The 115,343-nt window shown below is 48.8% G+C and carries 73 protein-coding genes, 1 tRNA gene and 3 pseudogenes; 45 read left to right on the top strand and 32 right to left on the bottom strand.

Translation table 11 applies throughout. The features are described 5' to 3' along the window. The first annotated feature begins 18 nt into the window (after positions 1–18). The 5 genes from AB7038_RS13805 to AB7038_RS13785 are packed head-to-tail and all read left to right on the top strand — an operon-like array spanning position 19 to position 6,076. Complete coding sequence (locus AB7038_RS13805; RefSeq protein WP_369453503.1) at positions 19–1,368, top strand: radical SAM protein; 1,350 nt, start codon at positions 19–21, stop codon at positions 1,366–1,368. Then, positions 1,358–2,044: a molecular chaperone gene (locus AB7038_RS13800; protein ID WP_368890002.1), complete on the top strand. Its 687-nt coding sequence runs from the start codon at positions 1,358–1,360 to the stop codon at positions 2,042–2,044. The genes AB7038_RS13805 and AB7038_RS13800 overlap by 11 nt, the downstream gene beginning before the upstream one ends. Positions 2,045–2,076: 32 nt before the next feature. After that, positions 2,077–4,656: a molybdopterin-dependent oxidoreductase gene (locus AB7038_RS13795; RefSeq protein WP_072871931.1), complete on the top strand. Its 2,580-nt coding sequence runs from the start codon at positions 2,077–2,079 to the stop codon at positions 4,654–4,656. Between the two features lie 11 nt (positions 4,657–4,667). Continuing rightward, entirely contained in the window at positions 4,668–5,210 is a 543-nt protein-coding gene (locus tag AB7038_RS13790) for a DMSO/selenate family reductase complex B subunit (RefSeq protein WP_004235968.1), read from the top strand. Positions 5,211–5,221: 11 nt separating this feature from the next. Continuing rightward, positions 5,222–6,076, top strand: a complete 855-nt coding sequence (locus AB7038_RS13785; RefSeq protein WP_368890000.1) for a dimethyl sulfoxide reductase anchor subunit family protein — start codon at positions 5,222–5,224, stop codon at positions 6,074–6,076. Between the two features lie 52 nt (positions 6,077–6,128). Here the strand turns inward: AB7038_RS13785 and AB7038_RS13780 are convergent, their stop codons facing one another. The 3 genes from AB7038_RS13780 to mtnN form a co-directional block, all read right to left on the bottom strand. Beyond that, entirely contained in the window at positions 6,129–7,097 is a 969-nt protein-coding gene (locus tag AB7038_RS13780) for a macro domain-containing protein (RefSeq protein WP_368889999.1), read from the bottom strand. A 238-nt stretch (positions 7,098–7,335) separates the two neighbouring features. Then, positions 7,336–8,142 (bottom strand): vitamin B12 ABC transporter substrate-binding protein BtuF, encoded by an 807-nt coding sequence (gene btuF / locus AB7038_RS13775; protein ID WP_368889998.1) that lies wholly within the window; start codon positions 8,140–8,142, stop codon positions 7,336–7,338. Continuing rightward, positions 8,139–8,840: a 5'-methylthioadenosine/S-adenosylhomocysteine nucleosidase gene (gene mtnN / locus AB7038_RS13770; protein WP_369453502.1), complete on the bottom strand. Its 702-nt coding sequence runs from the start codon at positions 8,838–8,840 to the stop codon at positions 8,139–8,141. Before mtnN ends, btuF begins: the two co-directional genes overlap by 4 nt. Before the next feature lie 115 nt (positions 8,841–8,955). Here mtnN and dgt point away from each other — a divergent pair, with 115 nt between their 5' ends. The 8 genes from dgt to AB7038_RS13730 all read left to right on the top strand — a co-directional run bounded on the left by dgt (position 8,956) and on the right by AB7038_RS13730 (position 21,690). Next, positions 8,956–10,467: a dGTPase gene (gene dgt, locus AB7038_RS13765; RefSeq protein ID WP_368889996.1), complete on the top strand. Its 1,512-nt coding sequence runs from the start codon at positions 8,956–8,958 to the stop codon at positions 10,465–10,467. 299 nt (positions 10,468–10,766) lie between these two features. Then, entirely contained in the window at positions 10,767–11,888 is a 1,122-nt protein-coding gene (locus AB7038_RS13760; RefSeq protein ID WP_368889995.1) for a glutamate-cysteine ligase family protein, read from the top strand. A 347-nt stretch (positions 11,889–12,235) separates the two neighbouring features. Beyond that, positions 12,236–13,618 carry a 23S rRNA (uracil(1939)-C(5))-methyltransferase RlmD gene (gene rlmD, locus AB7038_RS13755; RefSeq protein ID WP_369453501.1) on the top strand — a complete coding sequence of 461 codons (1,383 nt, stop codon included), beginning with the start codon at positions 12,236–12,238 and terminating at the stop codon, positions 13,616–13,618. A gap of 9 nt (positions 13,619–13,627) precedes the next feature. Next, a complete protein-coding gene (relA, locus tag AB7038_RS13750; RefSeq protein WP_004235959.1) occupies positions 13,628–15,862 on the top strand; it encodes a GTP diphosphokinase in 2,235 nt (744 codons plus the stop codon). An 86-nt stretch (positions 15,863–15,948) separates the two neighbouring features. After that, positions 15,949–16,737: a nucleoside triphosphate pyrophosphohydrolase gene (gene mazG, locus AB7038_RS13745; protein ID WP_369453500.1), complete on the top strand. Its 789-nt coding sequence runs from the start codon at positions 15,949–15,951 to the stop codon at positions 16,735–16,737. Positions 16,738–16,960: 223 nt separating this feature from the next. Further along, positions 16,961–18,598 (top strand): glutamine hydrolyzing CTP synthase, encoded by a 1,638-nt coding sequence (gene pyrG, locus AB7038_RS13740; protein ID WP_072871922.1) that lies wholly within the window; start codon positions 16,961–16,963, stop codon positions 18,596–18,598. A 73-nt stretch (positions 18,599–18,671) separates the two neighbouring features. Further along, positions 18,672–19,970, top strand: a complete 1,299-nt coding sequence (eno, locus tag AB7038_RS13735; protein ID WP_004235956.1) for a phosphopyruvate hydratase — start codon at positions 18,672–18,674, stop codon at positions 19,968–19,970. Between the two features lie 334 nt (positions 19,971–20,304). Beyond that, a complete protein-coding gene (locus AB7038_RS13730) occupies positions 20,305–21,690 on the top strand; it encodes an SLC13 family permease (RefSeq protein ID WP_369453499.1) in 1,386 nt (461 codons plus the stop codon). Between the two features lie 215 nt (positions 21,691–21,905). On the opposite strand, the gene mltD is transcribed toward AB7038_RS13730, so the two are convergent. Next, the gene (mltD, locus tag AB7038_RS13725) at positions 21,906–23,303 is read right to left on the bottom strand and encodes a murein transglycosylase D (RefSeq protein WP_369453498.1); all 1,398 of its coding nucleotides are present in this window, start codon (positions 23,301–23,303) and stop codon (positions 21,906–21,908) included. A gap of 83 nt (positions 23,304–23,386) precedes the next feature. Continuing rightward, the gene (gloB, locus tag AB7038_RS13720; protein WP_369453497.1) at positions 23,387–24,142 is read right to left on the bottom strand and encodes a hydroxyacylglutathione hydrolase; all 756 of its coding nucleotides are present in this window, start codon (positions 24,140–24,142) and stop codon (positions 23,387–23,389) included. 40 nt (positions 24,143–24,182) lie between these two features. Here gloB and AB7038_RS13715 point away from each other — a divergent pair, with 40 nt between their 5' ends. After that, a complete protein-coding gene (locus tag AB7038_RS13715) occupies positions 24,183–24,914 on the top strand; it encodes a methyltransferase domain-containing protein (protein WP_368889989.1) in 732 nt (243 codons plus the stop codon). 3 nt (positions 24,915–24,917) lie between these two features. On the opposite strand, the gene rnhA is transcribed toward AB7038_RS13715, so the two are convergent. Then, positions 24,918–25,388 (bottom strand): ribonuclease HI, encoded by a 471-nt coding sequence (gene rnhA / locus AB7038_RS13710; protein WP_004235951.1) that lies wholly within the window; start codon positions 25,386–25,388, stop codon positions 24,918–24,920. A gap of 61 nt (positions 25,389–25,449) precedes the next feature. Here rnhA and dnaQ point away from each other — a divergent pair, with 61 nt between their 5' ends. The 8 genes from dnaQ (at position 25,450) to fbaA (ending at position 34,296) form a co-directional block, all read left to right on the top strand. Further along, positions 25,450–26,184 (top strand): DNA polymerase III subunit epsilon, encoded by a 735-nt coding sequence (gene dnaQ, locus AB7038_RS13705; RefSeq protein WP_369453496.1) that lies wholly within the window; start codon positions 25,450–25,452, stop codon positions 26,182–26,184. Beyond that, complete coding sequence (locus AB7038_RS13700; RefSeq protein ID WP_368889988.1) at positions 26,166–26,438, top strand: YkgJ family cysteine cluster protein; 273 nt, start codon at positions 26,166–26,168, stop codon at positions 26,436–26,438. The genes dnaQ and AB7038_RS13700 overlap by 19 nt, the downstream gene beginning before the upstream one ends. Positions 26,439–26,603: 165 nt before the next feature. Further along, positions 26,604–26,680: transfer RNA gene (locus AB7038_RS13695), tRNA-Asp, on the top strand. A 257-nt stretch (positions 26,681–26,937) separates the two neighbouring features. Beyond that, positions 26,938–28,275, top strand: coding sequence for a uracil-xanthine permease family protein (locus tag AB7038_RS13690; protein ID WP_369453495.1), 1,338 nt, complete (start codon positions 26,938–26,940; stop codon positions 28,273–28,275). Between the two features lie 349 nt (positions 28,276–28,624). Then, positions 28,625–30,619: a transketolase gene (tkt, locus tag AB7038_RS13685; RefSeq protein ID WP_186724967.1), complete on the top strand. Its 1,995-nt coding sequence runs from the start codon at positions 28,625–28,627 to the stop codon at positions 30,617–30,619. 265 nt (positions 30,620–30,884) lie between these two features. Beyond that, entirely contained in the window at positions 30,885–31,907 is a 1,023-nt protein-coding gene (epd, locus tag AB7038_RS13680; RefSeq protein WP_004238866.1) for an erythrose-4-phosphate dehydrogenase, read from the top strand. Between the two features lie 69 nt (positions 31,908–31,976). After that, positions 31,977–33,140, top strand: a complete 1,164-nt coding sequence (pgk, locus tag AB7038_RS13675; RefSeq protein ID WP_004238864.1) for a phosphoglycerate kinase — start codon at positions 31,977–31,979, stop codon at positions 33,138–33,140. Between the two features lie 79 nt (positions 33,141–33,219). Next, positions 33,220–34,296, top strand: coding sequence for a class II fructose-bisphosphate aldolase (gene fbaA, locus AB7038_RS13670; RefSeq protein WP_024472706.1), 1,077 nt, complete (start codon positions 33,220–33,222; stop codon positions 34,294–34,296). A 54-nt stretch (positions 34,297–34,350) separates the two neighbouring features. Here the strand turns inward: fbaA and AB7038_RS13665 are convergent, their stop codons facing one another. The 6 genes from AB7038_RS13665 to AB7038_RS13640 form a co-directional block, all read right to left on the bottom strand. Continuing rightward, positions 34,351–34,833 (bottom strand): hypothetical protein, encoded by a 483-nt coding sequence (locus AB7038_RS13665; RefSeq protein ID WP_004235942.1) that lies wholly within the window; start codon positions 34,831–34,833, stop codon positions 34,351–34,353. Positions 34,834–34,996: 163 nt separating this feature from the next. Continuing rightward, the gene (locus AB7038_RS13660; protein WP_368889986.1) at positions 34,997–35,944 is read right to left on the bottom strand and encodes an HpcH/HpaI aldolase/citrate lyase family protein; all 948 of its coding nucleotides are present in this window, start codon (positions 35,942–35,944) and stop codon (positions 34,997–34,999) included. Further along, positions 35,941–37,020, bottom strand: coding sequence for a cysteine protease StiP family protein (locus AB7038_RS13655; RefSeq protein ID WP_368889985.1), 1,080 nt, complete (start codon positions 37,018–37,020; stop codon positions 35,941–35,943). Before AB7038_RS13655 ends, AB7038_RS13660 begins: the two co-directional genes overlap by 4 nt. Continuing rightward, positions 37,013–37,798, bottom strand: coding sequence for a hypothetical protein (locus tag AB7038_RS13650; protein ID WP_368889984.1), 786 nt, complete (start codon positions 37,796–37,798; stop codon positions 37,013–37,015). Before AB7038_RS13650 ends, AB7038_RS13655 begins: the two co-directional genes overlap by 8 nt. Beyond that, the gene (locus AB7038_RS13645; protein ID WP_368889983.1) at positions 37,788–38,930 is read right to left on the bottom strand and encodes a phosphoribosyltransferase domain-containing protein; all 1,143 of its coding nucleotides are present in this window, start codon (positions 38,928–38,930) and stop codon (positions 37,788–37,790) included. Before AB7038_RS13645 ends, AB7038_RS13650 begins: the two co-directional genes overlap by 11 nt. 7 nt (positions 38,931–38,937) lie before the next feature. Next, entirely contained in the window at positions 38,938–39,996 is a 1,059-nt protein-coding gene (locus AB7038_RS13640) for an ATP-grasp domain-containing protein (protein WP_368889982.1), read from the bottom strand. A 294-nt stretch (positions 39,997–40,290) separates the two neighbouring features. On the opposite strand from AB7038_RS13640, the gene AB7038_RS13635 reads away from it, so the two are divergent. Genes AB7038_RS13635 through AB7038_RS13610 form a run of 6 tightly spaced genes read left to right on the top strand, consistent with a single transcriptional unit; the run spans position 40,291 to position 44,818 of the window. Continuing rightward, positions 40,291–40,878: a TerD family protein gene (locus tag AB7038_RS13635; protein ID WP_072871908.1), complete on the top strand. Its 588-nt coding sequence runs from the start codon at positions 40,291–40,293 to the stop codon at positions 40,876–40,878. Next, on the top strand, positions 40,878–42,029 hold the full coding sequence (locus AB7038_RS13630) for a TerD family protein (protein ID WP_368889981.1): 1,152 nt from the start codon (positions 40,878–40,880) through the stop codon (positions 42,027–42,029). Before AB7038_RS13635 ends, AB7038_RS13630 begins: the two co-directional genes overlap by 1 nt. Positions 42,030–42,048: 19 nt before the next feature. Beyond that, positions 42,049–42,504 (top strand): tellurite resistance TerB family protein, encoded by a 456-nt coding sequence (locus tag AB7038_RS13625; RefSeq protein ID WP_004235933.1) that lies wholly within the window; start codon positions 42,049–42,051, stop codon positions 42,502–42,504. 22 nt (positions 42,505–42,526) lie between these two features. After that, positions 42,527–43,561 carry a TerC/Alx family metal homeostasis membrane protein gene (locus AB7038_RS13620; RefSeq protein ID WP_024472697.1) on the top strand — a complete coding sequence of 345 codons (1,035 nt, stop codon included), beginning with the start codon at positions 42,527–42,529 and terminating at the stop codon, positions 43,559–43,561. A gap of 42 nt (positions 43,562–43,603) precedes the next feature. Then, on the top strand, positions 43,604–44,182 hold the full coding sequence (locus AB7038_RS13615; RefSeq protein ID WP_046895149.1) for a TerD family protein: 579 nt from the start codon (positions 43,604–43,606) through the stop codon (positions 44,180–44,182). A gap of 60 nt (positions 44,183–44,242) precedes the next feature. Further along, on the top strand, positions 44,243–44,818 hold the full coding sequence (locus tag AB7038_RS13610; protein ID WP_004235930.1) for a TerD family protein: 576 nt from the start codon (positions 44,243–44,245) through the stop codon (positions 44,816–44,818). 83 nt (positions 44,819–44,901) lie between these two features. On the opposite strand, the gene ggt is transcribed toward AB7038_RS13610, so the two are convergent. From ggt to AB7038_RS13590, 4 genes are all read right to left on the bottom strand, one after another. After that, a complete protein-coding gene (gene ggt, locus AB7038_RS13605) occupies positions 44,902–46,665 on the bottom strand; it encodes a gamma-glutamyltransferase (protein ID WP_368889980.1) in 1,764 nt (587 codons plus the stop codon). Positions 46,666–46,914: 249 nt separating this feature from the next. After that, positions 46,915–48,384, bottom strand: coding sequence for a dipeptide/tripeptide permease DtpB (gene dtpB / locus AB7038_RS13600; RefSeq protein WP_369453494.1), 1,470 nt, complete (start codon positions 48,382–48,384; stop codon positions 46,915–46,917). 408 nt (positions 48,385–48,792) lie between these two features. Continuing rightward, on the bottom strand, positions 48,793–49,314 hold the full coding sequence (hpaC, locus tag AB7038_RS13595) for a 4-hydroxyphenylacetate 3-monooxygenase, reductase component (RefSeq protein WP_368889978.1): 522 nt from the start codon (positions 49,312–49,314) through the stop codon (positions 48,793–48,795). A 148-nt stretch (positions 49,315–49,462) separates the two neighbouring features. Next, a complete protein-coding gene (locus tag AB7038_RS13590; protein WP_369453493.1) occupies positions 49,463–50,935 on the bottom strand; it encodes an NAD-dependent succinate-semialdehyde dehydrogenase in 1,473 nt (490 codons plus the stop codon). Positions 50,936–51,173: 238 nt separating this feature from the next. Here AB7038_RS13590 and hpaR point away from each other — a divergent pair, with 238 nt between their 5' ends. Beyond that, a complete protein-coding gene (hpaR, locus tag AB7038_RS13585) occupies positions 51,174–51,605 on the top strand; it encodes a homoprotocatechuate degradation operon regulator HpaR (RefSeq protein WP_064483667.1) in 432 nt (143 codons plus the stop codon). 42 nt (positions 51,606–51,647) lie between these two features. Here the strand turns inward: hpaR and AB7038_RS13580 are convergent, their stop codons facing one another. Both AB7038_RS13580 and AB7038_RS13575 read right to left on the bottom strand, forming a co-directional pair. Beyond that, entirely contained in the window at positions 51,648–53,648 is a 2,001-nt protein-coding gene (locus tag AB7038_RS13580; RefSeq protein WP_072871901.1) for a BCCT family transporter, read from the bottom strand. A gap of 433 nt (positions 53,649–54,081) precedes the next feature. Beyond that, positions 54,082–54,591 carry a hypothetical protein gene (locus AB7038_RS13575; protein WP_108655287.1) on the bottom strand — a complete coding sequence of 170 codons (510 nt, stop codon included), beginning with the start codon at positions 54,589–54,591 and terminating at the stop codon, positions 54,082–54,084. A 310-nt stretch (positions 54,592–54,901) separates the two neighbouring features. Here AB7038_RS13575 and AB7038_RS13570 point away from each other — a divergent pair, with 310 nt between their 5' ends. Next, a complete protein-coding gene (locus AB7038_RS13570) occupies positions 54,902–55,579 on the top strand; it encodes a DUF421 domain-containing protein (RefSeq protein ID WP_368889975.1) in 678 nt (225 codons plus the stop codon). A gap of 10 nt (positions 55,580–55,589) precedes the next feature. Here AB7038_RS13570 and AB7038_RS13565 read toward each other — a convergent pair whose 3' ends face one another. The 11 genes from AB7038_RS13565 to AB7038_RS13515 form a co-directional block, all read right to left on the bottom strand. Then, on the bottom strand, positions 55,590–56,345 hold the full coding sequence (locus AB7038_RS13565; RefSeq protein WP_368889974.1) for a DeoR/GlpR family DNA-binding transcription regulator: 756 nt from the start codon (positions 56,343–56,345) through the stop codon (positions 55,590–55,592). A 43-nt stretch (positions 56,346–56,388) separates the two neighbouring features. Next, complete coding sequence (locus AB7038_RS13560; RefSeq protein ID WP_368889973.1) at positions 56,389–57,198, bottom strand: Cof-type HAD-IIB family hydrolase; 810 nt, start codon at positions 57,196–57,198, stop codon at positions 56,389–56,391. A gap of 43 nt (positions 57,199–57,241) precedes the next feature. Beyond that, complete coding sequence (locus AB7038_RS13555) at positions 57,242–58,084, bottom strand: histidine biosynthesis protein (protein ID WP_368889972.1); 843 nt, start codon at positions 58,082–58,084, stop codon at positions 57,242–57,244. 123 nt (positions 58,085–58,207) lie between these two features. Beyond that, positions 58,208–59,782: a PTS sugar transporter gene (locus tag AB7038_RS13550; protein ID WP_369453492.1), complete on the bottom strand. Its 1,575-nt coding sequence runs from the start codon at positions 59,780–59,782 to the stop codon at positions 58,208–58,210. A gap of 355 nt (positions 59,783–60,137) precedes the next feature. Further along, positions 60,138–61,280 (bottom strand): FMN-dependent L-lactate dehydrogenase LldD, encoded by a 1,143-nt coding sequence (lldD, locus tag AB7038_RS13545; protein WP_004238839.1) that lies wholly within the window; start codon positions 61,278–61,280, stop codon positions 60,138–60,140. Positions 61,281–61,326: 46 nt separating this feature from the next. Beyond that, entirely contained in the window at positions 61,327–62,907 is a 1,581-nt protein-coding gene (locus tag AB7038_RS13540; RefSeq protein WP_368889970.1) for an L-lactate permease, read from the bottom strand. A gap of 325 nt (positions 62,908–63,232) precedes the next feature. After that, positions 63,233–64,156: a LysR family transcriptional regulator gene (locus AB7038_RS13535; protein WP_368889969.1), complete on the bottom strand. Its 924-nt coding sequence runs from the start codon at positions 64,154–64,156 to the stop codon at positions 63,233–63,235. A 91-nt stretch (positions 64,157–64,247) separates the two neighbouring features. Continuing rightward, entirely contained in the window at positions 64,248–65,165 is a 918-nt protein-coding gene (gene rnz / locus AB7038_RS13530; RefSeq protein WP_369453491.1) for a ribonuclease Z, read from the bottom strand. Between the two features lie 42 nt (positions 65,166–65,207). Further along, positions 65,208–65,771 carry a YiiX/YebB-like N1pC/P60 family cysteine hydrolase gene (locus tag AB7038_RS13525; RefSeq protein ID WP_369453490.1) on the bottom strand — a complete coding sequence of 188 codons (564 nt, stop codon included), beginning with the start codon at positions 65,769–65,771 and terminating at the stop codon, positions 65,208–65,210. Further along, positions 65,771–66,172: a DUF4878 domain-containing protein gene (locus AB7038_RS13520; protein WP_369453489.1), complete on the bottom strand. Its 402-nt coding sequence runs from the start codon at positions 66,170–66,172 to the stop codon at positions 65,771–65,773. Before AB7038_RS13520 ends, AB7038_RS13525 begins: the two co-directional genes overlap by 1 nt. Before the next feature lie 239 nt (positions 66,173–66,411). Next, positions 66,412–67,287 (bottom strand): LysR family transcriptional regulator, encoded by an 876-nt coding sequence (locus tag AB7038_RS13515; protein ID WP_369453488.1) that lies wholly within the window; start codon positions 67,285–67,287, stop codon positions 66,412–66,414. 456 nt (positions 67,288–67,743) lie between these two features. On the opposite strand from AB7038_RS13515, the gene AB7038_RS13510 reads away from it, so the two are divergent. The 9 genes from AB7038_RS13510 to AB7038_RS13470 all read left to right on the top strand — a co-directional run bounded on the left by AB7038_RS13510 (position 67,744) and on the right by AB7038_RS13470 (position 105,312). Beyond that, on the top strand, positions 67,744–74,682 hold the full coding sequence (locus tag AB7038_RS13510) for a neuraminidase-like domain-containing protein (protein ID WP_369453523.1): 6,939 nt from the start codon (positions 67,744–67,746) through the stop codon (positions 74,680–74,682). A gap of 54 nt (positions 74,683–74,736) precedes the next feature. Continuing rightward, positions 74,737–79,209, top strand: coding sequence for a SpvB/TcaC N-terminal domain-containing protein (locus AB7038_RS13505; RefSeq protein WP_369453487.1), 4,473 nt, complete (start codon positions 74,737–74,739; stop codon positions 79,207–79,209). A gap of 216 nt (positions 79,210–79,425) precedes the next feature. Continuing rightward, positions 79,426–82,989 carry a Tc toxin subunit A gene (locus tag AB7038_RS13500; protein ID WP_369453486.1) on the top strand — a complete coding sequence of 1,188 codons (3,564 nt, stop codon included), beginning with the start codon at positions 79,426–79,428 and terminating at the stop codon, positions 82,987–82,989. A gap of 57 nt (positions 82,990–83,046) precedes the next feature. Next, positions 83,047–87,588 carry a neuraminidase-like domain-containing protein gene (locus tag AB7038_RS13495; protein WP_369453485.1) on the top strand — a complete coding sequence of 1,514 codons (4,542 nt, stop codon included), beginning with the start codon at positions 83,047–83,049 and terminating at the stop codon, positions 87,586–87,588. Next, a complete protein-coding gene (locus AB7038_RS13490) occupies positions 87,581–90,412 on the top strand; it encodes a hypothetical protein (protein WP_369453484.1) in 2,832 nt (943 codons plus the stop codon). Before AB7038_RS13495 ends, AB7038_RS13490 begins: the two co-directional genes overlap by 8 nt. A 72-nt stretch (positions 90,413–90,484) precedes the next feature. Next, positions 90,485–93,598, top strand: coding sequence for a hypothetical protein (locus AB7038_RS13485; RefSeq protein ID WP_369453483.1), 3,114 nt, complete (start codon positions 90,485–90,487; stop codon positions 93,596–93,598). Between the two features lie 72 nt (positions 93,599–93,670). Further along, a complete protein-coding gene (locus AB7038_RS13480; RefSeq protein WP_369453482.1) occupies positions 93,671–98,164 on the top strand; it encodes a SpvB/TcaC N-terminal domain-containing protein in 4,494 nt (1,497 codons plus the stop codon). Positions 98,165–98,214: 50 nt separating this feature from the next. Continuing rightward, positions 98,215–102,471, top strand: a complete 4,257-nt coding sequence (locus tag AB7038_RS13475) for a hypothetical protein (protein WP_369453481.1) — start codon at positions 98,215–98,217, stop codon at positions 102,469–102,471. A gap of 12 nt (positions 102,472–102,483) precedes the next feature. Further along, positions 102,484–105,312 carry an RHS repeat-associated core domain-containing protein gene (locus AB7038_RS13470; protein ID WP_369453480.1) on the top strand — a complete coding sequence of 943 codons (2,829 nt, stop codon included), beginning with the start codon at positions 102,484–102,486 and terminating at the stop codon, positions 105,310–105,312. Positions 105,313–105,386: 74 nt separating this feature from the next. Here the strand turns inward: AB7038_RS13470 and AB7038_RS13465 are convergent, their stop codons facing one another. Further along, positions 105,387–108,152, bottom strand: a complete 2,766-nt coding sequence (locus tag AB7038_RS13465) for an autotransporter outer membrane beta-barrel domain-containing protein (protein ID WP_369453479.1) — start codon at positions 108,150–108,152, stop codon at positions 105,387–105,389. A 787-nt stretch (positions 108,153–108,939) separates the two neighbouring features. Here AB7038_RS13465 and AB7038_RS13460 point away from each other — a divergent pair. From AB7038_RS13460 to AB7038_RS13435, 6 genes and pseudogenes are all read left to right on the top strand, one after another. After that, positions 108,940–109,109, top strand: a pseudogene (locus AB7038_RS13460) (IS3 family transposase); the annotation flags it as partial. A 159-nt stretch (positions 109,110–109,268) separates the two neighbouring features. After that, positions 109,269–110,303 (top strand): Fe(3+) ABC transporter substrate-binding protein, encoded by a 1,035-nt coding sequence (locus AB7038_RS13455; protein ID WP_439958106.1) that lies wholly within the window; start codon positions 109,269–109,271, stop codon positions 110,301–110,303. Next, positions 110,287–111,987, top strand: coding sequence for an ABC transporter permease (locus AB7038_RS13450; RefSeq protein WP_368889953.1), 1,701 nt, complete (start codon positions 110,287–110,289; stop codon positions 111,985–111,987). Before AB7038_RS13455 ends, AB7038_RS13450 begins: the two co-directional genes overlap by 17 nt. A gap of 21 nt (positions 111,988–112,008) precedes the next feature. Beyond that, entirely contained in the window at positions 112,009–112,701 is a 693-nt protein-coding gene (locus AB7038_RS13445; protein WP_368889952.1) for an ABC transporter ATP-binding protein, read from the top strand. A 257-nt stretch (positions 112,702–112,958) separates the two neighbouring features. Next, complete coding sequence (locus AB7038_RS13440) at positions 112,959–113,537, top strand: hypothetical protein (RefSeq protein ID WP_369453477.1); 579 nt, start codon at positions 112,959–112,961, stop codon at positions 113,535–113,537. Between the two features lie 338 nt (positions 113,538–113,875). Then, positions 113,876–114,553 carry a class I SAM-dependent methyltransferase gene (locus tag AB7038_RS13435; protein ID WP_369453476.1) on the top strand — a complete coding sequence of 226 codons (678 nt, stop codon included), beginning with the start codon at positions 113,876–113,878 and terminating at the stop codon, positions 114,551–114,553. A 217-nt stretch (positions 114,554–114,770) separates the two neighbouring features. Here the strand turns inward: AB7038_RS13435 and AB7038_RS13430 are convergent. Beyond that, positions 114,771–114,902 (bottom strand): annotated as a pseudogene (locus tag AB7038_RS13430) (N-acetylneuraminate lyase); the annotation flags it as partial. Between the two features lie 18 nt (positions 114,903–114,920). Then, positions 114,921–115,343 (bottom strand): annotated as a pseudogene (locus AB7038_RS13425) (integrase core domain-containing protein); the annotation flags it as partial.

The following is a 115,343-nucleotide window of genomic DNA, read 5'->3' as shown; positions in this document are numbered from 1 at the left end:
TACGTTAAGGAATCTTCCATGATTTACCCGCTGACAGAACAGACCCCGGCCGTACAAAACAACGCTGTATTGCAGCGGTATGTGCTGCGTTATCTGGATATTGAAAAACAGACACAGCAGGCCATCGCACAGTACGGATTGTCTTTTGAATCGCCGTACCGGCGTCAGGCCGAAACGGACGCGCTGCGCCGTGAGGTGAAAGCGCTGGGAGCCGTGTTTGCCAATAACGGCAAAAGTATTCACAGCCGCTGGCTGTCATCCGCCTGTGTGCAGTGCCGCACCGGCGAGGGCAGTTACACCACGTTTTTATCCCTGAAATGTCACCGTGACTGTTATTTCTGCTTCAATCCGAATCAGGAAAATTACGACGGTTTTCAGCATGAGATGCGGGATGCCATTGGTGAAGTGAATGCGATCGCCACAGAAGGGTACCCGCTCACCCATATTGCCCTGACCGGCGGTGAGCCGCTGCTGTTTCGTCAGGAGAGCATCCGTTTTTTTGAGACGGTACAGGCGAAACTGCCCGGCGTTCATACCCGGCTGTATACCGCCGGTGATCCGCTGGATCGCAATACTGCGCTGGCACTGGCGAAAGCCGGTCTGAAGGAGGTGCGTTTCAGTATCAAGATTGATGATCCGCCGGAGAAAATTGAAAAGGTTCTCAGCCGGATAGCGCTGGCGCGGGAGATTTTCCCGGATGTGATGGTGGAAATGCCGGTGATCCCGGGCAGTGAAGATCAGATGTATGACCTGCTGCTGAAGCTGGATGCTATCGGCGTGGACGGCATCAATCTGCTGGAATTCTGTTTCCCGCTGACCAACAGCCCGGCCTATCAGGAACGGGGCTTTGCCCTGAAAAATCCCCCTTATGAAGTCTATTACAACTACTGGTACGCCGGTGGTCTGGCGGTGGCAGACAGTGAGCTGGCTTGTCTGCGGGTGCTGAAATATGCCCTTGAAAATCAGCTTTCCGTTGGTGTGCATTACTGCTCGCTGGAGAACAAACACACCGGCCAGGTGTATCAGAGTAATGCATTTATCAGCGCGGAGCCGTATTACCTGTTTTCTTCCCGCGATTACTTTTTCAAAAGCGCCAAGGTGTTCGGTGAGGACTGTGCTGCCGTCGCGGCAGCGTTGCGTAAGGCGGATATTCCGTTCCGTGAAGATCTCCTGCACGGTTTTTTACAATTTAGTCCTGAATCGATTATGCGCCTGACAGACACCCCTGAACTGCCTGTTCTGCTGACATCCCATATTGCGGAAGCCGATGAGCAGGGCAATCCCCTGATTAAAGAAGTGCGGGTGGAATTCACCACGCCCGCTGAATTTTCGCCCGACGATATCCACGGAGGTATGTGTGAACAGTGATAACCGGGATCCGGATTATCTGTATGCGCGTCAGTTTGCTTATGACGTTCTGCGCCGTCTGCTGACGGACGAACCGACAGCGGAACTGCTGGTTTATCTGCGTGATGAGGGGTTGTCACTGTTTCCGGCAGATGATGAGCTCCCCGCCATGCAGAGTGCGCTCGATGCCATGCAGGATGATCTGAACACCCGCATGCTCAAACGCGGCGCCTCCGGTTTTGAGGCACTGCACTGGGATTTCACGCGCCTGTTTATCGGGCCGGAATCGCCGCCTGCACCGCCGTGGGAGTCAGTTTATGTCTCCCGCGACAAACTGCTGTTTCAGGAAAGTACCCTGAATGTGAAAACCTTTTATCAGCAAAACGGTTTTCATCTGCCGGAAACGGAGTATGAGGCGGCGGATCATATCGGCTATGAGCTTGATTTCCTTTGGAAACTGAGCGAACAGGCGTCACAGGAGCTCGACCGGGAACAGGCGATGTGTGAGCGCATTACTGCGCCGCTGGCTGTTTCCTCTGACTTTATGCAGGCACATCTGCTGGCGTTTATCACGCCGTTTTGCCGTGAACTGAATAATCACGCGGAGACCGCGTTTTATCGTCAGCTCAGCACACTTCTGGAAGTCTTTGTCCGGAGTGATTATAAGAAAATCAATGAATTAATAAACTTACAATAATAATTTAAAAACCTGATGATGAGGTAAGAGCAATGTCAGACAGACAGAAAACCGGCGTAACCCGCCGTTCATTTCTGAAATGGACGTCGGCGGCATCCGCCATGGCGGCACTGCCGCTGAGCAGACAACTTCATGCCGCCACTCCGGCACCGGCACAAACCACCCCGGCGGCAGCGCCAGCCGCCAAAGGGCAGTGGAAACCTGTCGCCTGCTGGCATAACTGCGGCGGGCGCTGTGTTAACAAAGCACTGGTGGCCGATGGTGTGGTGGTCAGACAAAAAACCGATGATGTGGTGGCGGATTCCCCGGACTTCCCGCAGCAGCGCGGGTGTCTGCGCGGGCGTTCCCAGCGCAAACAGGTGTTCGGGGCCGATCGCCTGAAATACCCGATGAAACGCAAAAACTGGGCACCGGGCGGCGGGGACAAAACCCTGCGCGGACGTGACCAGTGGGTGCGTATCAGCTGGGACGAGGCACTGGATATTGTGGCCTCCGAAACCAAACGCATCACCGGACAATACGGCAATGAATCCCTCTGGGTCACCGGCGGTAACGGCACGGATTTCCAGAGTGTGTTCTCCGCCGCCGGGGGCTTTACCGGTGACTGGGGTACCACCTCCTGGGGCGCATGGTTTGAAACCCCGGCCCATCTGGGGCTGCTGGAGGGATTCTATACCTTCGGCACCAATGACCGTTTTGATATGCGTAACTCACAGCTGATTGTGATGTGGGGCGCGAACCCGGCGTGGTCCAGCCCGGGCAGCCCGACTTATAACTATTATCAGGCGAAAAAAGCCGGGGCGCGTTTTATCAGTATCGACCCGAGCTATACCGCCACCGCAGAGCTGATGGATGCGGACTGGTATCCGATCAACCCGGGGACAGACCACGCGCTGGCGCTGGGGATTATGCATGCACTGCTGGAGATGGACAGCCCGGAAAATCCGCTGATCGACTGGGAATTCCTGCGCCGCTGCACCGTCGGTTTTGATGAGAGCAATATGCCGTCAGGGGCAGATCCGAAGAAAAACTTTAAGGATTATCTGCTCGGCACCTACACCGGCAAGCCAACCACGCCGGAATGGGCGGCGGATATCTGCGGTATTTCCGCATCGGACATCCGCTCGCTGGCTCGCCAGATCGGCGGTACACAGCGTGTGGCACTGTTAACCGGCTGGGCACCAGCGCGTATTCATAACGGTGAGGGGTGGGTTCAGGCATTCTCAACACTCGGATTTATGACCGGACACATGGGCCGCCCGGGCCGTATGACCGGCGCGTGCTGTCACTATGCCGCCGGGAACAACGGTACCCGTCTGGTGATGGCCGGAGCGAACGGCTTACCGGCGGTGAAAAACCCGGTCACTCTGAAAATCAACCACAACGAACTGAACCGCGCTCTGCTGGAGAAAAAATTCCGTCAGCGCGGCGTGGGGGATGTGGATGCCAATATCCAGATGATTTTCCACCCGTTTAACGCCACTTTACAGACCCGCGCCAACATTATGCAGGGAATCGAGGCTTACCGCAGCGGTGTGGAATTTATCGCGACCGCAGCGTATGTCCCGCATACCTGCGCGAAATATTCCGATGTGATCCTGCCGGTGACAACTGAGTGGGAACGCGAGGGAACCATTCTTAACCCGAGTAACCGCGAAGTCATCATTGCTGCGGTGAATGTGACTCAGCCGCTGTATGAAGCGAAAAGCGACCAGTGGATCGCCAAAGAGCTGGGTAAACGCCTTGGTGTCAATGTGGATGAGATCTTCCCGATCTCCGAAAAACAGCAGTTCTTCAATAAACTCAACGGTGCAACCATTATTACCGAGGATGGTGTCACCAAAGCGCCGCTGTTTACCATCACACAGGCAGATATTGATGAGTGGCAGGTGACCGGCACACCACAGGAAGGGCGCATCACCCTGAATGAATTCCTGACCAAAGGGAAGTATCAGGTGGAACGCACCCCGGATGATAATTACGGCTATATCGCGTATGAGGACTTTATCCGTGATCCGGCGGCGAATCCGCGTCCGACCCCGAGCGGTAAGTTTGAAATCTACTGCGAAACCCTGGTGGAGAAAGCGAAAGAGTGCGGCTGGTCAGAATTACCGCCGATCGCCGAATACATCCCGTCCGCCAGCGGCTATGAAGCCAGCTTTAAAGATTTCAGCAAAAAAGAGAAAGGGGATTATCCGTTCCAGGTTTATAACCCGCACTATCTTCGCCGTTCACACAGTACCCTGGATAACGTGCCGTGGCTGCGCGAGCAGTGGCCGAGCCCGATCTACATTAATGCCTCCGATGCCAAACGTCTGGATATTAAACAAGGCGAAACCGTCCTTGTGACCAGCCCGCAGGGCAAAATTCTGCGTCCGGCACTGGTAACCCAGACCATGAAACCGGGCGTGGTTGCACTGCCGCACGGCAGCTGGACCAATGTGGATGAAACCACCGGGATTGATATGGCCGGGGCGGATAACACCCTGACCATTCAGGTACCGACCGGACTGGGCACCTCCGGGTGGAACACGATGCTGTGTAATATCGAAAAATGGCACGGTGAGCAATTAACTGACGATGCGCGTCTGCCGCAGCGGATTATCGGATAAGGGGCACAGACATGGATAACCAAGTTGGATTTTATATAAATGTCGCCGCCTGCATCGGGTGCAAAACCTGTGTTGTGGCGTGCAAGGATAAGAACGATCTCGAGGTCGGGCGTAATTTCCGCCGGGTGTATGATATCGAGGCCGGGGAATATCCGCGCCCGCGCCGCTGGCATCTCTCCATTGCCTGTAACCATTGTGACGATCCGCAGTGCGTCAGCCATTGTCCGACAACCGCAATGCATAAGCGGGAAGAGGACGGGGTGGTGCTGGTGGATCATGATAAGTGTGTGGGCTGCCGTTACTGTACCTGGGCCTGTCCGTATGAAGCACCGCAGTTTGATCCGGCGATCGGTATGATGACCAAGTGTGATACCTGTCTGGATCTGCGGGAGCAGGGCGGTAATCCGATGTGTGTGGATTCCTGTCCGATGCGCGCCATTGAGTTCGGTCTGATCAGCGAACTGCGCAAAAAATACGGCACCAATGCCGATATCGGCGGTCTGCCGAGCTCATCCATTACCCGGCCGAACCTGGTTGTCGGCACCAAAGGATAAGGAGAATGATCATGCATGAACTGCCTCTTGTTATATTCACCTTATTTATGCAGGCTTCGGTCGGCTGTCTGGTGATCACGCTGCTTTGTTATTTCCGTCTGTTCGGCTGCACGGATGCCCGCACCGGGATGAAATGGGTGCGTGTTCCGCTGGTTGCTTCTTTCCTGCTGGGCTGTGTCGGATTACTCGGCTCCCTGTTCCATATGGGGAATCCGTTCCATATGTTTTACACCATGCTGCACGTCTCGACTTCATGGATGAGCCGTGAAGTCTGGGCGACTGCCATTTATATGGCGCTGCTGTTCTTCAGTGTCGCGCTGCTGCTGTTAAAACAGAAGGTGAACGGTTTCCTGCTGCTGTTAAGTGCGGCAGCGGGGCTGGTATATATGTATGCGATGTCCGCACTGTATGCGAATACCCTGTTTAACCTGTGGGGCGGGCTGTTTACCTATGCCGGATTCTTCGGCACGGTGCTGCTGACCGGCGGGATGATTGCAGGTCTGCTGCTGGTGACGGCACTGGGCTTTGCCCGTGAGGATGTGCTGATTCAGCGTGTGGTGAAGATTTCCCTCGCCGCCGGCGTGGCCGGACTGCTGCTGATGCTGCTGGGCGCATTATCACTGCTCGGCAATATCGGTGAGCCAATCTACGCCGGGATGACTCCGCGTGTTATGCCGGAAGGGCTGCTGAACCTGAATATCATCCGTGTGGTGCTGATCGGGCTGGGGATGTTCTTTGCCGGTCGTCTGCTGTGTCAGAAAAATGCACAGGTCACTAACGGCACACTGATGATGGCTCTGGCGGCCATCAGTGTATTTGCCGGTGAAGCGGTCGGGCGTGTGGTGTTCTTCTCACTCGGCGCGTAATACGCTGCATGAAACAAAAAATCCGGGCGTGAGAGCGTCCGGATTTTTTTTATCAGCGGGTCAGAATCACATCCCCTAAGATATTGTCTTTCAGCAGGCCGCCGTTTTTCGCCCGGAACAGCACAAAATCAATATCCCGTGCCTGATAGCGCTCACGCAGAATGGTGGTGATCTCTTTGATCCCCTTACCCTGCAGTAATCCGTCAATCATCATCGCCAGCAGCAGCGACTGGTCACTGTAGGTCAGCGGATTGAGCGATCCCATTACCCGGTTGAGATAGTGATCAAAAACCGGCAGCGGGTTTTCCGGATGTTCGCGGTTCAGTTTAATCTGCACGTCGATCACGGTATTAAAATCAAGACCGTAATGCGCAATCCGGTCGCGCAGATCATTAACATAGCGATCGATATCATCGGAATAGAGGGTACTGATGGTACCGCTGAAATTAAACAGATTCATGCCGTTCAGGCGCTGCAGAATATAAATGGCAATATAAAGATTGTAGCGTGACGGGATCAGCAGACAGTTATCAATCCACCAGACCAGCACATGATGCGGGCTGATGCTGTCATCAATATATTTGACCGGCGGATAGATCATTATTTCTGTATCACTTAACTCACCGAGGTGCGTCTGGATCAGATTATCCACCTGACGCCACTCCAGCCCGCCGCTGCCGCAACCGAGTGCCGGAATTGCCACGGATTTCAGCCCCTGTTTTTTAATCAGGGCTTTCAGTTCACGCAGACCACTTTCGATAAATTCATAACCGGAAGGAGAATCCCATTTATTCCGGGTCGGGAAATTAATAATTTTACGGCCGTGTTCATCAGTCACTGATAACTGGCCGGCACCTATTTTATTTTCTTTGCATAAAGCTTCATAGGCGCGTGCATTTACCGGATAATCCAGTCTGAACTGATAGGCAATTCCTTTTCCCATAACGCCCTGACAATTAACGGCATTTACCAGCGCCTGAGCATCAGATCTCAGTAAATCACCTTTGAGGTATTTAATCATCGTTACAGTCCGTTTCTTTATTCAGTCTGTAACATTGTCGCCTGCTCCGGCGCTGACGGGTATCGGAATTTTCTTGGGTTTGCTGAATAAGAATAGTCACGGATAACTAAGTAATAATAACGGAAAAGATAAAAATAAATTAAATATAAAGAAATAAAACAGTAAGACTGAAATAAAATAATAAAAAATATAATATGCCGCATAATAAACGGCATATTGTTAACACGATATATTCATATCAGGTGTTATTTATTTTCTCACATAATTCTTCCGCCGCCTTTAACAGCCGGGGGGTGCCGCGCTGGAACCAGTCGGCATTAATCGTAATCACCGGCACATCAAGCTGCGGAGACCAGAAGCGCTTTACATTCTCCACTTCGCGGTTATCCCCGGAGATAAGGATCATGTCCGGTCTGCGGGTCAGTACCTGCTCGCGGTTAACCTGCGGCCAGGGCACCGGGCTGTCGGCAAACACGTTTTTACCGCGGCACAGTGTCACCACTTCACTTTGCAGTGTGGTACCTGACGCGGTGAAAATCGGGTTCTGACCAAACTGGAGGAAAATCAGTTTCTCCGGTTTATCGCCGTAGCGGGTTTTCAGGGCGCTAATCCCGCTGCGCATATCGGCAGCCGCTTTTTTCGCCAGTGCCGGTTGCGGACTGTAAGGCGCGAGGCGATCCAGATCATCCGCAATTTCATCAATATTGCGCGGATCAAAATACTCGACTTTGATCCCGAGATGTTCCAGCTGACTCAGCGGGCGCTGCGGGTTGCCGCCGCGCCAGGCCATGATCAGATCCGGTTTCAGGGCAATAATGCGCTCAAGGTTCAGTCCCTGCCAGCTGGACACCTGTTCGATGTTTTTCGCTTCCGGCGGGTAATCCGCGTTAGCACTGACACCGACCAGGTTCTCCCCCAGACCGGCGGCATACGCCATCTCCGCCAGTGACGGGGAAAGCGCGATCACCCGCTGTGCCGCTGCCTGAGTCCCGCAGGCTGCCAGCAGAAGCAGCAGTCCGGCGAGGCGCAATGTTGGTTTTATCATTTCAGTGAATCAATATTGGCGAGGATTTCCGCCACCATCAGAGACGACTGCTTTGCTGCCAGCGGCAGAAACTCATCAAAACTGAGATGCGAGGCTTTATCTGCCACATCAGAGATAGCGCGGACCACCACAAACGGTACCTGATACTGATGGCAGACGTGGCCGATGGCCGCACATTCCATTTCCACTGCCACTACTGACGGGAAGGTGGCACGGATACGCGCCAGCGGCTCTGCGCCGTTGATAAAGGCATCACCGCTGCAAATCAGGCCGCGTACCGCGTTCAGGCCGAGGGTCTGAATGCATTTTTCAGTCAGTGCGATAAGACCGGCATCAGCAATAAAGGCCGGCGGGCATTGTGCCATCTGGCCCGGTTCATAACCGAAGGCAGTGACATCCGCATCGTGATAACGGACTTCCGAGGAGACAACAATGTCGCCGACATTCAGATGCGGCGCGAGGCCACCGGCAGAACCGGTATTAATCACCACATCCGGCTTGCACAGTTCCAGCAGCAGGGTGGTACCGATCGCTGCGGCAACTTTGCCGATACCGGATTTGAGCAGTGCAACATCAACACCGTTAATCTGACCGGTATAGATTTCGCAGCCGCCGTGGCGGAGGGTTTGCATGTTGGTAATCTGATCACGCAGCAGGGTTACTTCCTGCTCCATCGCACCTATGATACCGACTTTCATTATGTCATACTCCCTGAATAGAAATTGAACTGCATAATAACGGATTAGCAACAGTTTATCACCGAATCCCGGCGGGCGGTGTCTTTTCCCGTGCGGATAAGAAGACGGAGGCGACGTGCCGGTTATTGATTTTAAAAAGAAGCTGAATTTTCACCGCCAGTTTGGTGCTTCTGCGGAGGAATCCGCACAAGAGTCTCTGGTGAATCAGGCATTTGAAAGTGATCGCGGACGTATTATCAATTCTGCCGCTGTCCGTCGTCTGCAACAGAAAACCCAGGTCTTTCCGCTGGAGCAGAATTCCGCCGTCCGCAGTCGTCTCACACACTCCCTGGAAGTGCAGCAGGTCGGGCGTTATATCGCCAAAACGATCCTCAGTCAGCTGAAACAAGCACAAAAACTGGAAGAATACGGCCTGGATGAGCGTACGGATGCGTTTGAAAGTGTGGTTGAAATGGCGTGTCTGATGCATGACATCGGCAACCCGCCGTTCGGGCATTTCGGGGAGGCGGCGATTCAGAAATGGTTCAGTAATCTGCTGGGCGAGCCGCAGACCGGAGATGAGGATAACTGTCAGATTGCCGCACTGCGCCTGACCGGCTCACCGCAGGCGGATCATCTGCGCCGTCAGCTGCGTCGTGATTTGTGCCTGTTTGAGGGCAATGCCCAGGGAATGCGGATGGCACACCATCTGCTGAAACTGAATCTGACATTTGCCCAGATAGGCAGTGTGCTGAAATATACCCGTCCCGCCTGGCAGCTGGAGCCGGTGCCGGAGGAATTCGATTATCTCACCAAAAAACCGGGCTATTACTGGTCTGAAAATACCCTGATTCAGCGGCTGCGTGATGAATTACAGCTCGGTGAGTTCTGCCGTTTTCCGCTCAGTTATATTATGGAAGCGGCGGATGATATTTCGTATTGCATTGCTGACCTGGATGATGCGGTGGAGAAAGGTATTCTGACCCCGGATACCCTGGTGACCTATCTGCGCCAGGAGTGGCAGGCGCTGGAAGGCTCTGCGGATTCCGCGCTGTTCCGGGATACCGTTGAGCAGGCGTATCAGTCACTTACCCGCAGTCAGCACCGCAGCCCGCAGGATCAGTTTTTTATGTATCTGCGGGTTTATATCACCAATAAACTGGTGCCGTACACCGCGCAGCGTTTTATAGATAATCTGCCTGCCGTGTTTGCGGGTACTTACAATCAGGCGCTGCTGGAAGATAAAAGTGAAGAGCACCGTCTGCTGAAAACCCTGAAGCGGGTCGCGTTTAAATATGTGTTTACCCATCACGAAGTGGAAGAGCTGGAATTACAGGGATTCCGGATCATCAACGGCCTGCTGGATTTTTACCGGCCGCTGTTAATGATGCCGCAGGCGGATTTCGCCGATCTGGTTCGTGAAAACTTCCACAAACACTATTTTATCGAAACGCGGCTGTTACATAAGCTGTCACGCAAGCAGCGGGCGGCCTACGGGGAAGCCGTTGCCGCACTGGCAGATAAACCGCAGGAAGAGCAGACCATCCTGGAATTTTATTACCGCGCCCGGCTGATTCAGGATTATATCAGCGGTATGACCGACCATTACGCTTACGAAGAATTCCGGCGTTTCTCCGTTTGTCAGTAAGCTGCTGATTAATGGCGGCACTTTAGCACAAATGACCTGACAATTCCGGTTCAATATTACCGGAATTGTTGCTACGATTAATCCGCAGGTGTTGCTGAAATAGATTCACTGTATTCGGTGGCGGATATCTGTTATTTAAGGAAGGAATATAAAAACGATTTGCTGTGTAAATGTTAATAAATATAAAGCAAATAGTTATTATTTTTTATTTATTATATGTACATCATATTGTCGCAGCCTGAATGCGTTTCAGGGACTATACCGTTGCACTAAAAGTATTAACCGGGATTACATCACGTATGCAAAAAGAGTATCGGGTCGGGATTGAATTTGAATATTGGCTGACACAGTACCGGAATAAAAGTGCCGCCGGTATTAAATCCTTTGACAATATTACCCTGTCAGAGCTGGCACCTGCACTGAATAACCGCCCGGGGATGGATGATGCCTCGCTGCATAAGGGTGATGCGGGTATTAAAGCCGGTTACTGGTATGTTGAGGGCGATGAGCGGTTTTCACCGGAAGGCAAACTCATTGCCCAGGTTATCAAAGGGATAGAAATCCGCACGCCACCGGCAGAGTCGGTGACAGCGGCGCTGGATTCCCTGCAGATTATTGAAGCACAGCTGAGTGAACGCCTGAAAGCGTGCGGGCTGGGACTGGCAATCAGTGCTTATCATCCGGTTTCGGCGCGCTATCAGTTTAACCCGCCTCTTAATGCATGGGAAAAAGCGTTCCGTGAGGAGCACGCAGCCTTCCGCCACGCGGATCTGGTGATGCAGACCTGCGGGCCGGATATCAATATTTCCGTGCCGGAAATGAGCGATGCCCGTGTTGTACATGCGGTTGAAAAACTGACATTCTTCGCACCGTATCTGGTGGCACTTTCGCTGAACGGTCCGCTGGAAAACGGGCAGTTATGGGGCGGTTTATCCCGCCGTACCGCACTGCGCAGTTGTCACCGTCCCGCCTGTAAAGGGTTCCTGACCAACTCGGCGGTGTATCCGCATGACTTTATTTATCCGGCTCGTAATGAGGGTGAGCACGGGCGGATTGAGTTCAAAGCGTTCGATGCGGTTCCGGACCCGGCATTGATGGGCGCATTCTGTGCATGGATCCTCGGGCTGGTGCTGGATGACACCATTTCCTTTAATTACGGTGTGCAGCCGGATGCCCGCTTTAATGCGATTGCCCGCGAGCCGTTTGCCGACCTGACCGTTTCCACGGTGGTTGAGACACTGCTTATCGCCGCCCGGCGCGCGCTGGAGCAGCACGGCCTGCTGAATGAGGCGGCACGGCTGCAGTTACTCAGTGAACGTCTGGCAAACAGAATGACTCCGGCGGATGAAATGATCACCCGTTTCCTGGTCAGCGGGGAGTTAATGCATTTCGGCGGATTGTGGCCGGAGCAGGATGTATAACACTGTCATATCAGGATACATTTTTATTGTTACCGGTCTGAAACCGTTATTTTTTAAATAACGGTTTTTTTTGTGCCAAAAAAATCAGCACCGGTAAGTTCATGTAAATTTATTATTTATCAGCGGCTGATATTGCGTATTATTCAGCGGGTGGTGCGGTATCAGGCATTATAAATAATGAAACCGGCAGCACAGATGTATAACGATAAATATCATTTATCCTTTTAACAAATAGTGCTGAGGCACTATCCGGCAGTATGGTATAATCAGCGCCATACATTTTTTACCGGTCCATGACGTGTTATTTGCAGTGTATCCGAAGAATCCGTTGGTCAATACGCTGCTTTATGGGAAAATCACCGGCCTCACAGACAACGTTTTTTATCATTATGGCGCAATTTTATTCTCAGCCCCGTCAGACCCCGCGGCAGTCCCGGACTGTCACAGTCACCGCTGACTCTCTCGATGCCCTCGGGCAGGGCATTGCCCGCCTTCAGGGAAAAACTGTTTTTATCCCGGATCTGATGCCGGGTGAGTCCGCACAGGTCAGGCTGACGGAAGAAAAGCGCCACTATGCCAAAGGCAGTGTGGTGAAACGCCTGTCTGATAACCCGGCGCGCCGCAAACCGGCCTGCCGTCATTACGGACAGTGCGGCGGCTGCCAGCAGCAGCATATTCCGGTTGCCATGCAGCGGGAAACCAAAGCGGCGTATCTCGCGTATCTGCTGACCCGCGAAACGGGTGAGGCGTGCGGGGAGGTTCCTGTCCTGAGCGGGGAAGAGTTCGGTTACCGCCGCCGGGCGCGGCTGGCGCTGGTGTATTCCCCGAAAACAAAACAGCTGACCATGGGATTCCGTCAGGCGCAGAGCAAATCAACGGTCTCTGTCACACAGTGTCCGGTGCTGGTTCCGCGTCTGGAGGCATTACTGGTACCTTTACAGCGCTGTCTGTCATCTCTGGCCGCCGCACCGGAACTCGGCCACGCGGAACTGGCGGATACCGAAAGCGGTCCGCTGCTGGTGCTGCGCCATCTGGCACCGCTCAGTGACGCGGATGTGTCCGCACTGACGGCGTTTTGTGCTGAACACAATACCGCGCTTTATCTGCAGGGCAGTGCCGGTACATCGCCTGTGGCAGTTTGTGCGCCGTATCCTCCGCATTACGCGGTAGCCGGGTTAAAATTACAGTTCAGCCCGCAGGATTTTATCCAGGTGAACGGTGCCCTGAATGAGCTGATGGTGGCACAGGCGCTGAACTGGTTGGAGCTGACAAAACACGATCGCGTGTTAGATCTCTTCTGCGGGATGGGTAATTTTACGCTGCCGGTAGCGGAACGCGCCGGTGAGGTTGTCGGGGTGGAAGGCGTGGACGCGCTGGTCCGCACGGCGCGGGAAAATGCCCGTCTCAATCATCTGGCGAATGCCGCATTTTATCACGCGGATTTGTCGCAGGATATTACCGGGGAGCCGTGGGCGGCTTCCGGGTTTAACAAAGTATTACTGGATCCGGCACGTGCCGGAGCGGCTGAGATTATGCCGCATATTGTTGCGCTTTCCCCTGAGCGCATCGTTTATGTTTCCTGTAATCCCACAACACTCGCAAGGGATAGTCAGGTTCTGCATGGTGCCGGGTATCACCGGAATGCTGTCCGTATGCTGGATATGTTTCCGCAAACCGGCCATTTGGAGTCGATGGTGCTTTTCACAAAGACACCACCGGTCAGTCAGTAGGGAGAATGTATGGTCGCGGTAAGAAGTGCGCATTTAACACCGGCCGGTGAGTTTGACCCGGCACACTGGATTAACAGCCTCGGGCTGCATAACCCGGTGACGGGTGAAAAACTGGAAGAGGTCTGGCATTACTGTCATCAGAAGGTTGATGGACATCAGGATGCGGCGCTGTTGCTCGGGCGCGGTATTGAGATGGTGGAAATTTTATCCACCCTCAGTATGGATCTCGACAGTCTGCGCGCAGCGTTGCTTTTTCCGCTGGCCGAAGCGGAGATCCTCGGTGAGGAAGAGATAAGCGAAGCCTTTGGTCCCGCTATCTGGCTGCTGGTCAAAGGTGTGATGGATATGGATGCTATCCGTCAGCTGAAAGCCACCCATAACGACGAAACCAGTTCGGTGCAGGTGGATAACATCCGCCGTATGCTGCTCTCCATGGTGGAAGATTTCCGCTGCGTGGTTATCAAGCTGGCGGAGCGGATAGCCCATCTGCGCGAAGTGAAAGATGCCGGTGAGGACGAGCGCGTTCTGGCCGCCAAAGAGTGTTTCAATATTTATGCCCCGCTGGCGAACCGCCTCGGGATCGGGCAGCTGAAATGGGAGCTGGAGGATTACTGCTTCCGTTATCTGCACCCGGATGATTACAAACGCATTGCCAGCCTGCTGCATGAGCGCCGTCTTGACCGCGAAGAGTATATTGATAACTTTGTCACGACCCTGCGCAACGACATGAAAGAAGAGGGCATTCAGGCCGAGATCTACGGGCGGCCGAAGCATATCTACAGTATCTGGCGCAAAATGCAGAAAAAATCGCTCTCCTTTGATGAGCTGTTTGATGTCCGCGCCGTGCGGATTGTGGTGGAGCGCCTTCAGGACTGCTACGCCGCGCTGGGGATTGTTCACACCCATTTCCGTCATCTGCCGGATGAGTTTGATGACTATGTGGCGAACCCGAAACCGAACGGTTATCAGTCGATTCATACCGTGGTGCTGGGGCCGGCGGGTAAAACCCTGGAAATCCAGATCCGCACCCGGCAGATGCATGAGGATGCGGAACTCGGCGTTGCCGCGCACTGGAAATACAAAGAAGGCACCGCAGGCGGCGGGAAAACAGGCAGTTACGAGAACCGTATCGCCTGGCTGCGTAAACTGATCGCGTGGCAGGAAGAGATGGCCGATTCCGGCGAAATGCTGGATGAAGTGCGCAGTCAGGTATTTGATGACCGCGTTTACGTCTTTACCCCGAAAGGGGATGTGGTGGATTTACCGGCCGGCTCCACACCGCTCGATTTCGCCTACCATATCCACAGCGATGTGGGTCACCGCTGCATTGGTGCGAAAATCGGCGGTCGTATTGTGCCGTTCAGTTACCAGTTGCAGATGGGCGATCAGATTGAGGTGATCACTCAGAAACAGCCGAACCCGAGCCGTGACTGGCTGAACCCGAACCTGGGGTATGTCACCACCAGCCGCGGACGCGCCAAGATCCATAACTGGTTCCGTAAACAGGATCGCGATAAAAATATTATCGCCGGGCGGCAGATGCTGGATAACGAACTGGCTGCGCAGGATATCAGCCTGAAAGAGGCGGAAAAACTGCTGATCGCCCGTTATAACGTTCACTCGCTGGATGAAGTACTGGCCGGTATTGGTGTGGGTGATATCCGCATTAACCAGCTGTCGAATTATCTGCAAAGCAAACTGAACAAGCCGACAGCGGAAGAAGCTGACCGCGAGGCCCTGAAAACCCTGGAAAAAGCCCCGCCGGCCAAACCGGCACCGGCTCACCAGAGCAGCGGCCGTATTGTGGTTGAGGGGGTCGGTAATCTGATGCATCACATTGCCCGCTGCTGTCAGCCGATTCCGGGGGATGATATCGTCGGTTTTATCACCAAAGGCCGGGGAATTTCTATCCACCGCGCGGATTGCGAACAGCTGGCGGAATTGCAGGAGCAGGCACCGGAACGTCTGGTGGAAGCGGTCTGGAGTGCGAGTTACTCCAGCGGCTATTCCCTGGTGGTGCGGGTGGTGGCAAATGACCGCAGCGGTCTGCTGCGCGATATCACCACCATTCTGGCTAATGAGAAAGTGAATGTTCTCGGGGTGCGCAGCCACAGTGATGTGAAGCAGCAGATTGCCACTATCGATATGGATATGGAAATCTACAATATCCAGACCCTCAGCCGTGTGCTGGCAAAACTGAACCAGCTGCCGGATGTGATTGAGGCCAAACGTCACACTCAGTAAAACGGCCGGAAATCGGTTACACTGAAAAGCAGACCCCGGTCTGCTTTTTTTATCACCCCCGGAAATCATATTCAGGAATTAATCATATGTCTGTATCAGTTGAACGCCTGCTGGCGATCATGTCGCAGTTGCGCGACCCGGAAAACGGCTGTCCGTGGGACAAAGCACAAACCTATGGCACTATTGCTCCTTACACCCTGGAAGAGACCTATGAGGTTCTGGACGCGATTGAGCGGGCGGATTTTGATGATCTGAAAGGTGAGTTAGGTGACTTATTATTTCAGGTGGTGTTTTACGCGCAGATGGCGAAAGAAGAAGGGCGTTTTGATTTTGAGGATATCGCCGCCGCCGTCAGTGACAAACTGACCCGCCGCCATCCGCATATTTTTGCCCGTGAGCAGGGGATCGGCGCGGAAGCGGCCATTTCCGGCTGGGAGCAGCGGAAAAGTGCGGAACGCGCTGAAAAATCACAGTATTCCCTGCTGGATGATATCCCGGCAACACTGCCCGCCCTGATGCGTGCCTATAAAATCCAGAAACGCTGTGCGTCTGCCGGATTTGACTGGGACACACTCCCGCCGGTGCTCGGTAAGGTGTATGAGGAACTGGACGAGGTGATGGAGGAAGTGAATCAGCCGCAGGTGAATGATGGGCGCGTGGCCGAAGAGCTGGGCGATTTGCTGTTCGCAGTGGTCAATTTCTCCCGTCATCTGGGACATAAACCGGAAATGGTGTTACAAAAAGCCTGCCGCAAGTTTGAGAACCGTTTTCGTCAGGTGGAGAGCGATATTGCCGCCCGCGGACTGACTATGGAATCAGCAACACTTGATGAAATGGAGAAAAGTTGGCAGGATGTTAAATCCCGTGAGGGATAAGCTTAATGCTTTCAGCTAATGATTTTACCGGAGAATGAAAAGTTTTTTATAAAATGTAAGACGTTGATTAGTTAGTGTAAAAAGGCGGTTTTTACCGCCCCGGGAGCGACGGATAACCGAAAAGAGGTGACGAGATTATTTGTCGCCAAAATAAGGTTAGGGTATACTATTTTCCCGTCCTGTTATATCCATCATCTATTACACCTAAACTTTCAGGTTCAGCATGAAAACTAATTATATTTTTGTGACCGGCGGGGTCGTATCCTCTCTGGGTAAAGGCATTGCCGCAGCCTCTTTAGCGGCTATACTCGAAGCCCGTGGACTCAATGTCACCATGATGAAACTGGATCCGTATATCAACGTCGATCCGGGAACCATGAGCCCGACCCAACACGGGGAAGTTTTCGTCACCAACGACGGCGCTGAAACTGATCTCGACTTAGGTCACTACGAGCGCTTCATCCGCACCAAAATGACCCGCCGCAATAACTTCACCACCGGACGTGTTTACTCTGAAGTTCTGCGCAAAGAGCGCCGCGGCGACTATCTCGGTGCCACCATTCAGGTTATCCCGCACATCACCAACGAAATCAAAGACCGTATCATCCGTGGCGGTGAAGGTCATGACGTGGTGCTGGTGGAAGTCGGCGGGACTGTCGGTGATATCGAATCACTGCCGTTCCTGGAAGCTATCCGTCAGATGGCGGCGGAAGTCGGCCGTGAACACACCTTATATCTGCATTTGACTTTGGTTCCGTATCTGGCGGCTGCCGGTGAAGTAAAAACCAAGCCGACTCAGCACTCAGTGAAAGAATTATTATCCATCGGTATTCAGCCGGATGTGCTGATTTGCCGTTCGGACAGAGTGATTCCTGCTAACGAACGCGCCAAAATCGCGCTTTTCTGTAACGTTCCGGAAAAAGCAGTGATCAGTCTGAAAGATGTCGATTCCATTTATAAAATCCCCGGCCTCTTGAAATCCCAGGGATTAGATGATTATATCTGTAAACGATTCAGCATTAATGCTCCTGAGGCAGATCTCTCCGAATGGGAGCAGGTGATTTATGAGGAAGCCAATCCGTCAGGTGAAGTCACCATCGGGATGGTCGGCAAATATGTTGAACTGCCGGATGCCTATAAATCTGTTATCGAAGCACTGAAACACGGCGGCCTGAAAAACCGCGTCACTGTGAACATCAAACTGATTGATTCTCAGGATGTGGAAACCCGTGGTACAGAACTGTTACAGGGTCTGGATGCGATTCTGGTACCGGGCGGCTTCGGCTCCCGTGGTGTGGAAGGCAAGATTATGACTGCCCGCTATGCCCGCGAGAACAACATTCCGTATCTGGGTATTTGCCTGGGGATGCAGGTGGCACTGATTGACTTTGCCCGTAACCTGGCCGGTATGGCAGATGCGAACTCCACGGAATTTGATGCTGATTGTAAGTACCCGGTCGTTGCGCTTATCACTGAATGGCGCGATGAAGACGGCAATATTGAAGTCCGCAGCGAAGAGAGCGATCTCGGCGGTACAATGCGTGTCGGCGGTCAGTTATGCCACCTGACGAACAATTCTCTGGTTCGCCGGTTGTACGGCAAAGATGCGATTACTGAACGTCACCGTCATCGTTATGAAGTGAACAACATGTTACTGAAGCGTCTTGAAGATGCGGGTCTGCTGGTTGCGGGCCGTTCAGTGGACAACAAACTGGTGGAAATCATTGAGAACCCTAACCATCCGTGGTTTGTGGCCTGTCAGTTCCATCCGGAGTTCACCTCTACCCCGCGTGATGGTCATCCGCTGTTTGCAGGTTTTGTCAAAGCGGCCTCTGATAACCAGAAAGGTCTGCTAAAATAAGATGTGAGGTGAGTGACCGGCCGTAAGTGCCGGTTACTTATCTGAAAATTTAACTTGTACTGAGGAAAACCTAATGTCCAAAATCGTTAAAGTGATCGGCCGTGAAATCATCGACTCCCGCGGTAACCCTACTGTAGAAGCTGAAGTACACCTGGAAGGCGGTTTTGTGGGTATGGCGGCTGCTCCGTCAGGCGCATCTACCGGTTCCCGTGAAGCGCTGGAACTGCGTGACGGTGATAAATCACGTTTCCTGGGTAAAGGTGTTCTGAAGGCAGTCGGCGCGGTAAATGGTCCGATCGCACAGGCGCTGCTGGGTCAGGATGCCAAAGATCAGGCGAAAGTTGACCAGATCATGATCGACCTGGATGGCACTGAAAACAAATCCAACTTCGGTGCAAACGCGATTCTGGCTGTGTCTCTGGCAAACGCCAAAGCCGCTGCGGCATCAAAAGGTTTACCTCTGTACGCACACATCGCAGAACTGAACGGCACTCCGGGCAAATACTCTATGCCGCTGCCGATGATGAACATCCTGAACGGTGGTGAGCACGCTGATAACAACGTGGACATCCAGGAATTCATGATCCAGCCTGTCGGCGCACCTTCTCTGAAAGAAGCTGTCCGTATGGGTTCTGAAATCTTCCATCACCTGGCAAAAGTGCTGAAAGCGAAAGGCATGAACACTGCTGTGGGTGACGAAGGTGGTTATGCACCAAACCTGGGTTCTAACGCGGAAGCGCTGGCTGACATCAAAGAAGCCGTTAAAGCAGCAGGCTACGAGTTAGGCAAAGATGTTACCCTGGCGATGGACTGTGCAGCATCTGAGTTCTACAACAAAGAAACCGGTATGTATGAACTGAAAGGCGAAGGCCGTACCTTTACCTCTCAGGAATTCACTCACTACCTGGAAGAGCTGACCAAAGAGTATCCGATCGTCTCTATCGAAGATGGTCTGGATGAATCTGACTGGGACGGTTTCGCGTATCAGACTAAAGTCATGGGCGATAAAATCCAGCTGGTCGGTGATGACCTGTTCGTGACCAATACTAAGATCCTGAAAGAAGGTATCGAAAAAGGTATCGTTAACTCCATTCTGATTAAATTCAACCAGATCGGTTCACTGACCGAAACACTGGCTGCTATCAAAATGGCGAAAGATGCCGGTTACACTGCCGTTATCTCTCACCGTTCCGGTGAAACCGAAGATGCCACGATTGCCGACCTGGCTGTCGGTACCGCAGCAGGCCAGATCAAAACCGGTTCTATGAGCCGTTCTGACCGTGTTGCCAAGTACAACCAGCTGATCCGTATCGAAGAAGCGCTGGGCGAACGTGCTCCGTTCCACGGCCGCAAAGAGATCAAAGGTCAGTAATTGTTACTGTGAATGTTAAAAAAGGTGTGTCCGGCGGACACACCTTTTTTTATGACCGCATCATCTTATCTTACGAATATTTCCCCGCTTTCTATCCGTTCCCTCAATGACTAAAACTGGTCATTTACCATGCTATGACAAGTTTTTTTACTTATTCTGTTGCCTCAGATCGCAAAACGGACGATTTGTGATGTATTTTGTTATTAATACTTTTTATATTTCACATGAAGATAAATTGTTTAACATTTTTAGCATTCACGCAAAAATGCCGGTTATTAAACTATGACAGCAATCGGTTTCGTGAATACTTTTTCATCCTACTGAGGGAATTATCATGGACGCTTCAGAAACGCTCACCCAATCCACCGGGCTGAGTTCTTTTAATACAAAGGGACTCATCATACTGGCTCTGGACATTGTGCTGCTGATACTGCTGCTGAAATATCTGCCCTACAGCGACAAAGAGAATGCCGGGCTGGCGCTGATGGTGTTCGTCGCTGTTTTATGGCTGACTGAGGCGATTCATGTCACGCTGACCGCGTTACTGATCCCGATTCTGGCTGTATTTCTCGGGTTGCTGGGCGCAGGTAAGGCATTGCAGTCTTTTGCCAGCCCGACCATCTTCCTGTTCTTCGGCGGTTTTGCACTGGCGACGGCGCTGCATATTCAGGGGCTGGATCGCCTGATTGCCAACCGCCTGCTGCTGATTGCCCGTGGCCGTTTATGGGCAGCAGTGATTCTTCTGTTCAGTGTGACCGGTGCGCTGTCCATGTGGATCAGTAACACCGCTACCGCCGCGATGATGTTACCGCTGGTGCTGGGTATTCTGGGGAACCTCGATATCCGTCACGACCGTAACACGTTTGTGTTTATGCTGCTGGGCGTGGCGTACAGCGCCAGTATCGGCGGCCTGGGAACGATGGTCGGCAGCCCGCCGAACATTATTGCCGCAAACCAGCTGGGAATGGACTTCTTTACCTGGATGAAATACGGCATTCCGATGGTACTGATCCTGATGCCGATTATGTTCGGTATTATGTACCTGATGCTGCGCCCGAAACTGGGGGCCCGCTTTGAAATTGAAGTCGAGCAGGTTCAGTGGACACCAAAACGCCTGCTGACACTGGCCATTTTCGGTCTGACGGTTATCTGCTGGATCGGCAGTGCGCCGCTGAGTGATCTGCTGGGTAAAATTAAAGATTTCGATACCATCATCGCGCTGAGTGCCGCTGCCCTGATTGGTATTACCGGGGTGGCAAGCTGGTCACAGATCCAGAATAACACCGAGTGGGGCGTTCTGTTCCTGTTTGGTGGTGGTCTGACACTGAGTATGATCCTGAAAGATTCCGGTGCCAGTGAAGTGATGGCTAACTGGATGAAAACCTCCTTTGGTAACAGCAGCTGGCTGGTGATTATTATCGCCGTTACCACCTTTATCATTGTATTGACCGAGTTCACCAGTAACACTGCGAGTGCCGCACTGCTGGTACCTATCTTTGCCGGTGTGGCAGATGGTCTGGGAATGCCGGTGATGGCGCTGACCATGATTATCGGTATCGGTGCATCCTGTGCCTTTATGCTGCCGGTAGCGACACCGCCGAATGCGATAGTCTTTGGTACCGGGTTTATCAAACAGTCCGAGATGGTGCGTGTCGGTGGTGTGCTGAATATCGCCTGTATTATCGTTATCTCGGCGTTTGCATGGTTGTTCTGGGTATAACAGCACCGCTGATAATAAACACGAAAGCAAAGTGACCCGCTGATTTATCAGCGGGTTTTTTTATACCGGCAGCAAGGAATATCGGTGCGGATGCACTGATATCGCAGAAGTGCGGAAGAGAAGAAGAACTGCGGGAGAAAGATACAGGTGTTATCAGATATAAAAAACCCTGCGTTATGCAGGGCTTCAGATAACATAATGTGATTCAGCGGATATCAGCCGCGCTTATTCGCAACATATACCGTTAACTCGATACCCGGATGTAAATCCTTCATTTTGACTTTACTGTTCCAGGACATCAGTTCTTTCAGTGTCACACCATGACGCTGTGCGATGCTGTAGTAGGAGTCACCCTGACGTACTTTATACTTCGCCAGACGAATTGCATTTTTGGTTGCAGCTTTAGATGGTTTCACCACCGGGCTGCCTTTCACCTGCAATGTCTGTCCGGGCTGCAGAACAGCGGCGCTTTTCAGTCCGTTCAGCTTTTTCAGTTCGGCGACGGTCATCTTATGGCGGTTAGCAATGGCGTAAAACGAATCACCGCTTTTCACTTTGTACTTCGCGGCCTGTGCGCGACCAGCCGGTGAACTCAGCTGTTCAGTACGCTGATTGTTTTTAGCGACCGCCGTGCGGATATCATTAAGTACCGCGTCATCAGATAACGCGCTCATCAGCTGATCGACTTTGGTTTTCGGCAGCATCAGATAGTGGGGACCGGCCGGTGAGGTTACACCGCGTTTCAGGCTCGGGTTATAATCTTTCAGTCTGGAAACCGGCATATCCAGCAGCTGTGCCGCGACATCCAGGGAAATCTGCTGACCGATATTCACCCGTGCCAGGGCGCGCTCTGCATCCGGTACCGGTAAATTCACACCGTTGCGGTCACTGTTGCGGATAACATTGCTCAGGGCAAAAATACGCGGCACATAATCCATGGTCTCTTTCGGCAGGGATAATGACCAGTAATCCGTTGGTTTTCCGGCGGCGGCGTTCGCTTCCATCGCGCGCAGCACACGGCCTTCGCCGCTGTTATAGGCAGCCAGGGTCAGTGCCCAGTCTCCGCCGAACATATTATTCAGACGTTCCAGCAAATCCAGCGCGGCAGTAGTGGAGGCGGCCACATCACGGCGGTCATCAACCCACTGGTTCTGATTAAGCCCGTTTGCTTTGCCGGTACTCGGGATAATCTGCCATAACCCGGCAGCCTGAGCCGGTGAGGTGGCATGCGGATTAAAAGCACTCTCCACTATGGGCAGCAGAACCAGTTCCATCGGCATGTTACGTTCATCGATTTTACCGATGATCCAGTACATGTAAGGTTCTGCGCGCAGTGTCACATCGTGGAGATAGCTCTTTTTGGCGAGGTAAGAAAGTTCTTCGCTGCGGATACGGTCATTGTCCGGAATGTTCATTTTCATTTCATCGCGGATATAACCCCAGATATCATCTTCGGGACTGATGGAGGATGCCTTTGCTGCGTTCATCTGCTGGGTAGTCAGTAAAAAACCGTTACCGGAAGGATAATGAGGTTTCTGAGCAGTTTTCTGCGGCGCAGTCTGACACCCCGCCAGCAAAATTGCGGCGGCAAGGAGTGTAGCTTTGATTTTCATGTTGGCGGAATCAGCATTATTATTCTTCAGTCTGTAGGTTTTGCAATCATACTGGTGTTATTCCGCCCTGACAACGATTACGGCTAAAATTGATCTTTTTTTGCGCGTAAAGACGTAAAAGTTTCCTCAGCTGTCGCCGTATGTTTACTTACTGATAAATTATGTTGCAGATCAATATTATCACAGTTAAGAAAAACATTAATTTTCCTTTCTGTTTTCAGTGTGACGGGGAGTGTAGCTTCATGATTCTGACGTAATTCTGCAATATATTGCTGATATGCCTGAATATCACGGTTTTCCGGCCAGACAGCGCGCGCAAAGGCGAGGTTAGACTGTGTGTATTCATGCGCACAGCAGACCAGCGTCTCATCCGGCAGCGCCGCAAGACGGCTGACCGAGCGGAACATCTGCGCCGGTGTACCCTCAAAAATACGGCCGCAGCCACCGGAGAAGAGCGTATCGCCGCAAAACAGATAAGGTTCGCAATAATAAGCCACATGGCCGAGTGTGTGTCCCGGCACTGCCATGACCTGAAATGTCAGCCCGCCGCTGGTGATAGTGTCATTATCCTGCACGCAGTGATTTGCGCCTTTCGTCAGGGTTTCGGCGGGACCGTAAACCGGCAGACCGGGGTAATGTGAAACAATCTCCGCCGTGCCGCCGGTGTGATCCGTATGGTGGTGTGTCAGCAGGATGGCTGAAGGGGTCAGTCCCCGCTCCCGCAGTGTATTCAGTACCGGCTCACTGACGCCGGGGTCAACGATAACACAGGTGTGCGCATTATCCCGTAATAGCCAAATGTAGTTATCTGATAACGCGGAAATTCTGATAAGCTCCATAGATACCTCACCTTTCTGAGTGTGAACCAAGGATAAAGCCATGTTTTCTGCACGAGCGACAAAAACTCTGACGATGCCGGACTCGTGGTGCGATATTCCCTGCGGACGCCGCTTCCGGCAATCGCTGGAAGCACAGCTGGCGCCCTGGTGGCCGAAAATGTTTGGTTTTCATCTGATTAAGATCGGCGCGCTGAGCTGTGAAATTGACAGCAGCAGCTGCATGATCCCGCATCAGGTGAATGTGGCACCGCAGGGTAACACCTTACAGGTATTCGGGGAGGCGGCGCAATTGCCGTTTCTGGACAAATCTGCGGATGTCTGTGTGCTGGCACATAATCTGGGCTACAGCAGTGATCCGCACCGGTTGCTGCGCGAGGCTGACCGTGTCCTGATTGAGGACGGCTGGCTGATTATCAGCGGGTTTAACCCGTTAAGCCTGCTGGGGGCGCGTAAACTGATCCCGTGGCGTCTGAACCGGGAGCCGCAGTGCAGCCGGATGTTTTCACAGTTCCGTATGCTCGACTGGCTCAGTCTGCTCAATTACGAAATTATGTATCACCGGCTTACCACGCCGATCCCCTGGTGTAACCCGGACAGTGCCGGCAACCGCTATGCACGAATTTTCGGCTGTCTGGGCGTTATTGTGGCCCGCAAACGCACGGTGCCGCTGACGTTCACACCGCAGAAGCTGCGCCTGCTGCGGCCGAAACTGAACAATGTGGTGGGCGCGACACGCCAGCAGACACCGCCGCGCTGTCTGAAACGGCGCTGAGGATTATTCCGTTGCCGGCTGATAACCGGTATCGTCCTGTGACGGGGATTCTGCCGCGGCCCGGGCGAGTTCATCACAGCGTTCGTTTTCCGGGTGCCCTGCGTGACCTTTTACCCACTGCCAGTCAATCTGATGGCGGGTGATGGCGGCATCCAGGCGCTGCCACAAATCAACATTTACCACCGGGGATTTATCCGCTTTGCGCCAGCCGCGTCGCTTCCAGTTATGGATCCACTGCGTGATGCCCTGGCGGACATACTGACTGTCGGTGGTCAGCACGATATCACACGGGCGTTTCAGGGTTTCCAGCGCCACAATAGCGGCCAGCAGCTCCATCCGGTTATTGGTGGTAAGAAAAAAGCCCTCACTGAGTGCTTTCTCATGGCCTTTATAACGCAGCAGCGCACCGTAGCCGCCGGGGCCCGGATTTCCGAGGCAGGAGCCGTCGGTGAAAATTTCTACCTTGTCACTCATCTCTGGTAGACTCTTCCTCTGATTGATTGGCAATTACCTGAGTCTGACACAAAACGTCATTATGAGCACTGATATTACACGACAAATTGTTCTTGATACCGAAACCACCGGTATGAACAAACTGGGTGCCCACTACGAGGGGCACAATATTATTGAGATCGGTGCGGTTGAAGTGATCAACCGGCGCCTGACCGGCCGTAACTTCCATCTCTATATCCGGCCTGACCGGCTGGTGGACCCGGAAGCCTTTGGCGTGCACGGGATCAGTGATGAATTCCTGATGGACAAACCGGTTTTTGCCGACATTGCGGATGAATTTATTGAATTTATCCGTGGCGCAGAGCTGGTTATTCATAACGCGCCCTTCGATATCGGCTTTATGGATTATGAATTCCGCAAACTGAACCGGGGGATCCCGCCAACGGCGGAATTCTGTACCATCACCGACAGCTTAACGCTCGCCAGACAGCTTTTCCCCGGTAAGCGTAATAACCTCGATGCCTTATGTGACCGCTATCAGATAGATAACTCAAAACGTCTGCTGCACGGCGCGTTACTCGATGCCGAGATTCTGTCGGATGTTTATCTGGCAATGACCGGCGGCCAGACATCACTGGCTTTTTCAGCGGATAATGAGAGCAGCGGCGAAGAGAGCGTTCAGACTATTCAGCGCGTTACCCGCCCGCAGAGTGGTCTGCGCGTGGTGTATGCCACGGATGAGGAAATTGCCGCGCACGAGGCGCGTCTGGATCTGGCGGAGAAAAAAGGGGCGAACCCGTGCATCTGGCGGAGCTGACCGCCTGCCGCAGCGGCTGTGGTGCCTGCTGCACCGCGCCGTCCATTTCATCACCGATTCCGGGGATGCCGGACGGTAAACCCGCCAATACCCGCTGTGTTCAGTTATCTGAGCAGAATTTGTGCCTGATTTTCGGCTCACCGCTGCGTCCGGCAGTCTGTGCCGGGTTACAGCCCTCGCGGGAAATGTGCGGGGAGAGCCGGGATGAGGCCATGATTTATCTGCTTGATCTGGAAAAACAAACCGCGCCCTGAAACGGATGAGCGCGTTGCGGGAGACCGTGTGTCGTGTGCGGTGATCCGTATAAAACAGTATGCTCCGGTGAAAAACTGTGCAATTGCATGGATTTACACAAATCAGGTATTGACGAACGGGAACCGGCATCGTATTATCCGCACCGTTCCCGAAAAGGAACACACGGAGCGGTAGTTCAGTTGGTTAGAATACCTGCCTGTCACGCAGGGGGTCGCGGGTTCGAGTCCCGTCCGTTCCGCCAGATTACAGAAGCCCTGACAGCAATGTCAGGGCTTTTCTGTTTTTACGCTGTACAATCGCCCTGTATCATTATCATCCCCCGGTATTACCTCTCTTATCATTTTGATAATGCTTTGTGACCACACTCATGCTTTATGTGAATAAATAATGTTCAGGTGCTGGCACATATCTTGCTGTTTGTTTTCCGTAACCGGTTGCGCGGCTGTCGCCGCCGCTGTGCCGGTAAAAACAATAAAACCAATCACAGAGGTTGTATTTATGAAAACAAACACCGGGAGTGATGAAGTCAATGAAATGATGCCGATGCGGAAACTGTTTCCGTATGCTGTTCAGCATATTTTTGCCATGTTTACCGGCACCATTGCCGTGCCGATAGTGATTTCCCAGGTTCTGAAACTGTCGCAGGAAGATACCACCCTGCTGATTGCCGCCGCGATTTTTGTCTCCGGCGTGGGGACACTTATCCAGTCACTGAGCATCACCAAATACGTCGGTGTCAGTCTGCCGCTGATCCTCGGCACCTCGTTTGTGGCGATGCCGCCGGTTTTTATTATCGCCTCGCGGTTCGGCGGGGGACTTGAATCACTGCCTTATGTCTTCGGCGGGACACTGGTCTCCGGGGTACTGCTGTTCTTCCTCGCGCCGCTGTACGGAAAAATCGCCTTCTTATTCAAACCGATAGTCATCGGCTGTTACCTTATAATGCTCGGCGTTTCCCTGCTGCCGGTTTCATTTTCCGGCATTGTCGGCTATCCGGGGGACGCCTCCTACGGCGACCCGGCCGGTATTTTTCTCGGTGTGCTGACTATCACGGTGATTGTGCTGTTAAACCGCTTCGGTAAAGGTGCGTTGCGGGAAATGTCGATTCTTATCGGTCTGATCGTGGCCACCCTGGTAGCTGTGGTGATGGATATGGTCAATTTCGCCCCGGTGAGCAGCGCCGGGTGGTTTTCGTTTGTCCGTCCCGCCCATTACGGCATTCAGTTTGATCTGACCGCCATTATTCTGATGTTTCTCGGTACCTTTATGGCCACTCTGGATTCTGTCGGTACTTTCTCCACGGTCGGCCGCCTGTGTAACCGCTCCATGGAAGGTAATGCCCTGAACTCCCCGATGCGCGGGGAAGGGGTGGCAGTGACCATTTCCGGGCTGTTTAACTGTACGCCGCTGACCTCTTTTATTAACAACGCGGGGGTGATTATTATTTCCGGTGTGCGCAGCCGTTATGTAACCGCGTGCAGCGGCGTGATCCTGATTATCCTCAGTATTATTCCCAAATTCTCCGCAATTGCGACCATGATCCCCGCTTCGGTTTTCGGCGGTGCGACCCTGGTGATTTTTGCCTTTATTACGGTGGCGGGGATAGACACACTGACAAAATCTGTCGATATGACCAAAATGGGCAATATGATGGTGGTCGGGATTTCAGTCAGTGTCGGGCTGATGTTTAACGGACAGGGAGAAGCGCTTTCTCAGCTGCCGGAAATGCTGCGGATTATTCTTTCCCAGGGCGTGATAGTGACTTTTGTTCTGGCTATCGTGCTGAATCTTTTATTCAATTTTGACAGTGTCGCCGGTAAAAAAGAGAAACCGTAATATCTTCGTCTGCCGGTAAGCGGAATTTTTCCGCTGCCGGCAGGAAACTCCCGCCATCCGCCGGATAAGCGCACAGAATGCGGTATTTCCGCTTGCTATTCATTGTGGTAATCGGGTTTAATAGGTCACTTCCGCTGTTGCGCAATACCTGGTGCTAAAACGATTTAGTCAGCGAAAATGCCGCCTGTGCGAAGTATTGTTTCTGTCCGCAGACAAGCCTCGCCTGACGTCTCATTGTTGCCTTTTCAGCCCCGACCCTTTGCCTCTGACCGGTGATAAGGATTGCCATCCGTGCGCGGCACTGCGAAAATAGCCTGTATCTGCTTTTTATCCGAACCTGGAGTAGACAATGACCTCTCGTAAAACTCTTGCTAATGCGATTCGTTTCCTGAGCATGGACGCGGTGCAAAAGGCAAATTCCGGACACCCCGGCGCACCAATGGGCATGGCTGATATCGCGGAAGTACTGTGGCGCGACTATCTGAAGCACAACCCGACCAATCCGCACTGGAGTGATCGTGACCGCTTTGTGCTGTCAAACGGCCACGGCTCAATGCTGATTTACAGCCTGCTGCACCTCACCGGGTATGATGTATCGATGGATGACTTAAAAGCCTTCCGTCAGCTGCATTCCAAAACCCCTGGTCACCCTGAATACGGCTACACACCGGGCGTGGAAACCACCACCGGTCCGTTAGGCCAGGGTATCGCAAACGCAGTCGGTTTTGCTGTTGCGGAACAGACACTGGCGGCGCAGTTCAACCGTCCGGGTCATGATATTGTTGATCATCACACCTACGTCTTTATGGGCGACGGCTGTATGATGGAAGGGATCTCCCACGAGGCCTGTTCACTGGCCGGTACCCTGAAGCTGGGTAAACTGGTTGCCTTCTATGATGACAACGGCATTTCCATCGACGGTAATGTTCAGGGCTGGTTCACTGACGATACCGCCAAACGCTTTGAAGCTTACGGCTGGCATGTTGTACGCGGCATTGACGGTCACAATCCTGACCAGATCAAAGCAGCCGTTGAAGAAGCCAAAGCGGTTACTGACAAACCATCCCTGCTGATGTGCAAAACGGTTATCGGTTTCGGTTCACCGAAGAAAGCCGGTACTGCGGACGCACACGGTTCTCCGTTAGGTGATGCGGAAATCGCCGCTACCCGCGAAGCACTGAACTGGCCGTATGCGCCGTTCGAAATTCCGCAGGAAATCTACACTGAGTGGGATGCGAAGAAAGCCGGTGCTGCCGCTGAATCTGAGTGGGATGTGAAATTCGCTCACTACGAAAAAGCCTTCCCTGAACTGGCCCGCGAATACCGCCGCCGTGTCAACGGTGAGCTGCCTGCACAGTGGGAAGCTGACGCAAACGCCTTCATTCAGAACCTCCAGGATAACCCGGCCAGCATCGCCAGCCGCAAAGCATCACAAAATGCACTGGAAGCGTTCGGTAAAGTACTGCCTGAGTTTATGGGCGGTTCCGCTGACCTGGCGCCGAGTAACCTGACCATGTGGTCCGGCTCTGCGCCAATCAACGAAGACAAAGCGGGTAACTACATTCACTACGGCGTGCGCGAGTTCGGCATGTCTGCCATTATGAACGGTATCGCCCTGCACGGCGGTTTCATTCCTTACGGCGCAACCTTCCTGATGTTCGTTGAATATGCCCGTAACGCGGTGCGTATGGCGGCTCTGATGAAGATCCGCAGCATCTTCGTTTACACTCACGACTCTATCGGTCTGGGTGAAGACGGCCCGACTCACCAGCCGGTTGAACAAATCGCCAGCCTGCGCGTGACACCAAACATGAGCACATGGCGTCCGTGTGACCAGGTGGAATCTGCGGTAGCCTGGAAATACGCGATTGAGCGTAAAAACGGCCCGACATCCCTGATCTTCTCCCGTCAGAATCTGGCACAGCAGCCGCGTACCGCGCAGCAGCTGGCTGATATCGAAAAAGGGGCGTATATCCTGAAGGATTGCGCAGGTCAGCCGGAAGTGATTCTGATTGCCACCGGTTCTGAAGTGGAACTGGCCGTGAAAGCATACGAGCAGCTGACAGCCGAAGGCCGTAAAGCGCGTGTGGTTTCCATGCCGTCCACCGATGCATTCGACAAACAGGATGCCGCTTACCGTGAATCTGTTCTGCCGTCAGCCGTGACCGCACGTGTTGCTGTCGAAGCGGGCATCGCGGATTACTGGTTCAAATACACCGGTATGCAGGGTGCCATCGTTGGCATGCATTCATTCGGTGAATCTGCACCAGCAGGCCAATTGTTCAGTGAATTTGGTTTCACTGTTGAAAACGTGGTTTCTCAGGCGAAAGCTCTGCTGAAATAATCTGCTGATACAGATGACGAAAGCGCATTCCGGTTTTTTTGACCGAATGCGCTTTTTTTGTTTCTGCTCCTCTGACTATCTTGCGATCTTTTTTCATTTAGCATAACCTGTCGGTATCAAGCTGAACCGTTTCAGTTTTAAGGGTGTACTGAATGTGCCGCAGAGGATAAAAAAGATTGCGGTTTCTATGATAAATACCCCGTACAAAAACCCGTGAGTCCGTTATTCTTAGTCCGCTGATAATTTGGCTATTTCTGAGGATACTATGACAATAAAAATTGCAATCAACGGGTTTGGGCGAATCGGGCGGAGTGTGCTGCGGGCGTTGTATGAAACCGGGCGTAACACGCAGATTACCGTTGTTGCTATTAATGAGCTGGCGGATTCCGAAGGTATTGCACACTTACTTCAATATGACACAAGCCACGGACGCTTTTTTAAACCGGTACAGCTGAAAGAAAAAAATGTGCTGAAAGTCGGTGATGACACCATCCGCATCCTGCATGAAGCGGATATTCACCAACTGCCCTGGGCGGAACTCGGTGTGGATGTGGTGCTGGACTGCAGCGGCGTGTACGGCTCCCGTGATGACGGGCTGGCACATATCGCCGGCGGCGCGAAAAAAGTCCTGTTTTCCCATCCCGGCGGTAACGACCTGGATGCCACCATTGTCTACGGCGTTAACCATGACACACTGACGGCGCAGGATAAAATTGTATCGAATGCGTCCTGTACCACCAACTGCATCATTCCGGTGATAAAATTACTGGATGAGGGATTCGGCATCGAGTCCGGTACAGTGACCACCATTCACGCGGCGATGAATGACCAGCCGGTGATTGATGCGTATCACAGTGATTTGCGGCGCACGCGGGCGGCCGGGCACTCCATCATTCCGGTGGATACCAAACTGGCTGCGGGGATCCGGCGGATTTTCCCGAAATTTGAAGATCATTTTGAGGCGATTTCAGTCCGGGTGCCTACAATTAATGTGACGGCGATTGATTTGAGCGTCACCGTAAAAAGTAATGTCACCACGCAGGATGTAAACCGCCTTCTGCAAAACGCAGCGACGGGGGCATTTCGTGGTATAGTGGACTACACAGAGTTACCGTTAGTCTCGGCGGATTTTAACCATGATCCGCACAGTGCTATCGTTGACGGCACCCAGACCCGCGTCAGCGGACAGCATCTGATAAAAATGCTGGTCTGGTGCGATAACGAATGGGGCTTTGCGAACCGTATGCTGGATACCACTCTGGCAATGGCTGAGGCTGGTTTTCACTGAGGGACGGCGTGCCCCGGCAGAAAATTGAACACAATTTAACTGATAAGAGAATCAACAAGAGGATTCACCATGTCCGTAATTAAGATGACCGATCTGGATCTGGCGGGTAAACGTATTTTTATCCGTGCTGACCTGAACGTTCCTGTCAAAGATGGCAAAGTTACCTCTGATGCACGTATCCGTGCCTCGCTCCCGACAATCGAAGCCGCACTGAAACAGGGTGCCAAAGTCATGGTGACCTCTCACCTCGGCCGTCCGGTTGAAGGGGAATACAACGAAGAGTTTTCACTGAAACCGGTTGTTGATTATCTGGCAGATAAACTGAGCTGCCCGGTGCGCCTGGAAAAAGATTACCTCAACGGCCTGGAACTGAATGCCGGTGAGCTGGTGGTGCTGGAAAACGTCCGCTTTAACAAAGGCGAGAAAAAAGACGACGAAACCCTGTCAAAACAGTATGCATCACTGTGTGATATTTTCGTGATGGATGCATTCGGGACTGCACACCGCGCCCAGGCATCGACTCACGGCGTGGCAAAATTTGCCCCTGTTGCCTGCGCGGGCCCGCTGTTATGGGCTGAGCTGGATGCACTCGGCAAAGCACTGGATAATCCGGCACGTCCGATGGTGGCCATTGTCGGCGGTTCTAAAGTGTCCACCAAACTGACCGTACTGGACTCTCTGTCCAAAATTGCGGATCAGATCATTGTCGGCGGTGGTATCGCCAACACCTTTATCGCAGCAGAAGGGCACAATGTCGGCCGTTCACTGTATGAAGATGACCTGATTCCGGAAGCGAAAAAATTACTCAGCAGCTGTGATATCCCGGTACCGGTTGATGTCCGTGTGGCGACTGAGTTCTCAGAAACCGCAGAAGCGGTGCTGAAATCAGCCAATGACATCAAAGATGATGAGCAGGTACTGGATATCGGTGATGAATCCGCACTGCATCTGGCTGAAATCCTGAAAAATGCCAAAACTATTCTGTGGAATGGTCCGGTCGGCGTATTTGAGTTCCCGAACTTCCGTAAAGGGACTGAAATCGTGGCTAACGCCATTGCTGACAGTGATGCATTCTCTATCGCAGGCGGCGGTGATACCCTGGCTGCTATCGATTTATTCGGTATTGCTGACAAAATCTCTTACATCTCTACCGGCGGCGGCGCATTCCTGGAATTCGTCGAAGGCAAAAAACTGCCTGCCGTTGTTATGCTCGAAGAACGTGCAAAACAGTAACAGTCATAATCAGATGACAATAACGGGCAGTGTGAGCTGCCCGTGACAACTTCCGAAAGACCAATACAGGAAATTTGACATGTCTAAAGTTTTTGATTTTGTAAAACCCGGTGTCGTCACTGGCGATGATGTTCAGAAAATCTTTGCGGTAGCCAAAGAGAATAATTTTGCACTGCCAGCGGTAAACTGCGTCGGGACAGACTCGATCAACGCCGTATTGGAAGCGGCGGCCAAAGTCCGTGCGCCTGTTATTGTTCAGTTCTCAAACGGCGGTGCCGCATTTATCGCCGGTAAAGGTTTCAAAGGCGAAGGCCAGCAGTCCGCTGTTCTGGGGGCTATCTCCGGTGCGCATCATGTGCATCAGATGGCAGAACATTACGGCGTACCGGTCATTCTGCACACTGACCACTGCGCGAAGAAATTACTGCCGTGGTTAGACGGCCTGCTGGATGCCGGTGAAAAACACTTTGCCGCAACCGGTAAACCACTGTTCTCTTCTCACATGATCGACCTGTCAGAAGAGTCACTGGAAGAAAACATTGAGATTTGCAGCAAGTACCTGACCCGTATGGCGAAAATCGGTATGACCCTGGAAATCGAACTGGGCTGCACCGGTGGTGAGGAAGACGGTGTGGATAACTCCCACCTCGATAACTCCGCTCTGTACACCCAGCCGGAAGACGTGGCGTATGCCTATGAAAAACTGAATGCCATCAGCCCGCGTTTCACTATCGCGGCGTCATTCGGTAACGTGCACGGCGTGTACAAGCCGGGTAACGTGCAGTTAACACCAAAAATTCTGCGTAACTCCCAGGACTATGTCTCTGAGAAATATAACCTGCCGCACAACAGCCTGAATTTCGTTTTCCACGGCGGTTCCGGCTCCACTGCGGAAGAAATCAAAGAAGCAGTGGGTTACGGTGTGGTGAAAATGAATATCGACACCGATACTCAGTGGGCGACCTGGGAAGGTATCCTGCATTACTACCAGAAAAATGAAGGTTATCTGCAGGGTCAGCTGGGCAACCCGGAAGGCGAAGACAAGCCGAACAAAAAATACTATGACCCGCGTGCATGGTTACGTGCAGGTCAGCAGACAATGATCGAACGTCTGGAAAAAGCATTCAAAGAACTGAACTGCGTTAACGTTCTGTAATTTGTTGCGTGAATAATAAAATCGCCCGGTATTTTACCGGGCTTTTTTTACGGATTATTTTTTCTGCTGGCTTTCATTACGCCGGATTATCGATTCAATTAACTCATCGATATGAAGATTGACCAGCATCTCTACCGCGTCACTGCGGGTTTTACCGGAGAGCATCGATAAATGCGCTATTTTCCGGACGGTTGTGCCGGTCAGTGACAGTGAGACAGCTTTTTTCTTCTCTTTATCCAGTGACACTTTCCCGCTGTAATACACCGATTTCTGACCGTTATGGTTTTCCAGCTCTTCGCTCATCTTTTTCAGTGTTTTGCGATCCAGCGTGCCGGAGTCAGTCATTTCATAGGTATGTGAGGCTTTGCGGTAGCGGATTTCCGCCGACCAGGTATCACGCAACTCTTTGAAAGTACGGGTCAGAGTTGCCTCTGAGCAGCGCAGTGTCGCCAGGATTTCATCTGACGGAACCGGTTTTCCGGTACCGAGCAGGGTTGCCAGGGTGAATAAACGAACCTGTCGTGTGCTTAATTGCATAGTCTGGGGACACCTGTATAAAAACAAAGAGACAAAGCAGCTGTTATGCCGGAAACGGCTGTTCCGCATAACAGTTCTATTTAATCAGCTGATCAGGATATATCAAGGCATTCAGATATAATAGTGCAGGATATTCAGTCTGATGATATTTATGTCCTCAGTCTCACCCATTTTGTGTTTTAAACGACTGCTCGTCTGTTTTTCGCTGTGCGATCCCGTACACCCGGGCACGGGCCAGAATAGCGGATGCCCAGCGGCGGTGTGTCGCCGGTTCACACATAGCTCCCTGTGACTTGAATACGGCCTGTGTGGAGTTGAGGATCCGCAGTGCGTCCGCATGTTCATCAGCGGAGACCCGCAGTGCCTGCTCAATCACCGCCACCTGATTCGGGTGGATCGCCGTTTTACCCACCAGTCCGTGAGCGATATCCAGTGCCAGCTCCCGCGTCATGACATCGTGATCATCAATATGCTCGCAGACCGGTGCAGTCATGGCAAAATCATGCGGAGCAAACACAGAGACCAGCATTTTAATCACATAACCCATCGGACCATCATACAGGGTGAGATGGCGCGGGCGGCGCAGGGAGATCACATTCATCAGGTCATTGCCGCCGATACGCAGCGCAATGATTTTGTCATGGCAGGGATGGGATTTTAGCACCTGTGCCAGCTCCCGCATCTGCACCACATCACAGACTTCTTCTGTTTCCAGGGTCGGCATCATACACAGCGGGGTATCCTGCACCACCTGCCACCAGACCGGCAGCGTTTTCTGTGTGAATTTCGGCAGTACCAGCCCGTCAACGGCACTGAGGTCGCAGTGCCCGCGCAGCCATAATCCCATTTCCGGATGGCGCGGGCGGATAAACACCAGCGGCCAGTTCTGGTTACCGGTACGCTGTTTTTCCGCTGTCAGCGCAGCCAGAATATCCTGTAAGTTCTCCAGTGCCTGCGGGATATCCGCCTCACTGACCGCATCTTCCAGACAGATAATCAGTGAACGCAGCCCGCTGATTTTATTACTGATAATCGCATCCGTGATATCGGTGCGGGTGGCGGGCATATAGAGTGAAGCCCCTAAATTCCATGGGGAAAGACGTCGTGTCATGGTGATACCTTCCTGATAATAGTGACGGCGCGGTACTGCCCGAGGGCGTCGCCGGCTTCCGTGATAGTGATCCCTTTCTGACGGGCGAGATAAAGCAGCAATTCCACATCCGGCTCTGTGCAGTCGCGGACAAAGACGTGATCCGGCACCCGGCGCAGAACGGCACGGGTGGCTTCGGCAATGCCGGGTTTGATTCTGTTCAGATCGGTGACACCGCAGCGTTCAGCCAGGGCGGTGATCACCGCTCGGCTTTTTTCCCGCAGTACGGTTTTGGTGTCCGGCTCCGGGAAGGCCGCAGCCGGAGACGTGGTTGCCTGACGGCGCAGCGCCGCAACGGTATCGGTGAGTGTCCGGCTGCATTCATAAGGTTGTAAGTGCTCACAATGCACGCAGCCGTGCGGACCGGTCTCTGACCAGACAGATCGGGAGATAAGCCCGGAAACCGGCGCCCCCATAATGCCGGAGGGGATCAGCCAGTCATCATCCGCAGCAGAAAGCCAGGCACATCCGGCAGGATCGGCCAGCACCACCAGACGCGGATCGGCCGGGTAGCCGGGTCTGTCTTTCAGGGAGCGGATCAGTTCACCGGTGATAGCACCTTTACCTGTCCAGCCGTCAACAAAGACGATACCGGCGGTGCCGTGATGGTGTTCGATCCACTCCAGCGCCGCCGTATCAATACCGCGATCACGGATGATGCTGATGCCGTAATGGTGTGAGATTTTGCCCGCATCACGCAGTGCCTGATGCAGCATCACCCCTAACGGCACACCGGCGCGGACCAGGCTGACCAGCACAACCGGCTGATCCGCAAAATAGTCACCCAGTGTACGGGCGAGGGCGCTCACATCCCGCGCCAGACGCGGAGCGCCTTTTTTCAGTGCGCGGTTAAACAGATCAAGATGCCAGTCCGTGGGAGCGGGCTCCTGGCTGAGCATATCAGAATAGTGCTTCTGTCCGGACTGGATAAGCTGCTCTTTCAGTTCCACCGGGGTCATATCAATGGTGACCGGCCGGAGCAGAAACTGCACATCATCCGGCAGATAGCTGCCTGAGAACGGCGGGAAATTATACATCGGATACCTCACTGAAAATCCGGGCGGCGACCGCCTCCGCAAACTGACTGCGGGACGGCATCCCGAACCAGGTGCAGTGTTTCATAAAGCGGTAATCACTCAGACTGTCGCCGAGGCCGATAACCGGAAAGGTGCCTCGCTCTGCCCGTAATAACGCCAGCAGGTGCGTAACAGCATGACCTTTTTCCACCGGATCCGGCAGCCAGGCGATATTGTTGCCGTTGCGGTGGATGTAAAACCCGTCCGCCGGAAACTGTTGTTCAATCTCTGCGGCAACGGCATACAGTTCCGCTGTGCGGGTGCTGTCAGTGTGTTTCATCACCAGATAGACCGGCACGTCATCGTACTCATAATTAATACGCGCCCATGCCTCAATACCGCGCTCCGCCATCAGGTCAGTACAAAACTGCTGAAGTGACAGCAGGCGCTCACGGTAAGGGGCGAGGGCGGCCAGCATCTGAGACTGCCAGACCGGCTCCGGTGAGCCGTCCGGTTGCAGGATCACCGCGCCGTGTGTGGTGATCGCATAAGAGCTGAACGGGATAGTGACGCGGCGGAGTTCTTCTGTACCACGTGCCGTAACCGGAATGAGATCGGCATACGCCAGCAGCCAATCTGTCAGCATCGCCTGTTCTTCTGTCATAAAACTGCGTGGCTGCAATGTGCGATCAACCGCACCGGCGCGGAACGGAGTAAGTGCCTGCTCCTGCGTCATTTTGCGTTTGGTCTGGAACAGGGTGTCATCCAGATCGCTCAGGATCACCGGTTTAGTCGTCATAAATTACCTCCGTCAGCGGCGCACAGCAGGACAGCGCCTGTAATAACTGCGGATCAAACGCTGCCGGATCCGTTTCCGTGCACAGCAGAATGCGATCAAATGACTGATGTGCCACATTGTAGAGATAATTGGGGATCCCCAGTCCGTAGTTATCCGTGAAGGAAATAACGGATTCAATGGCACCGCCCTGAGCTATCGGGGAGCGGGTCAGAGCGCTGAATTTTACATCCGCTCCGGCCTCTGCCAGACGTTCTGCCAGCAGGAACGGCTCCCGGACAAATTCCCCGGAACCGAGCACCAGGATCCGCTCACCGGGTGCTGCCGTCACCGCGCAGCCAAAATCGGTGTGCGGATCATGCAGACCGAGCCGTACCCGCGTCTGCGGACGGCGGATTGGCACGGCTCCCGCAGCGCTGACATTCACATCCGGCATCTCCGGCAGGGGGGCATCAGGATCTGCTTCCCAGCGCCAGCTGCCGTTGATCAGAGAGACATGCCGCAACGGTAGCCCGTGCTGAACAGTGGCCGGATCCTCACGCCAGTCAGTCAGTGTGACAGTCACAACCTGTTGTAAATCAGGCAGCTGTCCGCTTTCATACAGCGCGGTCAGCAGATTGGTAAACGTATTGCCGGTGGTGGCTTCATCATCAGCCAGCACCAGGGTTTTTGCCTGTTGCAGCCGGGTTCTCAGTTGCGGATCGGCCGGGAAATAGAGCAGATGATCGGTGGCGTGGCTGTGATTCTCTTTAAATTCACACAGCAGTTCGCCGTCCGCCGGATGGCGGGTGGAAGAAAGATACAGGGATTCAGGATACTGACGGCGGATTTCGCTGTACACGCCGGCTCCCAGCCCGACAGCGGTTTCCGCCATACCGATAACCAGCAGCGGCTGCGGCAGATCCTGCGGAAACTGCTCACTGAGGCGGCGGTAAACACCGCGCATGATTTCCGGCTCGACCGGGATATGACGGCCCAGCACTTTGCTGACAAACAGAAATGCCCGTTTCGGGTTACGCCGCTCCGCTATTGCGAACAGCGCATCCAGCGTTTCCGGGGTGGCATCGCTGCTGACTTCCAGCATGCCGGTTGTCAGTGTGAACCGGTGGTGACCGGGGCGGGTAAAACCGGGCATAGTGACCTCAGTGTATTGCATTGTTCAGGGAAGACGGGTAGCTGACGGCTTCGGTCAGCGGGCGGACAATTGCCGGACGAAATGCAGTGTGGTCATATTCTCTGACCTCATCCGCACTGAGCAGCCCGATACTGTGCAGGGCAAACAGACCCGGCAGATTCACGCCGCTCAGCGCGGTATAACCGATACCGCCGGACGGCCGCATATTGATTTCCAGCAGCAGAGGCTGACCGTGATGGTCATGGCGGGTCTGCACATTCACCAGTCCGTCGGCCTTCATCACCCGCGCACAGGCGCAGGCCAGCTCAAATGCGGCGCCTTCATGTTCAAGGTATTGCAGGGAACCTTCTTTGCGCCGCGCAACAGCAGCCAGAACTTCACCGTTATCAGCCAGAATATCCGCGGAATACTCCGGGCCGGGCAAATAAGGCATCAGTACCTGCGGGGGGCATCTGTCAGCGCTTTCAAGGGCGGACAAATACTGCTGCGGTGTGGTGATCCGCCGTTCAGGGTTTGTGAACATGGCCATCGGCTGTGCGTTGTCATCAAACCGCCAGAAACCGGCACCGTAAATGCCCTGAACCGGTTTAATGCACAGCGGCAGACCCGGAAACGGGGAACGGGTGAGTGCATCACGCAATTGCGCTGCAGAGGTAATCGGCACAGAAGGCACAACCGGCAGGCCGTGTGATGCCATCTCAGCAGCAAAGCGGACTTTATCATCCGCCACGGCGTAATCAGACAGAGAGGCGACACCGGTTGTCAGCCGGGTCCCGGAAGCCGTGATAGTGTTTCTGTGCGTTTCAAACCACGGGGTATTCCGCCCGGCATGGATTGCCTGAATACCGTATTTTTCCGTAACAGACAGGATAAACGCCAGCCGATCGTTATCGTCAGCCGGTTCAGTCAGGGAAAAATCCGCTTCTGACAGGATCTCATGACGGGGCTGCCGGTGAGAGGCAAAAATCGTAAGATCAACCTGTAATGTCTGCGCGAACAGCCTGATATTCCGGATCAGATCACGCTGGGAAGAGAGCCCTTCCGTCAGCCAGATCGCATGCGCCATTATTGTTTATTCCTGTTCTGTTTTATCCGATAGATTAGGAGCGAGTTTATTTAGGATTAATTAACATGTCAATCATATTATGATTATGTTTAAATTGACAAACCGCTGACAAAATCTGACATTTCCTATAATTATAAATGTCATGATTTTTATTTTAACTATATGTTTAGATTGGGTTATTAATTTAGTGTGAAATATATCTTGCCAAAGAACTCCGTCATGATATGATTTTTTAAAATTCATTATCACCAGCACTTGTTGCCGGGTTTTATCTCCCGTTTAAGGAATGAAAATATGGTTTCATTGACGAAGAATCAGACGGTATCTCTCAGCAAAGCATCTGCCGCATTAAATCAGCTGCATTTCGGTCTCGGCTGGGATCCTGTTCAGAAAAAGAAAGGTTTTCTCGGTTCGCTGTTCGGCGGCGGTAACGACTCGATCGATCTTGATGCCAGCTGCATCCTGCTGGATAAAGACGGCCGTATTCTCGACACCATCTGGTTCCGCAAACTGAAATCAGACTGTAACTCCGTGATCCACGAAGGGGATAACCTGACCGGCGAGGGTGACGGCGATGATGAAGTGATCCGGGTGGATTTGAACCGTCTGCCGCAGAATACCGAATATCTGGCCTTTACGGTGAACAGCTTCCGTGGTCAGACATTTAATGATGTGGAAAATGCCTTCTGCCGTGTGCTGGATCAGAGCGGTAAAGAGCTGGTGCGTTATCAGCTGAATGAGCAGGGCTCACACACCGGTATCGTGATTGCCTCCCTGTGCCGCAGCGGCGGTGAGTGGAACTTTACCGCACACGGTGCTGCATGCCGTGGCCGCACGATTGACGACATGTCTTCTGACATCGTCAGTACGGTGGTGCGCTGATGAACATGACGCCCGGGGCGAATGCGCCCGTTCCGCTGAAAACACTGCGGGTGACGGTGCTGTCCGGTGCGGCAGCGGATGCCTCTGCGTTCCGTCTGTATGCTGACGGCAAAGTGCAGGGCGATCCGGACATGGTCTTCTACGGCCAGCCGCAGAATGATGACAACACCATCAGCTGGCAGCAGAACGGCAACAATACCGTCTTTACGGTGGATGTCAGCCGTCTGCGTCAGGATGTGCAGAAAGTCGCGTTTGTGGTCACCTGTGACGGCGGACAGACTGTTGCCGGTCTGCGCAGTCTGGAAGTTCAGGTGGAGGCGGATCGCGAAAAACTGCTCAGCGGCATTGTGGACACCGCTGGTCGTCAGGAAGCCGCACTGATCCTCGGTGAACTGTACCGCCGTAATAATGAGTGGAAATTCCGTTTTGTCGCCCAGGGCTTTAACGGCGGACTGAAACCGCTGGCGGAACACTTTGGGGTGGACGTGGCGGCAGAATCGGCACCTTCACCAAAACCGGCAGAAAGCAAAATCAGTTTAAGCAAGATATCGCTGAGCAAAGAAAAGCCGTCAATCAGTCTTAGCAAGCGGGATAACTTCGGTGAAATCCGCATTAACCTGAACTGGCACCGGGATGCTCAGAGCAGCAACTCCGGGGGCTTTCTCAGCAATGTGTTCGGTGGCGGCAACAAGGGTATTGACCTGGATCTGGGCGCATTCGTTGAGTTACAGAATGGTCAGAAATCGGTGATTCAGGCGCTGGGTAATGCGTTTGGTGATTACCGGCGCGAGCCGTTTATTCAGTTGCAGGGCGATGATCGTACCGGCGCGGTTTCAGAAGGTGAGTGGTTGCATATTAACGGTGGCGAGTGGAAGCACATCCGTCAGATCCTCATCTACGCCTTTATTTATCAGGGCGTACCGAGCTGGGATAAAACAGATGGCGTGGTGACGGTCTTTGTACCGGAGCAGCCGCCGGTGGAAACCCGGCTGACAGAAGGGGACGACCGCCGCACCATGTGCGCGATTGCCCGGCTGGTCAATGAGAACGGGGCGATCAAAGTTGAGCGTCTTAACCGTTTCTTCAAAAATCAAAGCGATATGGACGAAGCGTTCGGGTGGGGTTTCCGCTGGAAAGCCGGCTCGAAATAATTTAAGTGAGGATACAGCAATGAGTATACTTAACCGGGTCAAAAGTGCGTTTAATTCAGGCCGCGAAGAGCTGACAAAACAGGTCAGCCGTTTCAGAAACCGTAAGTTTATGGAAGGTACAATCGCTGTCTGTGCCCGTATTGCGGTTTCCAGTGACGGGGTCAGTGCAGAAGAAAAACAGAAAATGATCGGTTTTCTGAAATCCTCTGAAGAGCTGAAAGTATTTGAGACCGAAGAAGTTATTACATTTTTCAACAAACTGGTCACCAGTTTCGATTTCGACATGGAAATCGGCAAAGGTGAAACCATGAAATATATCCTGGCGCTGAAGGATCAGCCGGAAGCAGCGCAGTTAGCGGTGCGTGTCGGGATTGCAGTCGCGAAGAGTGACGGTAACTTCGACCAGGATGAGCAGAAAGCAGTAAAAGAGATCGCTGCAGCGCTGGGGTTTGACCCGGCAGAATTCGGTCTCTGATTTTTATACCTAAGGGTTAATTATGGAATCAACACATATCGGTTTTCCGATGGAAACAGTCACCGTTTTCGTCGTCCTCGCAATCGGTGCGATTTTTATTGATTTGTTTATGCACCGGGGCGATAAGCCGGTTTCACTGAAAAATGCGGCAATCTGGTCAGTTTTCTGGGTTGCTGTGGCAATGGGTTTTGCCGGATTTCTCTATATCCACCACGGTTCAGAGGTTGCGAGCCTGTTCGTCACCGGTTATGCGCTTGAAAAAGTGCTGTCTGTCGACAACCTGTTTGTGATGATGGCGATTTTCTCCTGGTTCTCGGTTCCGGATCGTTTCCGCCACCGTGTGCTGTACTGGGGCATTATCGGGGCTATCGTTTTCCGCGGGATTTTCGTGGCGATAGGTACCGGTCTGCTGAGCCTGGGGCCGTATGTGGAAGTGATTTTCGCCCTGATCGTCGCCTGGACCGCCGTTATGATGCTGCGTAACCGCGAAGAGAAGGAAGAAATTGAGGATTACTCGCAGCACATTGCTTACCGGATGGTGAAAAAACTGTTCCCGATCTGGCCGAAACTGAGCGGACACGCCTTCCTGCTGACGCAGAAAGAAGTGGATGCCGAACTGGCAAAACCGGAGAACAAAGATGTCACTATCGGGCGCGGTAAAAAAGCCGCTCTGTATGCCACGCCACTGATGCTGTGTGTGGCTGTGGTGGAACTGTCCGATGTGATGTTTGCGTTTGACTCCGTACCGGCGATTATCGCGGTGAGCCGTGAGCCGCTGATTGTTTACAGCGCCATGATGTTCGCGATCCTCGGCCTGCGTACCCTGTATTTTGTCCTGGAAGCACTGAAGCAGTATCTGGTTCACCTGGAAAAAGCGGTTATTGCGCTGCTGTTCTTTATCGCGGTGAAACTGGGTCTGAATGCAACAGACAGCCTCTGGGGTCACGGATTACATATTTCGGCCACCAGCAGCCTGTTCGTGGTGCTCGGGGTTCTGGCACTGGGTATTATCGCCAGCTTTGTTTTCCCGGAAAAAACGGAAAGTGCGGATAAGTAATTATCCGCCGCCCGTCACTGATTTAACTAAGGAGTAAGTGAAATGAGCGTTTCTCTTTCTAAAGGTGGTAACGTGTCGCTGAGCAAAACAGCCCCTTCAATGAAAAACGTCCTGATTGGCTTAGGCTGGGATGTTCGTTCCACAGATGGTCAGGATTTTGACCTTGATGCCTCAGCCTTTCTGCTGACAGCTGCCGGTAAAGTGCGTGGTGATGCAGACTTTATTTTCTATAACAACCTGCGTTCGACTGACGGCTCTGTCACCCACACCGGCGACAACCGCACCGGCCAGGGCGATGGCGATGACGAATCCCTGATCATCAAACTGGATATGATTCCGGCGGAGATCGACAAAATTGTCTTTGTGGTCACTATCCATGACGCGCAGACCCGCCGTCAGAGCTTCGGCCAGGTATCCGGTGCCTTTATCCGCCTGGTCAATGATGACACCAATACCGAAATCGCCCGTTATGACCTGACCGAAGATGCCTCTACTGAAACCGCGATGCTGTTCGGTGAACTCTACCGTCACGGTACCGAGTGGAAATTCCGTGCTGTCGGCCAGGGCTATGCCGGTGGTCTGTCATCAGTTTGTGCACAGTACGGTATCAACGCGTCCTGAGTATTTTTTTCAGCGGGCTGACAACCAGCCCTCTTTATAACCCGCAGCAGGAGTCCGAAAATGGCAGTTTCTCTTACAAAAGGCGGTAACGTCTCCCTGACCAAAGAAGCCCCGTCAATGAGCGTGGCAATGGTTGGTCTTGGCTGGGATGCGCGTGTGACTGACGGTCAGGATTTTGACCTCGACGCATCTGTATTTATGGTGGGTGACGACGGAAAAGTATTATCCGACAGCCATTTCATCTTCTTTAATAACAAAACCAGCCCGTGCGGCGCGGTGGAACACCAGGGTGACAACCGTACCGGTGAAGGCGACGGCGATGATGAGCAGGTTAAAATCAGCCTGAATACCCTTCCGGCGGATGTGAAAAAACTGGTCTTCTCCGTCACAATTTATGATGCGGAAGCACGTAAACAGAACTTCGGTATGGTCAGCAACAGCTTCATCCGTATCTGTAACAATGATAACGGCAGTGAAATTGCCCGTTTCGACCTGTCTGAAGATGCATCAACAGAAACCGCGATGGTTTTCGGTGAGTTGTACCGTCACGGTACAGAGTGGAAATTCAAAGCAGTCGGCCAGGGCTTCGCCGGTGGTCTGTCTGCATTAGCGTCTCAGCACGGTGTTAATATTTAATTATTGATATCAGCTGGTTGCCGTAAAAAATGCCCTGTCCGTCACGGACAGGGCATGCTGCGTTCAGAAATCCGGCCGGGAGATTATTCGACTCCTGCTGCCTCCCCGGCCGGACGGCGCACATCGTTGGCACCGTACAGATAACCTTCCCGCACCTTACCGGACACGGCGGCATCATTGCCGGAAGAATCCGCACTGACTCCGGCGGCACCCGGTAACCCCACCATAATCAGCTCGGCAGCGCCCCACGGTGTCTGCTCAACCATTTTATAACCCATTTTATCCAGCAGATTCAGTGAGTCTTTTGACACACCGCGCTGCTCGTAATACACCTCATCCGGCAACCACTGATGGTGGATACGCGGCGCATTCACGGCTTCCTGCGGTGCCATGCCGTGATCGATAATATTCAGCGCGGTCTGCAGGGTGATAGAGATGATCCGTGAGCCGCCCGGCGAGCCGAGTACCAGGAAAATCTTACCGTCTTTGGTGACAATGGTCGGGCTCATGGAAGAAAGCGGGCGTTTGCCCGGGGCAATCGCATTGCGCTCACCCTGAACCAGGCCGTACATATTCTTCTCGCCGATTTTGGTGGTGAAATCATCCATTTCATCATTGAGGAAGAAACCGGTGCCCGGCGGGATCACCACCGCACCGAAACGGCCGTTGATGGTATAGGTGGTGGAAACCGCATTGCCTTTGTTATCCACCACGGAATAGTGTGTGGTTTCCGGTTTTTCATGCGGACCGGTACCCGGCTGCACCTGAGTTGAAGGTGTGGCTTTACCCGGAATGATTTCTTTGCGCAGCTCTTCCGCATAGGCTTTGCTGGTCAGTTTTTCGGTCGGATTTTTCACAAACGCCGGGTCACCGAGGAAGGTGTTGCGATCCATATAAGAATGGCGCATCGCCTCTGTCAGAGTGTGGATATAATCCGCCGAGTTAAAGCCCATCGCTTTCAGATCATAACCTTCCAGAATATTCAGGGTCTGGCAGATAGTCACACCGCCGGAGCTCGGCGGCGGGGCGGATATAAATTCATAACCGCGATAGGTACAGGTAACCGGTGCGACCTCAGAAATGGTGTAATCCGCGAAATCCTTGGCTGTCAGCTTACCGCCGCCTGCCTGAGAGGCTTTTTCCACGATTTGCGGGATGTCACCTTCATAAAAGGCGGAAGGGCCTTCTTTGGCGATACGCTCCAGGGTATTGGCCAGATCGGACTGAATCAGACGGTCGCCGGGCTGGAATGCGGAACCGTCAGGTTTAAGGAAAATCCGTGCGGCTTCCGGATCCTGCTTAAAGCGGGCGGTGGTGGTGTCCAGTACATCGGTATCCGCGCGGGTCAGAATAAAACCGTCACGCGCCAGTTTGATCGCCGGCGCCATCACCTGCTCCCGTTTCATGGTACCGTATTTTTCCAGGGCGTAATCCAGCCCTTTAACCGTCCCGGGAACCCCGGCGGCAAGGTAGCCGTACAGGCTGGCGTCTTTGATCAGATTACCGTCTTTATCGAGATACATATCCGCAGAAGCCGACGCCGGAGCTGTCTCGCGGAAATTGATGAAAATATTTTTACCGTCTGCCAGATGCAGGGTCATAAAACCGCCGCCGCCGATATTACCGCAGCAGGGATTCACCACAGCCTGGGCATAACCAACAGCCACTGCCGCATCCACCGCATTACCGCCGGCTTTCAGAATATCAGCTCCGGCCTGTGACGCCAGATGCTGGGAAGAGACCACCATTCCGTTGCGGGCTTCAACGGCGGGTTCGGAAGCGGCATACAATTGCGGGGAAAGCAGCAGAGAGAGTAAAAGAACAGGTGTTCGCCATGGGGTTATCATTATTATCTCCGTTGATCGTGCAGGGTTTTGTATGATGAAGTGATTGACTATTTGTTAACTAATAGTTAATTAACGTATAGCAGGGATACCAATATTTGAGAAATGGCGTGCGGGAAAATGTGAAACCGGGCAGAAAAGCAGAGCGGGGAGGTAATAAAAAACCCGGATAGCCCGGGTTATGCAGAACAGCGTGTCATTACGCAAACGAGACGGTAACCGGTACGGGCGTAGCCGTACCGGTTAACACAATCAGGCTGTTTTTTCTTCTTTCATGATTTTATTCAGTTTCGGTACAATCGCCCACATAATCAGGCCGGCAACGGCTGTTGCGATACCGATTTTACCGAATACATCGGTGTAGATACCGAGGGTCTGAAGCGGGTCGGTCACGCCTTCCGGCGGTGCGGTAAAGGTTGCCACATAGCCGCCTAACAGTGTTGCCATCGCCTGAGTCAGGAACCACATCCCGAGAATAAAGCCCATCAGGTACTGCGGAACGAACGCAGCCACCATCGCCAGACCCAGCGCACTGATCATCAGCTCGCCGACTGCCTGGAAGAAATACACCAGGACGATAAACCACGGAGATGTCAGACCGGACGCATCGGCAAACCACATACCGGATGCAGCGGCTGTCAGGAAACCGGCGGAGCAGCAGAACATACCGATGGTGAATTTACCCGGCATGGAGAAATCTTTGCCGCGTGCGCCCATCTTGCTGTAGAAATAAGCCAGAACCGGGCTCAGCACGATGATCCAGAACGGGTTCAGTGCCTGGAAGCTGACCGGATGCACATCAATACCCATAATGGTGTGATGTACGTTATAGATAGCGAAGAAGTTCAGTGAAGTCGGCATCTGTGCATACAGCACATAGAAGATAACCGCTTCCAGCATCAGAACAAACGCCACATACATCTTGTTCCTCTCAACGCCTTTCAGTTTGAAGGTTTCGCGGAAGAAGAAGAAGATAACCACAGCGGTGACACCGAGTAACACATAGTTGGCAATAATGACATTATGCAATAACCATGCACACAGGAAAACAGTTGCCACACTACCGGCGATGACTACCAGCAGGCTGCCGGATTTCATTGGTTTGTGATCCGGCTCGGAACCGATATTACGCACCATTTTCTGGCAGAACAGGAAGACCGCCAGGGCGATCAGCAGGCCGATACCGCAGATGTTATAGGTAACGGTATAGCTGTATTTGTCCGCGATAACCGGTGCCAGTGACAGGGAAATCAGGGAACCGATGTTGATCGACATATAGAACAGGGTGAATGCCCCGTCCAGACGCGGGTCTTTCGGTGCATAGCATTTTGCCAGCAGACTGGCCGGGTTGGCTTTGAATAAGCCGTTACCGACAGCAATGGTACCCAGTGCGTAGAAGATCAGATCCGGGTGCATGATAGACAGGCCGGTCATAAAATAACCGACAGCCATCACGATGGCCCCTAAGATGATGGTCCGTTTGGTCCCGAGGACGTGGTCACCAACGTAACCACCGATAGAGATCAGACCGTATACCAGCGCGGCGAATGCCCCGAAGGTGATGAATGCCTGTTCCTGACTGAATCCCAGTTTCTGAACGAAGTAGACGGCCAGGATGCCTTGCACACCGTAATAGCCGAAGCGTTCCCACAGCTCCACGATAAAGATCATGAAGAATGGCTTAGGCTGGTTTAACAAACCAACCTGCGCGGGTTTACTCATGGTTTAATGCCTCTTATTAATAATTATTCATCACGCAAAAGCCTTCCCGGCATCGCGGAGGCAAAGCTAAAAGATAAACTCTTGCGTAAGGTTGAGTGTTTGCGTATTTGTCAGGGTATTTGCCAAAGGGCTCAGACTAATATATTGCTGCCTGAGCATCTCAAAGACAGATCACACTTACTGCAATAATTAATATCATAATTGAAATAAAATTCATTAGATTGACATCAATAATTAGTCCGCAATGGTTTTGTTGATGGTGAATTGAGCAGATTGGCGGTTATTTATTCTGTTGTCAGGATGGCGGCGGAATTAAATATGACAAATTGTAACAGGTGTTTTTCTGATGAATAATGATTCGTTAACACAATATGTGCTAACGAATTCTGTGATTATAATGAAAGGGGATCAGGCAACAGCAGCAGGGATATCACCGGTTTCGACAGTGCGGAAATCGCGGCGGAAGTAAATCAGGCCGTGACCTTCGTCGCGGACATCAATATTGCGGATCTCAGCCATAAAGATATTGTGTGTGCCGATTTCCTGTATCTGAGTCACCACACCTTCCAGACAGGCCAGTGAGCCGTGCAGACAAGGTTGTCCCAGCGCTCCCGGCTGCCAGTGATCACCGGCAAAACGCGCGTCCATACTCAGACCGGTCATCCCGGCAAAATCACAGGCCAGTGCCTGATGCTGATGGGTGAGCACATTGACACACAAACGCCCGTTGGTTCTGAACACCTCACTGAGCGCACTGCTGCGGTTGATACACACCAGCAGCGTCGGCGGGGTATCGGTGACAGAGCAGACTGCGGTGGCGGTCAGCCCGCCGCGACCGGCGTCGCCGTCGGTGGTGACAATATTGACGGCAGCGGAGAGTGTCGCCATTGCGTCGCGGAACAACAGACGCTGTGAATTATCCAAAGACATACCAACTCCCGGTGGGATAAAAAATGTGACGCAATTGTTGCTTATTTGCGAATGATACGCAGTCTAATGATAGCCGGGGAAAAATACAAGGGAGAGTCAGAAAATGCGGCTGCCGGAAGAAGCAGCCGCATGGGGTGGTCAGCGGAGATTAACGGATCCCGCCGAAGCAGAGGTATTTGATTTCCAGATAGTCATCAATACCGTGGCGGGAGCCTTCGCGGCCGAGGCCGGATTGCTTGATACCGCCGAACGGTGCCACTTCTGTGGAAATAATCCCTTCATTAATACCGACCATTCCGGCTTCCAGGGCTTCCGCCACGCGGTAGACCCGGCCGATATCGCGGGAATAGAAATAAGCGGCAAGCCCGAACTCGCTGTTATTTGCTGCACTGACAGCCTCTTCCTCATCGCGGAACCGCACCAGCGGTGCCAGCGGACCGAAAGTTTCCTCGCGGGTCACCAGCATGTCTGAAGTCACACCGGTCAGAACGGTGGGCTCAAAAAATAATCCGCCCTGTGCCGCCGGTTTCCCGCCGCTGAGAACAGCCGCACCTTTGCTGACCGCATCGGCGATATGCTCACTGACTTTGCGGATAGCAGCCTCATTAATCAGCGGCCCCTGTTGTGCTTTTTCGTCGGTGTACGGCGCGACATGCAGGGCACTGACAGCTTCCGCCAGTTTCGCGGCAAAGTCATCATACACACCGTCCTGCACATAGAGACGGTTGGCACAGACACAGGTTTGTCCGCTGTTACGGAATTTGGCGGCCATGGCACCGGCAACTGCCGCATCAAGATCGGCATCATCAAACACAATAAAGGGCGCGTTGCCGCCCAGTTCGAGAGAGAGCTTTTTAACTGTCTCTGCACTCTGTGCCATCAGCAGCTTGCCGACACGGGTGGAGCCGGTAAAGGAGATTTTACGCACGATCGGGCTGGAGGTCAGTTCGCCGCCGATAGCCGCCGCATCAAGCCCGGTAACGACATTAAACACCCCGGCCGGAATACCGGCCTGCTCACCGAGTGCTGCCAGCGCCAGGGCGGAAAGCGGGGTTTCCGCTGCCGGTTTCAGCACCATGGTACAGCCTGCTGCCAGTGCCGGGGCGGCTTTGCGGGTGATCATGGCATTCGGGAAATTCCACGGCGTGATAGCACCGACCACCCCGATCGGCTGGCGGATAGTGGCGATCCGCTGTCCGCTCTGTGTGGCCGGAATGGTTTCGCCGTACACGCGCTTGCCTTCTTCGGCAAACCATTCAATAAAGCTTGCGCCGTAAGTGATTTCCCCGCGTGATTCCGCCAGCGGCTTACCCTGTTCCAGGCTCAGGAGTTGTGCCAGTTCTTCCTGATTCTCCATAACAAGATCAAACCAGCGGCGCAGGATCTGCGCACGGGCTTTGGCGGTCAGGGCGCGCCAGCCCGGCAGGGCATTTTCAGCGGCGGCAATGGCAAGCCGGGTTTCGTGTGCGCCGAGGTCGCTGACGCGGGTGATCAGTCCGCCGGTGGCCGGGTTGGTCACATCAAACGTGGCCTTATCCTGTGCATCGGTCCACTGACCATTGATATAGCCGCCGGTGCGCAGCAGGGAAAAGGAAGGATCGGTTAACGATGAGGTGAACATAGAGAGCTCCGTTGCGTTTTCTCAAAAAAGTGATGAGGGCACTGAGATATCAGCAGAAGACCATTGATTTATTGTTAATATAGCGTTAATAAAAGGAGAGTCCTTTGGGTCTTTATGACTGATATGCTTTTTATTCTAACAGAGGATGTCTGATTGCGCATTTTCCCGATAAAATTGCGCCTTTTTTTGATAACGTCGATGTTTATGATGTGAGTACATCGCGGAGAAATTACCCATTATGCATGAATCATTACTTATCGCCCTTTTGCAGGCCCGTGAAGTGGTCCTCGGCTACTTTCGCCCGACCCTGAAAGCACACCAACTGACGGAGCAGCAGTGGCGGATTATTCGCATACTGGCTAAGACCCCGTCGCTCGACTTTCATCTTCTGGCACAGAAAAGCTGTATTCTGCGTCCCAGCCTGACCGGTATTCTGACGCGGATGGAAAAAGCAGGCATTATTCACCGCCTCAAGCCCCTCAGTGACCAGCGCAAACTCTATCTCTCCCTGACTGATGAAGGCACGGCGCTGTATCACCGTGTGCAGGCGGAAGTGGAGACCGGCTACCAGGCGCTGGAATTACAGTTCACGCCGGAGAAGGTGCGCCAGCTCTATGCGCTGCTGGATGACCTGGTGGCACTGCCGCAGCGCGACAACGACGAAGAATAAAAAAATGCCGCTCAGATGAGCGGCATTTTTACAGTGACAGACTTACTTCTTGCCGAGCAGATGCAGGAAGTGAATATGTTTTTCATACTGGTCAAGAATGTCATGAATAATCTGCTCCTTGTTCCAGCCCATAATGTCATAATCCTGTCCGCCCTCTTTCAGATGGATTTCCGCGCGGTAATAGCGGTGCTCCTCATCTTTCTCCTCGTCGGTCATCCCGGAAAGGGCAAAGGACGGCTGATTGTAATAGCGCAGCCGGGTTTCATAGATAAAGTTCATATCATCCCCCAGATCGACCTCAAAGGTGATCCGGTCGTCGCGGCTGCGGTCGATATGGCTCGGTGTGCTCTGTTTTTCCAGCTCCTGTGCCACCATGTCCATCGCCTCTGACACCACTTCATCAATAAAGCGTTTGACCAGCGAACGTTTCGGAAAATAGCCGATATTACGCAGACGGCGCTGCCACGGGATCGGATTACGGCTTGCCGTCGGTGCAATGGTCGCCAGCTGCTGGCTGTCGCGTTTATGCACATCAATCCGCAGGGCTTTGATCAGCCCGTAAATAGAGAACAGCAGTACAACCGCAAACGGCAGGGCACTGGCGATAGTCACTGTCTGCAGGGCGGATAATCCGCCGGCCAGCAGCAGGGTGATCGCTACCACGCCCATCAGCCCTGCCCAGAAAATCCGCTGCCAGACCGGTGTGTGGGTATCCCCGCCGGAGGCCAGAGTATCCACGACCATCGCGCCGGAGTCAGCTGAAGTGACGAAGAAGACAATCACCATCAGCATGGCAAAGAAAGAGAGCACCGTGGAGAACGGGAAATACTCAAGGAACTGGAACAGCGCCAGTGACACATCCTCTTTCACCACCGCGGCGAGGGCGGTTGCGCCCTGATTTTTGATCAGATCAATGGCGGTGTTACCGAAGAAGGTCATCCACAGCAGGGTAAAGCCCGCCGGGACAAACAACACGCCGAAAACAAACTCACGGATGGTGCGTCCGCGTGAAATCCGCGCGATAAACATCCCGACAAACGGTGACCACGACAGCCACCAGCCCCAGTAAAGCAGGGTCCAGCCGCCCAGCCAGTCATCTGACTTCGGCTCATAGGCAAAGAGATTAAAGGTATTACTGACGATTTCAGAAAGATAACCGCCGGTGTTCTCAACAAAGGATTTCAGCAGCAGCACGGTCGGGCCTAACACACCGACCATAATCAGCAGCAGAACCGCCAGGCCGAGGTTCAGCTCTGACAGAAAACGGATGCCTTTATCCAGACCGGACACGACTGACAGCGTGGCCAGTGAGGTGATCACCACAATCAGCACCACCTGAACAGTTTCTGTCTGCGGCAGGCCGAACAGATGATTCAGCCCGGCATTCACCTGTAACACGCCGAAGCCGAGAGAGGTCGCGACCCCGAATACCGTACCGACCACAGCGAAAATATCCACCGCATGACCGGCTGCACCGTAAATACGGTCACCGATAATCGGGTAGAGTGCGGAACGCAGTGTCAGCGGAAGGCCGTGGCGGTAGCTGAAAAACGCAAGGATCAGCGCCACAACCGCGTAAATAGCCCAGGCGTGTAACCCCCAGTGGAAGAAGGTCAGGCGCATGGCCTCTTTTGCCGCTTCAACCGTTTCCGGTGTGCCGACAGGCGGGGAAAGATAGTGCATCACCGGTTCGGCGACACCGAAGAACATCAGTCCGATCCCCATCCCTGCGGAGAACAGCATGGCGAACCAGGAAATATAGCTGTAAGCCGGACGGGCGTGGTCAGGGCCGAGTTTAATATCACCGAAACGGGACAGCCCCATAAAGGTGACGCTCAGTAAAATCAGGGCGACGGCGAGGATATAGAACCAGCTGGCATTTTTAAACAGGCTGGTCTGAAGGGCTTTAAGGTGTATGTCCGCCGTCTGGGGAAACAGGGCGGCAAAGCCGACAATCAGGAGAATAACCAGGGCCGAAATATAAAAAACCGGCGGATTAATCTTCATTTTTTTTGCGGATTGTTCAGTGTCCTGATGACTCATGAATTATTCCTTTTATCAGTTGCAGATAACGCCGGCAGTAAAAAGGGGAGAACTGCATCAAAGCGTCAGATTTTCCTTCTGAAAACGGTACGCGGCTGCGTAGCGGTAATAAATAGAAACTCCGGCAAAATAGTGTCAGCGGGAGATCAGAAAAAACGGAGATGAATACAGGCTAAACCTGCGGAAAAAAAACGGTGATATTAGATTTTATTCCCCCGGTTGGTGAAAAAAAGAGGATTATAGTGCCAAAAATGTCACTCTGCGGCAAGTCACGGGGTATTTTTGCGGGAAAAAGAGATGTTTTTCTCTGTGAATTTTATTTGCGGTAATTGGCAAACTGCCTGAAATAACACAATAAAAAAGCCGGAAACAATGATTGTTTCCGGCTGACGACTGTTTTACGGATTGGTACGGGATATTACCTGTTCAGCTTTTACTGAGCATCTGCGGGTTTTCCGCTGACATCCTGTTTCAGCTCATCAATTTTTTTATCAGCAGCGGCTTTGGCATCATCCGCTTTCTGTTTCAGCTCAGCGGCTTTTTCTTCCGCGGCTTTTTTGGCATCTTCGCCTTTATCTTTGGCATCAGCCAGCAGGGCATCAGCCTCTTTTTTCAGTTCATCCGCTTTGGCATCGGCGCTATCACGGATTTCTGCCGCTTTCTCTTTTGCATCAGCCATTACCGCACCGGCTTTTTCTTTGGCATCACCGGCGGCTTCTGTTGCATTCTGTTTCAGTTCAGCGGCTTTCTGCTCTGTTTTATCCGCTGCCTCTTTGGCATCCTGCTTTATCTCATCCGCTTTTTGCTCCGCGGCTTCCTTAATCTGCGCGGCACCTTCCTGTGCTTTCTGTGCGGCGGGATCCGTTTTGCTGCTGTCGTCACACCCGGTGGCCAGTGCAAATACCCCCGCAAGGATGAGTGAACTTAATAATGCTTTTTTCATGATTAACTCCTCTTCAGCAATACTGAGTAAAATAACCGGATAACATCGTGTCCGCGATTATTGATTATATAATAAAATCAGGCAGTCTGCTGACAGATATAATTTTCTGTCAGGGTTATCCCCTTCAGCATAGAAAATGAAGCGCCGGTTGTATAGATCTGAGGATAATTTATCGGTAACGTCCTAAAATAATATCCCGCTGCATAAAAATATCCGGTAATATCAATACAGAATGTAATCTTATAAGCGTAACATGGTAACGTGTTTTATTTCAGTTGGTTAGCATTGTTTGTCAGTGTAAGGAAATACCATGACATATTATCTGCTGGTTATTGTTAAATTTATCATCGGCTTTGTTATTGTGTTAACGCACATGAATATCTCCGGGAAAACCCAATTGTCACAAATGACACCGGTTGATTTTATTGGAAACTTTGTACTGGGCGGCATTATCGGCGGTGTTATTTACAGTGATACCATTCCGCTGACGCAATATATTATTATTCTGCTGATGGGCGTGAGTTTTATCAGCATAATCAATTGGGTCAGCAAACATATCAGTGTACTGCGGGCGGTGACTATCGGTAACCCGATCCCCATTATTAAAAACGGGGCATTTATCATGGACAGCATTCATGAGAAGCGTAATAAAATCGATATTCTGAATATCACCTCCCGCATGCATGCACAGGGGATCTATTCATTCCGCGATGTGTATTATGCGCAGATAGAGCCGGACGGCCAGCTGACGGTGATTTGTGATCAGTCACAGATGCCGTCAGTCATCGTGATGAAAGACGGCGTGCCGCGCAAACATGAGCTGGAACAGATTGGTCATGATGAGGAGTGGCTGGCTGACTGCCTGAAACAGCAGGGAATTGACGACCCTGAGACTGTATTCCTGGCTGAATTTTATAACGGCAGCCTCAATCTGGTGATGAAGGACGGGAGGATGACCGGCCATCACAGCGAGCCGTCACAGCCGTAAGGAGTTTACCTTACGGCACGATAACGACTTTTTCCGGATATTTTTCACAAAATTCGTGCGCTTTCTGCCATTTATCGTCACAGATAATTTTATCGATAACGGCAATTTCCGCGATTTTTAAAATTCCCTGCTGGCCGAATTTGCTGGAGTCGGCCAGAATAATTTTCTGCTTACTTTTTTCCAGCATTTTCCGCGCGATCATACCTTCTTCAACACTTTTGACCAGAATGCCTTCATCGCGCACACCGCCTGCGCCGACAAAGGCGAAGTCGGCATAAATATGATCAATTTCATGCAGGGTTTTCGCGCCGAGATTAGCCCGGAATTCATGGCTGTATTCACCGCCCAGCACATACACTTTTGCCAGCGGGTTCTGCGAGGCAATTTTATCTGCGATAAGGGCTGAATTGGTGAAAACGGTAAATGCAATCGCCGGTAACTGTGCGGAAAACAGCAGCGTTGTCGAACAGGAATCGATATACAGTGTGTCGTGCTCGGAAATCAGCCCGGCAGCATAGCGAGCGAGGGTCATTTTTTCCTCGCGGTTCAGTTCCAGCCGCTGTTCAAAGCTGCCTTCGCTGACACTCTTTTTCTTCATCGCCCCGCCGTGAATTTTGATGATCTCGCCTTCTTTCTCCAGAATGGAGAGGTCACGGCGGATCGTCTCAGAGGTGACATTCAGTGTATCAGCAAGATCCTGCACACTGACTTCCCCTTGCTGATTCAGCAGACTGAGGATGTATTCCTTTCTTTTTATCGGATTCATGACCGTTCTCATCACACTCGTAAACATGAACAATATTAGCGCATTATGCGTCGTTGCGAAATGCCGCCCTGTAATGCTGAAGTGCGGCAGCAACGCCATCCTCCCGGCAGTCAGCCGTAATATACCCGGCGGCCTGCTTCAGTGCCGGTACGGCATTGCCCATTGCCACGCGCAGATCCGCTGCGGCAAATAAAGAGAGATCGTTTTCCTGATCGCCGATGGCCATGATGGTTCCCGGCCGCAGAATACCGCGCTCCGCCAGTATTTGCAGGGTACTGCCTTTGCTGACGGATGCGGGAACCAGTTCAAAATAGTGCTGATCGGTAAAGAACGCGCTGACCTCCGCCGGTAACTGCGGGCGAAGAATGTCAGCCCGCTGCCGCAGGGCTTCTGCCTCCCCGCACAGGGTGATTTTAATGATATCTGTCCGGCTGAAAATATCGTCTGCCGCGAGTGTCTGTATTGGCAGGCCGAATAATTCAGACTCATGAATTGTGTATTCTGATCTTTCTTCCGGCGGACAGAGCAGAGCATCCTCACCAAAAGCATGCCAGCCGGTGGTGAGCAGGTTTTGCAGTGCGGATAACACTACCGGGGAGAGGACGGTCCGGCTCAGAACGGATTGTGTGCGGCAATCATAAATCACCGCGCCGTTACAGGCGCCGATAGCGCGGAGCACCGGAAGCAGCCCGGCGCTGTCTGTCAGAGACAAAATTGCCCGCAGCGGGCGGGCAGAGCAGATCACAATATCTGTTTCCGGCGGCAGTGCCAGCAGTGCCCGGCGGTTGCCCTCCGAAATACGGTTATCCGGATGTAAAAGCGTGCCGTCGAGATCGATAGCCAGTGTGGTCATAAAAAGCCTCAGCGGGGGCTGTGCCCCCGCATTGGAAATTCAGTCAGTTGTGATGAATAAAGGATTGAGTAACCTGTGCAGCCGCCTGACACACCACGTTATCAATCGCGGTGCCGACCACTAAAATATTCACCCCGGTTTCTTTAAACGCTTTGGCATTGGCGACGTTAATACCGCCTTCTGCCAGTGTCGGGACACTGACCGCACCCACCAGCGCTTTCAGGCGGGCTTTAATCTGCTCCGGAATTTCACCGGCAGCCACGCCTTCATAGCTCATGCCGGTCATCAGGCCGATCATATCCACGCCGATGGCTTCCATTTTCTTCGCCACATCTGCGACTTCTTCCGGGGTTTCCGCCGGGATGCCGAAGGTGTGCAGATCGTCAGGGTGGCCGATGTAAGCATCCACGGTCAGGCCGAAGCGGTGCGCAAGACTGACAATATCCGCCAGATCTTCAAAGGTGGATTTATGGGTGTGCAGGCCGTCAGCTCCGGCACGGGCGATCTGTAAAATATCCTCTTCTGTCACCGGCACCGGGATGGTTTCGGTGAATCCGCCGGCGATCCCGACCGTAATAAAAACATCATCCGGGATCACATTACGGATACCGTTGACGGCTTCCGCCATCTGCGCGGTGGAGATTTCATGGCGGATCTGCTCGGCGGCGTGCATGTTATTCACGCCTCTGTGTCCGCGTGCCAGCGCCAGCGCCGGATGGTTCGGCTCCAGCATTTTGACCCCGGCATCACACACTGCTTTCGCCAGTCGCGCGTCATCACCGGTGATACCTGTGCTGAGCAGAGTCTGCCCGTTGTGCAGCGCAATAGCATTTCTGACTTTCGCCATGGCCTGTTCACGTTTTTTATTCATATCACCTATAAACATATCAACCTCTTATTACTTTTTTTGTGTTTTTGTATGACGGCACCCGGAGGTGCCGTTTTCATAAAGCCCTGGTGTTGGCGTGTGATATTTTTCACACTTATTATTTGCTGTGTTGTCTTTGCATCAGCCTGCAGCTTTCACGGCTGTCACGGCACTGAAACGGTTGGCGATGACAGTAATGGCACAGGTTAAAACCAGAATCACGGTCATGGTCAGCGCCATGTAAAGTGCGTTACTGGATAAGAACGGAGAGGCAAACGCCGGTACATACGCCACCCCTTTGACATTAAACATGCCGAGCATCATGCCGCCGATCCCGGCGGAGAGAATGGCACCGCCGAACACGATTTTGTTGGCAAACATGAAGGGATACGCCGATTCCACAAAGGTACCGAATCCCAGATTGATAAGCAGTCCCGGGGCGGCGACAGCGGCCTCACTGCGTTCACGCGGGGCAATGACGTTTGCCAGGTTAATCCCTGCTGCCACCATCACCAGCCCGACCATATCCACCGCGCCGAGGAAGCTGACGCCGGTTTTTTCCATCTCAAGCAGCACCAGCGGCAGGATCACCGCGTGATACACACCGCCGAGGATCGCAGGCCAGATAACCAGACCGGCCAGCAGTCCCGCCAGAACCGGGCTGAAGGCGAGGGTGCTTTCCAGTGCCAGTTTGATGTAGTTACCGGCCAGCAGTGCCAGCGGGCTGAGGAAGTAGAACATGATAAGACCGGCAGCCAGACCGGAAATCCCGCCCGCCACGATGTTGACGGTGGTCATCGGGAATTTCCAGCTGATGCACAGGGCAAACAGGTAACGGACAAAAATACCCGCCATGATCCCGCCTGCGATCCCGCCGATCAGCCCTCCCTCGACCGAGAGCACTCCGGCGACAACCCCGGAAACAATCGAAACCTCATCCAGTTCGGAAACCTGTTTGGCGGCAATCACCGCCACAATCACCGGCAGCCCTTTGAGCAGGAGCTGGAAAATCGCATCCAGGCTTTCCAGCCCCGGAATGTGGCTCAGCGCCAGTACAATCGCCATGGCAATAAAGCCCGGCAGGGCGGGGAGCATAATGCCGCGGATATTCATGCGCTTAAGCAGGCTCTTATCGGACGGCCCGCCGGTGCTGCCTGCACTGCCCAGTACCGGACGGAATTTAATACCCCAGTGTTTGCACAGGGAGGAGATAAATGAAATCGCCCGGGTTCTGCTGGTGGTGCCGGTGGTACCCGAGGTGGCAATCACATTGGCACCGGCGGCGGCGATATGGGCCATCGAGGTGCCGCCGGTACCGGCGATCGGCACTTTCTTTTCCGCCGCCGCCTGAAGTGCCAGGCGGTTGGCGTTGTGCGGATCGCCGCTCATAATAATGATGCCGTCGATATCACCCTGTTCTATCAGCCGGGCAATCTGTTCATCACTGCCGCGCACCGCGTCATTCACTTCCGCCAGAGTGCCGGAGAACGTAACGGCAGGCACGGCATCTGCGCCTGTCAGGGTGTAGACCGCGGCGGCGGTAGAGGGTTTGGCAACATCCATCGACGCCTGTGCTGCAATAAACTGCACCGCAGCAACAGAAACACCGGCGGACTGACATTGTGTGTAGATTTCGCTCAGAAGTTTTTCAGGATCTGCACCACCGAGGTTGTACAGGTTCCCGCCACTACTGCCCAGTATGACAATTTTTTTCATAATCGGACCTCAGGGGGTTCAGGGTAAGTAACGACTTATTGTTGTTTTTTGTTGATATTGATTGGTATAACAACGTAAATCAACACATCAAAATAGGGCGTATTGTTTATGAAATAATCACTGAATTGATTCATCTTGGAGGATATGGTGTTTTCCCAGGTGGTTATCAGTGTTATTAACTAAGTGTGGCTGATTTTGTTTTATTTAATGCTGTTTAATTATTAGCTAATTATTTTGCTTTATGTTGTTTTGTGTGAGTTCGATCATAATTAACTGTGTCAATCTCACAGGGAAACCACATAAAACAAAAAAGCCACTCCGGGGAGTGGCTTTTACTGAAAAATAAAAAAACGGATCAGCCGGGCAGATTAACCAGTGAGTCGCGGGTGATATCGCGGATAGTTTTTGCACCGGTCAGGGTCATTGCCACGCGCATCTCTTTATCAATCAGATCCAGCAGATTTTCAACACCAGCCTGTCCCTGCGCCGCAAGGGCATAGACAAAAGCACGGCCAAGCAGGACAGAATCCGCCCCCAGCGCCAGCATCCGCACCACATCAAGGCCGTTACGGATCCCGGAATCACTCAGAATCGTGATATCCGATTTCACCGCATCGGCAATAGCAGGCAGAGCACGGGCGGTGGAGAGTACGCCGTCGAGCTGGCGGCCGCCGTGGTTGGAAACCACAATGCCGTCTGCGCCGAAACGTACCGCATCTTTCGCATCTTCCGGGTCCAGGATCCCTTTGATAATCATCGGGCCTTCCCAGAACTCGCGGATCCATTCGAGGTCTTTCCAGGAAATAGACGGATCGAAGTTTGCCCCCAGCCAGCCGATATAATCTTCCAGTTTGGTCGGCGCGCCGCGATAGACTGAAATATTGCCCAGATCATGCGGTTTGCCCAGCACGCCGACATCCAGCGCCCAGCGCGGGTGAACCATCGCCTGTAACACACGGCGCATGGCGGCATTCGGGCCGCTCATCCCGGAATGGGCATCACGGTAACGCGCTCCCGGAACCGGCATATCGACGGTAAAGACCAGGGTTTTGACACCGGCGGCTTTGGCGCGCTCGAGGGCATTTTTCATAAAACCGCGATCGCGCAGCACATAGAGCTGGAACCACATCGGGCGCTCAATCGCCGGAGCAACTTCCTCAATCGGACACACGGATACCGTGGACAGGGTAAACGGAACGCCTTTATTGGCAGCCGCTTTCGCCGCCTGCACTTCACCGCGCCGTGCGTACATCCCGGTCAGCCCGACCGGCGCCAGGGCAACCGGCATCGCCAGTTTTTCCCCGAACAGTTCAGTTTCCAGACTGAGAGACGACATATCGCGCAGCACCCGCTGACGCAGGGCGATATCCGCCAGATCCGCCGTATTGCGCTTCAGGGTATGCTCGGCATACGCCCCGCCGTCAATATAGTGAAACAGGAAGGGAGGCAGTCTGGATTCGGCAGCCGCCCGGTAGTCTGTTGAAGCGGAAATAATCATCTTAAATACCTGTATATGTATGTAACAAACTCAGCACTGTGCCCGGTTACAGGGTCAGTATCAGTGCCATCACGGCGGCAATCACGCCGTAGATAAACATCGGAACCACTGTCTTTTTGATAATTGAGCCTTCGGCGTTGGTAATACCGAGGATGGTGCAGACAGCGATAATATTATTCAGACACACCATGTTCCCCATGGCTCCGCCGACAGACTGGAGCGCGAGGGTTAAATTGACATTCAGGCCGGTGGTTTGCGCGATCGACTGCTGGATGCCGCCGAAGGTCAGGTTGGACACGGTGTTGGAGCCGGAGAAGAACGAGCCGAGTGCGCCGAGATAAGAGGCGAAGTAGATCCAGCTCTCGCCGGTGGCTCCCGCCAGAGAACGACCGATAATGTAAACCGGCGCATTTTCGCCGCCCTGCATCATCAGGTTCACCATAATCAGTGCGCCGAACAGGGCAATAAACGGTTTATTGGTCTGCTGTGCGGTCTGCACAAACATGGTTTTTACTTGTGTCCGTTTCAGGCGGAACAGGAAAATACCGATAAACACCACGAGGAAGAACGGGATCAGCGCCGGGACATACAGTGTTTTATAATCTGCCGCCGCCGGGGTGCCGAATACGTTGCTCAGGCGGACAATCAGTGCATCACTCAGCGTGATATGGCCGAGGAAACCCAGAGTGCCTTCCCAAATCACGTTAGTGCTGTTGAGCAACCCTTTCAGGCCGAGCTGGTGGATGCGGGTAACAATCAGAATACCGATCAGCAGCAGGGTCGGGGTCATCGCTTTGATAACCTGCCCGAACGGGATCACTTTTTTCTCTGTTTTTTGTTCAGCGCGGGTCAGGCCGATCCCGGCACGGGCGGTCACGACAGAAATCCCGAGGCCGATTGCCCCGCCGAGCAGTGCCGGGAACTCATAGTTGACCTGGGCCAGCAGCAGATACGGTACGGTACAGGCGAGCACGCTGATCAGAATAAACACGATATTACGGCGGATCTCCTGCCAGCTGACAATAAAACGCAGCGCCAGCAGCGGGATCACAAATGCAGCCACAAAGTGGATCAGCGCGGAGTAGTGGCTTATCTGATAAACACTCTCCTCACTCAGCCCGAGGTTGGCAAAACCAAACCAGGTTGGTGTACCGACGGCGCCGAACGAGACCGGCACGGAGTTCATCACCAGCGTCAGCAGAGCGACACGCATAGCAGGGAAGCCAAGACCCACCAGGATTGGGGCGGCAATAGCAGCCGGGGTACCGAACCCGCTTGCGCCCTCAATGGTAAAGGCGAATGCCCAGCCGATAATCATCAGCTGTGCCACCGGATTCGGGCTGATGTTTTCCAGCCAGCTGCGCACCACGTTTTCCGCGCCGCTCACCTGCATCAGCTTATTGAGCATAATCGCCCCGGCAATGATGGTGATCGGTGTCAGCACAGAAATAAAGGCGGTGACAATATTGGCACTCAGCAGTGTGAGATCCGTTTTAAACCAGAACAGCTGGATACAGAACACCACGGCGGCCGTGAAAGGTAATGCGACGTAAGAAGGGATACTGCGGCGTTTTGTCATCATCCAGATTAACATCACGATCGGTGCAAGACTGAAAAAAATAGCCATAAAGCCCTCTGACATTATTATTGTTTTAAAAATAAATGTTGTATGCAGGATTCGTTAAATTTTCATTACGTAATTATTTTAATCACAACCAAAAAGAATTATCTATGCTGCATTTTTTTAACAATTGAATGCGGGAGGGAAATGACGGAAAACGCAGAAAATCAGGTGAAAAAAGGAAATAAAAAAATGTTATTTATCAGTAAATTAATAGGTTAATTTGTATGATAAAAGGACAGGGTCACATTAATTAGGCCATAACGGTCAATAGAGAAATTCCAAAAATCGACTAATCCGCGGTTGCGAACAGATAACAATCCTGAATCTGTCAGCCGAAATAAGGACTGATTGCCTGATATGACTGCTGGATATGATCGATCAGCAGGCGGATTTTGACCGGCAGATGACGGGTGTACGGATACACGGCATATACGCCGAGTTTTTTACCACTGTAACCCGGCAGGACTTCTGTCAGCAGTCCGGCCTCCAGATCCTCATGCACCATACAGCGTGGCACCATGGCGATACCGTGGCCGCTGAGCAGCGCTTTGCGGATGGCGCGGGCATTATTGAAGGCGATATTGCCGCTCACCTGTAATTCATAGATTTCACCGGTATCCGGGCGGCGCATCAGCCAGTTTGAGGTGCCGCTCTGCTGATAGGTGTAGGTGAGGCAGTTGTGTGTCAGCAAATCTTCCGGATTCTGCGGCGCAGGGTGTTTTTCCAGGTAGCGGGGGGAGGCTAGGATCACCCAGTGAGAATCAATCAGTGGACGGGCTATCAGGCTGGAGTCACTCATCATGCCGGTGCGGATAGCCAGATCAATCCGTTCATTCACCAGGTCAACAAACCGGTTCTCCAGATGCATTTCCACTTTCACATTCGGGTATTTTTCGCAGAATTCCGCCACGCTCTCGCTGAGAACAAGCTCTCCGGAGATAGTGGGTACTGACATACGGATAAGGCCGGTTAGTTCGTCACTGTTGGCACTGACCGCCTGCAGGGCGCTGTGAACCTGGCCGGTAAGAGATTTGGCATGCTGATACAGCACACGGCCGTTTTCCGTGACAGAGAGGCTGCGGGTGGTGCGGTACAGAAGACGGGCGCCGAGGGCCTTTTCCAGCCGTCCTACCCGTTTGCTGAGCACGGATCCGGTGACACCGGCCATTTCCGCCGCTTTACTGAAGGAGCCGCAATCCACAATCAGCGCAAATAAAATCAGATCATTGGCGTACTCGTGGGCAGGCAGCATGGTAAAACCTCCGGCGGTGAATGAAATAATAAACAGCATTCACTATATCAAAATCTGTGTAACAGTGATAATCACGCCGGAGACAGACAGGTTAAATCGGGTATATCATGTGATCAAAGGCAAACACCGTGGCCGGGAAAATCGCCTGACACTCACGAAGTAAGCGCTCACAATCTTCTTCACTGTAGCGTCCGCTGAAATGCGTGGCGATCAGCGTACCAACCCCGGCATCACGCGCCAGGGTAGCGGTCTGCACGGTGGAAGAGTGTCCGCGGCTGTTGGCTTTTTCGGTCATGCTGCCGTCAAGCGTGGCTTCCAGCACAATCACATCGGCATTCTGTGCCAGTTTCAGCGCATTTTCGCACGGTGCGGTATCACCAAAAATCACCAGATGACGTCCGCGCTGCGGCTCGCCGAGGTAATCTGCCCCGCAAATCACCCGGCCATCGTCCAGTGTCACTTCGCCGCCCTGTTTAAGGGTCTGCATCCACGGGCCGCCGGGGACACCTTCCGCTTTCAGGCGCTGTGCATCCAGCGCCCCGGGTTTATCATGTTCTTCAATCCGGTAGCCGTAGCTGATCACCGGATGCTCAAGTGAGTAAGCGCTGACTTTCAGTTGCCCGTCATCATAAATCACGCCTTCCTCATCTATCTCAATGATCTCCAATGGGAAAGTCAGATACGAGCCGCTGAGTGTCAGGGCAGTTTCAACAAACTGCGCCAACCCCTGCGGACCAAAGAGAGTAAGTGGTTCCTCACATCCGCCCATGGAGCGGCTGCATAACAGGCCGGGCAGGCCGAAAATATGGTCGCCGTGCAGATGGGTGATAAAGATTTTTTCCAGTTTCGGGATTTTGACCGGACTTTTCAGAATCTGATGCTGAGTGCCTTCGCCGCAGTCAAACATCCACAGACCGCGCTGTAATGATTTGAGATCCAGCACCAGGCTGCTGACGTTGCGGTTGTTTGACGGAACACCGGCACCGGTGCCCAGAAAAATTAACTCCATGTTGTTCCCTGTATTGCAGTTGCCGCCGTGCGGAGGCCGGTATTACGGAATACGGCGCAGTTGCGGCGAGCGGGTAATATTTTCCGGTAAGATTAACGGTTCTTCCGCCAGCGGTAAACTCAGACGGGTTTTGCCGGTGATGATCGTGACCCCGGCGGACAGCCAGGCGTCAGCCGCCAGTTGCGTGCAGTACAGCCCGTCCTGCGGGTTGATGCTGAAAGGCGTGCCGAGTTGTGTAAGGGCATTATCACGGGCGTGGCGGTGATGTTCGCTGTCCGCCTGCACGGCATACCAGGCAACCTGTCCGTCTTTGGCGTGTTCAATAAAGAAATCAAGGGGATCGCGGTTCACACCGCTGATGCCGCCCGGGTGTTCCTGAGGAGTGGCATGGATCACGTAGGTGCCTTCCGGTGTGATATCAACAACACCGACATGGCTGAAACCACTGCTGTCAATACTTCTGACAATCTCACTGATGGCTTCGCCGCCGTCACGGAAAATCAGGTCACCGCTCTGAATACCGGGCGGAGGGACTGCCGCAGACAACGGCAGTGCGGCTGTCAGCTGCGCCGGGAGCAGAAGCCCGGCGCAGAGTGTGTGTCTCATCAGCGCAGGATAATTTTCCAGTTGCCTTCATCCTTTGTCAGCAGGAAACGCTCATCTTTCTGTTTGCCGTCTTTGAAATTGACCGTCAGGATCACGGTTGCACGTTTTTTGCTTTCATCAATATCCACGGATTTCACTTCGGTGCTTTCCACGCCGCCGTTACCTTCAATACGGCGCGCCATATCGCCGACAATCATCTGTACTTTGCCTTTGATTTCCATTTCATTTTTTTGTTTATCTTTTTCCGGGATGGCGAGCAGTTCATAAGCTTTGTCCGCATCTTTTTTCTCAACAGCACTGTAGAACTGTTTAACAACATCCTGCGGGGAATCACTGCCGCAGGCGGTCAGCATCATACTGCCGGCCAGCAGCATCAGGGTGAGGGCGATTTTTTTAAACATAGGTTTTTCCTTTAAAAGACAACAGGTGTTTTTAATTATTTCTGATGAAGATACCGGCAGTATACGGACATCCGGCGGCTTGGCAATCCTGTATATAACGCCGATAGCGGATTCAGGGAAAAACCGTGTTTTTGTTATGTTATTTTGTTAATTTTCAGTAATAAACTTAAGTTAATTAAACAGAAAAAATTATCATTTATGGGTTTTACGGAATATGCATTCGATTAGATATGTTAATGTTAATTGCTGCGTATTTTTAATATAAAATCGGAGACTGTTTGGTTGTGTATTTCGCTGAAATAAATACGTTTCTTAATTACACTATTATAGTTATGAGGGAGTTTTATAAATCTGCACCCTCTGTTTTTAAGGTTATCAATAAGGAGGGAGTTTTCTGGTAGCAGACTAAATCCTGCAGCAGATGCAATAAAATCAGAAATATTATATTCAGCCGGTACAGTAATTGAGAGATGATCGTTTAACGCTATTTTAAACTTTGATAAAAACTCACTTAATATATGTTCGTGAATTTTTGTTTTTATTTTTATGAGTCTTTCATTCATCACAAAAGCAGAGAGTGAAGCATATTTCTTTAACAAGCTATCATGAGAAATAATACCTGTTTCTTCAGGTGTAAAATCAAGATGGTGAATATCGTCATTATCTGTGCTGCAGTCTGAAGAGATAACAATATCTGTGTTTTTACTGGATATTTCATGTTTAATATCAATATATTCTTGTGGTTCTAACGACAGGCTGAGATCAGGGTTTTCTTTACAGAATGATATTATTTTATCTTTCAGTGGCGGGTAACAAAGACTGTCCGTTTTAATAGTAAGCGAGTTATTGTTTTTTTTCTTTCCGGATAAATTATCTGAAATATGTTTTATCTGAATGTAATAGGGTAATAGTTGATGATAGAGATCTCTTCCGTCAATAGTTAATGATGATTTCTGTCCTGACCGTTTAATTAATAAAATACCGGTTTTACATTCAAGGTCACGAATGCCGTGGCTAAGCGCCGATGGCGTCAGGTTAAGTTTTTCTGCGGCTTCTGCCAGGCTGGAATTTTCAGCAACAGCAAAAAATTGAATGAGCTGTCTTGATAAAAACATAAAGTTAACCTATGAAGATATATTAATTGATGCTAAGTAATGTATTTTTTTGATGATAAAGACAACTATACCATGTTGGACATTATTTTTTTTACCAAAAAAAAGTAACAATATGGGATTGTCATCAATAAAACCATACATTTACTTATATTTACAGTGAATAAATTGCGACGAACCATAAGCATGTCTAATGTTAATGGTGCTTAAGTTAAGGTGCGCATAACGTAAATTGCGATGCTGATAATCACATGAAACCGTGATTATCTCCGGAGAGCTAAAAAAAATTCAGCAGGTCGTGAAAAAAAACACCTGGTATCAGGGGGAAAATTATCGTTACAAACAAAGACAGGTAACAGTTCATGGTTCTATAAACCTGAAATATTTTCGGGGCCGGGTATGACAAGATGTATTGCCAGCTCAGTTTCTGAGAAAACAGGGACTAACGGAGAATAAGTGATGCAGATATTGGTGGCGATGCTGAAAAAAATAAGTGACAAAGGTGATAATACCGAACAAACATTATGTGATTTAATGCCACTATCCTATGCTGAAATTTATGAAAAATATCATGATGTCATTTCAGACGATGAAGCAAGAACACTTTTTCAGCAAGCGCAGAGACAAAAGAAAAAAAATCGGTTTACTGATGCGAAAATAGTGACACACAATAATCCGCAGATAAAAAATATACCACACCTGTATACCGGACAATCACCGGAACGCTGTTACGGGAATGACTTTATTCCTGACAGAATTTCAGAGTATGCTGAACCGGGCATGGTTTCTTCTATGTTTTCACCGGCCGCGTATCTGACTGAGTTATACCGGGAAGCAAGAGCGTTGCATAAGCAAGATTCAAAATATCATCTCGATAAACGCCGTCCTGATCTGAAAGCATTGTCTCTTTCTCAGGAGAATCTTGATGATGAGATTTCAACGCTGGAACTTTCAAATGACGTTTTGTTTACGGCGCTTAAGGGGAACGGAGACGAGCAATCTGTATTGCAACGTTTATCTGAAAAATATCAATCAATAAATCTTCCCTATCACGAGCCATTTCAGATAATAAAAAAAGTATCGGCGCTGAAAAATATATTTCCGGTAGTCAATAAATACCCTGTCATTATTAATAACAAAAAAACAGATAAGACATGGATAAAGACGACTAATTGTAATTTATCTCCTTCACTTTTAGATATGTTAAAAGAAATATATACAAATATTAATTCTTCTCAGGGTGGAAAACCGGATGAACTTATTAAAAAATATATAACAGATGATTTACCATATCTTTATTTTTTAAAAAATGTGATGAATTATTTTGATCTAACAAGTAAAGAATTCAGTATCCTGACAGAATTCTTTAAAATGAAAAGTGATGCTAATCAGGGGAATATAGCAGAGTATAAAAAAAATATTTTAAAATTAAGAGGTGTTGTCAGTCTGTACAAGACATCTGAATTACCACTTGAGACTATTGTTTTTATTCTTAATTCATTTAAGTGTGATCTTGCAGATGAAAAAGCAATTAATGCGATAATTAACCTTAAGATAGTCAGGGATAACTATCAGTTACGGGATGAAGATATTGCAGTATTGTTGGGTGGGGGGATCGTTAAGGATAAAGTAAATACAGATATATCACAATTTGACCGTATTTTTAACAATCCTCCACTGGGTGGTTCGGTATTTAAAGATGATAATACTGAGATTAATTTTTTCACGGGAAATTACCCGGATAATAGCCATGAGAGGTTTATTATCAACTGCCTGAAAAGGTCGCTTGGTGTAAATGAATCGGGGTTGGCCGGATTGTGTGAATTTATCTATGGCGAAAAATCATGGGTTAAATGTAATATCGAATTCTTGTCACTGTGTTACCGGACGGTGCTAATATCCAGAGTGAATCATATTTCTGCCAATGAACTTATTATATTGTTCCGCCTTCTTCCTGATGTATTTAAAAATAATATTCAAACCTATAAAACATCAGATGATATTTATGATATGTTATATAATGTAAATTATTATACCACCTGGTTTAATGAGAATAAATTATCCATATCAATGTGTTATTTTTTATTGCATAAGAGTGATGAAGTTGTAGTTACACAGGGTATCAACGATATTATTTCTGAAATAAGGAATGGGTTAAATGAGGAAGATTTTAATGATGAATTATCAAATACTATTGAGTTGATAAAAAAAATATCACCTGCGCTGTCATCTGTATTAGATATCAGTTCAGTGAATGCGATGAAATCGGTTTTACAATGGGTAAACAAATTAAAACCTGATGGTATTGATATCAAAACACTATTTTCTAATATTTGTGATAAGAAAAAAAATCCTGATCAAAAAGATAATAAAACTATCATTTATATAATTAAGATATCAGTGATGATCAATATGATCGCCACAGATGATAGCCTGTTATCATCATGGGTAAAAACTCCCGCACTTCTGGATAAATCCCTGAGTCAATTAAAATATGATTTTACAACGATTAAGATGATGGCAGATGCAAATTCTGCTATTAGATGTACAGGTGAAAAATCAGATTTAATTATCAGTGAACTGAATGATGGCAAGCTATCATATAAAATGATAGCCGATGTATTCAATCAAAATGAGAAAGTTGTACAGCAGGTATTTAAGTATCTTGATAAAACGGGAAATATCACAGATTATCGTTCATTAACTGATGTGGCAATGGTATTAGATTCATTTACAGAAACAGAGATATCTCCGGATGATTTTACAAAGCTATTCGGGAGTAATGCGGAAAATAAAGACTATATCTATTATTACAATCTCAGTAAAATTGCAGAATCAACATTAGAGCAGGATAAAATTGCTGACTTAAAGGGAACGGTTAATAATCTAAGGAGTCCGGTACTTTGTTCATTATACGTTTCAGAAAAATTAAGTGATTTAAAGCATGATAATAATAGTGTTGCGGTATATAAATATTTATTAATTGATACCGAGATATCGGAAGAAATAAAAACAACCCGAATAGCAGAAGCGATTTCCTGTATTCAGTTGTATGTGAATCACTGTCTGAATAATTTAGAGGAAGAGGTTCAGGATTCAGTAAGAACCCATTCGTTTTTCCGTGACTGGGAAACATATAATCGCCGGTACAGTACATGGGCTGCTCTATCAATGCTGGTATATTACCCTGAAAACTATATCGACCCGGTTATCCGTGCCGGAAAAACAGCAATGATGGATAATTTACAGCAACGGATAAGTCAGGAGGGGATTAAAAAAGAGGCGATTGATGATGCCTTTCGGACCTATCTGACGGAATTTGACCAGGTAGCCGATCTAAATGTGATCAGCGCGTATCATGATGAAATTGATATAAAAAAAGGGAAAACTTATCTTATCGGACATTCCGGGTTATCAGCAGGAAGCTATTATATTCGCAGAATAAATCATGAAAATATAAACATAAAGGAAAAAATAGAAGTCCCCTCTTTTGCCTGGTCTGATTGGTGTAAAATTGAATGCGGTATGAATCCATATAAGAATATAATAAGGCCGGTTATATTTAATAGTAGGTTGTATATTTTTTGGTTGGAATATTCCAGAGTTGAAATTAAAGACGAATCTGCTCAGGGCAAAATAAGTCTGATGTTTTCTTATCTTCGTTATGATAATACGTGGTCTGAAGTTGGCTTTATTGATTTATCTGAAAGAAGGGATAAGTTAATTAATCTTGGTCTGCATGATAATAAAAATAAAAAAATAGGTCTTTATTGTTCCGAAAATATTTCTGGTTATGGTTTGTTATTTGCCTTCTATGATATTAAATCAGACTCTCAGATTACTGATGCAGTTATGTTTTATTTTCAAAATGAAAATTCAGTAAATGATGTTCCTGCGGACAAAAAGGATAAAATATCAGATGTTATCAAGGGTTACTTTGATAGTAACGATGTTAAAAAAGTAATAAGTATTCATTCGGCGGATAATGTTAGTATTGTAAGGAAATCATCCGATGATGTTATTAATAATATAAAAGGCGGTTCTGATATTGTATCTGTTTCAATGAAAACGACAGGGTTGAGTTTATCTTCCGATGGTAAAAAATATACTGGTAAATTTAAATTAAAATTTTTAATGAAAAAGCCACCATTGTCGTTTGGTGATGATCGTGATTCACAATATGCTGCTTATCTTGATGTCTGTAATATTGCGCTATGGCATGACCACAATATTGAACATTCAATAGCATATCTTAATACTAAAATAAAGGTTGATAATGAGCATGTAATTGACTCTGTTGTTTTTATTTTTGACAGAACAACAAATAGTTATATTTTATTTCTTTATGATTCGTCACGGAGAGAAAGAGTTATTACTGATGGTTCTTATTTCTCCGAAATTAACATGATATTTGGCTCCCGGGATGGTGAGAGAGAAGGGCCAAACATACAAGAGATTCAATCTGATGTGGTTATAAAGTCTGGTGCTGGTGATATAATCGATTTTATATCTTTACCAGGCGGGTATGTTTATCTGAAACTAAAATTTCAAAGCTTTGGTTATCAAACTAAAAGTGCTGTTTTGGTTAAGAAATTCTTCAATAATGAGCCGGCATTAACTTCTCTTACAGCTCAGTTATCTGTAGGTGATGAGATAAAATCTACACTTAGGTTAGAACAGTGGTGTGAAGAAAAAAAATCCATTGATAATGATGGTATACAGTACACTTCAAAAGATAACGTGTTTTCATTTGACATAAAAAAGAGTGAATTAATTAATTGTAAAAATAATAAAGTTTGTATTTATTTGGTTGCATCAGATCGCGATGGCGTAATGATTACATATAAAATAATGAATGAACTTTTTGTTTTTGATGGTAATAAAAATGTGATTAACATTAAGGATAATAAGAGAGGTGCTCAGTATCTGGAATTTTGTAAAGATAATGATTCAGACTGTAAAAAAACACGTATCAGATTGAATACATTATTTGTCAGGGATCTTGTTTTGCTGGCAAATAAAGGTGTTGGTCATGTGCTCTCATGGAGAGGTCAGAATCTGACGGAGCCGGATATTGATGATGATGATGATTTTATATCGGTTCCGATAGACTTTAATGGCGCCAATGCACTCTATTTTTGGGAATTGTTCTATTATGCGCCCATGATGATTACGGATATTTTACTTCAGCATCAAAGTTACAATGAAGCTGAACGCTGGTTGCATTATATTTTTAATCCCGCCGGCTATATTGAGAATGATATATATACAGATCGGTACTGGAATGTCAGACCGCTGGCGGAGGATACGCAATGGAATGAGTCACTGCCGGATGATACCGACCCTGATGCAATAGCACTGGCAGACCCGATGCATTATAAAATAGCCACATTGATGAAAACACTGGAATTGATTATTGCCAGAGGAGATGCTGCTTATCGTGAGTTAGAGCGGGATTCGCTGAATGAAGCGAAATCCTGGTATATGCAGGCACTATCATTGCTCGGAAAAGAACCGGTTACATTGCTGAATAAAAACTGGTCTTCGCCTGTCCTGGAGGATGCTGCAAATATGACAGTACAGTCAACAATACAACATTTATTAATGCAGATAAATACTCCCGGCGACTCATCGGCTATCTCCGTAAACAGTGCAAATACGCTGATTAACGTTTTTAAACCACAATTGAATGAAAAACTAATCGCCTGCAGAGATACGATAAATCAGCGACTTTTTAACTTGCGAAATGGACTGTCTATTAATGGTCAGCGCCTTTATTTGCCGATATTTTCTTCACCGACAGATCCGAGGAATATGCTGGAGTCTCAGGTCAATACTATAAATAGTGAAAAAACACTTAAAAATAAAAAAATGCTAATGTATCGTTTTCCAGAAGTTATTGAAAATGCAAAAAGCCTGGTGGCTCAGTTGATTGAATTTGGTGATAAGTTACTGAGCTTTAATGAAAGCAGGGACAATGAAAAGTTCTCTGAATTACTTATTCATCAGGGGGATGACTTATTATCGCAAAGCATCAGAATCCAGGATGCGGAAATTAAAAGTCTGCAGTCAGAAAAAATATTATTATTATCACAACAGCGTGAAATTATTCATCGTGCGGAGCATTATGAAACATTATATTCTGAATATATTTTACCGGGAGAAGCTGGTGCGATTGTATTAAATACACTGGCAGCTGGTTTGTCAGGGCAGTCCAGGGTCATTAAAGGACTGGGTATGCTTGCTGATTTGGCACCGAATATATTCGGTGTGGCAGCAGGGGGATCTGACTGGAGTGCGGGTACTGACTGCGCCTCTGAGTTAATGGGCGGTGCAGCAGAAACAATGCAGGGGCTGGCATATCCGCTTGAGAAAGGAGCGGAATACCGCAGACGGGCTCAGGAGTGGCAGCTGGAAGCAGAATCGGCCAGAGAAGAAGAAAAACAAATTGCGGCTGAGCTGGAAGCAATGGATATGCAAATAACCGCAGCGAATATGCAGAAAGACTATATTACGACAGAGCAACGGCAAAACCAGCAGCAATTACAGTTTTTACAGCGAAAATTTACCCGAACTGAATTGTACGGCTGGTTACGCGGACGGCTGATGGCTATTTATTCTCCTTTTTATGATTTGGCGGTTTCCCGCTGCTTTATGGCAGAGGACGCCTATCGCTATGAGATGAATATCAATGCGGAAGACCGTTCATTTATCAACACCTCGGCATGGAAGGGGGCATATTCCGGCCTGATGGCCGGTGAAAGTCTGATGCTGAATCTGGCGCAACTGGAAGAAGCCTATTTGGAAAAAGATAAACGGGTTTTGGAAGTCACCCGTACCGTCTCACTGGCTGAGGTGTACAACTCTGAGATAATGGGGAATAACAAATTCAGTTTTGCTGATGTTACCGCGCTGGTCAGTGACGGAAAACCGAACAAACGGGGCAGCGACGATAACTATGTCGCACTGGTCAGCACCGCAGAGCAGACCAACAGTATGGAACTGGATGCGGTGATTAAGTTGGACGAACTGGGTATTTATACGGATTATCCTACGGATTTAGGTGAGCACCGGCTGATTATGCAAATCAGTGTGACATTGCCTGCGCTTATTGAGCCCTATCAGAATGTCCGTGCGCTGCTTGAATATATCACTAAATCTGATGAAGAGGTACTGCCTGAAGGGTGCAGTGCGATTGCGGTTTCTCATGGTATGAATGACAGCGGTCTTTTTCACCTGCAATTCGGGGACAGTACTTATCTGCCGTTTGAGGGGCTGTCAGTTAAGGGTAAAGGTCATTTCAAACTGCGGTTTTTTGATGTCGGCGGCGGGGACCAGAAACGCTTACTGCAAACCCTGACTGATATCGTACTTCATATCCGTTACACCATTTACTGATCGCGTTTAATTATCATCTCCGGCCCGGATGCGGGCCGCTGTAAGGAAACTGAAATGAGTAATATAGAGCAGATGAAAATTGAAACGCCGTCACTGCCCAAAGGCGGTGGTGCCATCAGCGGAATGACCGGTGCGCCGGGAAACATCGGGCCGGATGGTGCGGCAACGTTTTCTGTTCCGCTGCCGGTCAGCAAAGGGCGGGGTTATGCACCTGAGCCGGTGCTGGAATACAGCACCCGCAACGGTAATGATGCTTTCGGGCTCGGCTGGACGGTCAGTCTGGCAGCGGTCAGCCGCAGAGTGGTGAAAGGTGTTCCCCGTTATGATCATGAGGATGAATTTACCGGTCCGGATAATGAAGTCATTGTTCCGGTTTTGGATACTGCGGGTAATCCGGTGATCTCCCGGAAAAATTCGCTGTTAGGTGACCCGCTTAACACCCCATACCGTGTGACCGATTTTCGCTCCCGGCTGGAAACCACCTTTGACCGGCTGCAATACTGGCAGGCAGAAAGGGAGGTGCCGGGAAGTCCGGCTGAATTTTGGGTGATGTTTGCCGCAGACGGGCAGGTACATCTGTTCGGCTATGAGGATTCAGCCCGCGTATATAAACCGGGTAACCGGCAGCATATCGCCCGCTGGTTAATCAATGCCTCAGTATCTCCGCAGGGAGAGCAGATTTATTACCGTTACTGTAATGAAAACGGGGATAACTGTTCTGATGATGAGGTCCGCAGTCATCCGGAACCGGCATACAGGCACCCTGACAAAATTTGCTACGGCAACAAAAGGAGCGGTCGCCGCTTTCCTTGCGTTAACAGCAATACAGATGACAGTGCGTGGCTGTTTTTCCTCGTCTTTGATTATGGTCAGCGCAGTTGTGCACTGGCGGATATTCCCGGCTGGCAAATTCCGTCCGGGCAATCATGGCCGTTGCGTCAGGATATCTTTTCCGGTTATGAATACGGCTTTGAAATCCGGGTCCGGCGTTTATGCCGCCAGGTTCTGCTTTTTCACCGTACTGCGGATTTAGCTGCCGGAAGCAGTCAGTCCCGTGACCCGGCGCTTGTTTCCCGGCTGATCCTGACCTATGACGAGTCCCCGGTTATCACAACATTGATTGCCGTACGCCGGGCTGATTTCAGTGACCCGGCAGACCGGGCCGGTATGACACTGTTACCGCCACTTGAATTTAACTGGACTAAACCGGAAAAATGGCAGGAACATCAATGGGAAACGCTGGAAGACGTCGGGAAACTGAATTCTCTTCAGCCTTACCAGTTCCTGGATTTATGGGGAGAAGGCAGCGCAGGAATTTTATATCAGAATCGCGGAGCATGGTGGTACCGTTCACCGGTGCGTAATAAAAAAAGCACTAATCCGGACGCCATCACCTGGGATACACCGCAGTTACTGCCCGATATTCCGGCATTAGGTAAACACACACTACTGATTGACCTGGACGGTGACGGTCGTCTGGAATGGGTTGTTATCCATCAGGGAGCTAACGGTTATTATCCGCAGGATAAAGACAATGCAGAAAAATGGCTGCGTTTCTCTTCGCTCAGCGGACTGCCGACAGAATTTCATTATCCGACCGCACAATTAATTGATTTTACCGGGAAAGGGCTGTGTGACTTAGTGGTTATCGGCCCGAAAAGTGTCCGGTTGTATCCGTCAGACCGTAAAGGCTGGAAGGCCGGCACTATTATTGAGCAGCCTGATGGTGTACTGCTGCCGGTATTGGGATCGGATGAGCGTTCTTTTACCGGGTTCAGTGATTTCCCGGGTACCGGTCAGCAGCATCTGATAAGAATTAACGCGGATGGTGTTTATTACTGGCCGAATAAAGGTAATGGCTATTTTGGTCATCCTGTTTATATCTCCGGTTTTATTCCCGGTGAACATTTTGATCCTGAAAATCTGTATCTGGCGGATATTGATGGTAATGGCTCTGCAAATATTATTTATGCTCACTCTGATCACCTGGATATTTATATTAACCAGAGCGGTAACCGCTTTTCCGGGCCGGTGAAATTGCCGTTGCCTGAAGGTGTCCGCTATGATCACACCTGTGAACTGCAGTTTGCGGATATTCAGGGAAACGGTGTTGATTGCATGATCCTGACCAGACCGCTGCCGGAACTGCATCACTGGTTATTCGAGTTTTCCACAAAAAAACCGTGGATCCTCAGTGAAATAAATAACAACATGGGCGTGAATTATTCACTGAGTTACCGCAGTTCAGCGCAGCTCTGGCTGGATGAAAAAGCGGAATCAGAATATCAGAAAACCCCGGTGTGTTATCTTCCTTTTCCGGTGCATTGTTTATGGAAAACAGAAATCAGAGATGAAATAACCGGTAATACGCTGACCAGTCAGGTGCGCTACCGTCATGGCGCATGGGATGGTGCAGAGCGGGAATTTCGCGGATTTGGTTATGTTGAAATAACCGATACTCAGATTGTTTCTGATTCAGACAATAATCCGGAAAATGCGATGCCGAAACAAACCCGCAGCTGGTTTGCCACCGGTATTGATGCGCTTGATAAACGCTTTTTCGCCGAATTCTGGAAAGGTGATGATGTGGCGTTTCCCGGTTTTACGCCGCGATTCACACAAAATTCAGGCGAAAATGAAACAGACTGCTCCGCTGAGAATATGCAGAAAACGGAATACTGGCTGCGCCGGGGATTAAAAGGACAGTTATTACGGCAGGAAATTTACGGACTTGATAATTCAGACCTGTCACCGGTTCCTTATGAGGTGACAGAACAACGTACCGCTGTCCGCCTGATTGAACCCCGCGGGAGCTATCCTGTTATCTATCCGGCCGTTATTGAGAACCGGCACTATATTTACGAACGGTTTATGTCGGATCCGCAATGTCAGCAGCACGTCACTCTCAGCAGTGACCAGTATGGTGCACCACTGAAACAGGTCACTGTCAGTTATCCGCGCCGCCCTCCGAGCGGGGTCAATCCGTATAAATCGCTTGATAACCTGCCGGAAAGTACGTGGCAGAGCAGTTATGATGACCAGCAAATGCAATTGCATTTTGTATTGCAGCAAAACAGCTATTATCACCTTGATAATTTTGATCAAAATATATATCAGCTGACAATAGTAAATGCACAGCGGCAGGACTCGTCTGAATTTCATGCCGGTTATATGCCGCCGCAGGGTTATACACTGGAGAGGTTATTACAGCAGGACAGTCCGGTTCAGAATCAGAGTAAATTTACATTCGCCGGGCAAACGCGAATGGCATACCTGGATAGTAAAGGGCAGCCGGGGCTGTTTTTACCTGATTTTCCGGTCCGCGTTGCCTATACGGAACAAGCGGAATTTGATGACAGTTATCTTGCACAATTGCAGAAAGATTACCCTGATAAAGAGCCGGTTTCTTTATTACATGCCTGCGGATATCTGAGCGGTGACTATGCTTTTCCGCGTAATGACGAACGAGGAAAGTCTGTTTTTTCTGCAAAACGGGAACTGATGACGTATGGTAATGAAAATCAATTTTATGTCCCCTTATTTTACAGAAAAACAGAATTAACCGGATATAACCAACTGATATGGGACAATCATTATTGTTCTGTTACCCGCTATACAGATGAAAGCAGATTGATAACGGATGCAAAATATAACTGGAATTTATTGCGTCCTTATGAGCTGAAAGATGCTAATGATAATACCACGCGGGTAACGTACAGCAGTTCCGGTGAAATCATGACCGGTAGCTTTTGGGGCACAGAAAATGGTGTAAGAACAGGGTATTCTGAAAACGTTCCGGTTATACCGGCAGATATTACAGAGGCAATAAAATCGGTGACATCATTATCTGTTTCACAGATGTTTATCTGTGACAGAAACAGTTGGATGAGAAAGGTCTCACCTGAATTTATGACACCGGAATACAGCGATATTATCTCCAGATTAAAAGATAATCATCTTATTACCGAGGATGGCTATTTCAGTGCATTTTCCGGCGAACATATTAATGAGGAAAACCGCTGCTTAATAAAAGCGGTGATGATACCGAATAAAGACAGATTACCACCACATATATTACAGTTAAAGAGTGACCGCTACGATAATGATAAGTCACAGCAGGTGCGGCAGAGCATCCTGTTTTTTGATGGTTTTTTGCGCCGGTTGCAGGAGTCTGTCAGGGTGACACCCGGTAATGCAGGTATTCGTAATGATAACGGTGAGCTGGATAAGCACAATGATGGTGCATTAGTCACAGAAAATAGCGATTTCCGCTGGGCCGTGACCGGGCGCAAAGAATATAACAATAAAGGGTATGTGATCCGCGAATATCAGCCTTACTTTTTGAATGACTGGCGATATGTCAGCGATAGTTCTGCACGCAGTGATCAGTGGGCTGATACCCATTATTATGATCCGATGGGACGACTTGCCCGTGTTGTGACAGCAAAAAAATATCTTCGTAATAATATATATACCCCCTGGTTTACGGTGCAGGAGGATGAAAATGACACAATACAATCCACATAAAAAACGTTGTGGTTATAGTTTGTATTATTAAAAGTTATTTTACGTAGTGTCAGTTGGATTAATCATAAGGCAGGTTTTAATTATCAGATAAAATATTTTTTATAAGTAATTATTTTTTTTATTAAAACTATTGATGTGCGGTGGCGTTTATTATTAAACGCTGCCCGGGTTACTGCGTTTTTTTATTAAAATCTGCATTATTCAGGAGCAAATTTAATGGGAACTGAAAAACATAATTTACTTTTTTCACGCATAATCGATCAGGCCGTTCCGGGGCTGAAAAATACACTATCAGCAAAACAGACTGAAAAATCCGTGATTACCCGTCTGAAACAGGGAACGAAAGGGCTGATGGCCGACTATCCCGGTCTCGCGTATCCGGAGGCAGAAATTCTGCACAATCGTCTGGCGGTGGCTGTTCACGCGGCGGTCCGTAAACAGCGGGAGTTACGCCAGCTCAGTGTATTTCGCTCACCGCGTGAAGAAAAAGGACTGAAAGCATTAACCCGGCAATTAACCTATGAAGATCAGTTCACGCCAAACTGGGCGGAGAATACCTTACCGGATGCGATAGATTCAGGTCACGGCGCGGTTGCTTATCTTTATGATCTGCTTGAGTTTGCAGAAAATGTCATTGAACCGAAAGGAGACAGTAATAAAACAATCACACTGAAACAGCGCCGACCGGATATTTATAACATTTTACTGAATGAAGAAAATGTAAACGGCGAAATTTCCAAAATTGACATTATCAATCAGATTATCGGTACTGCCATCAGTCAGCAGGAAAAAGGGGCGGATCCGGAGACACTGATGCTGAATGTCCGCTATCCCTACCGGTTTCCGTTTGAAAATTACATGAATCAGATTTACGCCGTCCTGGATGAATATGATTTATCAATTGGTGATATTAAACGGCGTTGTGATCCTCAGGCACCTTATTTTACACAGTCTGGTTTACACGGAGAGTATTCTGATTCCGCTCTCTGGCTGGATAGCCATTTAGGACCGGAACTGCGCGAAATTTTGCTGGCGGCGCCACAAACCGAAAATAGCCGGACAGAAGAAAACTCCCCCTATTTTAAGCAAAACTTTGGTGTTGAACAGTTTACGGATTTATTGAACAGCACCGTTTTTTGTCAGCAATTAAACCTTGAGCGCAGTGACCTGGAATCGTTATTTTCCTGCGGGGAGTATGTACCGCATTTATCACCGAATGTTGATCCCGAAACGATTACCGGCTATGCCCCTGAACAGGGAAGAGCGGTTTCTCCCGCTGTTTATGGATCGGTTTTTATTAATAATAATATATTACCTGCGATTACAACCGGCGGTGACACCAGTGACGATGATCACACATTCAGTCATCTGGATGAAATCCGGTGTGAGCGTACCGAACGTTTTTTACGTCTTTCCCGTGCGCTGGATCTGCCGTATGGCGAGCTGGATACATTACTCACTTCTGTTATACGTGCTGAAAATAGTCAGGCGGATAACGGCCTGATTATCACCGGCAATACGTTGCGGGCTATTGGCTTATTTGTGAGTCTTAATAGGAAACTGAAATGTACTGTCAGTCAGTTTTCTGTCTTATATGATGGCATTACTATTTATAGTCGCGGGAAAGAAATTAGTGATTTTGACCGGTTGTTTAATAATGATGACCGTTTTAATTACCGTTTTATTCTTGATGATAAAAAAATGGAAGAGCGGGATATTAACCGCATCTGTAGTGTGTTTGGTATTAACTACGATACCTTTTCGTATCTGGCGTTGTTGACACGGGAAGTTCTGGGGCTGGATGTATTAACCCGCAGCCGGCAGGTTATTTCTGCGCTTTACCGTCCTGTGGTATTGGCTGATTTACTGAAAATAAAGCCTCTGGAATTACTCGCATTACTGAAATCAATGAATCCTGATGCCCAGTATGATCGTTTATTTACCGGAGTACCGGAAAACCGTGTCTATAAAGTATTTGATCAGGCCGATATTACCAGTGCGATCAGTGCACTGGTCAATATTCAGAATTGGCGGACAGAGAATAAATTATCGGTGGCACAGATCTTTAACTGGATCGCACCAGCGATTATTGATGACCAGGAAGATAATACGGAACGGGAGTTGTTCCGTCAGATTAAAGAAAATACAGACAGTACATTATTCAGTAATGAAGCATTGTATCTTGCCGGTGTACCGGAGAATACTGACTGGGTTTCGCTGTTACCGGCACTGGTCAATGCGCAGGGGATTCTGAAGGATACTGAGGACGGCCTTGACTGGGACAGTTATAAAGACTACGCACTGGATATTATTACATCTGCGGCGGAAAAAGTATTAAGCAATACAACAGGAGAAGAACAAAAGAAAACGATTAATACAATTTTGTCCGTACTGCTGGAGAAAAGAGCTGCGCAGTGGAAAAGTGTTAGCGGCTTACTTGAAGGGTATCTCAGCAATAAAACCGACAGTATTACCCCTGCATTGTACTGGTGCGGCAGTAATACAGAATCATTTCTGACCAGTATCAGAACGCAGCCGGATGACAAGATGTTATCTGCGGGAAAAAACACGATTATGGAATTACTGTCCGGTCTGCGGCGTTACAGTGAAATCATTACCCATTTCCGTCTTGAACCGGCCATGATGTCACAATTATTGTCTCATGATAATAATCTCTGGTATGGACTGAAAACAGAAAAACCCACCTTACAGTTACTTTACCGGCTTTCGGTATACCGGCATCTTATTGATGATGGCAAACAACCGGCTGAAAAATTACTTAATTATCTGTCGCTGATTAATTCACTTCCGCTGGACAGCCGCAGTGATGAAATACGTCTGTACCGGGATCAGGCACTGAATAAATTATCGCTTTTTATGGGATGGAGTATTAATGAGCTGTTAACGGCTGCGCAATATGTTGCACCGGATAATGCCATTATCCGGACACTGCCGCAAATTCTTCTCGTTAAACAAATTCATTCAGTTTGTCTGAATACAGGGCTGAGTGCCCGCAGTGTTATTTCGCTGTTTAATCTGGATGAAAACAGTGAGTCATCACAGTATCAGGCGGTTGCTGACCAGGTAATGGAAAGCCTGGCACCGCAGGATGTATCACTGTACAGCAATGATGAATCCAGCCAGGGTGACCTGACTGTCAGTGTCTCAGCCGCAAGGACAACGCTGTTGGTTTACAGCGAAAATCAGAAGGAAGACGGGGTTGCTGAAGATGAAACACAGTTGACGGTTACCTTGCTGACGCTGGAAAACACACCGCTGGAGGGAATTCCGGTTATATGGGAAAAAATATCTGAGCAGGGAGAATTATCCGGGGCGGAAAGTAAAACCGATAAATCAGGCCGGGCATCGGTAACATTAAAAGCAGGGTTCCGACAGGGGGTTGTATTAGCTAAAGCACACTATGGTGTGAAGAGTATTCCGTTACCGCTGGTCAGAGTTGACTGCGATATCAGCACGCTGGGTGCAACCGGTATTCAGACCGTACCGGAAAATCCGGTGGATATTCCGGCGGACGGAAAAACACCGGTCGAAATTACCGCATTTTTCCGCGATAGCAATGACAACCCGGGGATTGATAAAAATATCCGCTGGGAAACTACCGGAGGCCGTTTTATTTATAAGGGCACCCTTACGAATGATGAGGGGAATTGTTCTGCCATACTGGTGAGTGATGAATCTGCTGATATCACGGTCCGTGTATTTTATGAGGATATTCCGGATGAATACACAGAAGCTGACATTTCATTTATTTCATTATAGCCGATGAATAATATTTTTTTCGGTGTGAATAATGAATGAAAATAACGGAGAAATAAAATGGCGCGTAATGTAAAGCAGATTTTAAATCATCTCTCAGAAAAAAAGCGGGATGCCTATGTTGATTACTTCACTAATTACATAGTAGGTAGAAATGAGAACACAGCAATGCTGGGGATTACTGATGCTGATGACCTGTATGATTATTTTTTAACAGATGTGAAAACAAGTGCTGATTTTATGACCAGCTATGTATCAGATGCACTGGCCAGTATTCAGCAATATGTTAATAATATTCTTAATCAGAAAGAACCCGGTTACTCCGGTGAATTCAGTGAGGATATTCAGCAGTGGTGGTCCGGTTATCTCAGCCATATTTCATTGTGGAAAGCTTGTCAGAAAATAGAGGATTATCCGGAAGATTATAATTTACCTGATTATATCAATGATAAGACACAACTGTTCAGTGACTTTGCCGCAGACCTGGGGAGTAACAGCCTGAATGATGCCGGGATACAAACGGCTTTTCTCAAATATCTGCGCAGTTATGAAGCGGTTAATGCGATCAGTGTTATCTCCGGATATATTGATTATCCGGGGGAACGAAACGATGCGGATACATTCAGCGGACATGGTTTTCTGAATTCTGACTATTATTTTATCGGTGAAAATTGTTCACCATCTGCAGGTTTTTACTGGCGTGAGGCAAATATAAGCGCAGATAAATCCTCCGGTTATATTTCTCCCCGGGCATGGCATGAATGGCAGCCGCTGGTCATCACTGAAGATGCAAAAGATATTTTACAAATGCGGATTGTCAAAGTAAGTGGAAGTCTTTTTATTATCTACCTGACCTGTAAGGAAGATGTGGTTGCGGATAAAGAAAAAATAGAGAAAGAAAGCCAGAGTGAAAATAAAAAACATTATAAGATTGAAATTAAATTAAGCCGTATGGGGCTGGACGGGAAATGGGATATTGCTAAACAGTTAAAGAAAATAACCTATGAGAGTGAGTCTGAGATAAAAAAGAATGAATTTAAATTAATATCCGTTGCATTCACTCAGGATGAACAGCGGGATGATTATCTGGTTATTGCATGGCTGAATAAAAAGAATGAGACTATTTTTTACAGTATTTTGAATGTGCTGGAACAAAAATTAGAAACTGACGGCTCAGATATTCTCGGAAAACAGTGGCAGAGTAAATTGGCATCCCGGTTTTTTAAAGATGACGATGAGACCTGTCAGCACCGTATTTTTGGCATTGAGAAAGATATAAGCAGCATCATTCGTACTGATACCAATCTGAATTTATCACTGGAAGCATACTATTGCCGCAGAGGTGATCGTCATCAGCTACGGGTCCGGGGGAATTGCCATCGTTCTGCCAAGATACCGGATCTTATTTCACTCAACCTGCAGGCAATCGTCAGTGAATGGCAAAATGGTCGTATTATTGTCAGCGGCGACAGGAATAACATTACTGTCAGAGCGGAGGCCACTCAGGGAGCCGACTATTTATCATTGTCACTGCCTGATGGTAAAAATGAGGTTGTTTTTAATAAGAGTGATTTTACTGAGCATAACGGCTGGCTTTCAGCAGAGAAAAAAATATCACTTTCTCAGAATCAATGTGACCTGATAGCGGCTAAAAATTATAAAGAAATACGCAGTGGTGCCGGTTTTTCATGGCAGATTACGTCAGGGGGGACTGAACATTCACTGGCACATATAAAAAACCGGGTCAGCACGGTAATGCAACCCGTTACTGTCTCCGCTGAGTTATCTATTTTTGATGACAGTCTTCAGGAGTTGCAAAAAGAGGACTGGAAAGGTGAGCTGATTTACCAGAAGGGTAGTCATACACCATGGCGTACTTTCAGTTGGAGTGAGAACAAAGCAAAAACCGATGATGTACGTTTTAAATTCGGATTAACAGAAGAAAGCCTGAAAGCGGAGTTTACGGTCAAAATCAGACCGTTATCGAACAATATTCCTGCTATTGTCGAGTTTTCAAAACATCAGCAGTTTCTGAAGTTTAATCAGCCAGACGTCTCACTGAAACATGTTCGTCTTAATTCGGCTCAGGTTAAAGATCTTGTCTATCGTGCTCAGATTTCAGTCAGATATATTTTTGACTGGGATGCGCAAATTATGAAAGAACCCGGATATGGGAACGAAATAAAAGAGACACTCGATTTATACGGGGCTAACAGCCGCTATTTATGGGAACTGTTTTTTTATTTACCGTATCTTGTGGCCAGTCGTTTTTCACAAAATCGTCTTTACTCTCAGGCGCGCCAGTGGCTTCACTATATTTTTTCGCCTTATGACGGGCACCGTTTATCCGTAAAAGACGACAGTGAATTATTGCCGCCGCCTTACTGGAACTGCCGTGTATTAACGCAACCTGATCTGAAATATCAAAATAACGATAATGCATTACCCGATCCTTTTGCAATATCCGAGGATGCGCCTTCTCATTATCGGAAATCGGTCTATTTAATGTATATCGATACGCTGATTTCTGAGGCTGATTTGAATTACCGTCAGCTCAGTCGTGACAGTATTACCCGTGCCTGGGGATGCTATCACCAGGCTCAGAGTATGCTGGGTCGTATACCAAAGGACTGCAGTGTACCAAAATGGCAGTCATGTACTGTCAGTGAATTACTGGGGAATAAAACGGCTCCTGTACAGGAAAATATCTTTCCTGAATTATTTTCGGCGATATATCCGGAAAATATACCCAAACAGCTTAATGGCTTTTTCTGGTACGGCAGTTTGGGTAATACGCGATTTCGTCTGCCGGTACAGAGCAGCTTACTGGACAGACAATCCGTTCTGGAACACCGTTTATTTAATTTGCGTCATTATCTGGATATTGAAGGCAATATGATGCAGTTGCCATTATATGCTGCTGCGCTTGATCCGTTTGACCTGCTGCGCTCCCGTATAGGCGGGACATCTGAACTGACCTATTTACAGTCCGGCTCATTAAGTATTCCGTCATATTGTTTCCGCGTCATGCTGGAAAAAGCAAAAGAACAGGCAGCAGCGCTGATTACATTAGGGGATAAACGTCTCAGTTATTACGAGCAAAAAGAACGTTATCACACTGAAAATATGCAATTAAAGGATGCGACTGAGCTTGCGCAAGCCAGTGCCGCTATTCAATCACTGTTGCTGGACCAGCAAAAATCCGCGCTGGACTCTCTGAAAGCAGCGAAAACGATGGCGGAAAATAAAAAAACATATTACGCCGGACTGGCTAAAGACGGTACAAGTACAAAAGAGTGCCAGGCAAGGAATTTGTTGCTGACATCAACGGTCTTTCAGGGGGTTATTTCGGGTGCTGCTGTTGCCGCAGGTATTGCGGCTGCGGTTCCGCGTATCTTTGGTGTGGCGCAGGATACCGGTGACCATGGTGTAAGAGCATTGCTCGGAGTGGGGGGAGCCGCAGCCTTAAGTGCGGATATTATGCGCGGTACTGCGGATTATGTTCAACTGGATGAACAATACCGGCGTCGTCAGGAGGAATGGGCGTTTTCAGCAAAACAGGCAGAAAATGAAGTCACCGTACTGGATGCGCAAATAAAAGCCCAGGAAGCGGCGGTCAGCGCAGCCGAAAAAAGCGTCAATTATACAGAGTCGATTCAGAACCAGGCAAAAGCACTGTATTACTATTTCAGCCAGACCCGTCAGGTTAATGAAAGTCTGTATGAAAAAATGGTCAATATTATCGGCTTATTGCATGACCAGTTATGTTCACTGGTCAGAACATTTTGCGCATTAACAGAAGCGTCCTGGCGTTATGAAACAGATGATTATAAACGACAGACGTTTATTCCTGCTGACCTGTGGAGTGGCGATAATTTAGGTGTTCTGGTCGGTGTTAAATTACAAAAAGCCCTGCTGGAAATGGAAATGGCGTATACACAGCAAAATACACGCCGCCTGAATATCACAAAAACGATTTCACTGAAATCGCTGGTCAGTCACCATCTGGTTAAAATCGATGAAGCACCGCTGACAACATGGGATGAGGTTAAAGCGGCGTTAAAAGGCGGGAAAAAGCTGTCGTTTGATTTCACCCATCAGTTTTTTGATACGGATTTTCCGGGGCATTATGCACGAAAAATTCATTCTCTGTCCGTAACATTTCCGACGTTATTACCACCATATCAGAATATGCGGGTTCTGCTGGAGCAAACATCAAATACCTTATTGGTTTCACCGGATATTGACGCGGTTAAATCGCTCTATACACCAACCGGACAGATAAACAGTGAATCTATTATCCGCAATCTGCGGATAAACCAGAAAATTATACTGTCCCGCGGCAATGATGACAGCGGTGAGTTTCCGGATGATGGCTTTACCGGCGGGCAATACCACAGCTTCGAACATACCGGTGTTGTATCACACTGGCGGTTATCTGTTCCGCGGCCGCAAAACTGCCCGGAACTCCTTGATAATCTTAATGACATTATTATTAAGCTTAACTATACGGCGAAAAGCGGTAATGAAATATTTGAAACCGCAGTAAATGAATTACTGGAAAATAATCAATCAGGAAAAGGAAGCAACGAAAATGACTGAAAAATATAATCAGACTGAAGTTAAAGGTCATAATTTTATATCAGACCCTTATTTTGAAGAATGGGGTAACGGTGACTGGGAAAAAGGGGAGCAGAACAAATATACAAAGAAAAAAGACGGAGACAGAATCTATCTTTATATCAGCGGCAAAGGCAGTATTTCACAATCTGTTATGTTACCGAAGAAAGGCTCCGGAAAATCGGATGAACCGCCGTTTTACTCATTGACGTTTGATTACTCGGTTAAAAATAAAGCCAAAGTTTCATTAATTCTGACATACCTGAGCGGGGAAAATGAGCGGAATAAAAAAGAAATTACGCTGCCGGAAACAAAGGCGTGGTCTCAGCATGAGTTATTGCTTGATGTCTCCGCAGAAGATACTGAAATCAGCCTTGAGTTTTATGCCGGGAAATCCGCCGGGAATAAAGGGATTAACCTGACCGCTGTTGATATGCAGTTACATATCGGCGGATTGAGTCCGGAATCCATTGCATTTGATGATGAAAATATTCCGGCGGATAAGCCATTACTGAAACTTAACTACGGACGCAAACACGTTCTTAATATTAAACCGACCGCTGACAGTGCATGGTGTGACCTTGATTGTGTGCTGAAGTGGGACAGTGATACTCCGGCATCTAACTACCCGGTCAGTTTTACGCCTGAGCTGAATACAGCGCAACCCTTAAATAAAGAAGGGAGCATCTGGGAAATGGCCTGTTCCGATCAAAAGGCCATTGGTATTCCGGAGACATTCAGCGTGATGCTGGCATCAGAATACAGCTCTGAGCCTTTTATTTTCAGCGCGGAAATCGGGGATTACCTCTATAAATTTACAGAGCCGAAAATCAGCGGAATTGCGGTTATTGCTCAGAGTATCCCGGCAAACCTGAGTATCCGGGTTGTCTGTGATTATGATGAAGCGTATCCGGATATGCCGGGAGTGCCTGATATTGATGTTTGCTGGAAAATGGATGGCGGAGAGATTATCAGTACAACTAAAACAGATACTGAGGGGATGGCAGCCCTGACCTTTTTACCGGAAAAAAGCGGGGATTATAAACTTGTTGCATTAATAACCGATAAAACAGGGCGTGAAAGCCGCCATCAGTTTGACATTCATGTTTATGACCGTTCTCCGTGGCTGGATGACACCCGGGTTGCTGTCAACAATACCGATGTTGACCTGTCGGGAGAAGCCGGGTATCTGATGAACGGAGACGTTACGGCTCTTCATCTGACGTGTGATAAAAACAGCAATGTTTTCGGCAGGGTTAAGCTTGAGAATAAAGCGGGAAATACCGGTGTCACTATCACACCGGCAGAAGGCCGTGAAATTCCGCCGGAAGGTCTGTCATGGGATCTCAATATCACCGGCGGCGACAGCAGAGAGCTGGCATTTTTATTAACCAGTGATCAGTTCGGTATTTCACAGGAAGTCCGGGTTATTGCATTACAGACGGACACCGGGAAAGACATTCAGTCACTGAAAGTTGACGGCAAAGCGCCGGCAGATCTGACGCAATTACGTATCGGTCCGTCAGAAGGTATGACACTGAATTGTACCGTCAATAAATTACTGTCCCGCTTACAGGCGGAACTGAGCAGTCAGGACAGTAAATTGCTGACAGCAGAACCGGCTTTCGGGCAATTACAGGCTCTGAAAAATAATGCAGCGCAATGGGAATTACACAGTATTAACCCGCTGGGTGGCTTCTTTGATCTTGCACTGAATATCCCGCCAATGACGAATCCGCTGACACTTTCCGGCCGTGTATTACCGCAGGACATCGAGTCAGGGATTGAAACGATGACCCTGAATGATGCACCGTTAACCGCACCCGGGGATTTCCTTCTCTCACCGGACAAAAGCTATACGCTGACAGTAAAACCGCATCCGTTACTGAAGGATATTCCGGTTTCATTAGTTTCTGAAACAGATAACGGCGTTACGGTGATCAGTAATCCACCGTTTGGCAAAGAAATCAATCTGGCAGAAAACGGGTCGTCGTGGCAGATTTCTGCGGATCCTGCTTCCGCCCGCGGAAAATTCTCACTGCAAATTCAGAGTCAGTGGGGCGGCGCTCCGGTTCATCTGAATGGCGCTGTATTATCTGCGGATTTACAGGATGAAGGTTCTGTTCAGATTACCGATGGTTTCAGCGGAGAAAAATATAAGGTTGATCCGAATATCGGCTTTATCTTTGAAGCAGATAAATCATATCAGCTTGCTGTCCGCCTGAAAAAAAATAATCTCATCCACGGGCAGGAAGTCGCCTGGGTATTAGCTGACGGAGACAGTCACCAGAATGCAGTTTCTTTTGATCCTGAAGAACCTGTTGAATTAACTACATTAGGTGCTGAATGGGAATTCAGTTATACAGAAGAAGGTGACACTCAGTTTGATTTATTACTGACCAGTCAGGATAAATTCAGCTATAAGGTTCCATGCCATATATTTAATGATGGCGATTATCTGGAACGGAGTAAGTGTAAATTTGTTTTAAACAGTAAGGATATTATCCCGGATGGTAATGATCACGAGTTGGCATATAAAAAAGATATCTCTCTTCAGTTAAAACTATCACGGGATGCAGCAACATTTCTGAATGGTATGTCGTTAGCATTAATAACGCATAATATGGATGATGAGGGTGATAGTCTGATTGTATCACCGGATAAACCAACTCTTATTACACCGGAGACCCGGGACGTTCAATGGAATATTGAAACTGATGTGGCTGTTGGTCACCGGTTTACGCTGGAAATCGTAGTGGATAATTTTAAAAGCATTACATCAGTTATTAAATGTGTATCAATATGATATTTACGGTGTTCGCCTTTTAGCAGGCGTGAAATCAATAGATAACATACAAAACATATACGGAGAAACACAATGGAAAAAAAATCAAAAAGTATATTGGGTAAATTAATTGATATTACTGATAACAGTGATGTTGATATTAATCTCGGTTTTGTATCACATCAGGATGTTCAGTTAAATGTCATCAAAAAAGACACTAAATCATCCGAAGCTAAAGAGAAAGATAATAAAGAACTGACATCGTTACTGTCAGATATTAAATCAGGTTTTAAACAAACCGGCATTCCGCTGAATATGACTCAGGGGAATAATGAAAAGCAGAAAAATGTGATTACCGGACAGGAACCCGGTAAAGCCTCATTATCAGAAGCGGAAGTCGCCCTGCAGAATATGCAGTTACAGGCACAGGCGTTGGGTGCGGAATTAGTTTTAACCGACCGTCCGGCGGTGATGGCAGAAGAGCGCTGGGTGTTACCGGAAATATCACAGCAGCAATTACGCACGGCTGATTTGTCTGCGGGTGAAGGGCTGGCGAAACTGGCGGCGGTGATTAAAGCGGTAACGGACAAATGTCCGTTACAGATAACCCTGATGATCCGGCCTGATTTACGTCCGCAGGTGATGCTGAACGTCTCTGCCGGTGAATTGAACTGGATTTTTGCGGCAAAAGAGGGGCGTTACCCGCTGAAAGATGTGCTGGCCAAAATGGCAGGTAAAACGGTTACCCACGGCTGGGATGCGATTGTGGTATATCAGCGCGGACAGGCCAATAACCTGCTGCAACAGCAGCATATTAAACGGTTTACTACCGGTAATACGTTACCGCCGGTGAATGGTGATATTGAATCATCCACAGCGACCCGGTTGCTGACACATAACCTGACACTGAGCGCGCCGCATCTGTCCTTTAACAAAGCAGGCAGCGGAGATTCAACCGCGCAGGTCGCGATGGATTTCGTCAAAGGGATGATTGTCTATAAAGAAAAAGCTATTGATGACAGTTACCGGATTATGCGGATTGAAAAAATCACCCCGCTGAATTCCCCGTATGTTGCGATGGATGTGCCGTTATCCAAAGCACCGGGGTCAGTCAGTGAGATTGGTGAAGTGCAGTTTGATATTAAAGAGGGCGATCATTTTACCAATAACCTGGTGGTGAATGGTATGGAGCAGGAAACGATCAGTCATTTTTTCAAGCGGAGATTTGATGCAACCCCGGCAGAGCAGCGGATTTATAAGCTGGGCACCATCAGTAATTATGAAAACGAACAGTTTCAGCCTGAAAAATTTGATATCCGCACCATGGGGGCGCCAAATACTCAATCCCGCGGCTCACAGGATGAGGGTGATGGTGCGGTGGTGTTATTTGTTCAGATGAAAGGCAGTGACGCTAAACCGGTGGAAAAGGAATGTGATTGGTTATTAGCGGATAATTATAGTTCAGCATTGGTAATGAGTAACAAGCAGTTACTTAATAATATTCAGAGCAGAGAAGATAAATTGCAGGTTGTTTTAAAAAAATACCCAATGAGTGATGATGTTGATTCGTTATTTAAGGTTGTGGCTGTCAAGGGCAACTATGTTGCTGAGCTTTCTGTTCAGGGTGAAGCCTCTAACCTGGATGGAAAATTCAGTTCTTTCACGTACGAAATAAGTATTATTATTGTATTGGAATTATCTGGATCCGAACAGGGTAAAACGGCATATGAACTGTACCCTAATTATATTAATTATGATGACTATAGTGAGCTGGTTAAGAAGTTTGATTCTGGGTTAAGTAATGCTGTTTATCAGGTTGACGTTAAATTTAAAGATTCGGTTGGAAATGAAGTTTCTCCTTTTTCTATCAGAACGAATGCTATGTTGAAGTTGGTTTTTGATTTTTGGTATAAGGCTGGTGTTAATAAATATCCGGGACAAAAATACCTCGATGCAGGTGATGTCTATTTATCTCATATTATAAGAGATACAAAGGATGAGGTTAAAATTGATTTTTCTGATTTCCTTATGTATTTTAAATCTAATGTTGATAGTACAGTTGAGGATAAATATAAAAAAGTTGTATATGATACTATTTCAAAATCATTTGATGAAGATCTGTATCAGAAAGTAAGGTTTTCTCTGGAGGATTATTTAAGCTCATATCAATTACCCTATGTAAGCACATTTGTTTTAGGGAATTTATTATTTCCCGGCTCGAATTATTTTCATTCTGAATTGGCTCATCTTCCCGGTGATCTGCTGGTAGAGGGGCAGCTGGCTCCGGGCTCTGAATCATTTGCTGTCACCCCCACTGAAACCACTATTGTTGCCGGTTCGGACTATCAGTTTACAACCACCCCGGAAGTCAGCGGTGTAAAATGGAGTATTTCGGATTCTGAAAAAGGCAATACCAACGCGGATTTAGGCCATATTGATGCCGCGACCGGGAAATATACCGCCCCGCAGGCTGCGACGGTGACAGAAGGTGTGCGCCATGTGGTGGTCTGTGCCGAAAAAGGTGACACCAAAGTGTATGCGCTGGCTTCTGTTATTGCGAAAGGCGTGAGTGTTTCACCGGCCTATCAGGTGGTTCAGCCGGGCAAAGAGATAAAATTAACCGCGAATTCTGTCAACGGTGGTGAGCTGAAATGGGATATGGGTGAAAATAAACAGGGCTCATCACTGACAAAAGTCACCAATAATGAATACACCTATAAAGCCGGTAAAAAGGTTGCGAAATTAAACCTGAATCTGGAACGGGTAACCGTGACAGATGAAAAAGGGGCAAGTGGTGAAGCACTGATCCTGATCCCGAACCGCACTATGGCGGGTAAAATCACGGTGTCATATGACAATGTCCCTGCTGACAGTGTGAAACTGATTTATACCGTTGTCGTACTGGAACCGAAACTGGATGAAAACGGTGACCCAATCTATGACGAAGATGACAACCCGGTCTTCGAGGAAAAAGAGGTCGAATTAACCGGCAGTAAAGCAAACTGGACAGCAGTTGAAACCGGCGGCGCAACCTTTGACAAGAAAACGGGGATACTGACATCGGCGCCGGGTGTCGGTGACGGGTTTGCGGTTATCCGTGTAGCTTATACGAAAGATACAACGCAGTACCGATCTGCAATTGTTATTCCGTTACCACTCAGTACCTATAAAAAAACCATTTTTGAGGCCTATTCTCCGGAACAGTAATAACCAGACCCGGTACCGCTTTTGCGGTACCGGTTTTTTGTCATTTTATTTATCACAGACAAAGGTTCGGTTATGGAAAATACTATCTGGTCCGGCGACACAGTCACAATCACGCCACCATCATTGCCTTCCGGAAATGTTACCCCGGGGGGAATGGAAGAAACTGTCGCGGGCGCCGGTGCTGACGGCATGGCCACTGCCGCTATTCCTTTTGCGGTATGCCCCGGCAGAGGAACGGCACCGTCATGCGGGCTTTATTACAGTTCGGCATCGGGCAACGGGGAAACCGGTATCGGCTGGTCATTGCAGACCGCTTGTATCTCCCGCAGCACACTGCACGGCGTGCCGCGCTATCAGGATGATGATGTTTTTCTTGGCCCCGATGGCGGGGAATTAACGGCATATCGTCATGATGACGGGCAGCCGGATGTCAGAAAAAATAGTCAGGTATGTCAGGGGATAACCCTTGAACAGCCGTATACCGTCCGTCGTTACCGCGCACAGACGGAAAACCGCTATGAGCGGATTGAGCGCTGGACGGGCGAAACCGATACCTCACAGCAGTTCTGGCTGGTATATCACAGTGATGGTTCGATGACCTGTTTTGGTCATTCCGCCGGTGCGCGGGTGGCAGACGAAGCAGATAAGCAGCGGATCAGTGAATGGTATCAGGAAGAGTTTCTGGCCGTTAACGGCGAACATATCTGCTTCCACTACCGCCGCGAGGATGATACCGGGGTCAGTGGCGGAGAGCGGGCGGGCGGCAATACCCGGCTTTATCCGCAGCGGACAGATTATGCAAATATTAAAGCGCACGACAGCCTGTATTGCCTGGCGGGGGAGATGCCCGCGCCGGAAACGTTTTTACTGCACATTGTATTTGATTACGGCGAAAGAACATTACAGAAAGCGGAAGTGCCGCCATGGGCTGCTGCCCCGGAGTCCGGCTGGTTGCTGCGCCGTGATCCGTTTTCACTCTATTCCTCTGGCTTTGAAACCCGCTGCCGCCGGTTGTGCCGCCAGATCCTGATGTTTTCCCGCAAAGCAGATGACCTGAAACGTGATCCGGTGATGGTGAACCGTTATCTGCTTGAGTATAGCGAAAGCCCGGCCATGAGTTGCCTGAGCCGTATTACCCGGCTGGCGTATGAAACCGTGGGTGGTACGCTCCGTGTTGCCGAAAAACCGCCGGTCGTACTGACGTATACCGATGCAAAACTGACCACCGGACAGACGGATTACGTTCCGCTGATGAACTGGCCGGAAGTGGATCGCGGTACCGGGCTGCTGGTGGATTTATACGGTGAAGGTTATGCCGGATGGCTTTCCCGGCATGAAGGTGTTTGGGGATATCAGGCACCGGTACGCAGTGATCTGACACCTGACGGTGCCGAATATGCGGACTGGCAGCCGCTGCCGTTAATGCCGTCTGAGCAGGGGGATGAAAACCTGCTGGCCGATATTAACGGTGACGGATTCCCGGAATGGGTGGTGTTACGTCCGGATCTGAACGGCTTTTTTACACTCAATCCGCAGCAGGAGAAAACCGGTTTTACCCCGTTTTCCGCTTTTCCGCCTGAATTTTTTCAGCCGCAGAGCCAGTTTGCGGACTTAGCCGGTAACGGATTGATGGGCATTGCCCTTATCGGTCCGCATACTGTGCGTTTTTATGCCAATAACCGCGACGGTTTTGAACCGGCGGTGATCACCTGTAATGATGAATGCCTGCCGTTACCCTCTTCTGATGCCCGTGAATGGGTTGCACTGGCGAATCCGCTCGGCAGCGGCGGGGCGCATTTAACGCGCATCCGCTATAACAGTGTCTGCTGCTGGCCGGGAAACGGTTACGGACAGTTCGGCAAAGCCATTGAGCTGCATCTGCCGGGTGAGATTGATAAGGAAACACAATTCCGCCCGCAGCACCTTTATATGACAGATATTGACGGCAGCGGTACTGATGATCTTCTCTATGCCACTCCGGCGGGGCTGAACTATTACCGGAATCTGTCAGGAAACGGCTTTGCTGAACCATTGCTTATCAACTGGCCGCAGGGTTTTACCTGGGATGATCTCAATACACTGCAATTTGCCGCACTGAGCGGACAAGGTGTCAGCCTGGTTGTCAGTGAGCGCCACATGAATGCACGCCACTGGCGGCTGAACCTCACATCCCGCCAGCCGTGGCTGCTGAAAACGATGACCAATCACAGCGGGTTTTATACGCAGTTCAGTTACCGGAGTTCGGCAGATTACTGGCTGGATGAAAAACAGGCGCAGCCATCACGCCGGAGTCGGCTTCCGCTGCGGTTATCGCTGCTTTCCGGTATATACCGCCGGGATCTGATCACCGGTCAGGAGCGTCATACAACCTATTGCTACCGGGGCGGGCGTTATGATGCGGATAAACGCCGCTATTGCGGTTATCACCGGGTGGATGAAACAGATATCTGTGGTGACAGCCACAACCGCAATGACATCCCGCTGCAAAGGCCTCGTCTGCTGCGCCGCTGGTATCACACAGGTGCGCCGGATGATGCAGTAAAACGCGACGGGTATTTTTCATCACCGGTAACGTCAGATTCATTACTGACACGCTGGCAGGAAGGTAAGGACCGGATAGTGACGGATAACAGCGTCCCGGCTCTGCATTATGCCCTGAAAGGTGCATTATTACGGGAAGAACTGTTCGATTCAGACAATATTACGGTTCCGTTTTCCGTACAGGAATACCGTTATCAGGCCCGCCTGCTGCAGCAGTATGAGGACATTATCTGTGCTGCCCCGCTGTTACTGGAAACGCTGAGTATTAATTATCAGCAGTCAGAGAAGGATATCGCCTGTCAGCAGCATATTGTGATGGATTACGCGGAGTACGGCGAAGCGTTATATGAGATAACGGTTTTCCTGCCGCGTCACACTGCGGACGGGGACAGCCCGTATCCGGCGGTCACACCGCTTCAGTGGCAGAATTCATTTGATGATGCTCAGTCCCTGTGCTGGTTTACCGAAACCCGCCGCCGTTCACTGAGTATGATCACGCCTGATCGCTGGCTGCCGGTACTGCCGGAATGCAGTTGGCAGGAAAGTATTTCGCTGACCGGCAGTGAAATGAAGGGCAACATCTTATTCAGCCGGGAAATATTACAGGCGAAAGACAGTCCGCTGGCGGGTAAATCCCGGACACTGCTGGCATGGCAGAAAGCTATCTATCAGCAGGACGGCGCAGAGATTAATTATCCGCCGAGGATCACCGGCAATGAACAGGCGGTATTTAATGACATCACATTGCAGCCATACCACGCACATCTCAGTGATGATGAACTGACTCAACAACTGAGCGCAGCAGGCTATCAGAAGCGGACCCCGGAAGAACTGAAGCAGTCAGTCTGGGTTTCATCAGGGAGCACACTGACCTATCTGGATGCGGAAGGGTTTTATTTACCGGCGGAAAGTAAAAATGCACGCGGCGGTGTTCAGGTCTTTCATTACAACACCTATTACAGAACTGCAGACGGTTTTACCGATGAATTTGGTCAGAAAACGCAGGTTACGGATATTGATGAGCGATTCTGGCAGCCGGTGCGTATTTGCGACATCAATAATAATACCCGTGAAGTCCGTTTAAATGCGTTCGGTAATATTGTCGCTGCCAGTCAGTACGGTACTGAGGGGGGAAAAGCCACCGGATTTAAGCCGGTATCTGAATTTACACCACCGGAGCCGCTGACGTTAGCACAGGCGATTGAGAAATCAGAAACGTTGTTAGGCGGTCAGTCCTCTGTCACGTTGTATCATGAAAATGAGCTCAGTGGTGATAATCCGCAGCCGGCATGGGTGATGACCATCAGCGCGTCTGATTATCCCGGAACGCCGGACATGCCACCATGCCGCATTGATATTACGTATTTTGACGGTGCCGGACGTTTGCGGCAGCAGTTTAGTCTCGATGAACCCGGGGCGGCTTATCCTTGTGCCGATGGTGTGTTATTGCAGGACGATAACCAACTGAAAGAAGTCATGGCGGATACCCGCTGGCGGATCATGCAGGCCGCGGAATTAACATTATCCGGCAATGCCATCCGTCGTTTCAGCCCCTGGTTTTCTGACAGTTATGAACCTGTTATTGATACCCGTTTGCCGGATCTTATTCCGTGTGAGGTAACCGGATATGACGCGCAGAACAAGCCGGTATTTGCAGAGGATGCAGAAGGGTATTTACGCTGTCAGCGTTATTTTCCCTGGTTTAATCTGACCTATGATGAGAATGATACCCTCTCTTCTGGTTTTGATTTTCTGCGGCTGCTCCAGTATCCGCGTGATATATCAGCCGGTCCCGGAAACCGTGACGCATTATTGATGGATCGGGGAATTTACGGGCAACCGACGGAAATTGATAAACCGTATTCAGCGAAACGGTATGCCGACAATATTCAGCGCTATTATTTTAACGGCGGACGGGAAACCTGGTTACCGGATGCCGGTATCACGCTGACGCCGGGGGATAATATTCTGAAGCCCTATGTAATGCCGCAGGTACGGTACGGACAGAATGAAAATGATAACTAAATTAAACATGACTATCTGAATGTACAACGATAATTTAAGAGGGTAGCAATATGCTGATTACCAGTAATGTATTTAACCGGATTGACTGGTCAGTTAACGGTGTCGAATGCCGTACAGGCTGCTATATTCAAAATATAGACCTTGGTTTTATTAAAACGAATTTTATGAATGAACCGGATTTTGTTCCCGGCATACGGTTCAGTCAGTATGACAACAGTGATGAGGGGTTCGGAACCGGATGGAACCTGAATTTATCCTGTATTAAATTAATAAATAACAGAAAGCTGCTGCGCCTCGGAAATGGTTCTGTCTATTGGATTAAAGAACAGAGTCAGCCTGTCCCGGTATCAGGGCGTACGTTAGAACTGGAAGACAAATATTGCAAAACATTTTACTGCACGGAATATCCGGATAACCTGATTTCTGTTTTTTACAAAAATGGTATCAGAGAAGATATCCGGGACGGACATTTATCCTCCGTTCTTTATCCTAACGGATATCGTCTTTATTTTCAGTATGATGATGGTTATCTTATCTCTGTTTATGATGGGATCAGAGGCACACTTTTATCTGTCAGTTATGACAGACGGAATAGTGATAATACGATTGTTTCTGTTACTAACCCACGGCGAACAGATTATTACTATCTGAATAAGAACAAATCAGGGTTTTATGAGTTAAATTCAGTGTTGACAACATCTGAATCAGGAGGTGAAACATTATCGCTTTATACTTTTCAGTATCAGGTTTATGAAAGTAATTATCTTTTGATTACATCGCTGACATCACTTCTGGAACATAACCGAAAAGAAAAGATTCGGTATGAAGAATTGAAACGGCCTCATGGACTATCGCTGGTAATTAAAGGTGTATCTGAAAATGATATTTACAGCGGAACATCGGAAGATGAGAAAAAGTATGTGACTGTAAAATATGAAACAACAAATGATTTCAACTTCCTTGGTGCCGGGGTTGGTGGTGTAACACAATGGCAGAATGAAAAAGATAATCTTTTTTTACTGACGGGCTATAAAATATCACGCAAAGTAACATCAGGAAACCAAGTAGTCAGCTATATTTATAATAATGATTACCTTATCACTGAAAAAGCGATATCACCTTCAGGACCTAACAAGAAAAAAAATAAAATAATCACAGCGTATAGTTACCTCAGAGAATGTCCGGATCATAAGGGAGAAATATGGCCTTCTTTTTTTCTCCCGGTGAATATTAAAGAATACGCTGAGAATAATAAGTTAAGCGGCATTCCGGCGGTCCAATCCTATCGTCATGATAAATATGGCAATATTCTGGAGCATCAGGATCGCCGGGGAATAAGGACGATCTTTACCTACTATGACGGGAAGAATGGATATCAGGATGAATGTCCGCCGGATCCATTCGGCTTTGATAACTATATTAAAGAAAAAAGAGTCATTCCTGCCGGTAATGATATACCTTATAAAAAGAGTACATTATATCACTATAGTAAATTGGTAAATTGTTCTATTATAAAAGTTAAACATAAAGAAATGGCAGTTGAATATAATGTAAGTAACAGCAGGGTGGTTAGTGAAATAAAGGATTATGATTATTTTTCCGGAGATTCTGGTGCTGTAAGTGTACTGATGTCTGGTGTGTTAAAAGAAGAAAAAACATCATTTTTAAGTGATGGCGTTAATAATGAAATAGTCATATCTTATATTTATCAATACACTGTGGATGTGAGTAAAAAAACAATTTCTTACTCAAAGAATGTTGTATCTGGTGAGGTGAATTTTAATAATGTTACAGGCGTAACTACCAATTACAATACCGGTGATACAGAAGAAGAAAAAAAGGAAGGTGGAAAGACTATTCGGTATGTATTTGATAAATTAGGAAGAGAAAAGGAAATTATCAGTTTTTACTCAGATGTAAATAATAATATCAAATGTGTATACACGTATGATGATAAAAAAGGAACGGTTAATCGGGTTAGCGGTGATAAAAGTGATAAGGTTAATTCTTTTATCTATAACCGAAGGGGGAAAGTTGTTTCTGAAAAAATAAAAGTGCCCGGATATGAGGTTTTCTTAAGGAAGTCATATCAATATGATGGCCGCAATCGAATTATAAAAGAAATCACATATGATTATTCTTTTGATGGTAATAAAAAACAACCCGTGCTTATTTGTAACGAAAATAAAGTCTATAAGTGGAATTACAATGATGATGTTATTATGCTGAACGGGAGTGGTTTGATAAGAACCAATATTAATTATGATTACATCAAAAGAGTAAAAACAGTTAAAGAAAACAAGGGGAAAATGGTCAGAAGTAAAATAAATATATCCGGTGATATTTATGAAAAAATAACGGTTGTGAAAAAAAGAATGGAAAGATATACGTTCAACGGGTTTGGGTTATGCTCAGGGAAAACAATTATAGAACATGGTGGAATTAAATCTAAGACAATATTTTTATATAATGATCAAGGTGGTTTATCAGAAGAAAAAATAACAGCAGATGGTCGTGACCGGATTCAGCGATACAGTTATGATAAACGCTTTGGTAATGATAAATTATCAGCGCACTATCTTAATAAAAGACGTATTGAAGCCTATGAATATGATCTGTTGGGACGGGTTATATTAAAAGAGAGAAATCAGTTTGTTCAAAAATTAAGATATAACTCAGTCGGTTCTTCCTCTTATCCTGAATTTATAAAAATAGGTTCGGGAAATGAATGGAGATACATAAGGACATCGGGTGATAAACTTAATGAAATCGCTTTGTCAACACCATCGCTTCCGCATAGTGACTGGAAACAGAGTTTTACCTATAATGATAAGACGGGGGAGTTATTAAAAGAAGAGGCCAGTTATTCACTGAATAACACAGGGCATTATATATTAAGTGAATCATATTCGGATTCAGGCTATAACATAAAGAAAAAAATAACAGACTATCTGTTTTATAAAGACGAATACAAGCGTATCAGATATTTATCATCAGAATGCAAATACAGTTCTGAAGGTAAAATTATTTCATCCGGTAATGATGAGTGCCGTGAAATTTATAAGTATAACAAAAGTAATGGTAATATAGATCGTATATGGTATGTAGTCAATGAGAAGGTAAGGTGCTTCTGCAAACCGGAATATGATAAAAATAACCGGATGATTAATGTTACTGTGTATACTTATGTGGATGATGACAAACAGAGAAATACGCTGTTATATACAAGGTTACGTTATAATTATTATTATAACGCCAGAGGGAATATACATAAGGCGGAAATATTATCGGATAATAGCCTGATTGGCTCTTCCGGAGAAAGAAAAAGTGGTAATCTGGAACAATTAAGTACACTAATTTTAAATTATGATGTTAATGATCGCATTGAAATAACAAAGATTGATTTATTTTCGCCTCCGGATAAAAGTCGTCACCATGAGAAAAGGAGTGAGCGTTATTATAAAGAATCATATCATTTTAATAACCTGAATGAACTGGTTGATTTTAAATACAGTGGTGACTTGTTACTGACAAACAACACAGGCAGGATACTATCCGGTCAGAGCCATAAATATAATGAAGACGGATTACTTATTCTCAGTACCCGGCGTTTCAGTTCGGGGGTCAGCGATATTGTCAGTTATGATTATGATAATAAATCAGCCACACTGAATACTCTGACACATTGCCCTTTTAAAGCCGGGTGGCCGGAAACAGAAAAATATGCGTGGAATAAGGATGGTATGCTGATTTCCCGTACCCGTTCTGATGGTTATAAAGAAGAGTATGAATATGGCGGAGAGCAAAATGTTGCCAGGATGATAATAACAGATCCGGATAACGGGAAAACCATAAAAACATTTCTTTATGATTGTCACGGACATCAGGTTATTCAGATTATTCAGTCTCCGCCGCTATATGCAGGCGGACCGGCTGTTTTCCGGCAGATTCAGGATACTTACAATAATGACCATCTTATGATCCGGACGATTTTTGATCGGGAGGTTGTTGATACTTCCGTTCTTCCTGAAGAAACACATTATTATCACTGGTTTCAGAATCAGGTTATTTCCATATCAGTGAAGGATAAAACCGGCAATATAAAAACGCATTTCAATTTTAACCGCCCGGATGGCACGACAGTATGCAGATGCTCACCAGTAAATCAGCACCGGTCGGATACCCGCAATTATCGTCTGAAAATGGCGTGGATCGCACAGGATCAGCAGGGATTATTTTATCAGCCGGAAGTTATTGAGTTACAGCAGGCATGTTTTGAAATGAATCTGACTCCGCCGAACGTATAAGGAGAAAATATCATGAATTTATCTGACATTGGTGAGCTGTGTGCGGATACCCCGCAGATGACGGTATTTGACCCGAGAGGTCTGACAGCGCGGGTGGTTGATTTTAACCGCAATGATAGTGCGGATACGCCTGAAGCGTTAATTACCCGTTATCAGTACGGCGCAAGAGGGGAAATGCAGATGTGTACCGATCCGCGTTTCAGTACCCCTGCACAGGGAAATGAACACAGATATCAGAACCTGGTTTCTGCCACGGATTTACTGCAGCGCCCTGTTCATCAGGTCAGTATCGACAGTGGTGAATCATTAAGCCTGTTACATACTGACGGGCAGCCGGAATGGACAACAAAAAACCCCGGAGAAGGTGCTGTCAGCCAGCGTTTTTCCTATGATCGTAAGGGACGTTTGCTGTCGCTGCGTAGTCTGGACGGAACAGAGGAAATTTTATTACAGACCCGGCGTTACAGCGACGGGGTTGATAATGCTGAAGAATATAATTGTCGTGGTCAGTGTACCGAAATACAGAATGGTGCCGGGACTGAAACCTTTACGGAGTTTGATATCACCGGCAAAAATAAATCATTCAGCCGCCGTTTCTGGTCGGTACGTGACCGGAGTGCGGATTTGAATCACCCGCCTGAAGCAGAGACCCGGACGTGGGTCAGCCGTAATGATTTATCCGGCTCCGGTGCCGTCCGGCAGCTATCGTTGTCCTGTCATGACGCGGTGCAGGAACGTTCTGTTTATACACGGCGAAACAGGTACAACCGGCGCGGGCAGCTTATCAGCAGCTATCTGACCGATGAGGGCGGGAACCAGCATACATTGTTGGTATCTGTCGGTTATCATGCCAATGGTGCGTGTCAGCAGGAAATGCTGGGTAATGGTGTGACCCGCTATTATGCGCAGGAACATTTCACAAAACGGCTGCTGCGTATTTCAACGTGGCATCCGGCGGAGAATAAAACCCGTTATCCGATTCAGGATATTTCGTATCAGTATGATCCCGCCGGTAATGTCACCGAACGTTATGATCAGGGCCGGGAAGATCAGTATTTCGATAATCTGCGGGTCACCGCGCATAACCAGTATCATTACGACTCCTGTTACCGGTTACGTTATGCGGCGGGCCGTGAAGCGCTGAATGGCGGCAAAAGTACCATCACGCCGCTTATCAGCGGGTCACAGCAGTTGGTGAATTATCAAAGATGGTATGACTATGATAATGCGGGCAATATGACGCAACTTCGTCACAGTGCCGGGCAAAATAACTGGACTCAGTTTTTTTCTGTTTCACCGGAGAGTAACCGCAGTCTGCCGCAGCCGGTCACCCCATCTGAAGTAGAACGGTTTTTTGATAGTTTTGGTCATCTTAAAGAAAGTAACGGCGTGCGTTTTTACCGCGACTCACAGCAGCAGCTTATCCGTGCCGATGGCGTACGGCGGGCAAACGGTGCGACAGATTATGAGTTTTATCAGTATGACAGCAGCGGTCAGCGTTGCAGTAAACTCAGCAGCCGGATTGCCGACGGTATCACTCAGGCCCGCCGCCGGGAAACCGTGACGTATATTTCCGGTATGCGTTTGTGTGAGTATGACTATGACGGTAAATCACAAGGCAGTCATTACTCACTGAGCTTCCCGCTGGCCGGGCATTCAGCGGTGGTATGCCTTTCTGAACGGGAACCGGAAAAGAAAGAGATACCGCTTTCCCTGATGCGTTATAATTGCCTTGATGCGCAGGGCTCGGTTGCGCTGGAGCTGAGTGCAGAGGGCGATATTATTACGCAGGAGGAATATTATCCGTTCGGCGGTACCTCACTGTTCAGCTCACGGAGTGAAAGTGAGGCAGAGTATAAATATCATCGTTACAGCAATAAAGAACGGGATAACCTCACCGGACTTTACGACTACGGTTTCCGTTATTATGCGCCGTGGTTGTGTCGCTGGATCTCGCCGGATCCGCTGGGAATAGCAGATGGTATGAATGCCTATTGTATGGTGCATAATAACCCGGTGACATACAGGGATACCGCCGGTCTGACGGCCAAAACCGGAGCTGAGGAATTTGAAATGCAGGAGTTGTGGGCTCCATCCGAATATCAAAGAATGGCATCGCAGGTATATAACACCACCACCGAACCGTTACCGCAGAAGAGTATTGGTGATCGGTTGCGCAGCGCCGGGAGAGTGCTGAGCCGTCCTTTAACCGCTGTCGCACAGGGAATCGCCCGGATAGGGCGGGCAATCAGAAGTGTTATCAGCGGGATCCGTTCTGCATTACAGCGTTTCAGAGGTACAGCAGGCGGCTCAGAGGACATGGAATTAATGGAGCCATTGCTACCGGCAGAGGACGGATCAGAGGACAGAATCAGTGTATCCGAGACGACTCTGACACATGCACCGGATAATATGGAGTGGGATAACTCCGCTGATTTCATGGAGTACGATGGTGATGACTTAGAGTTTGATTGGATTGATACTGAGGAAATATTTGCTATTCCGGATTGGCAGGGTGCAATGCAGGTTACAGAGAATTGGGATAATGCTGGCTGGGATGATATCGAAAGGATGAGTATCGTGAGTGTTGACGAATCTGACACTGATTCTTTTATATCTGACATCGATTCTGTTATATCTGACACCGATTCTGTTATATCCGGCAGATCTTCCCGTATATATGAAACTTTTAATATTGCGGAAGGCTGGGAAGATGAAAATGCGCTACTTCTGCCCGGTTCAAATAACCGGATTACACCGGCCATCTCATCACTGGCATTATCTGCCACGATATTCGGCTTGTTGTGGTGGTATCAGTCTCAGCATACTTACCGCCGCTGAAACGATCATTTTATTCAGTAAAACAAAAAACCGGCCTTAAAGGCCGGTTTTGTCATTCTGTACTGTATGAGTTATCAGAAACTGTAACGGATACCCAGGTTGCCGCTGTAAGGGGTTTCCACATGACTGCCTTTGGCATAGTTGAATTCTGCATAGGCCGACCATTGGTTATTCATCTGTGCTGTCAGACCCACACCGTATTTTCCGACGGTTCCGGACATATCATTGCTGAATGATTCAGTGTCATTAATCACCACGTCATTGTTCTTTTTGAACTCGTGGCTGATCGCCAGGCGGGCATAAGGTTTAATCAGTCCGCCGCTTTCAGTGACAAACGTCTTACCGAAGGTGGTACCAATTTCACCTTTAACAGATTCTGCAGCGTCCGCTTTCACTTTCATATCGCTGCTGAAACGGTAGTCTGTTTTCTCGCCGCGGAAGTAAGATCCCAGTACATAAGGCTCGATAAAGTAACTGCCTGCGGTGATGTGTTTACCGCCTTCCACAGAGAAACCGATGCCGTTGGTGTTATCTTTGGCGGTGGTTTTTCCGTCATTAAATTGTGCACTGTTTTTGGTTCTGAAATGGTTGGCTTTCAGCACGCCATCCACATAGTAACCGCTGTTGTGCATCCAGGTGGTGTAGACACCAAGACCTAAGCTGTCTACCTTACCGTCACTGGTACGGGCATCCAGTTCTGAATGGGTGTAGGAGAACATTCCACCGACCAGCAGGCGGCCGTTTTCCAGCGTAATCGCGTGGTCGCTGCCCAGCATCAGCCCGTTCATATCCTGCGTGTAGCCGACATTACTGGTTGAGATGCGGTTACGGCTGCCGATATATTTGCCCCACACACCATCCTGTGCCGTCTGGTTATCACGCAGATCGCCCAGCCGGGTTCTCAGTGTGGATAATTCGCTGTTCCAGATAGTTGGTGTCACGTTGGCCATCGCGATAGCGTTTTTACCGCTTTCAGAAATTTCAGGCTTCGGATCAGGATCAGGACCCGGATCCGGGTTTGGTGCCGGATCGGTTGCTTTCGGTGATAAATACCAGTTATCGCTGTCCTGTTCATCACCCTGTACCAGGTAATATTTATAAGCGCCCAGATCAACACTGCCGTTCACCAGCGCAAAGCTGTTGCTGTCACTGCCGTTGGCAAAGATCAGATGATGAGGGTTCACACCGCCGCGGCTTTTCAGCTCCTGACCGGAATCCATCACTCTGACATTAAACTCACCGCTGATACTGTTGCTGATATTCAGGAAATCACCGGTACCGCCGTTAATATTGGTGTTCATCACAAAGGTGCCGGAACCGGTCAGATCTGAAATCTGTAAACGGCTGTATTTACCGGCATCACTGCCGTCGCTGCTGCCGAATACCACGGTGCCGTTGTTAGCCAGTGTTTCAATGGTCGCTTCGGATTCGCTGGTGGTGTCATTATGCTGCAGATACATAAACGCATTGTCACCGGCCAGATTAAGGCGGGTAACATAAGCGCCTTTACCGTCCAGAGCACCGGTCCAGCTGTGAAGACTACCGCCTTCCATCGTTACTGAACCGTTATTCACATTCAGTTCGCCGGTGGAGTAGGCACCGTAAGCGATAAAAGATGAACCGCCGTTTTCAACGGTAGTATCCTGAATATGACCAAACTCCTTGACCAACTGTGTTCCGCCGTTAACCAGCGTACCAACCGCATCGGCATAGTATTCAACAATCTGCTCACCGCCCTGATGGATCACAGACCCGGTCGCAACCTGATCTTTGCCAATCCAGGCATCCTGTTCAACCCACTGTCCGCCGGTCCAGCCGCCTTTTTTGCCGCTGACAATCTGCTGCCCGTAAACCTGAGTATCAATAGCCTCGCCGGTCTGAATACGCTGTACACCGCCTGCATAAATGGTGGCATTTTTGGCTGTCTGATCATCAATCCGGAAAGAATCGTCGGATGTCCACTCGCCGTTTTCCCATTCCCCGTCAACACCGGTAATAATCTGAGTACCGTAAACACGGGTATCTTCCGCACTGCCGTAGGTAATAAACTGCAATGCGCCGTGATTAACGATAGTATTGCGGTCAGCACCTTTTCCGGAATAGATTTGCTGGACAGCACCGTCATACAGCACGGTATCTATCGTGGTGCCGCTGCTCATCTGATAGCTGCCGCTGCCGATATGGCTGTTGGTTGCCGTACCGCCGTAGATAATATGCTGTCCGCCATTCACGACAATGACATCTTTGGTATTTGAGGTGCTGGTAACGGATTGCTCCAGATAACCGCCGTCGATAAGAATCGCCTGCGCATAGCCCCGTGTACCGACAACCATTCTGCCGCCGGCATTTACGGTGGTGTTATACGCTTTTGCATCATTTCCCAGACTGAGGCTGCCGTTATCTTCAACAATGGTGTTATACGCTACGGAATCTTCCATCATCGACATAAAGCCGCGATAGACTTTGGAAGGATCAGACGGATTGGTAATTCCGCCTTTGACTATATTTCCGATAGCGACACTGCCGCTCCGGAATGTGGTCTGGAAGGAATCAATGGTGTTATTCAGGCTGTAAGAGTTATTTTCGACATAAAGAAATTGTTCCGGGAACCAGGTTCTGGTTAATGTCTGACCATTAATATATTGGTTACCGGTGATAATTGACTGATATTTATTATCCCACTTATCTTTTGCGGTCGGCCAGCCGTCAGTGGCACTGCTGAGAATGGTATTAATATCAGGAGATTCAACCTCTGACTGATAAGGTGGCGGTGGTTCCGTGGCATAAGCGCTGAAAGAAGCGGAAAACAGTGCAATCAGCACTGAATTATTAAATGTCATATCCAAATCCTTGCTATAAAAGCGAATTAAAATTATTTATCAGATTGAATGTGGTTCTGTGGGCTGTAAAAAAACCGTCCGGAAATAAAACGGAATATTATTTTTTAATAGGTAATAAAATAATGAAACAGCCGGTAAATACCGTCTGCCGGTGATAGTTAGGATATACAGCCCGCTGATAAGAAAAATACCACTCAGACGCGTATGTCTCTACTCATCTGTGTTGTAATAAGACGGTAATGTGTAACAATTTAAGAATAGTGAGAGAATAACAGTGACGGGTGAAAAATACGGGATGGTTTATCCGGCTGTATCTATTTTAATAAATTACTTTCAGAGGCAATGAAAAATATTCCGGTTCGGATATTGAATGAAGTAAGGTGTTTTATGGTGCACATTACAAGTGCTACGTTATTTCTATAATATTCGTTGCGGCGAAGTAGTGTTGAGGATATCTATTCGGCGGACAGGAAAGCTCAGCTGGCAGAGAACAGATGAATGTGATTTTGATCAGGCAGGGGAGCGGAAAATAGGTTTACAGCAGCCTGAAAAGAATAAACCCGCCGTAAGGCGGGTTCTTTGAATAGTGGTGCCCGGACTCGGGAACATTCAGATATTTAATGAATTGATTTTTAATGTAAACCCATTTTATCTTTTTGTCAGGACCCACAATATGCCCCTTTTTTATATATTGACAGCCATGTTCTGAGCTGACACCCCACCACAGTAGATAATTCAGCCCGGGTGAGGGGAGCTATTAAATCTAACCTTTCACGCAAACTGGCACTGGTTGCGCTTCTGCCGGGCCAACAACCCGGTACAGAGTATCAGACGGAGTGGCAACTGCCGCGATAATGCTTTGATCGAATCGTTTTACTGAAAAAAGAGTACATCAGAAAGCGTATTTATAAGGCCCGGAGTTTGGCCCGAACAGAGATCTCCGATTACCTTAAAATGCATTCATTTTAGTTATAACTTAACTTTACTATTTTTTAATGAAACTAATTTGCAAACGATACTCATTATCATATATACTTTTTTACAGCCTGCAAGATATCCAATAGATTAAATTAAGCATCACTTCACTATGGAGAAGGTCGTAACATGTTGAAAAAAATGTTTTTTTCATGTAATAAGATTCGTTTGGTTACGTTGGCATCATCGCTTATGGTTACCTGTGCATTACCAGCGATGGCAAAAGATTCCCTCACTTTATATACCACGCGTGAACCGGGCTTAATTCAGCCTCTTCTCGATGCCTTTACAAAAGAAACAGCCATTGATGTAAATACTGTCTATATCAAAGATGGCATGTTAGAACGAGTAAAAGCCGAAGGTAAAAACTCTCCGGCTGACTTATTAATGACAGTTGATGCAGGTAACCTCATCGATTTAGTTGAAGCAGGTGTAACTCAACCTGTTCAATCCGAAGTATTAACAGAAGTTATTCCGGCTTCTTTACGTGATAAAGACAACCAATGGTTTGGTTTGTCAATGCGTGCACGTGTGTTGTATGCAGAAAAATCCATACCATTAAACAGCATCACGTATGAAAACCTGGCAGACCCGCAATGGAAAGGCAAAATCTGTATTCGTGCGGGACAACACCCCTATAACACAGCATTAGTAGCCGCAATGATTGCTCATGATGGTGAAGCGAAAACAGAAGCGTGGTTACGTGGCGTGAAAAATAACTTAGCCCGTAAAGCTGCTGGTGGCGATCGTGATGTTGCCCGTGACATCCTCGGTGGTATCTGTGATGTTGGCTTAGCGAACTCCTACTATGTTGGTCATATGAAAAATGCGAAAGAAGGGACTGATGCCCGTCAGTGGGGGGATGCCATTAAAGTCGTTCAGCCAACCTTTACCAGTGGCGGAACGCACGTCAATATCACTGGTGCTGCAGTTGCCCGCAATGCGCCACATAAAGAACAAGCTGTGAAATTGATGGAGTATTTAGTTTCCGTTCCTGCTCAGCAGCTGTATGCGCAAGCTAACTACGAATATCCAATCCGTAAAGGGGTTCCTTTGGATGCGACTATCAACAGTGCGATTGGTGAAATCAATGTTGATAACATTCCACTGGCTGAAATCGTTAAACACCGTAAACAAGCCAGCCAGTTGGTAGATAAAGTTGGATTCGATCAATAAAACAGGCTTATCCGATTTACGTGGCGCCTCAGGGGCGCCGCGTTTCGGTTTTTCGCCTTTAAGTCTTACTGTAGTGGTCATTACGCTTGGTGTAATGACCCCTTTGTTATTCCTGTTATGGCTCGCGGTAAGCTCAGGTGTCAGTCATTGGGAACATTTACTGAAGTATGTGTTGCCTGATGCGATACTCAATACCCTGATTTTATTACTTGGTGTCGGCGTACTGGTCATGCTTATTGGTGCGGGTTGCGCCTGGTTAGTCACTGCATTTGATTTCCCGGGAAAGCGACTATTTAGTTGGGCATTGCTGCTTCCCCTCGCCATGCCAACCTACATAGTGGCATTTGCCTGGCTTGATTTACTGCATCCCATCGGGCCGGTTCAGGAAGTCATTCGCAGCCTGCTGGGCTATAGCAGCCCCCGTGAGTTCAGGCTTCCGGACCTTCGCTCCATGACCGGCGCGATTTTGTTATTGGGTCTGGTGTTATATCCGTATGTTTATCTCACCATGCGGGCGATGTTTATGAGCCAGCCGGCGCATTTACTGGAAGCAGCCCGCACACTTGGTTTAAGTTCAACCGGCTCATTTTTCCGGGTGGCGCTGCCAATGGCACGTCCCGCACTGGTGGTAGGAACAAGCTTAGCATTACTGGAAACACTGAATGATATTGGTGCATCCGAATTCCTTGGCGTGAATACTCTGACAGTCACAGTGTATACCACGTGGGTGACGCGTTCTGATTTGGCGGCAGCAGCGCAAATTGCGTGCTCCATGTTGACGGTAATTATTCTGTTGCTGGCCCTGGAATATTATGGGCGCAAGAATCAGCGTTATAGTTCCGGCCGGCAAATGCGGGGAATTTTACCGGCACGATTAACGGGAATTCACGCATGGCTGGCGACTTTATTGACTTCTCTGCCTGTTTTACTGGGCTTTGTTGCCCCTGCACTATTTCTGGGTTGGGAAAGTATCAGGCGTTTTAGTGATAGTATGGAAATTTCTGCCAGCCTCCTGCAATCATTACAAAACTCATTATTATTAGCGGCAGGAGTTACCCTTGTGGTTACTTTTGTCAGCCTGATTGTGGCGTGGTATGCGAGATCAAGTGCGATTTCGGGGGGAGCTCCGGAGGCCAGACGTACATTGATGAAAGTTGCCTCATTGGGCTATGCGGTGCCGGGAACGGTATTGGCCATCGGGTTATTAACACCGGGTATGGCGTTGGATAATATACTGGCCGAATTGTTCAATTATCGCGGTTTACCACTGCTCTCTTCGGGTGTTTTATTAGTTATCTGTTGTTCTATCCGCTTTATGGCGATTTCAGTCGGGGCGATTGATGCCGGGTTAACCCGTATTCCGCCGGGCATGGAACAGGCCTCAAGATTACTTGGTGAAAGTGAGTCGGGAACCTTTTTCCGCGTACATTTACCGTTATTGCGTCCGGCATTAGTGACAAGTGCTTTGCTGGTTTTTGCTGATGTGATGAAAGAGTTACCGGCTACTTTATTACTTCGTCCGGTTAACTTTGAAACATTAGCAACATCTTTGTATGCAGAAGCGGCGAGAGGTACTTATGAGGAGGGGGCTGTTGCAGCATTACTGATTGTATTGGCCGGAACGCTCCCGGTAATACTATTAGCACGTAGTCAATTATCTTCATCTGGGCCAAAACAACGATAATCAGAAGGGAGTCGTCATCAGGTGTCAGACACAACGTTAGTTCTTGATAATGTGCATGTCTCTTACGGGAGTAAACATCAACGTAATCATGTTCTGAAAGGCTTTTCTTTGCACATTAATGCAGGGGAGATCGGCTGTCTTCTCGGTACTTCCGGCTGCGGAAAAAGCACTGCATTACGTGCTATTGCAGGGTTTGAACGTACAGAGCAGGGAACCATCCATGTTGGCGGCCGCTGTGTTGCAGGAGAGGGCCTTCATCTTCCGCCGGAACAACGCAATGTGGGAATGGTATTTCAGGATTACGCGCTGTTCCCCCATTTAACCGCAGCGCAAAATATTGCTTTCGGTCTGAGAAAACAACCGAAAGGATATCAGCAAACACGAGTTCAGACACTGCTGGATTTAGTGGAATTAAAAGAACTTGCCGGGCGTTATCCACATGAAATGTCTGGTGGGCAACAGCAACGTATTGCTTTAGCGCGTGCATTGGCGACACAGCCGGCAGTATTGTTGTTAGATGAGCCTTTGTCGAGCTTAGATCCGGATAGCCGTAAACGTTTAGGGCTGGAAGTGAGAGATATTTTGCGGGAAGCCGGGCAAACAGCATTGTTAGTGACTCACAGCGAAGATGAAGCACAATTGATGGCTGACAAAATTAACTACCTGAAAAATGGCAGATTAATTCAGAATGATGAGAAAACCAAAAATATTTAAAATAAAAAATGAGATAAATAGTGTACGGGAAAGTTGATACTACGATTTTATTTTTTGTACCATCTGACCGTTCTTTTCCCTGTGTTGTTCTGGTTTTCCGCAACGGGGCATATGTGCTATTTATCTTTACAGGATAGTCTTTTAGGGAAGATTTTCAATTGAAAGCTGTAAAGCATATGGGGAAGACATCTGATTCCGTATAGCCCGGATACAGACCCCTTTGATCCGCAGTGGTAAAAATAGATTTGGAATTTAATATGAAAAAACGAGTTATAGGTTTGTTTTTATTGATAGGACTACCTTTGGTTGCAATAGCTGATAATATTCACGTAACGGTGAATTCCCCTGTGTACTCTTATCCTGATAATCGGGAGTTTAAAGAAAGTGTATATGTATGTGTATTAACCCCATTTAACAAGATGTATGCCGGTGTTGATGTGAAAAAAACACAAGCACAATTCAACGCCAGTCAGTCTTGTCAAAATAAAGAGGGTAGTAATAGTATTTTTTGTACGCCAAAAGATGCCATGTGTACTACAGCAACGGTGATACTGAGTAATGGAGATAGTCGTCACCAGGGGCTCTCTGCTATTGTATTATTTAATGGATTTGATCAAACAGGTCAGCATTTGCTGGTAAATGAAAGTATTGATGATTTTAGTACATATAATTTTGATAATAAAATTATGTCGTTTGATATTCCGGATGGATGGACAGTGCGGTTTTTCAAAGAAAAAAACTTTCAGGGTGACTATTATACCCGCTCTTCAGGAAAGGGAAATGCAGATGATTTTCCACACAGCATTAGCTCAATGAAAATACTTCGAAAGAGATAAAGAAATAATGAAAATATAACTTGTTAATTTACTTGTGTGAATAGCGTTAATTTTAATCGTTATGATTGCGTTTGGTTATTTTGTATTTCGTGACTTCGTGGTTTTTATCCGGTATCTGTGTAAGTGTTTTCTGAGAAATTTTTAGAAAAATATGTGATTTATGGTTATCACGGATGAAGCATACCAGGGATGGTATGTGATATAAATAATTCTGAATAACATCAGGTTTGTTATCATGCACTTATAGCATATGATAACCTGATTTATTACTCATTATTTCCGACTATCAAAACAAATAATAAAAAAATAATATATATGTTTTCTATTCTGAGGGTTTTATGTCATTGAGCACAAACGATGGTTCTAAAGTATATACACCTCTCTCTTTGGCTCTATATGACTGGTGGGTACTAAATATATCTAATAACTATGCATGGCGTTGTAATACTGATGAATTTTTAATTCCTCACTTTAAATCTCATCTTGGTAACAACCATATGGATATTGGTGTTGGGACTGGTTTTTATTTAAAGAAATCCGCAGATAAAATTAATAAAATAACGCTTTCCGATCTTAATATTCACAGTTTAGAATATGCTAAAAAATATATTTCTGATGAGAAATTAAACTCTTGTTTCTGTCATGATATTTTTAACAGATTTACTGATGAGTTGAGAGGGGCATTTGATTCAGTATCCATATTTTATTTATTACATTGCTTGCCAGGGAAAATGAGTGATAAGAAACAAGCGATAATAAATATCAGTGAAACACTTAAGGATGATGGCACTTTATATGGTGCGACTATTCTTGGAAAGGGGGTTAAGCATAATCGTTTTGGAAATAAGCTAATGTCAGTTTATAATAAAAAAGGAATTTTTAGCAATGTTTATGACTCTGCGGATTCACTTGAAACGATACTTGCTTCTTTGTTTGAAGATGTTTCTGTTAATATTCAGGGGGCGGTTGCATTGTTCACTGCTAAAAATAAAAAAATCAAGTGTAGTAAAATATAATTATCTGTAATAAAGAATGATTTTCTTATACAGGTGATAATATATTCTTTTTTTGATTTTACACATGATGTTATTCAGCTTAATCGGATAACTGATTGGGGGAATATTATTAAGAAATAAAAAGTGGCTTTCACTTCGAAGGCCACTGTTATCATCAAATGGGGGAGATGTAAAAAAGCAAGCTTGTGTTGTTAATACTCAACAAGAGTAAAGTTAATTATAGAAAACCGGCCGCTTTAAATTTTGCTAATGCATCCGTTTTTTGTGCTGCAGTTAATGGGCGTAGTGGACGGCGGGGGTCACCAACATCAATACCATGTAATTGCATTGCAACTTTACCTGCAGCAACACTGTAAGTACACCTGTTTCAGTTCCACACACTTTTTGAGATTTCGTTATTTTCAGCTAATAACCGGTATTCTTCCGGCGTCAGATTATTCAGGGATTCATGTGGACGCTCCCGGTTATATTCCCTCAGCCAGCATTCTGTGATTTACTGTACTTCATTCAGTGTCCGGAACAGATAAAAATCCAGTATTTCAGTCCGGTATGTCCGGTTAAAACGCTCGATAAAAGCGTTTTGAGTCGGCTTACCCGGTTTAATAAATTCCAGTATCACGCCATGCTCTTCTGCCCAGTGTGCCAGTGTCAGTGATATAAGCACCGGACCATTATCCATCCGCATTTTCACCGGATATCCGCGTGTGGCAACAATTCTGTCCAATACCCGGACAACGCGTTGGGCCGGGATATTCAGATCAATTTCTATCGCCAGGGCTTCACGGTTAAA

Source organism: Morganella morganii (assembly GCF_041099235.1).
GTDB classification, from domain to species: domain Bacteria; phylum Pseudomonadota; class Gammaproteobacteria; order Enterobacterales; family Enterobacteriaceae; genus Morganella; species Morganella morganii_E.
Note: the sequence above shows the minus strand (reverse complement) of the source record. Positions and strands in the feature narration are given on the sequence as shown.

Excerpts from the sequence above, each read along its gene's own strand:
- AB7038_RS13805 (WP_369453503.1), top strand. The coding sequence starts at position 19 with ATGATTTACCCGCTGACAGAACAGACCCCGGCCGTACAAAACAACGCT.
- AB7038_RS13795 (WP_072871931.1), top strand. The coding sequence starts at position 2,077 with ATGTCAGACAGACAGAAAACCGGCGTAACCCGCCGTTCATTTCTGAAA.
- AB7038_RS13790 (WP_004235968.1), top strand. The coding sequence starts at position 4,668 with ATGGATAACCAAGTTGGATTTTATATAAATGTCGCCGCCTGCATCGGG.
- AB7038_RS13785 (WP_368890000.1), top strand. The coding sequence starts at position 5,222 with ATGCATGAACTGCCTCTTGTTATATTCACCTTATTTATGCAGGCTTCG.
- AB7038_RS13780 (WP_368889999.1), bottom strand. The coding sequence starts at position 7,097 with ATGATTAAATACCTCAAAGGTGATTTACTGAGATCTGATGCTCAGGCG.
- btuF (WP_368889998.1), bottom strand. The coding sequence starts at position 8,142 with ATGATAAAACCAACATTGCGCCTCGCCGGACTGCTGCTTCTGCTGGCA.
- mtnN (WP_369453502.1), bottom strand. The coding sequence starts at position 8,840 with ATGAAAGTCGGTATCATAGGTGCGATGGAGCAGGAAGTAACCCTGCTG.
- AB7038_RS13760 (WP_368889995.1), top strand. The coding sequence starts at position 10,767 with ATGCAAAAAGAGTATCGGGTCGGGATTGAATTTGAATATTGGCTGACA.
- rlmD (WP_369453501.1), top strand. The coding sequence starts at position 12,236 with ATGGGAAAATCACCGGCCTCACAGACAACGTTTTTTATCATTATGGCG.
- relA (WP_004235959.1), top strand. The coding sequence starts at position 13,628 with ATGGTCGCGGTAAGAAGTGCGCATTTAACACCGGCCGGTGAGTTTGAC.
- mazG (WP_369453500.1), top strand. The coding sequence starts at position 15,949 with ATGTCTGTATCAGTTGAACGCCTGCTGGCGATCATGTCGCAGTTGCGC.
- pyrG (WP_072871922.1), top strand. The coding sequence starts at position 16,961 with ATGAAAACTAATTATATTTTTGTGACCGGCGGGGTCGTATCCTCTCTG.
- eno (WP_004235956.1), top strand. The coding sequence starts at position 18,672 with ATGTCCAAAATCGTTAAAGTGATCGGCCGTGAAATCATCGACTCCCGC.
- AB7038_RS13730 (WP_369453499.1), top strand. The coding sequence starts at position 20,305 with ATGGACGCTTCAGAAACGCTCACCCAATCCACCGGGCTGAGTTCTTTT.
- mltD (WP_369453498.1), bottom strand. The coding sequence starts at position 23,303 with ATGAAAATCAAAGCTACACTCCTTGCCGCCGCAATTTTGCTGGCGGGG.
- gloB (WP_369453497.1), bottom strand. The coding sequence starts at position 24,142 with ATGGAGCTTATCAGAATTTCCGCGTTATCAGATAACTACATTTGGCTA.
- AB7038_RS13715 (WP_368889989.1), top strand. The coding sequence starts at position 24,183 with ATGTTTTCTGCACGAGCGACAAAAACTCTGACGATGCCGGACTCGTGG.
- rnhA (WP_004235951.1), bottom strand. The coding sequence starts at position 25,388 with ATGAGTGACAAGGTAGAAATTTTCACCGACGGCTCCTGCCTCGGAAAT.
- dnaQ (WP_369453496.1), top strand. The coding sequence starts at position 25,450 with ATGAGCACTGATATTACACGACAAATTGTTCTTGATACCGAAACCACC.
- AB7038_RS13690 (WP_369453495.1), top strand. The coding sequence starts at position 26,938 with ATGAAAACAAACACCGGGAGTGATGAAGTCAATGAAATGATGCCGATG.
- tkt (WP_186724967.1), top strand. The coding sequence starts at position 28,625 with ATGACCTCTCGTAAAACTCTTGCTAATGCGATTCGTTTCCTGAGCATG.
- epd (WP_004238866.1), top strand. The coding sequence starts at position 30,885 with ATGACAATAAAAATTGCAATCAACGGGTTTGGGCGAATCGGGCGGAGT.
- pgk (WP_004238864.1), top strand. The coding sequence starts at position 31,977 with ATGTCCGTAATTAAGATGACCGATCTGGATCTGGCGGGTAAACGTATT.
- fbaA (WP_024472706.1), top strand. The coding sequence starts at position 33,220 with ATGTCTAAAGTTTTTGATTTTGTAAAACCCGGTGTCGTCACTGGCGAT.
- AB7038_RS13665 (WP_004235942.1), bottom strand. The coding sequence starts at position 34,833 with ATGCAATTAAGCACACGACAGGTTCGTTTATTCACCCTGGCAACCCTG.
- AB7038_RS13660 (WP_368889986.1), bottom strand. The coding sequence starts at position 35,944 with ATGACACGACGTCTTTCCCCATGGAATTTAGGGGCTTCACTCTATATG.
- AB7038_RS13655 (WP_368889985.1), bottom strand. The coding sequence starts at position 37,020 with ATGTATAATTTCCCGCCGTTCTCAGGCAGCTATCTGCCGGATGATGTG.
- AB7038_RS13650 (WP_368889984.1), bottom strand. The coding sequence starts at position 37,798 with ATGACGACTAAACCGGTGATCCTGAGCGATCTGGATGACACCCTGTTC.
- AB7038_RS13645 (WP_368889983.1), bottom strand. The coding sequence starts at position 38,930 with ATGCCCGGTTTTACCCGCCCCGGTCACCACCGGTTCACACTGACAACC.
- AB7038_RS13640 (WP_368889982.1), bottom strand. The coding sequence starts at position 39,996 with ATGGCGCATGCGATCTGGCTGACGGAAGGGCTCTCTTCCCAGCGTGAT.
- AB7038_RS13635 (WP_072871908.1), top strand. The coding sequence starts at position 40,291 with ATGGTTTCATTGACGAAGAATCAGACGGTATCTCTCAGCAAAGCATCT.
- AB7038_RS13630 (WP_368889981.1), top strand. The coding sequence starts at position 40,878 with ATGAACATGACGCCCGGGGCGAATGCGCCCGTTCCGCTGAAAACACTG.
- AB7038_RS13625 (WP_004235933.1), top strand. The coding sequence starts at position 42,049 with ATGAGTATACTTAACCGGGTCAAAAGTGCGTTTAATTCAGGCCGCGAA.
- AB7038_RS13620 (WP_024472697.1), top strand. The coding sequence starts at position 42,527 with ATGGAATCAACACATATCGGTTTTCCGATGGAAACAGTCACCGTTTTC.
- AB7038_RS13615 (WP_046895149.1), top strand. The coding sequence starts at position 43,604 with ATGAGCGTTTCTCTTTCTAAAGGTGGTAACGTGTCGCTGAGCAAAACA.
- AB7038_RS13610 (WP_004235930.1), top strand. The coding sequence starts at position 44,243 with ATGGCAGTTTCTCTTACAAAAGGCGGTAACGTCTCCCTGACCAAAGAA.
- ggt (WP_368889980.1), bottom strand. The coding sequence starts at position 46,665 with ATGATAACCCCATGGCGAACACCTGTTCTTTTACTCTCTCTGCTGCTT.
- dtpB (WP_369453494.1), bottom strand. The coding sequence starts at position 48,384 with ATGAGTAAACCCGCGCAGGTTGGTTTGTTAAACCAGCCTAAGCCATTC.
- hpaC (WP_368889978.1), bottom strand. The coding sequence starts at position 49,314 with ATGTCTTTGGATAATTCACAGCGTCTGTTGTTCCGCGACGCAATGGCG.
- AB7038_RS13590 (WP_369453493.1), bottom strand. The coding sequence starts at position 50,935 with ATGTTCACCTCATCGTTAACCGATCCTTCCTTTTCCCTGCTGCGCACC.
- hpaR (WP_064483667.1), top strand. The coding sequence starts at position 51,174 with ATGCATGAATCATTACTTATCGCCCTTTTGCAGGCCCGTGAAGTGGTC.
- AB7038_RS13580 (WP_072871901.1), bottom strand. The coding sequence starts at position 53,648 with ATGAGTCATCAGGACACTGAACAATCCGCAAAAAAAATGAAGATTAAT.
- AB7038_RS13575 (WP_108655287.1), bottom strand. The coding sequence starts at position 54,591 with ATGAAAAAAGCATTATTAAGTTCACTCATCCTTGCGGGGGTATTTGCA.
- AB7038_RS13570 (WP_368889975.1), top strand. The coding sequence starts at position 54,902 with ATGACATATTATCTGCTGGTTATTGTTAAATTTATCATCGGCTTTGTT.
- AB7038_RS13565 (WP_368889974.1), bottom strand. The coding sequence starts at position 56,345 with ATGAATCCGATAAAAAGAAAGGAATACATCCTCAGTCTGCTGAATCAG.
- AB7038_RS13560 (WP_368889973.1), bottom strand. The coding sequence starts at position 57,198 with ATGACCACACTGGCTATCGATCTCGACGGCACGCTTTTACATCCGGAT.
- AB7038_RS13555 (WP_368889972.1), bottom strand. The coding sequence starts at position 58,084 with ATGTTTATAGGTGATATGAATAAAAAACGTGAACAGGCCATGGCGAAA.
- AB7038_RS13550 (WP_369453492.1), bottom strand. The coding sequence starts at position 59,782 with ATGAAAAAAATTGTCATACTGGGCAGTAGTGGCGGGAACCTGTACAAC.
- lldD (WP_004238839.1), bottom strand. The coding sequence starts at position 61,280 with ATGATTATTTCCGCTTCAACAGACTACCGGGCGGCTGCCGAATCCAGA.
- AB7038_RS13540 (WP_368889970.1), bottom strand. The coding sequence starts at position 62,907 with ATGGCTATTTTTTTCAGTCTTGCACCGATCGTGATGTTAATCTGGATG.
- AB7038_RS13535 (WP_368889969.1), bottom strand. The coding sequence starts at position 64,156 with ATGCTGCCTGCCCACGAGTACGCCAATGATCTGATTTTATTTGCGCTG.
- rnz (WP_369453491.1), bottom strand. The coding sequence starts at position 65,165 with ATGGAGTTAATTTTTCTGGGCACCGGTGCCGGTGTTCCGTCAAACAAC.
- AB7038_RS13525 (WP_369453490.1), bottom strand. The coding sequence starts at position 65,771 with ATGAGACACACACTCTGCGCCGGGCTTCTGCTCCCGGCGCAGCTGACA.
- AB7038_RS13520 (WP_369453489.1), bottom strand. The coding sequence starts at position 66,172 with ATGTTTAAAAAAATCGCCCTCACCCTGATGCTGCTGGCCGGCAGTATG.
- AB7038_RS13515 (WP_369453488.1), bottom strand. The coding sequence starts at position 67,287 with ATGTTTTTATCAAGACAGCTCATTCAATTTTTTGCTGTTGCTGAAAAT.
- AB7038_RS13510 (WP_369453523.1), top strand. The coding sequence starts at position 67,744 with ATGCAGATATTGGTGGCGATGCTGAAAAAAATAAGTGACAAAGGTGAT.
- AB7038_RS13505 (WP_369453487.1), top strand. The coding sequence starts at position 74,737 with ATGAGTAATATAGAGCAGATGAAAATTGAAACGCCGTCACTGCCCAAA.
- AB7038_RS13500 (WP_369453486.1), top strand. The coding sequence starts at position 79,426 with ATGGGAACTGAAAAACATAATTTACTTTTTTCACGCATAATCGATCAG.
- AB7038_RS13495 (WP_369453485.1), top strand. The coding sequence starts at position 83,047 with ATGGCGCGTAATGTAAAGCAGATTTTAAATCATCTCTCAGAAAAAAAG.
- AB7038_RS13490 (WP_369453484.1), top strand. The coding sequence starts at position 87,581 with ATGACTGAAAAATATAATCAGACTGAAGTTAAAGGTCATAATTTTATA.
- AB7038_RS13485 (WP_369453483.1), top strand. The coding sequence starts at position 90,485 with ATGGAAAAAAAATCAAAAAGTATATTGGGTAAATTAATTGATATTACT.
- AB7038_RS13480 (WP_369453482.1), top strand. The coding sequence starts at position 93,671 with ATGGAAAATACTATCTGGTCCGGCGACACAGTCACAATCACGCCACCA.
- AB7038_RS13475 (WP_369453481.1), top strand. The coding sequence starts at position 98,215 with ATGCTGATTACCAGTAATGTATTTAACCGGATTGACTGGTCAGTTAAC.
- AB7038_RS13470 (WP_369453480.1), top strand. The coding sequence starts at position 102,484 with ATGAATTTATCTGACATTGGTGAGCTGTGTGCGGATACCCCGCAGATG.
- AB7038_RS13465 (WP_369453479.1), bottom strand. The coding sequence starts at position 108,152 with ATGACATTTAATAATTCAGTGCTGATTGCACTGTTTTCCGCTTCTTTC.
- AB7038_RS13455 (WP_439958106.1), top strand. The coding sequence starts at position 109,269 with ATGTTTTTTTCATGTAATAAGATTCGTTTGGTTACGTTGGCATCATCG.
- AB7038_RS13440 (WP_369453477.1), top strand. The coding sequence starts at position 112,959 with ATGAAAAAACGAGTTATAGGTTTGTTTTTATTGATAGGACTACCTTTG.
- AB7038_RS13435 (WP_369453476.1), top strand. The coding sequence starts at position 113,876 with ATGTCATTGAGCACAAACGATGGTTCTAAAGTATATACACCTCTCTCT.